This is a genomic window from Polynucleobacter sp. UB-Siik-W21 (assembly GCF_018687415.1).
In the GTDB taxonomy this organism is placed as follows: Bacteria; Pseudomonadota; Gammaproteobacteria; order Burkholderiales; family Burkholderiaceae; genus Polynucleobacter.
In genome coordinates, this window is sequence record NZ_CP061289.1 from 1,722,600 (window position 1) to 1,837,942 (window position 115,343).

A 115,343-nucleotide genomic window follows, 5' to 3' on the forward strand; every position below is an offset into this window, starting at 1 on the left:
TGCCAGTATCAGCGCCACCATACAGGCCTAGTACTGGGGCTTTTAAATCTGCAGCTAAATCGACTGGATGACGTGGGCTATTTTCAGTTTTTTCACCAATCACTCTTCCATACCAAGCCACACCTGCCTTGACTTGCGGCAGAGTTGCAGATAGCCAAGTGATGCGCCCACCCCAGCAAAAACCAGTTACACCGACTCGCTTCAGATCACCACCATTTTTGCCAGCCCATACCAAGGCAGCCTGCAAATCATTTAAGACTTGAGCATCGGGTGTCTTGGCCACAATGTTTGCCTGAATTTCAGCAATGGTGCCGTAAGTATTAGGATCTCCTGCGCGCGTAAAAAACTCAGGGGCAATCGCGAGATATCCAAGCTTTGCAAAACGACGTGTGACGTCAGCGATGTATTCATGAACACCAAAAATTTCACTCGCCACGATGATGATCGGCAAATTGCCTTTTGCATTCTCTGGACGAGAAACATAAGCAGGTAGCTGGAAGTTACCAATAGGAATCATTTGCTCGCCTGCTTTGAGGCCCTTAAAGTCGGTCTCAATGGCGGCCGCCATCACAGGATCAGAGGCAGCTACAAAGCCAACACCCAGTGTAGTGACGGCACCACGTAATGCGGTAGCGCCGGCGACCGAGGTTTTCATAAAATTTCTTCTACTATTCAGTGTCTTATTGCTCATCGTGTTTATCTCCTGGCTATTTACTAATGCTACTAATGCGCCTCTTCCCAATTATCGCCAATCCCAATACTAACGACCAATGGCACCTTCAATTGAGCCACATTGCACATCAAATCCGGTAACTTTTCCTGCAACAGATCGATTTCATTCAAGGGAACGTCAAATACCAACTCATCATGTACCTGTAATAGCAGCTTCGTCTTAAGCTGCTCCTTTTCAAGCCAGTCTTCCACGGCAATCATGGCAAGCTTAATCAGATCGGCGGCCGTTCCTTGCATCGGTGCATTAATCGCAGCACGCTCAGCACCCTGACGACGCGGACCATTGGAGCCTTTGATTTCAGGCAACCAGAGACGTCTACCAAAAACAGTTTCTACATAACCATTTTCTCGAGCCTCTAGGCGAGTACGCTCCATATATTGCGCCACCCCAGGATAACGATCAAAGTACTTTGCAATATAGTTTTGCGCTGCTGAACGCTCAATCCCCAGATTGCCTGCTAAACCAAAAGCGCTCATGCCATAGATCAGGCCAAAGTTAATGACCTTGGCATAACGACGTTGCTCTGAATTGACATCATCTAGCGGGATACCAAAAATTTCTGCGGCAGTGGTTTGGTGTACATCTTTGCCATCACGAAAGGCTGCCAAGAGATTTTCGTCTTCCGCAATATGCGCCATGATGCGCAGCTCAATTTGAGAATAGTCCGCTGATAACAATTTGCAGCCCTCAGCCGCTATAAAGGCTTCACGTATGCGACGACCCTCTTCTGTGCGCACTGGAATGTTTTGCAAGTTTGGATCACTCGATGCCAAACGCCCGGTGACTGCCGTTGCTTGCGAAAAGTTGGTATGGACGCGCCCTGTTTTAGGGTCAGCCATGCGCGGTAGCTTTTCAATATAGGTCGACATTAGCTTGGCTAAGCTGCGATAGTCCAAGATACGCGCTGGCAATGGATAGTCCTCTGCCAATTTCTGCAAAACTTCCTCGTCGGTTGACGGTGCGCCTGATGGCGTCTTCTTAATCACTGGCAGTTCCAGTTGTACAAAGAGGATTTCAGCAATTTGCTTGGGCGATTGAATATTGAATGGCTGCCCCGCCAGTTGATGAATCTCACTCTCCAGTTCCAAAAGACGCTTGCCAACTTGCTGGCCTTGCTTGCCCAATAAAGCAGAATCGATTCGTATGCCATTACGCTCCATGATTCCCAGAACCCGCATGGCAGGCATCTCGATCTTTTCATACACATAGAGCAGGCCTGGGCTTTCCTGAATCTGTGGCCAAAGCTCGTGGTGCAGGCGCAAGGTAATGTCCGCATCCTCTGCCGCATAGTCAGTAGCAATCTTCAGATCGACCTGGTCAAAGCCAATTTGATGAACTCCTTTGCCACACACCTCTTCATAGCAGATCGTTTTCATACCTAAGTGGCGTTCAGCCAAACTATCCATATTGTGCGGAAGGTGTGACTCCAGCACATACGACTCGAGCAGAGTATCAAATGCAATGCCGCCTAAAGTAATTCCATAGTTTGCAAAAATATGCGCGTCATACTTTAAGTTTTGCCCTACCTTGAAATGACTCGCACTCTCTAGCCAAGGTTTTAATTTAGCAAGCACTGCATCTCGATTAAGTTGTACTTCACCATTACGATGCGCAACTGGAATGTAACAAGCTTCACCTGGCTTTACTGATAAAGAAATCCCAACCAACTCTGCAGCCAATGCATCTAGGCTGGTTGTTTCTGTATCGACCGCAGTCAGTTGCGCGCTTGCAATTTTTTTTAACCACTTTTCTAAAGCAAGGTCATCAGTGACACACTCGTAGTGACGCTCAATTGCATCCTGAAGATCTGTCGTGTCTTGCGAGAGCGCTTTAGTGGGGGCAGTGGCAATTACTCGTGATTTTTTAGAGTCATTTTCTTCGCTAGTATTGGTGATGGGCGTACCCACCAAATCAAAGGCAGCGGGCTCAGAGCCATCATTTCCTGGGCTGGTGAGCTGCTTTTCAACATCACGCAACCAAGTCTTAAAGGCATAGCGTTCGAATAGCTCTCGAAGCAAAGCAGCATCTTCTGACTTCGCATGCAAATCATCTAAGCCTGGCAAATGAGGAGATAAATCACAATCCGTTTTGACGGTGATGAGTTGTCGCGCTTGTGGCAACCACTCTAAAGAAGCGCGAAGATTTTCACCCACTACACCTTTGACTTGATCAGCGTTGGCCATCAAATTATCGAGATTGCCAAACTCTGCTAACCATTTGTTCGCAGTTTTGGGGCCTGCTTTAGGAACGCCTGGCACGTTATCCACTGCATCGCCAATGATGGATAAATAGTCGACGATGAGTTCAGGAGGTACACCAAACTTTTCCTTTACCCCTTGGATGTCCAGCTTTTCATTGGTCATCGTGTTAATAAGTGTGACAGAGGGATTGACTAACTGGGCTAGATCTTTATCACCAGTAGAGATAATCGTTTCCCAACCTGCTTGGGTTGCTTGGCAAGCTAAAGTACCGATCACATCATCCGCCTCAACGCCTGACACCATCAATACCGGCCAACCTAAAGCTTTGACCATTGCATGAATCGGTTCAATTTGCTTCACCAAATCCTCGGGCATGGGAGAGCGATGGGCTTTGTACTCGGCATACATTTCATCTCGGAACGTCTTGCCCTTGGCGTCAAAGACGCAGGCGATATGGTCAGCCTTGAGCTCAGATCTAGCTCGGCGCATCATATTGACCATGCCATAGATGGCGCCAGTAGGCTCCCCAGCCCCGTTTCTGAGGTCTGGCATGGCATGAAAGGCGCGATACAGGTAGCTAGAACCGTCTACTAACAAGAGTCTATGTTTAGTCATACCGCAATCGTACAATCTAGTTATGAATTGCCTACAGGTCTGGTTAAAGAACCACCCGAGAGTAGGCCAAAAAAGGTGAAAAATGATGCATGCTCTAACAAACTTAATTAGCCATAACCTCAGCCAAAGCCCTGCTTTAATCAGCTTTTTGCTAGCTTTTAGCCTATTTGGAGCAGGATCGGCATTAGCTCAGAATACCAGCCAAGCCCTCAGCCAATCTGAGCTCAACCGAATCAACAACCAGCCGCTTGCTCCTGCGGTGAGTCCAGGGGGAGTCTTGGGTAGCCCAGAAAGTCGCAAACCCAGTTTTCAGCACAAAGAGTCTACTGGTACTGAAATCATTGAGTACAAAGACGCTAACAGCCCAACTCAAGTGCAAGTGAAAACCAAATACACCACTTATGAGATGTCACCACCTGACTCTGTTATGCCTGGACCCCCATCTGGTGAAGGCGGTCTCTTAAGCGTACCTAGTATTAGCATTCCCATTAAGTAAAGAATTGAAAGCATAGTTACTGCTTTATGGCTGTATTCACACCTATTGAATTGAGTGAGATCTCTCCTTGGATTTCTCAACATTTCAATATTGGTGAAGCCACCGATATTCGCGGTATTCATGGTGGGATTGAAAATTCCAATTTCTTTTTAGATACGATCCAAAAGGGTAAGACGCAAGAATACGTTCTCACTATTTTTGAAAGATTGTCCGCCGAGCAACTCCCCTACTACTTGGAGTTAATGCGCCACTTGGCAAACAAGGGCATCCCAGTACCCAAGCCAATTGAAAATCATCAAGGAGAAATTCTTTTCTCTCTAAAGGGTAAGCCTGCAGCCATCGTCAGTAAATTACCAGGCATATCTAGACTGCAACCCGCAGCAAAACACTGCGCACTGGTTGGCGAGATGCTAGCCAAGATGCATTTAGCTGGCAAAGATTTTCCTCAGTCACAAGAAAATCTGCGGAGCCTTGGCTGGTGGCAACAAACCATTCCTTTGGTGTTACCGCATGTCAATTCATCCCAAAAATATTTGCTGACAAATGAACTTGCTACGCAAGAAGCATTTTTTGCTTCCAGCAACTACGATGCACTTCCACAAGGTGCTAGCCATTGCGATCTCTTTAGAGATAACGTGCTCTTCGATCCCAATAGCAGCAACGATCCTCGCGAGGATCAACTCGGTGGTTTCTTTGATTTTTATTTCGCAGGTACCGATAAGTGGTTATTTGATCTTGCTGTGACCGTAAATGATTGGTGTCTAGCTGACAATAAGCAAGATCTCGACCTGGCGCGCTGTGATGCCCTGCTGCAAGCTTATCAAGCTATACGCCCCCTCACCAAAGAAGAGCATGCTAGCTGGCCCCTCATGATGCGCGCTGCGGCACTTCGTTTCTGGGTCTCTCGCCTCTGGGATTTTTATTTACCGCGCAATGCGCAGATGCTCACCCCTCACGACCCAAGTCACTTTGAACGCATTCTTCTCAGCCGTCGCTCCTTATGAAACTAAACACTGTCGCCCCTAAAGAAGGTTATACCTGGATCAGACAAGGGATTTGGCTTTTTAAGCAAAATCCCTTGGGCTTTTTAATGCTGGTCTTTATGTATATCTTCGCCGCACAACTCGCCGTCATCATCCCGGTGATTGGGGTGTTTGCAGTATTGCTTTTAACGCCCACTTTGTCAGTTGGTTTCATGACAGCTTGTCGCCAAGCAATTCAAAAAGAGCGTATTCGTCCTACTGTGTATTTGGTAGCACTTCAATCAGGCGAATTGATTCGTAAACGGATACTGCAGTTGGGATTAATTTATGCGGCTCTAATCTTATTACTCAGCTTTATCTTAAGTCTCTTAGTCGATTTTGAAATGCTCATACCTCTCTTGACGAGCGACACCGTCATTACGCCCGAAGCACTGCGTCAAATCTATTTAGTACTTTTTTTTGGCGCTATCTTGTATATCCCTGTAGCCATGTTGATGTGGTTTTCCCCTGTCTTAGTAGCTTGGGCAGATATGTCGGTTTCTCAAGCGCTTTTTTCTAGTTGGCTTGCCTGTTGGACAAATAAAGCAGCTTTCTTTTTCTACCTCTCCATTTGGAGTGTCGTGTTGATTGCCATTCCTTTGACGATTGGCATGCTGTTTGATGCCTTAGATTTTGGTCAAGCAGCATCCTTCCTTGTCGCCCCCATTTCTATGGCGGGCCTAACACTCATGCACTGCTCTTTCTATGCCACCTGGAAAGCGTGCTTCACTGAAGATGAAGTCATTCTGTAGGTTTTATGAACTTCGTTTTACAGACTGAGATTCATCAATCAATCGCAGCAAGCTTGGCAATACTGAGTTGTAACCACTTCACACCGTGACGCTTGAAGCTCACTTGCGCACGAGCATCTGCATCAACGCCCTCTAAACCAGTCACGCGACCTTCACCAAATTTAGTGTGAAATACATTCTGTCCAATCTTAAATGGATAATCTCCACGCGGCGGTGATGCTAAGCGCTTCACTTCCATTGAAGCTGAGCCTACTCGCTTCACAGGACGCCGTTGATCGCTGCCGGAATCAAAGAAATCGTTAGACTCATATTCACGTTGACGGGTATAGCCGTCTTGCCAAGTCGAGCCTGATCTAGAGCTACCGCCCCAGCGCGCATCTTTCGCTTTAGGCGTTAACCATTTCAGTGAGTCAGAGGGTAGCTCCTCTAAAAAACGGGAGGGCATGTTGTAACGTACCTGACCATGCAACATTCGCGATTGGGTGTGCGACAAATATAAGCGCTCTTTAGCACGAGTAATTGCCACATACATCAAACGACGCTCTTCTTCGAGACCATTGTGCTCGTTAATGCTGTTCTCATGAGGGAACAAGCCTTCCTCAAGACCGGTAATAAAGACCGAGGTGAACTCTAAGCCTTTGGCAGAGTGCACTGTCATCAATTGCACGGCATCTTGACCTGCTTGGGCTTGGTTATCACCCGCCTCTAATGAAGCATGAGATAAAAACGCAGCCAAAGGAGAAATATCTACAACACCAGGCGCATTTTCACCAGGCAGCATCGCAGCGGCAGCATCTTGACCATAGCCTTCTTCCGCAATGAAGGCAGTAGCAGCGTTGATTAATTCTTGTAAGTTTTCAACACGATCTTGTCCTTCGCGTTCAGATAAATAATGTTGAATCAAGCCACTGTGCTGGATCACAAACTCCACCGTTTCAGGCAGGGTGTTATGACGGGTTGCTTCGCGCATATGATCGACTAAGCGAATGAAACCACCCAAGGAAGCGCCGGCCTTACCCTCAAGAGAAGAAGCGGCCAAATACAAAGAACATTGCTGCGCTCTTGCGGCATCTTGTAAGGCTTCAATCGATCTTGCACCAATTCCCCTGGTTGGGAAATTCACCACCCGAGAAAATGAGGTGTCATCGTTCGGATTCTCAAGCAAGCGGAGATAAGCAAGTGCATGTTTAATTTCAGCGCGCTCGAAGAAGCGCAGACCACCATAAACTCGATAAGGAATCGCTGCCGAGAACAAAGCGTGCTCAATAATGCGTGACTGTGCATTACTTCGATACAATAATGCTACCTCTGTACGCTTGATCCCACTATTGATCAGCGCTTTGATTTCATCTACCAACCATGCGGCTTCGGCATGATCACTGGGGGCTTCATAAATACGGACTGGCTCGCCATGCCCTGCATCAGTCCGCAGATTTTTACCAAGACGCTCAGAGTTATTTGCAATCAGGTGATTCGCAGTATCGAGAATGTGGCCGTGTGAGCGATAGTTTTGCTCGAGCTTGACCAATAAGGGATGAAACTGCTTTTCATAGAGGCGCATGTTCTCGACATCGGCACCACGGAAGGCATAAATACTTTGATCATCGTCACCCACCGCAAAGACAGAACTACTACCCATGCCACTCACATTGACTCGACTAGCATCATGTCCGGAAAGCAATTTAAGCCAAGCGTATTGCAAGGCGTTGGTATCTTGAAACTCATCAATCAAGATGTGACGAAAACGTTCTTGATAATGCGTACGAATAGGTTCGCTATGCTTTAGTAATTCATAGCTACGTAAGAGTAGTTCCGCAAAATCAACCACACCCTCACGCTGACACTGCTCATCATAAGCGGCATAGAGTTGCGCCATCTTCGCCTGGAAGTCATCTCCTACCGATAAATCCTTGGCGCGTTGACCGCGCTCTTTGGCATGCGCAATAAAATACTGCAATTGCTTGGGTGGATACTTTTCATCATCTACCTTTAAGCCCTTCAAAAGACGCTTAATCGCTGAAAGTTGATCTTGGGTATCCAATATCTGGAAGGTGGACGGCAAGCCCGCTTCTTTATGGTGAGCTCGTAATAAACGGTTACAAAGACCATGAAAGGTGCCAATCCACATTCCCCGAGTATTGATGGGCAACATGGCGCTCAAACGCACCATCATCTCTTTAGCTGCTTTATTCGTAAAGGTAACTGCCAGCACACCAATAGGAGAAACCTGACCGGTCTGGATCAACCAAGCTATACGGGTGGTCAGTACACGCGTCTTACCGCTACCAGCGCCAGCCAAAATTAAGGCTGATTGGGCTTGGCCATCTGGGCTAACAGGCGGGAGGGTCACTGCCTCGCGCTGTTCTGGATTGAGGTTCGCGAGCAAGTCTGAGTACATCAGCCCAATTATAATTTGCCTCTTATGCCAAACGCCTCAAATACCCCTAATTCACCAGTAGCCGGTTCAGTTGACGAACTGGCCAAATCCTATGAACCCGCTCCAATCGAAGCTTACTGGGGACCAGAGTGGGAACGCCGAGGCATTGCTGATGCCAGCATGGATGAGGGCAAAGACAATTTTTCGATTCAGCTGCCACCACCCAATGTGACCGGCACCCTGCATATGGGTCACGCCTTTAACCAAACCATCATGGATGGCTTGGTGCGTCATGCCCGCATGTCTGGCAACAATACCTTGTGGGTTCCAGGAACCGACCATGCTGGTATTGCCACTCAAATTGTTGTTGAACGGCAACTCGATGCGCAAAAAGTGTCACGTCACGACTTAGGTCGCGAGAAGTTTTTAGAAAAGGTATGGGAGTGGAAAGAAACTTCTGGTAACACCATCACTCGTCAAATTCGTCGCCTCGGCGCTTCGATTGATTGGGGAAAAGAATATTTCACGATGGACAGCAAAATGTCCAAAGCAGTCGTTGAAGTGTTTGTGCGCCTCCATGAACAAGGTTTAATTTATCGCGGCAAGCGTTTGGTGAACTGGGATCCTGTATTGGGAACGGCAGTCTCTGATTTAGAGGTGGTGAGTGAAGAAGAAGATGGCTCCATGTGGCACATCCACTATCCCTTAGCTGATGGCTCAGGCCGCTTGACCGTTGCTACCACTCGCCCAGAGACCTTACTGGGTGACGTAGCAGTCATGATCAATCCAGAAGATGAACGCTACAAACACCTCATTGGCAAATCAGTGAATTTGCCTTTATGTGATCGTCAAATTCCGATCATTGCCGATGACTATGTAGATTTGAACTTTGGTACTGGTGTAGTGAAGGTTACTCCAGCGCATGACTTTAATGACTACGCAGTTGGACAACGTCACCAATTACCGCTCATCAACATCCTCACCTTGGATGCCAAGATTAATGAGAATGCTCCTGCCGCCTATCAAGGCATGGAGCGCTTTGCTGCTCGTAAACAAATCGTGGCCGATTTAGATGCTGCTGGTTTATTAGAAAAAGTTCAGCCACATAAACTGATGGTGCCCCGTGGTGATCGCACCCAAACCATTATTGAGCCCATGCTCACTGACCAGTGGTTTGTGGCGATGTCTAAACCCAGTCCAGATAACCAATATCAACCGGGCTCATCGATTGCCGGTGCTGCATTGGATGCGGTAACCAAAGGTGATATCAAACTGGTTCCAGAAAACTGGATTAATACTTACACCCAGTGGTTAGCCAATATTCAAGATTGGTGTATCTCTCGCCAACTCTGGTGGGGCCATCAAATCCCGGCTTGGTATGGTGATGATGGACAGATTTTTGTGGCACGCTCAGAAGATGAGGCCAAAGCGAAGGCTGCTGCTGCAGGCTACACAGGCAAGCTCAATCGCGATCCAGATGTGTTAGATACTTGGTTTAGCTCTGCGCTTGTGCCCTTTAGTTCATTAGGCTGGCCAGAAGAAACACCTGCTCTCAATCACTTCTTGCCATCATCCGTATTAGTAACTGGCTTTGACATCATCTTCTTTTGGGTGGCGCGCATGGTCATGATGACTTGCCACTTCACCGGTAAGGTGCCTTTCCATACCGTCTATGTTCATGGCTTAGTGCGTGATGCAGAAGGTCAAAAGATGAGTAAGTCCAAAGGCAACACTTTGGATCCAATTGATTTGATCGATGGCATCCAGATTGAAGACCTAATCGGTAAGCGCACTACAGGCCTCATGAATCCCAAGCAAGCAGAGAGCATTAGCAAGAAAACCAAGAAAGAGTTTCCGGAAGGTATTCCAGCATTTGGTACTGATGCTTTACGTTTTACTTTTGCATCCCTTGCCTCGCTCGGTCGCAACATTAACTTTGACCAGAAGCGCTGCGAAGGCTATCGCAACTTCTGTAACAAGCTTTGGAATGCGACGCGTTTTGTACTGATGAACTGCCCTGGTGGTGATGAAGACAATGGCTTAGCGCCTTGTGATAACCAATGTGGCCCAGAAGGCTATTTAGATTTTTCACCAGCAGACCGCTGGATTGTGTCCCAACTACAGAGAACGGAAGCCGAGGTAGCAAAAGGCTTCCAGAACTATCGCTTTGACAATATTGCTAGCAGCATCTATCAATTTGTCTGGGATGAGTATTGCGATTGGTACCTAGAGCTTGCCAAGGTACAACTCCAAACCGGCACACCAGCGCAGCAACGCGCAACTCGTCGGACCTTGCTACGCGTGCTAGAAACCATCTTGCGTATGGCGCATCCACTCATTCCGTTTATCACTGAAACACTCTGGCAAACCGTTGGGCCAAAGTCTGGCAAGGAATTAGCAAAACAAACTCAGCAAACCATCGCCTTGCAACCCTACCCTGTTGCTCAGCCTGAAAAGATTGATGAGCAAAGTGAAGCCTGGGTTGCCCAAGTGAAAGCGATTGTGGATGCCTGCAGAAATCTGCGCGGCGAAATGCAGGTACCCCCAGGGCAAAAAGTGCCGCTGTGGATTTATGGTCCAGAAGTCTTCTTACAAAAAGCGACTCCTTACTTACTCGCATTAGCCAAGCTCGCTGAAGTCAAAATCTATAGCGATGAATCCGCCCTCGAAAAAGATGCGCCTGGCGCACCAATTGCATTAGTTGGCGATATCAAGCTCTTACTCAAAATCGAAGTGGACGTGGCGGCTGAGCGTATTCGACTTGGTAAGGAAATTGAACGCCTTGCTAATGAAATCACTAAAGCCCGCAGCAAATTGGGAAATGAAAGCTTTGTGGCTCGCGCCCCTACCGAAGTTGTATCCCAAGAAAAACAGCGCCTTGCTGGATTTGAACAAAATCATGAGAAGCTTGTTGCACAATTAGAGCGTCTTCAATAAAGATCGGATATCCCATGCCATTGACTACTAAAGCCGTTACAAAAGCCGTCTTCCCTGTTGCCGGTCTTGGTACCCGTTTCTTGCCAGCCACCAAGGCAAGCCCAAAAGAGATGCTCAATGTGGTCGACAAGCCACTGATTCAATACGCAGTAGAAGAGGCAATTGCCGCTGGCATTACTGAAATGATTTTTGTCACTGGTCGCAGCAAGCGTGCCATTGAAGATCACTTTGATAAAGCGTATGAGCTCGAAGCAGAGCTCGAGGCTAAAAATAAACAAGCGCTACTAGACATCGTGCGTAACGTGAAACCCAGTCATGTTGACTGCGTATATGTCCGTCAGCCTGAAGCACTAGGTTTAGGTCATGCCGTATTGTGCGCAGAAAAACTCGTTCGGGATGAACCCTTCGCTATCATTTTGGCTGATGACTTATTAGATGGTCAGCCTCCAGTCCTCAAGCAAATGCTCAATGTCTTTAATGAGCAAAACGGCTCTGTCATTGCAGTTGAAAAAATTGATCCAGCAAAAAGTAGTTCTTACGGCATCGTCGCCGGCTCAGAAGTGGCCAAGGGCATCTACCGCCTCAACGGTATTGTTGAAAAACCTCAACCTCAAGATGCGCCTTCCAACCTCGCTGTGGTTGGTCGTTATGTGCTCTCCTCAGAAATCTTCAAACACATCCGCAATCTCAAGCCTGGCGCTGGTGGCGAGATCCAACTCACCGATGCGATTGCAACCTTGCTTAAGGAAGAGCCAGTATTTGCTTATGAATATGATGGCGTGCGTTATGACTGCGGTAGCAAGTTGGGTTATCTCAAAGCGTCGGTGGAATTTGCATTGCGCCATCCCGAGGTTTCTGCTGATTTTGCAGCCTACTTAAAGAGTCGCTCTTTAACTTAAGGCTGCTTGGCTTGTTTATCTTCTCTTTAAGAAGAACACCAAGACATCACCTTCAGTACTGCTAGCAATCAGCTCATTGCCCGTTTGCTTCGCAAAGGCTGGAAAATCTCTCGCCGCTCCTGAATCAGTTGCCTTGATCTTTAAGACTTCACCAGACTGCATTGTTGCCAATGCTTTCTTGGTACGTAAAATCGGCAGTGGGCAGTTCATGCCAATCGCATCCACTTCTGCATTAAATGCAATACTTGCTACATCATTCATTTACTAGCCACCCAATCTTTAACACCTTCTAAAGCAGTACCAAGCTTAGTGGGATCGTTACCGCCAGCCATGGCCATCTCTGGCTTACCGCCACCTTTGCCGCCAACCTGCTGCGCAACAAAGTTCACGAGATCACCAGCTTTCACTTTGCCAATCGAATCTGCAGTCACACCGGCAATCAAGCTGACCTTATCGCCTTGCACAGAAGCCAAGACAATCGCAGCCGTTTTGAGTTTGGCTTTTAGTGCGTCCATAGTTTCGCGAAGAACCCCTGCATCGGCGCCGTCCAATCTAGCAGCTAATACTTTTAAGCCGTTGACGTCAATAGCCTGACCAGCAAGCTCATCGCCTTGGCTAGCGGCTAATTTGGAATTGACTTTTTCTAATTCGCGCTCAGCCTGACGCAAGCTATCTTGCAGTTGCGCAACCCGATTCACTAAATCGCCAGGATGGGTTTTGAGGATGGCTGCAGCCTCGTTGATTTTGTCTTCAAGGCCTTGCAAAAAGTGGAGTGCATTACTACCAGTCACTGCCTCAACTCGACGAATACCAGCAGCAACCCCGCCTTCAGAAACAATCTTCAAACTACCGATATCGCCAGTACGTGACACGTGAGTACCGCCACACAATTCTTTAGAGCTGCCTATTTCTAAAACACGGACTTCATCGCCATACTTCTCACCAAAGAGCATCATGGCACCAGTCTTTTGGGCATCGTCTAAAGACATGACTTTTCCAGAGGTGGCTGTATTCTCCAAGATCTCTGCATTCACAATATCTTCAATACGACGAATCTGTTCAGCCGTTATAGGAGCATTGTGCGTAAAGTCAAAACGGGTTTTAGTTGCATCGACTAAGGAACCTTTTTGTTGCACATGATCGCCCAAGACTTCACGCAGAGCTTTGTGCAAAATATGGGTTGCACTGTGATTACGCATCGTATCGGTTCTTTGCTGCACATCGACCAAGGCATTGAGTGCATCACCTACTTTAAGCTCGCCCTCGAGCACCTCACCTTGATGACCGAATACGTCAGCTTGAATCTTGAAGGTGTCATCTACTGAAAAACGGACAGACTCATTGCGAAGCTCGCCCTGATCACCGACCTGACCACCAGATTCAGCGTAGAAAGGGGTATTGTCTAAAACGATTACCGCAGCATCACCTGCTTTTACTGAGGCAACTTCAGAGCCATCGATGTATAGCGCAGTCACTTTGGCGCCCTCATGTTTCAAGGAATCGTAGCCGTGAAACTGCGTCGGCTTTCCTTTGTAATCTAAACCTTGAGCCACTTTGAACTTACCGGCTGCTCTGGCTTGATCACGCTGCTTTTGCATAGCGACTTCAAAACCTTCGGCGTCTACTGTCACACCACGTTCGCGACAAACGTCTGCTGTTAAATCTAATGGGAAACCAAATGTGTCGTGCAAGCGGAAAGCAGTTTCACCGTCAACCATTTTGGCGCCTCCCGCTAATGCACCATCCAAAATTTCCATGCCATTGGCAATCGTTTGGAAGAAGCGTTCTTCTTCTTGCTTGAGTACTTCACTCACTTTATCTTGCGCAGCACGCAACTCTGGATAGGCCTCGCCCATCTCTTTTACGAGTGCAGGGACTAGTTGATAGAAGAATGGTTTACGTGCCCCTAACTTATAGCCATGCCGAATCGCACGACGTGCAATACGACGCAAGACATAACCACGTCCTGCATTACCGGGAATCACACCATCCACGACAATAAAACTACAAGCCCGAATATGGTCAGCAATCACTTTTAATGAAGGGCTTTCCGCATCACAGTTCTCGCCGCCAGCAGCGTCTACCGCTTCCTTAGAAGCCCTGAGTAGGTTGACGAAGAGGTCAATTTCATAATTAGAATGCACGTGTTGCAAGACGGCAGCAATGCGCTCAAGGCCCATACCCGTATCGACGCTAGGCTTAGGCAATGGATGCATGACGCCTGCCTCATCGCGATTGAACTGCATGAACACGTTGTTCCAAATTTCGATAAAACGATCGCCATCTTCCTCTGGACTGCCAGGAGGACCGCCTGGAATGTGAGCACCGTGATCATAAAAAATTTCAGTACAAGGTCCGCAAGGGCCGGTGTCACCCATCATCCAGAAATTATCGGAAGCGTAACGCGCCCCTTTGTTATCCCCAATCCGAATAATGCGATCTGCAGGAACGCCAATTTGGTCTTTCCAGATGGCATAGGCTTCGTCATCTTCTGCATAGACAGTAACTAACAGTCTATCTTTTGGCAGCTTAAACACTTGGGTCAATAAATCCCAAGCAAATTGAATCGCATCTTTTTTGAAATAGTCTCCGAATGAGAAATTACCCAACATTTCAAAAAAGGTATGGTGGCGGGCGGTATAGCCCACGTTATCCAAGTCATTGTGTTTTCCACCCGCCCGAATGCACTTTTGCGCTGTCGTGGCACGATGATAGGAGCGCTTATCAAAGCCCAAAAACACGTCCTTAAACTGGTTCATGCCTGCATTCGTAAATAGCAGGGTAGGATCATCCCCAGGCACTACCGGGCTGGAAGTGACGATTTGGTGGCCTTTTTCGGCAAAGAAATCCAGGTAAGCCTGGCGAATTTGGGAGACTTTCATGTCAATAATTATCGCATTGGCACTAGCCTAGGGCAAAAGCTAGGCAATATGCCCTCGTCCTGCCTTACAATCCCACAACATTAATATAAATCGGCACCTTAGCAATTAAGTCGACATACAAGGAGAGCAACTTGAAAATTCGCAATCAACGGGATTTTGGGGCGGGGGTCATGTATATGGTCATCGGCCTCTTCTTTACCATTGTGGCCACCCAATATCCAATGGGAACTGCCGCCAAAATGGGTCCCGGTTATTTCCCATTTTTCCTCGGCATCTTGATGACTCTCTTGGGCCTGTTGGTTCTTATCAAATCTCTGAGTGCAAAAGCTGCTATCGAATCTATTCCCAAGTTCAACTGGAGGGTGATTGCGCAGATTACTGGATCGGTTGTTCTTTATGGTTTGTTATTGCCAAGAATGGGATTCTTAATTGCCGTTGTTGTGCTAGTTTTAGTCTCCGCCAGCGCCAGCAAAGAATTTACTTGGAAGGGCTCACTGATTAATGCCGGTTTTCTCGTAGCCTTTACGTATTCAGTCTTTGTGATGGGCCTGAAACTTCAGTTCCCACTCCTGCCTGTCTTCCTACAACAATAACGAACCGGGACTCTGAAAAATGGATTTATTTACTAATTTAGCTCTTGGTTTTGATACCGCATTTACCTTACAGAATCTTCTGTACTGCCTGATTGGCTGTATCTTAGGAACCCTCATTGGTGTTTTGCCTGGACTTGGCCCGATCGCTACGATTGCGATGCTCTTGCCAGCTACGTATGCATTGCCTCCCATTGCTGCATTGATCATGTTAGCCGGTATTTACTACGGCTCACAATATGGTGGCTCAACCACTGCGATTTTGCTCAATATCCCTGGGGAGACGTCCTCGGTGGTGACGGCGATTGACGGCTACCAAATGGCCCGCAATGGCCGAGCAGGCGTTGCCTTGTTTACCGCTGGTATGGGTTCATTCTTTGCAGGTTGCGTCGCAACTTTGGTGTTGGCTGCTTTTGCTGCCCCTCTTTCCCAACTTGCCTTTAAGTTTGGACCTGCTGAATACTTCTCCCTCATGGTCTTGGGTTTAATTGGTGCCGTGGTATTGGCATCCGGATCTTTGATCAAGGCAATCGGCATGATCGTGCTAGGCCTACTAATGGGCTTGATTGGTACTGACGTCAACTCTGGTGTATCGCGCTATGCGTTTGATATTCCCGAATTGAGTGACGGTATTGGCTTTGTGGCAGTTGCTATGGGCGTATTCGGCTTCGCAGAAATCATGGGCAACCTTGAAAAAACGGGCGATGACGAAGGTTTCTTGAACAAGATGACCACCATGATCCCAACCAAGCAAGATGTAAAACGTATGATCCCATCGATCTTACGCGGTACAACGATTGGTTCAATCTTGGGCATTCTGCCTGGTGGTGGCGCAGCACTAGCCGCATTCGGTGCTTACTCTGTCGAGAAGAAATCTTCTAAGTACAGCCATGAGTTTGGTAAAGGCGCAATTGAGGGCGTTGCTGGTCCAGAATCGGCGAATAACGCAGCTGCTCAAACCTCCTTCATTCCATTGCTCACATTAGGTATTCCACCAAATGCGGTGATGGCCTTGATGGTTGGTGCGATGACAATTCATAACATTCAACCAGGTCCACAAGTAATGACCAGCAACCCAGCTTTGTTCTGGGGTCTGATTGCATCCATGTGGATTGGTAACGTGATGCTGATTCTCTTGAACTTGCCTTTGATTGGTATCTGGGTAAAGCTCTTGAAGATTCCTTATCGCTTCCTCTACCCAGCGATCTTGGTGTTCTGCTGTATCGGTGTATATACAGTGAACAATACGGTGTTTGACGTGTATGTCACGGCAGGCTTTGGCTTGATTGGTTACCTCTTCTTCAAACTCGGTTGCGAACCTCCTCCATTACTCTTGGGCTTTGTGCTTGGACCGATGATGGAAGAGAATTTCCGTCGTGCGCTACTCTTGTCGCGCGGTGATTTCACAACCTTTGTCACTCGCCCACTCTCCTTAGGATTGCTCATTGCAGCAGCCCTCTTAGTCGTGATCGTGGCTTTGCCAGCAGTAAAGAAGACCCGCGAAGAAGCATTCGTCGAAGACTGATTGTCTTAGACCTTACAGAAACGAGCCCGCAGCAGTTTGCGGGCTTTTTCTTTATGGTGCGGGGGTTTTCTCTACAATGTGGCTATGTCCCAAGATAGCAAACCCTCTAAAGTCGTTGCCGGCGCAGTCGCCGAGCCTTCCAACTTTTTACGTCAGATCATCGATCATGACTTAGCCAGCGGTGCTTTTTCACAGCGTACGAATTTAGCGGGCGAGCATATCCCATCGATCATCACTCGTTTTCCACCGGAACCAAACGGGTATTTGCATATTGGCCACGCTAAAAGTATTTGCCTCAACTTTGGCTTAGCTGCCGATTACAACCATCAAGCTGGTGGTGCGCGTTGCAATATGCGCCTAGATGACACCAACCCCGTTAAAGAAGATGTTGAATACGCTGACAGCATTCTAGATGCTGTGAAGTGGCTTGGATTTGATTGGGGTACACATCTTTATCATGCCAGCGATTACTTTGATCGACTGTATGAGTTTGCAGAAATTCTGATTCAGAATGGCAAAGCGTATGTCGATAGCCAAAGTGCGGATGATATTCATACTAATCGTGGCAACTTTGGACAAGCTGGAAAAAATAGTCCCTATCGTGAGCGTAGCCCTGAAGAAAATCTGACCCTCTTTCGCGAAATGCGCGATGGCAAGTTCAAGGATGGTGAACATGTTCTGCGTCTCAAAATTGATATGGCGCATCCCAATATCGTGATGCGTGACCCTGTGGTCTACCGTATTCGCCATACTGATCACCATCGCACCGGAAGCAAATGGTGCATCTATCCACTATATGACTTCACGCATTGCATCTCCGATGCGCTGGAGAGTGTCTCTCACTCGATTTGCACACTCGAATTTGAGAACAATCGTCCACTGTATGACTGGATCGTGAATTCACTTAAAGAATTGGGTGTCTTTAAAGACCCCGTACCTCACCAATATGAATTTGCCCGGCTCAATTTAACTTACACCATTACTAGCAAGCGTAAGTTATTGCAGCTCGTTGAAGAAAAACAGGTTGATGGCTGGGATGATCCACGGATGCCAACCATTGTTGGTATCCGTCGTCGTGGTTACACCCCAGAAAGTATTCGCCTGTTCTGTGAACGGATTGGTGTCTCAAAAGCCGATAGCTGGATTGATATGAGCACGCTCGATCAAGCCTTGCGTGATGACCTCGAGGTAAGAGCACCACGCGCAACAGCTGTCTTAAAACCACTTAAGCTGGTAGTTGAAAACTTTGATGCTGCTGCAAAAGAATCTTGTTCAGCACCGCGCCATCCTCAACACCCTGAATGGGGTAATCGTGAATTCAACTTCACCCGCGAACTCTGGATTGAGGCGGATGACTTTATGCAAGAACCGATTAAAGGTTTCTTCAGGCTCTACCCACCAATTGGCGATCAAGCTGGTAGCCGTGTGCGCCTACGTCATGGCTTTGTTGTTGAGTGCACTGGTTTTGAGACGGATGCACAGGGCAATGTCACGCAAGTCAATGTGAGCTACTTCCCAGACAGTAAGAGCGGCACCGCTGGTTCCAATAACTATAAGGTGAAGGGCAATATTCACTGGATTAGCGCTGCAGAAGCAATCCCAACCGAAGTGCGCTTATATAATCATCTCTTCACTGATCCACATCCGGATAGTGGCGATAAAAATTTCTTAGATGCCATCAATCCAAACTCTAAAGAAACAATAACAGCTTACTTAGAGCCTTGTATGAAAGATGTGAAAGCTGAAGATCGTTTTCAATTTGAACGTCACGGCTACTTTGTTGCAGATAAAACAGACTCCAAACCTGGAAAGCCTGTATTTAATCGCACAGTTGGTCTTAAGGATTCTTGGAAGTAGTCTGCAAAAAATCGGCTACGCTGGGATAACGCAGCGGAGTTTTCAACTCATGTAGTCGAGCATTTGTCACTCGTCTCGATTCCCGCATAAATGACCACAGCATCGGGCTCACCATCTGTTGCAGTTCACTAGCAGGCATGCGTGGTGGCCTATCCAAACCAAAGGCATCAGCCACTTCATCAAAGTAATCGCCCATTTTGGTTTCACTCCCATCGCAGGTATTGATAATGCGCTGTGGCTTACCGTGATATACCGCCGCGCACACTAAGCGCGCTAGATCATCACTATGAATATGATTTGAGTAAGCATCTTCCTCTGGGAGTAGCGCCGGAGTTTTAGACTGTAAGCGCTCTAGTGGCAAACGATCAGCCGCATAGATTCCGGGCACACGCAAAATGGTGACAGCCACACCATGTGCTGGCCCCCATAAACGGAGTGCCTGCTCTGCGTCTACTCTTCTCTGGGCTCGCTCACTCTGAGGGCTAACGGGGGTTGCCTCGCTCACCTTGGCGCCACGATGATCGCCATATACGCCTGTGGTGCTAACATAGATCAAGCGCCTGACGACATTGGAGCCTTGGGCTAAAATTCTCAATAGGTTGCGGGTTCGGCAATCACGATTTCCTTGGTTTTGGGGTGGCGCTAAATGAATGACGGTTTGAGCTAAACCGGATAGACGCCATAAAGTCTCTGGATGATCCAGATTCCCCAACATCGGAGTCGCGCCAACCTCCCTCAACTCCTGAAAACGATTTTGCGAAGATGTGAGTGCAAAAACTCGATGACTACGGGAAAGCTGTTTTGCTACCCGAAGACCAATGTCACCGCAGCCAATAATCAGGATTGAAGGTTTACCAAAAGATTGCATAAGTGACATCGTAACGATTTATTGAAAGGAATGAGAGTGTCTCATCAGGTCACGCTCAAAACGAGCGGCAAACAATTTACTGTAACCCAGGATGAAACCGTCCTGGAGGCCGCTCTTCGCCAAGGCATTAAGCTACCCTATGGCTGCAAAAATGGTGCCTGCGGCTCTTGTAAAGGTAAGGTCTTGGAGGGCCAAGTCAGCCATGATCAACACAGCGAGAGCGCTTTAAGCAAAGCCGATGAAACAGCAGGCGGCATCTTGTTTTGCTGCTCTCATCCACAATCCGATCTACTCATTGAAGCTCGTGAAGTCCAAGGCGCAGGCGATATCGCGATTCGGAAGATTCCTTGCCGCGTTAACACCATCATTAAGCCTAGTGACGATGTGGCGATTCTGAAGTTGCAACTTCCAGCTGCTGAACGCTTCCAGTTCTTAGCGGGGCAATACCTCGAGTTTCTTTTAAAAGACGGGCAACGTCGTGCTTATTCGATCGCCACTGCGCCCGAGCATGAAGGTCCATTAGAACTGCATATCCGCCACTTACCTGGCGGCGTATTTACAGACTTTGTATTTGGGGCTGCAACGCCAGCACTAAAAGAAAAAGATATCCTGCGTTTCGAGGGGCCCTTGGGTAGCTTCTTCCTCAGAGAGGACTCTAAAAAGCCCATCATTTTTGTCGCTGCTGGTACGGGCTTTGCGCCAATTAAATCCATCATTGAACAAATGCAAACCAAGAAAATGGATCGCCCGATTAAGCTGTATTGGGGCGGTAAGCGCCCAAGTGATCTGTATCTCCATGATCTATGCAAAACCTGGGAACAAGACATCCCCGATTTCCAATACATCCCAGTGATCTCAGACGGTTTACCAGAAGATGCTTGGCAGGGCCGGACAGGCTTTGTGCACCTTGCGGTCATAGATGACCACCCTAGCCTCAAGGACTTTCAGATCTACGCCTGTGGGGCGCCTGTCATGGTCAACACAGCCCGTGAGGACTTTTCATCCAAATGTCATCTGCCTGAGGAAGAATTCTTTGCTGATTCTTTCACTAGCGCGGCAGATTTAGCCACAAACTAATCCCCATAAAGTTAGATAATAGAAACTTCACTAGCCTTATTTAATTACCCCAGCCCAGCATGAACACTCCAGCCCCTATTGACACCCATTCAGTCATGTTTATTACTCAACGCCCAGATGTGGTGATGGTTGAGGGTGCTGGCTCATGGCTAACGGATAACAACGGCAAACGCTATTTAGATTTCTTACAAGGGTGGGCGGTAAATTGCTTGGGTCACAGCAATCCAGGAATGATTGCAGCACTAAATGCTCAAGCCAAGAAACTGATTAACCCCAGTCCAGCGTTTTATAACGAGCCGATGATTGGCTTATCCAACCTCTTGACTGCTCATAGCTGCTTTAACAAAGTCTTTTTTGCCAATAGTGGCGCCGAAGCCAATGAGGGCGCCATTAAGCTAGCCCGCAAATGGGGTCAGCTGAATAAAAATGGTGCCTTTGAAATCATCACTTTTGATCACAGTTTTCATGGTCGCACCATAGCTACCATGAGCGCCTCTGGTAAGCCAAACTGGGACACCATGTTTGCACCACAAGTTGCCGGTTTTCCGAAAGCAGATTTGAATGATTTGGAATCTGTTAAGAAGTTAGTGACGGATAAAACAGTGGCCGTGATGCTAGAGCCCGTTCAAGGTGAAGGCGGCGTCATTCCCACCACGAAAGAATTTATGCGTGAACTACGCCAGTTCACTAAAGAAAATAATATTCTGCTCATCGCCGATGAAGTACAAGCGGGCTGCGGTCGCACAGGCACCCTGTTTGCTTATCAGCATTACGGTATCGAGCCAGATATCATGACCTTAGGTAAAGGCATTGGTGGTGGCGTTCCCTTAGCAGCCTTAATGGCGACTGATGCGGTAGCTTGCTTTGTGCCTGGCGATCAAGGTGGCACCTATAACGGTAATCCTTTGATGACTGCGGTAGGCATCAGCGTCATCGAGCAATTACTGGCTCCCGGATTTTTAGAGAGCGTGAAAGCCAAGGGTGAACTACTCAAATCAGAATTACTCAAGCTTTGCGCTGAATTTAATCTGGAAGGTGAGCGTGGTGAAGGTTTATTGCGCGCCCTCATGCTCGGTAAAGATATTGGTGGCAAGCTAGTTGATTTAGCTCGTGAGCGTAGCCCTGAAGGCTTATTGATTAACTCCCCCAGACCTAACTTGTTACGCTTTATGCCAGCACTCAATGTGAGCGATGATGAGATTCATCAGATGTGCAGCATGCTACGTGAGTTGCTGAAGGAAACTGCTTAAGCAGTTTTCCTGACTACTTATTTGCCTACCTTAGTCGTCTACCTTACTGCCCCAAGTAAGCAGCACGCACTCTCGGGTCTTGGAGCAGTTCTTTGCCGGCTCCTGTAAGTGTGATCAAACCACTCTCCATCACATAAGCACGATCGGCCATCTGCAGGGCTAGACGGGCATTTTGCTCAACTAGCAGAATGGTCATCCCGTTTGCGGAAAGATTGTGAATCACATCAAAAATTGTTTCCACCATAATGGGGGATAAACCCATAGATGGCTCATCTAGCAATAAGAGCTTAGGTTCAGCCATCATCGCTCTACCCATCGCTACCATTTGTTGCTCGCCACCAGACAGCGTGCCAGCGAGTTGCGAGAGCCGCTCTTTCAGCCTCGGGAAATAAGAAAATACTTCCTCTAATTTTTGATGGATGGCTTTGGTGTCTGTTTTCAGAAATGCGCCCATCTGCAGATTTTCTAGAATGCTCATGCGCTTAAATACGCCACGCCCCTCAGGAACAAGACCTAAGCCAAGACGAACCAATTCATAAGCGGGTAGCTGATTAGTTTTGTGCGCAAGAAATTCAATCTCACCTGATGTAGGAGTCAGTAAGCCTGCAATCGCTTTCAGAGAGGAGCTCTTACCTGCTCCGTTAGCACCAATCAAGGCTACTAATTCACCTTGATTAACATGTAGGTCAATGCCTTTAACGGCATTAATGCCGCCATAGGCTACCTTGAGATCTTGCACTTGCAGCAAGGCGCTCATGACACTGCTCCCTGACCAAGATAGGCTTTAATCACTTCAGGGTGTATGCGAACATCGGCTGGCTTGCCTACAGCAATCACCTTGCCGTAATCGAGCACCGTCAAGCTATCGCAAATCCCCATCACCAAACTCACATCGTGTTCTATCAAGAGAATAGTTTTGCCATCCGCCCGAATACGCAGCAACAACTCACGCAGTTCTAATTTCTCGGTCGCATTCATGCCTGCAGCAGGCTCATCTAAAGCGAGGAGCTGAGGCTCAGTTGCTAAGGCTCTGGCAATCTCTAAGCGACGTTGATGCCCATAAGATAAATGACGCGCCTGCATCTCTGCATAATCACTCAAGCCCACGTAAGCGAGCAATGCAAGAGATTTCGCCCGAATCGCTTGCTCCTCGCGCTGCGTGGATCGAAAGCGGAAGATAGCGCCCAAGAAACCCGCCTTAGATCGGCAGTGACATCCCACCATCACATTTTCTAAAACAGACATTTCTCCAAAGAGACGGATGTTCTGAAAGGTTCTCGCTAATCCCGATTTAGTGACTTCTGAGACTGACTCTGGGAAATAGGATTGACCATCAAATAAAAAGATGCCGGAATCTGCAGGGTAGAGGCCAGTGATGACATTAAAGAAAGTAGTCTTGCCTGCGCCATTGGGGCCAATCAAACCGACAATCGATCCCTTTGGCACCTGCAAACCGACAGAATCTAAGGCTTGCACTCCACCAAAGCGTTTAGAAACATCAGTTACATCAAGTAGCAAATGAGCAGACATTATTTGCCTCCTCCTTTTTGCCAAATACCGCCTGGGCGATACAGCATGATTAGAATCAGCGCTAAGCCATAGATCAATTGACGAATCACTTCAACATCAACAATTACATGACCAAAGAGCGCCTTTTGCACTGGCTCAGCTACGCCCCGTAATACTTCTGGAAAGACTGCCAATACGATCGCGCCTAAGATCACTCCAGGAATATGTCCAATGCCGCCCAACACCACCATCGCTAAAACAACGATTGATTCCCAAAGAGTGAATGACTCAGGGGAAACAAATCCCTGAAATGCAGAAAAGAGCACCCCCGCAACGCCAGCAAATGAAGCGCCAATCGCAAAAGCGAGCAACTTCATATTGCGTGTATTGATACCCATCGCTTTAGCAGCGATCTCGTCTTCTCGAATCGCAACCCAAGCCCGACCAATACGAGAGTTCTGTAAATGCAAACACACAATGGTTACAGCAATAGCTAAAGCCAGAAAAAGGTAAAACACCAAATACAAACCCGGGATCTGTATAAAGCCCAGGTCAAGCGGTTTGGTGAATGAAACCCCAAACATCTGAATTGGATCAATCGCTGTAATACCTTTAGGGCCATTGGTGAGATTCAATGGGCGGTCTAGATTATTCATAAAGATCCGAATAATTTCACCAAAACCTAAAGTGACGATTGCTAAATAATCCCCGCGCAATTGCAAGGTGGGCAGCCCCAAAATAATCCCGAAGAGAGCGGCCAAGATGATGGAAAACACTGCCACCATCCAGGGAGAAAAATGCATGCCTTGCGGAAATGCAGAGGCAATTGTTTCAAAATGCTGAGGCAAATGTGGCGAAGCTAATAAGGCATAGCTATAAGCACCTAATGCATAAAATGCGATGTAACCTAAGTCGAGCAGACCAGCAAAACCGACAACTACATTGAGGCCAAGGGCGAGAACGATATAGAGCAAAGCAAAATCAAGCACGCGGACCCAATAGTTACCGCCACTAGCACCCACAATCCATGGCAACAGTATTAATGCAAACGCGCCTAAGTAAAGATAGGTAGATTGACTCAAATGATTTGAGACAAGCCTCCTAAGCACGGTCAGAAACCTTCTCACCCAGCAAACCAGTGGGTCGTAATACCAGCACTAAGATCAATACCAAGAAAGCAAAAATATCTTGATAGTTCGAACCAAATACGCCACCAGTGAGTTCGCCAATGTAGCCAGCGCCCAAAGACTCAATTAAACCAAGCAGCAAACCCCCAAGCATCGCACCCTGCAAGTTACCAATGCCGCCCAACACCGCCGCTGTAAAGGCTTTTAGGCCAGGAATAAAGCCCATATAAAAGTGCACATTACCGTAATTGCTAGCGATCATGACACCAGCCAAACCTGCTAGAGCACCACCCAACATAAACGTAATCGAGATCACCCGGTTTGGGTTTACCCCCATCAAGGATGCAATTTGGGTTTGCTCTGCAGTAGCGCGCATAGCCCTACCGAGTTTGGTTTTCTCAACCAAGAACAATAGGCCGCACATCACTGCCAAGGCAACCAAAATAATTACAATCTCTTTACCGGTAATCGTTGCACCAGTAGCGCCTATTTCGATAGGACTGGATGGTAATAATTGTGGGTAGGTCATCGGATTTCGAGACCAAATCAACATGGCGATTGTTTGTAACAGTATGGACATACCGATCGCAGAAATCAGTGGCGCCAAGCGTGGCGCATGACGCAGAGGGCGATAAGCAATACGCTCAATCCAATAACTCAGACCCGCACAGACAGCCATCGTGATGGGCAAGACAATCAGGAGTGTGAGCCAGCCCGGTAAATCACTAGTCAAACTCAAAATCAAGCGCAGCAATGAGAGCGAGACCATTGCGCCGATCATCAACACCTCGCCATGGGCGAAATTGATAATCCCCAGCACGCCGTAGACCATGGTGTAACCCAAGGCGATCAAGGCATAGATACTACCCAGCACCAAACCATTGATGATCTGCTGTAGAAAAATATCCATTAAAAAATATTTATCAGAAATGTAGAGCACAAAAAAAGAGCACCGCATTTGCGGCGCCCTTTTCATGTTTCTTACATATTGATGACGTCAAGAACGGTTTTCTTTTTGTCTTTAAAGTCATAGAGGGTAATGACGCCCTCTTTCATATCACCCTTACTATCAAAAGCAATATCGCCAACCAAGCCATTCATTTTAGTTTCAGGCATGACTACCAAGATCTTTGCTGGATCAGTTGAGTTGGCACGCTTCATCGCATCCACTAATACATAGACAGCGTCGTAAGTAAATGGTGCGTATATTTGTACATCAGCATTAAAGCGCTCTTTATAACGCTTTTGGAAATCAGCGCCTTGCGCCATCTTTGTGAGTGCCTTGCCTGCCTCAGAGCAAGTAACATTGACAACTGCATCGCCAGCCAATTCAGCCAGCTTCTCAGTGCACATACCATCACCACCAACAATCTTGGACTTGATGCCCAACTCAGCTGCTTGCTTCGTTAATGGGCCACCAGTTGCATCCATGCCACCGTACATGATGACATCAGGTTTGCTGCCTTTGATCTTAGTCAAAATAGCCTTGAAGTCAGTTGCTTTGTTATTGCTTGCTTCGCGCGTGACAACTTTCACACCAGCCGCTTTCACCGTCTTCTCAAACTCATCAGCTAGACCTTTGCCGTACTGAGTCGAGTCATCAATGATGGCAACTGTTTTGGCATTCAAAGTCTTGGCAACATAATTAGCTAAAGCAGGGCCTTGCTGTGCATCGGTTGCTACTAGGCGATAAGTAGTTTTAAAGCCTTGCTTGGTGTAATCTGGGTTAGTAGCGGACGGAGAAATCTGCGTAATACCAGCATCACTGTAGATTTTTGAAGCAGGAATACTAGTGCCAGAGTTCAGATGACCTACAACACCAACGACTTTTGCATCTACTAATTTTTGCGCTACTTGCGTTGCAGTTTTTGGATCTTCAGCATCATCTTCAGGCACTAAAGTGAGAACTACTTTTTTGCCATCAATCGTCAAGCCTGCTTTATTAATTTCTTCTAGCGCCAAGCGTGCGCCATTTTCATTATCTTTACCCAAGTGGGCGATAGGGCCAGTCAATGGAGCCACATGGCCAATTTTGACTTCAATACCATCTGCCGGTACAGCCGCAGATTTATCTCCGCCCTTACCGCAACCTGCCAGAATCAAGGCTGCTGCCGATACAGCAATAGCACTTTTCATAAAAATCATTTTTGATGCACTTGAATGAATCATCTACAGCTCCTTGGTTATAAATCAATACTTCAATCGACTAAATTTTTTGGCAGGGAGAATGTGACATCCTCAACTACCCCAGAGAGAGCCCTTACGCTGCGCGGCCCAAATTCTTGAATGCGCGCAACAATCGCTTGCGCCAAACTCTCTGGAGCAGATGCTCCAGCAGTCAATCCCACGCGCTTCTTGCCAGCAAACCATTCTGGTTTCAATTGATCAGGTGCATCGACCATGTAAGACGGTACACCCAATTTTTCTGACAATTCTCGCAAGCGATTGGAGTTCGAGCTAGACGCACTCCCCACCACAATGACTACCTCCACTTGAGGTGCCATAAATTTCACCGCATCTTGACGATTCTGAGTGGCATAACAAATATCTTGCTTACGCGGTTGAACAATATCAGGGAATTTTTGAGTGAGTGCCGCAACAATTTCTTTAGTCTCATCTACTGACAAAGTCGTTTGCGTGACAAAAGCTAGTTTTATATCGCCTGTAAAAGACAAATTGGCAACATCGGTCGAATTTTCAATCAAGAACACGCCTTCTTTCACTTGTCCCATCGTGCCCTCCACTTCAGGGTGGCCAGCGTGACCGATCATCAAGACCGTGTAGCCTTCTTTACACAACTTAATCACTTCGAGATGCACTTTGGTTACCAGTGGGCAAGTAGCGTCATACACCTGCAAGCCACGTTCCTCAGCATCTTTTCGCACCTCCTGAGAAACACCATGGGCACTAAACACCACAATGCCGCCCTTGGGCACCTCGTGCAACTCTTCGACAAATACGGCGCCCTTACTACGCAATTCATTCACGACATGGGCGTTATGCACAATTTCGTGACGCACGTAAATGGGTGTACCAAAGCGTGTAAGTGCTTCATTCACAATATTAATTGCACGATCAACGCCCGCACAAAAACCGCGGGGTTGCGCCATCAAGATCTCTGCGTTATCAGTTGTATTCATATATTAGAGAATAGCCACAATTTGTGCTTCAAAGGTAACCTCTCTTCCGGCCAGAGGGTGATTGAAATCAAACCAGGCGCCCTGCTCATCAATAGACTGCAAAACACCCGCATATTGAGCTCCACCCGGCGCATTAAATTCAATTACATCACCGGGATTAAATTCAGCATCGTCATCACGACCTTCTTTGAGCGCCTGCAAAGTAACCCATTGCACCAAATCTTTTTTACGCTCACCAAAACTTTCATCGGGCGATAACAAAGCACTTTTTTTATCGCCAACACTTAACCCAAGTAACACTTTTTCAAAGCAAGGTGCAAATTGTCCAGAGCCCATCAGAACCGTCGCAGGACGATCAACAAAAGTATTGATGTAATCCTCCCCGTTGGGCAGAGTAAGCCGGTAGTTGAGAGTCAAATAGGAGTTGGGCAAAACGTTAAGCTTGGTCATAAGGTAATTGTATCTAGCCCTGCGTCAGCTATGGATTCTCCCATCCCAAATTGGCCCAAAAATGAGCAACCTCGAGAAAAGCTTCGTCTGTATGGCGCCCGCTGCCTCACAGATGCTGAATTACTCGCCATCTTTTTACGGGTCGGCGTTAAGGGGAAAAGCGCTGTCACCTTAGCCAATGATGTATTGCGCTACTTTGGCAGCCTTCCTCGTCTCTTAGCCAGCACCCCTGAAGAATTGACCCGGATCCACGGCATGGGGATCTCAAAATGGTCTCAAATACAGGCTGCCTATGAACTCGTAAAGCGCAGTCTTGAGGATAGTTTGGCTCAAGGCTCGATTTTTTCATCACCAGGTCACGTTAAGGAGTTTTTACAGGCCAAAATTGGCGGTCTACCCCATGAGGTCTTTTTATGCCTTTATCTAGACTCAAACCTACATCTCATCGAGTGCCAAGAGCTTTTTAGAGGCTCCATTACTCAGACCGCCGTCTATCCCAGAGAAATCCTCAAAGAAGCGCTAGCCAGAAATGCAAGTGCCATGATCGTGGCCCATAACCATCCCAGCGGCAACCCGCTCCCCAGTTCAGCAGACCAAGAACTCACCAAGACCCTGACTAAGGCCCTCCAGTTGGTAGATATTCCGCTTTTAGACCACTGCATTGTCAGTAATAGCGGTTTTTTCTCTTTTTCAGAATCAGGCCTTATGAATATTGAGAAAAATTGATAGTAATTGCTAACTTACAATAATGAGCCGGAGATTTTTGCAGGCCTTTTGCACCCTATGAGGCTCAAACCCCAAAGCAAAAGCCAATAAGAACTAGCCCAAAATAGGCTTAGGCTGATACAATCTTCTTTTTTCGCAATTAATGGAGTTATGTCATGGCAAAAGTTTGCCAAGTCACTGGGAAGAAGCCGATGGTTGGCAACAATGTATCCCATGCAAACAATAAAACGAAGCGTCGCTTTTTGCCGAATTTGCAAAACCGTCGTTTCTGGGTTGAATCTGAAAACCGTTGGATTAGCTTGCGCTTAACCAATGCTGGCTTGCGCGTTATCGACAAAAACGGCATCGATGCTGTTTTGACTGATCTTCGTGCACGTGGCGAAATTTAAGGAGCACGCAAATGGCTAAAGGCGGCAGAGAAAAAATCAAGTTAGAGTCATCAGCAGGTACTGGTCACTTCTATACAACTTCAAAAAACAAGCGTACTAAGCCTGAAAAAATGGAGATCATGAAGTTTGATCCAACCATTCGCAAGCATGTTGCTTACAAAGAAACTAAGCTGAAGTAATTCAAATTTCATGCAAATAAAAAACCCGCTTAGTTGCGGGTTTTTTTATTGCCTCAATCTTTGCGCTCTTTTAGATCGCTACTACCTGCCTAAGCATAACGACGCAATCGCAAAGAGAACTCACGCAAGCTTGTGAGGCCGCTATCTTCAGCGCGTTGACACCAAGTATGCAACTGTGAAAGTAATTGCTCTCTGGTGGCGCTAGAACGACCCCAGATTGCCTGTAGATCACGACGCATCTCAATCATCTTACGCAGCTGTGCATTGCTCGCCATCAGCTCCTCTAACTTAGCCTTCTCATCCTCGCTCAAGCGAGACTCATCCTTAGATAACCAAGTACGGGCGTCGCTTAAATGTGAGGCCAGAACTTGCATGTGTTGCACTTCATTACTAAAGAAGTTGCGTAATGTTTTGCTATAGCGCGCCATGATTTCATAGCGATTAGCAATGATGGCCTCTAAGGTGTTTTGATCGGCAGGACGCAAATCACTCAAGACGGGTTTAGGTGGCGTTTTCTTTACTGTCGCCAAACCAACTGCACTCATCATCTGAATATAGAGCCAACCAATATCAAACTCGTACCATTTATTGGAAAGCTTAGCACTCGTTGCAAAGGTATGGTGATTGTTATGCAGTTCTTCACCACCAATCAAAATGCCCCACGGGAAAATATTGGTTGAAGCATCTTCGCAATCGAAGTTGCGATAGCCCCAGTAGTGGCCAATACCATTAATCACGCCAGCAGCTGTAATTGGGATCCACAGCATTTGCACCGCCCAGACGGTTAATCCAATACCGCCAAACAAGAACACATCAATGATCAACATGATGGCAACGCCCTGCCAAGAAAACTTGGAATAGATATTGCGCTCGAGCCAATCATCGGGAGTCCCGTGGCCAAACTTCTCCATTGTCTCTTGATTCTTAGCTTCATTTTTATAAAGCTCAGCACCACGCGAGAGGACAGTGTTAATGCCTAAAATTTGTGGGCTATGGGGATCATCCACGGTTTCACATTTCGCATGGTGCTTACGGTGAATCGAGGCCCACTCCTTAGTCACCATGCCGGTTGTCAACCAAAGCCAAAAGCGGAAGAAATGGGAAACTATCGGATGCAGATCCAAAGCCCGGTGCGCTTGGCAGCGATGCAAGAAAATGGTGACTGCAGCAATCGTGACATGGGTAACAGCCAAGGTAACCAAGGCAATCTGCCACCAAGACCAATCTAAATATCCATTGGCAAGCCAATTGAGGAATAAATCAAAACCTGAACTTGAAACTGTATTCAAAAGAGAGTCCTATTTAAGTATTAGCTCTTATTTTAGATCTTTTTAGGTCTTTTTGGGCTTATCTTTCGCTATCTCTGGGGTTTTTGGCTTTTCTGCTTTTTCCAGCTTACTACCTTTTTTCTGGAAAACAGCGCCAAAAAAGCCGTCTGTGCCATGAATATGGGGCCACAATTGCCACCACGGATTATCTGACGAGCACCCTAAAGGTAATTTATCCTTTGGAAACAAGGGCTTAAGTGCTTCAGCCGCTGGAACCACCTCAAATTCTGGGTGTTTCGCCAAGAAATCTTCTGCAATGGCTTGATTTTCTTGGGGCAAAAGACTGCAAGTGGCATAAACCAGACGGCCACCCGGCTTTAATAAGCGAGCTGCTGAACCCAAAATATTCATTTGCTTCTGATTAAGCTCTAGAACGCCTTCCGGAGTTTGACGCCACTTCAAGTCAGGATTTCGGCGCAATGTACCCATTCCACTACAAGGGGCATCTACCAAGACTCGATCAATCTTTCCAGCCAAGCGTTTGATCTTGGCATCGTTCTCACTATCGATCCATACAGGATGCACGTTTGAAAGGCCACTACGGGCTTGTCTTGGTTTTAAATTTGCCAAACGACGCTCAGATGTATCAAAAGCATAAAGGCGTCCTGTAGAACGCATCAAGGCACCAATCGCTAAAGTCTTACCGCCAGCACCAGCGCAAAAATCAACCACCATCTCACCACGCTTGGGTGCAAGTAAATATGCCAAAAGCTGACTACCTTCATCTTGTACCTCAAACATACCCGCCTTAAAGCCAGCAGTATTTTGTAATGCCGGCTTGCCCATGATGCGCACACCATCGGGTGCATATGGTGTTGGAATCGCTTGGTAGCGACCGCCCAAAGCATTCATCTGCACGAGCAATTCTTCCCGATTAATCTTCATGGTGTTCGCACGCAAATCTAGGAGTGCAGGATGCATCAATGATTTTGCAAGTTCTTCACGGGTTGCTTCACCAGGATATTTTCCAAAAGCATCCCATAACCACTCGGGTAAATTGTTGCGTACCAAAGGATTTAATGCAGCAGGATCAACCATTGGAAATCGTTGCAACCATTCATATTCACCAGGCTTGAGAACATGCGCCAAATCGGCGATAGCACTCTCGGCACGGTTCGCGGAACCCAAACCACCCTCAGACAAAGCGGACAGCAAACCCAATAGGGCTAAGCGTCTAGCCTGTGAGCCTTCACCACTGACAGCAAATTGAGAGAACTCATTTTTACGACGCAAAATAGCAAAGGCACTCTCTGCAATTAAGGCGCGATCACGATTACCGAGCTGTGGTTCTGCGCGAAAATAGCGACTCACTACACGATCTGCTGGCTGCTCAAAACTGAGTAACTCAGGAAGTAGACGCTCCAAGTGAATGGCATGCTGAGGTAATGCTTTTGCATTCGAAAAATTCTTCTGACCTTCGGGCGCAATGAGATTGCCACTCGCATTACGTCGTTCAGGACGGCGCAAGGGATCTTTAGATTTAGCAGCGTAACTTTTTTGTGAGCTTAGGCGGGTGCCGGATTTACGGGGTGGACGTTCTGCGCTCATAATTTAAAAAATTGCGATTCTGGGGGTTGTAACTTCACTTGATTACCTTCTATTCGCAATCGTCCATCAAGGAACCATTTTACGGCCCGCGGGTAAATTTGATGCTCAGCAGTTAAAACACGAGCCGCCAAAGTCTCTGCATCATCCCCATCCAGGACCGGAACAGAGGCCTGGCAAATAATAGGTCCCTCATCCACGCCCTCATTTACAAAGTGAACTGTGGCGCCATGCTCTTTAACGCCCGCCTCTAAAGCCCGCTCATGGGTGTGCAATCCTGGGAATGCTGGCAGGAGCGCTGGGTGGATATTGATTAATCGACCACCGAAATGACGAATAAAGCCTGGCGTCAGAATCCTCATAAAACCGGCTAGAACCACCAAATCGGCCCCTAAGTCATCAATTTTCTGGATGAGGGCAGTATCAAAGGATTCGCGACTTGCATGCTCTTTGTGCTCCAGGACATGGGCTGGAATACCCTGCGCGCGAGCAAAATCAAGACCTTTAGCCCCAGAGTGATTGGCGATGACCCCTGCAAACTTGACTGGCCACTGCTCTTTTTGAGCTGTTTTGACGATCGCCTCGAAATTGGATCCGCGGCCTGAGATTAAGGTAACGATAGAAAGCATGCCCACAATATAATTGATGGCTACCCTGAAAGCGATTTTGTGAACGTATTCCGCGGCCCGACCCAGTTTTCTGCAGGACCTGCTTGTGCCTTAAGCATCGGTAATTTCGATGGCGTGCACAGGGGTCATCGCGCCCTGCTCAAGCAGTTAGTTGATGGCGCCCATGAAAGAGGTTTGGTGAGTTGCGTCATGACCTTTGAGCCGCACCCCAAAGAATTCTTCTCTCCAGAGCAAGCACCGCCCCGCATTCTGAATCTGCGGGGCAAACTGGCCGCCTTAGCCGAGCTTGGTATTGACCGTGTCGTGGTCGAACATTTCAATGCTGCTTTTGCTCGCCTCACACCCGATGAGTTTGTTTCAGAAATTATTGTGAAACGTCTCAACGCCAAATGGATTTTGATTGGCGATGATTTTTGCTATGGCGCAAAACGTGCTGGGAATTTTGCAAGCCTCCAAACAGCAGGTGAAAAATATGGCTTCAAGGTATCGAGTATTCAAACTATCTTAGAGGATGGCGAGCGCATCTCCAGCTCAGCCTTGCGTACTGCCCTTGCTCATGGCGATATGACTCTAGCTGAAAAATTATTAGGTCGTCCTTATGGAATTTCCGGACATGTGATTCATGGACAGCAACTCGGACGCAAACTCGGATTTCCTACCTTGAACTTAGCAGTTGCTAATCACTTACACCATCGCAAGCCAGCAACTACCGGGATCTTCACTGCACAGGTATTGGGACTTAGTGATAAACCCCTGCCAGCAGTGGCTAGTTTAGGAGTAAGACCTACCGTTGAAGATAAAGGTCGTGTTCTGCTTGAAACACACGTCTTTGACTACCAAGAAGATGTCTACGGAAAAATTATTACCGTTGAGCTCTTAGAAAAAATTCGTGATGAGGCCAAGTATGATGACCTTGACGCCCTAACAAATGCGATTGCAGCGGATACACAGCACGCCAGAAATTATTTCCAGAAAAAAGCTTATGTCTGAAAAAGAAAATTCCTATCCAGTCAATTTACTAGATACCTCCTTCCCAATGCGAGGGGATCTGGCTAAGCGTGAACCGCAATGGGTTGCTCAATGGCAGAAAAATAAGCTCTACGAAAAGATTCGTGCAGCCCATGCTAATCAACCTCAGTTCATCTTGCATGATGGTCCTCCGTATGCAAACGGCGATATTCACATTGGTCACGCAGTAAACAAGATTCTGAAAGACATGATTGTCAAATCCCGCTGGCTGATGGGCTATGACTCCGCCTATGTGCCAGGTTGGGATTGTCATGGCATGCCAATTGAAATTCAGATTGAAAAACAATTTGGCAAGAACTTGCCAACTGCAGAGGTACAAGCTAAAGCACGTGCCTACGCCCAAGTGCAAGTAGATAAGCAGAAGATAGACTTTGAGCGCCTTGGCGTTTTGGGTGACTGGAACAACCCCTATCTCACGATGAACTACCGTAATGAGGCTGATGAAATTCGTGCACTAGGTAAGATCTGGGAAAAAGGATACGTCTTTCGTGGTCTCAAACCAGTGAACTGGTGTTTTGATTGTGGCTCTGCACTCGCTGAGGCCGAAGTGGAATACCAAGACAAAACTGATCCAACGGTTGATGTTGGCTTTGCGTTTGATGATGCACAGCGACCACAGCTCGCAAAAGCATTTGGTCTTCCTGAGTTACCTAATAAGCCTGGCCAGATTGTCATCTGGACAACAACGCCTTGGACCATTCCTGCAAACCAAGCAATGAATGTTCATCCAGAGGTGACTTATGCATTAGTAGATGTTGGCGATAAGTTATTGATCCTGGCAAAAGATCGTGTTGACACATGCTTGCAGGACTATGGTCTTGAAGGTAATGTGATTGCTACCTGCCTAGGCGCGCAACTAGCGAATATTTCTTTCTGGCATCCGCTAGCCCCATTACATGAGGGATATAAGCGCCTCTCTCCAATCTATCCCGCTGAATACGTCACGCTCGATACTGGCACAGGCATTGTTCACTCTGCGCCTGCTTACGGCGAAGAAGACTTTAAGTCTTGCAAAGCAAATAAGCTAGCCGATAAAGATATTCTCAATCCTGTGATGGGCAATGGTGTCTATGCCTCTTGGTTGCCACTCTTTGCAAACGAATATATTTGGAAAGCCAATCCCAAAATTGTGGAAGCAATGCGTGAAGCGGGCAGTTTGTTGCGCGACAAAACGTATACCCACTCTTACATGCATTGCTGGCGTCATAAGTCGCCGATTATTTATCGCGCTACTTCACAATGGTTTGCAAGCATGGACAAGAAGCCATCTGATGGCAAAGCTAGCTTGCGTGAGACTGCCTTAGCTGGCATTGATAGTACCGAGTTTTTTCCGGCTTGGGGTAAACAGCGCCTCCATAGCATGATTGCCAATCGCCCTGATTGGACCTTGTCACGCCAACGCCAGTGGGGTGTACCCATGGCCTTCTTTGTTCATAAGGAAACGGGTGATCCACATCCTTGCACTGTTGAGCTACTGGAAGAAGTTGCTAAGCGTGTTGAAAAAGGTGGCATCGAAGCTTGGCAGCAACTCGAAGTTTCTGAGTTGCTTGGTGAAGAAGCATCACAATACGAAAAGAATCGTGACACCTTAGATGTTTGGTTTGATTCAGGGACAACACACTGGCATGTGATTCGCGGATCACATCGCAATGAATTACTAACTACCGATGCTGAGACACCGAACGGTCGATTGGCTGACTTATACCTCGAGGGCTCAGACCAACACCGCGGCTGGTTCCATTCCTCCTTACTCACCGGCGCCATGCTCGATGGCAAGCCACCCTATAAAGCACTACTCACTCATGGCTTTACTGTTGATGGTCAAGGCCGCAAGATGAGTAAGTCCGTAGGCAATGTCATCGCACCACAACAAGTGGCTGACAAACTCGGCGCTGAAATCATTCGCCTCTGGGTTGCCTCAACCGACTACTCCGGTGAAATGACTATCTCTGATGAGATTCTGAAGCGCGTGACTGAAAGTTATCGCCGCATTCGCAATACCTTGCGTTTCTTGCTCGCCAATCTTTCTGATTTTGATCCTAGCAAGCACACAATGCCTGCTGAACAATGGCTTGAGATCGATCGTTACGCAGTGGCACTTGCTAATCAATTACAAGGCGATATCGAAGCCCATTACAAGGCTTATGAGTTTCATCCAGCTGTGACTCGCATGCTCACTTTTTGCTCAGAAGATTTAGGCGGCTTCTACTTAGACATCCTCAAAGATCGTCTCTATACCAGTGCGCCAAACTCACCTGATCGCAGAGCCGCCCAGAATGCGCTCTTTCACATCACTCGCAATCTCTTGAAGTGGTTATCGCCATTCCTCTCCTTCACCGCTGAAGAAGCATGGCAATCATTCCCGCATGGCTCAGGTAGTAAACCGTCTGAATCCATCTTTATGGAAGAGTTCGGCGCATTACCAGAAGTCGCTCATGCCGATGAATTGCTGGCCAAATGGAATCGCATTCGTGAAATCCGCTCTGAAGTGACCAAAGCCATTGAGTTAGAACGTGAGGCCGGTAATGTTGGCTCATCCCTACAAGCTGAGCTGACCATTAAATTAGGTGATGTTGACTTTGCTATCTTGCATTCACTTGAGGATGACTTGCGTTTCGTAACCATCACCTCAAGCGCTAAGATTGAACTCAGCAATGATGGTCTCGAGGTCCTAGTACGCGGTAGTCAATATAAAAAATGTGGTCGTTGCTGGCATCACACTAAAGACGTAGGTGCCAATGCTGATCATCCAGAGCTCTGTGGTCGCTGTATCAGCAATCTCTTTGGCGCCGGTGACCACCGCTTGTTTGCCTAAGTACCAGCAATTGATGAGCCTGCCAATGCTTCGCTATCTTGCTATTGCAACGATGATTCTGCTCTTAGACCAGTTGAGTAAGTGGGCTGCGTTAAGCAATTTGCAAATGGGTGTGCCTGAACCCGTCCTTCCTTTTCTGAATTGGCTACTGCTTTTTAATCCAGGCGCGGCGTTTTCATTCTTGGCGCAGGGATCAGGTTGGCAGCGTTGGTTCTTTACTATTCTTGGTCTCATAGCCAGTATCTACATCATTTACTTATTACGTAAAAGCCTTGGCGAGAAACTACTGTGCCTGGCACTCAGTCTGATTCTGGGTGGTGCGCTAGGCAATGTTTTAGACCGAATCATGTATGGCGCCGTAGTTGACTTCATCGATCTACACTACGCCAACTGGCATTGGCCAGCCTTTAATATTGCCGATAGCGCAATCTGTATTGGTGCAGGCCTCATCATCTGGAGCGAATTGTGCAAGTCATTTGGCAAATCCCCTCAATCCTATTAAGCTGGCGCCATGCAATCACTTTTAAATAAGAAAATCGTTCTCGGCATCTCCGGCGGCATTGCCGCCTACAAGACGCCAGAGCTTGCTCGCCTGTTAATACAAGAGGGCGCTTCTGTACAAGTAGTAATGACCGAGGCTGCACAACAATTTGTGACATCTGTCACCATGCAAGCGCTCACGGGCAATCCAGTCTTCACCAGCCAATGGGATAACAGCATTAGTAACAATATGGCTCATATCGAGTTATCACGCTCAGCTGACATCATCCTGATTGCGCCAACGAGTGCAGACCTTATGGCCAAACTTTCCCTTGGGTTGGCAGATGATTTGCTCAGCACGCTTTGCTTAGCAAGAGATTGCCCGTTGCTAATTGCCCCTGCGATGAACAAACAGATGTGGGAGCACGCAGCCACTCAGAGGAGTGCTGACCGCCTCCACCATGATGGGGTAACTCTTCTTGGCCCCGCGAGTGGCTTTCAGGCTTGCGGAGAAGTGGGCATGGGAAGAATGCTTGAGCCTGCAGAAATTTCTGAGCAAGTCATTGCCTTCTTTCAAAAGAAATCACTTGTAGGTAAAAAAGTATTGATTACTGCTGGCCCCACCTTTGAGGCGATTGATCCAGTCCGTGGCATTACCAATCACAGCTCTGGAAAGATGGGCTTTGCCATTGCTAGAGCCGCTTTGGAGGCTGGCGCCCAAGTACGTCTGATTGCAGGCCCCTGCGATCTTCCTACGCCATTAGAGGCGACTGGAAAGATTATCCGGACCAATGTCGTGAGCGCTAAAGAAATGCACGCTGCAACATTGGCAGCCACTAATTGCGATGTGTTCTTTGCGGTAGCGGCAGTAGCAGACTGGGGCATTGCAAAGCCTGCCAAAGAAAAAATAAAGCGCCAAGGTGATGGTTCTCCAAACATGGAATTTGTAGCCAATCCAGATATTCTTTTAGATGTTGCCAAGACAGTCAAAACCAAAAACGGCAAACCTTCCCCTTATTGTGTGGGCTTTGCTGCCGAATCCACTAATCTCGAAACGCATGCGGACGAGAAACTGAAGCGTAAAGGCATTCCAATGATTGTTGGCAATATTGGTCCAGATACCTTTGGAAGCGACTTCAATCAGTTACTCGTTATGGATGCTAGTGGTAGTAAAAAAATAGCGAAGGCTGAAAAACTTCACCTTGCTCGCCAACTCATTCAACTAGTAGCCAAGAAAATTTAACGGCATTCTCTTTACTTACATTCCCTGCTTTAGGAAATTTCATGCAATCTTTACAAGTCAAAATTCTCGATGAACGGATGCGGTCTCAACTACCTACTTACGGCACCCCTGGTAGCGCTGGACTAGATCTACGTGCCTGTATCGATGAAACGATGGAGATTGCTCCGGGCCAAACTATTTTAGTTCCTACCGGTTTAGCCATTTATGTAGAAGATCCACGCTATGCGGCTTTTATTCTTCCTCGCTCAGGCCTTGGTCATAAGCATGGCATCGTCTTGGGTAACTTAGTTGGTCTCATTGATTCTGACTACCAAGGTCAATTGATGGTGAGCACCTGGAATCGTGGATCTACTCCATTTAAGCTTGAGCCAATGGAGCGCCTTGCACAACTCGTAGTGATGCCAGTGCAACAAGTTGAACTCAAAGTCGTCGAGGAGTTCGCTGAAAGTAGCCGTGGTGCAGGCGGCTTTGGCAGCACCGGTCGCAGCTAATTCATTACCATTACGAATGAACAAAAAAGCCACCCGAGGGTGGCTTTTTTCCTTCTATAAATCCTACTACTTATTACTTGCGAATATGCGCTTTACGTGCAGCATCTTGTGACATACCAGCACCCGTACCTTCACGAAATTCTTTTTCTGCAGTAATTTCCTTGCGCCGTTCTTTGCAAGAACCAGCAATCTCTTGCAAAGCCTTGCGAGCACGAGCAGCAGACGCTTTAATGCCTTTACCTTGGAACTTCTCATTCTCCGCTTTGTAAGTTTCAAAGGCCTCTAGCAATTTATCGTGATGGGACATATTTTCCTTTTTGAGTAGTGCGTCTGTGATTGATTACATTTCTTCTGCAGGTGCTACGTCCACCTTGGTGGCTTTGCCAGGTAACTTAGGAGCCTCAAAGTTCAACTGCACTTTGCCATCAGCATCAATATCCACATCGACATGACCGCCTTGCGCCAGCTTACCAAAGAGTAGTTCGTCAGCCAAAGCCTTGCGAACCGTGTCTTGAATGATGCGCTGCATTGGGCGAGCGCCCATTAAGGGATCAAAACCATGTTTTGCAAGATGCGCGCGTAGTGCCGCACTGAAAGTGGCGTCAACCTTCTTCTCATGCAATTGCTCTTCTAACTGCATTAAGAACTTATCAACTACGCGCATGATGATGGTCTCATCCAGTGCCTTAAAGGAAACAATGGCATCCAAGCGATTGCGGAACTCAGGCGTAAAGAACTTCTTAATGTCAGCCATCTCATCGCCAGACTCACGTGCGTTAGTAAAGCCAATGGTCGACTTCTGCATGGCTTCAGCACCGGCATTGGTAGTCATGATGATGATCACATTGCGGAAATCAGTCTTGCGACCGTTGTTATCCGTCAAAGTACCGTGATCCATCACTTGCAAGAGAATATTGAAAATATCAGGATGGGCTTTTTCAATTTCATCGAGTAAGAGGACGCAATGAGGCTTTTTATTCACCGCTTCTGTAAGTAAGCCACCTTGATCAAAGCCCACATAACCTGGAGGCGCACCAATTAAGCGGCTCACTGCATGACGCTCCATGTACTCAGACATATCAAAGCGCAAGAGCTCAATACCCAAAATGTAAGCAAGTTGTTTTGCAACCTCGGTCTTGCCGACGCCAGTGGGACCCGAGAATAAGAAAGATCCAATGGGGCGATCGATCTTGCCAAGCCCAGCGCGAGTCATCTTGATCGCACTCGCTAACGCTTCGATAGCAGGATCTTGACCAAAGACTACGCTCTTGATATCACGATCCAAGGTCTGCAACTTACTACGATCGTCAACGGTGACAGATTGAGGTGGTATGCGCGCAATCTTAGCCACAATCTCTTCAATTTCAGGGCGGCCAATGGTTTTCTTCTGCTTAGACTTTGGCAAGATGCGTTGTGCAGCCCCCGCTTCATCAATCACGTCAATTGCTTTATCTGGTAAATGCCGGTCGTTAATATAACGAGCAGAAAGTTCTGCTGCTGCCACCAAGGCACCCGCAGCATATTTGACACTGTGGTGCTCTTCGAAGCGAGATTTCAGGCCACGGAGAATTTGTACCGTTTGATCAACTGTTGGCTCGACCACATCGACCTTCTGGAAACGACGCGATAAAGCAGCATCCTTTTCAAAGATGCCGCGGTATTCAGTAAAGGTAGTTGCACCAATACATTTGAGTTGACCATTAGACAAAGCCGGCTTCAAGAGATTGCTTGCATCCAATGTTCCGCCTGATGCAGCACCAGCACCAATCAAGGTGTGAATCTCATCAATAAATAAGACACCATGTGCATGATCTTTTAATGACTTGAGCACACTCTTCAGGCGTTGCTCAAAATCACCACGATATTTAGTGCCTGCTAACAAAGCGCCCATATCCAAGGAATACACCGTTGCGTTAGCCAAGATTTCAGGCACGTCGCCTTTCACGATTCTCCAAGCCAAACCTTCAGCAATCGCAGTCTTACCAACACCGGCCTCGCCAACCAATAGCGGGTTGTTCTTGCGACGACGGCAAAGGACTTGAATCACTCGCTCTACTTCACTCTCACGGCCGATCAATGGATCGATCTTGCCTTGGCGAGCGAGGGCATTGAGGTTTTGGGTGTATTGATCTAATGGACTCTCTTTACCTGAAGAAGCAGCTTCTTCAGTTTCTTGAGTAGTGTCAGCAGGTTTGACGTGCTCAGCCTGATCTTTGCGCACACCATGACTAATGAAGTTCACCACATCTAAACGGGTGACCCCTTGCTGTTGCAAGAAATACACCGCATGAGAATCTTTTTCACCAAAAATTGCCACTAATACATTGGCACCAGTAACTTCTTTTTTGCCATTGGATGTTGATTGAACATGCATGATGGCGCGCTGGATCACCCTCTGAAATCCTAAGGTTGGTTGTGTATCCACTTCATCATTGCCTGGCACCACAGGGGTGTTGTCATTGATAAAGTTTTTGAGTTGAGCACGTAGCTCTGCAATATTAACGGCGCAAGCCTTTAACACCTCAACGGCAGTAGCGTTATCGAGCAAGGCGGCGAGCAAATGTTCTACGGTAATGAACTCATGTCTTGATGCCCGCGCGTCAACAAACGCCATATGCAAGCTTACTTCTAGTTCTTGGGCAATCATACTTCCTCCATAGTGCACTGTAGTGGGTGACCCGCTTCACGGGATAATTCAATAACTTGATGCACCTTCGTGGCAGCAACGTCACGGGTAAATATTCCGCAAACACCTTTGCCAACCAAATGAACCTGCAACATGATGCGCGTTGCTGTTTCGTGGTCCTTATTAAAATACTCCTGAATAACCATCACCACAAATTCCATTGGCGTGTAATCATCATTCAGTAATAAAACTTTATACATCGAAGGCGCCTTAACTTGCTCGACCTGTTTTTCGAGAAGAAGGGTGTCCTCAACATAAGGATTGGCAGGGACGCCAGTAGTGGGATTTTTAGGTGTGCGGCTCATGAGAAACATTCTAAACAGATATCTAAACTTGATTTAACCAGGGTCTTGTTGCGAAAACCCCTCAAAAACCCTTGTTTAACCCATATTGGGGCAATTTTCGATAAAAAAAGGGGTAATTACTGAGAGTGAAGTACATATAACTCCTTGACACCCCTACAAAAAGGGCAAACAATCGGGGGGTAGGCTTCAAAAGAGGTTCTATTTAGGCGTGTTGTGGATTGAGACTGATTAAAAAGTATTTACCCTCATCACGGTTGTTTTAAGTTTATGTAATGGAGTTCGCATGGCGACCGGAATTGTTAAGTGGTTCAATGATGCAAAAGGTTTTGGCTTTATCAAACCTGATGATGGTGAAGAAGAGTTGTTCGCGCATTTCAGCGCAATTACTATGCCTGGGTTTAAGACCCTTAAGGAAAACCAAAAGGTAACGTTTGACATTACCCAAGGCCCTAAAGGCAAGCAAGCTACCAATATCCAAGCGGCTTAATAGTCCTTAGATCATTATGGAAAACCCAGGATTCGTTCCTGGGTTTTTTTTCGCCTACAAATTGACTCGCCTAAAATTCTCAACATGGATACAAATAACAAACTAGTTCACACGCTTTTCTCTATTGCGTTTCTCATTTGCCCCGCCCTCGCATTAGCGCAGGTCAATGTTGGGCTACCGAGTATTGAACTCAAAACGGGAATCTATCGCATCCAAGCAGAGCTAGCTGATACGCCAAAGGCGAGAGAAGTGGGCCTCATGAATCGCACTAGCATGCCCACGAATTCAGGAATGCTGTTTATCTTTGAACAAAAAGCAGGTCATTGCTTTTGGATGAATAACACTAAGATTCCACTCTCGATTGCATTCATTGCTGACGATGGCAAGATTGTGAATATTGAAGAGATGCAAGCAGAGACTACCAACAATCATTGCCCTAAAGTAGCAATTCGTTACGCCCTGGAGATGAATAAGCAATGGTTCTCAGAAAGAGTGATTGCGCCTGGCAGTGTGATTAGTGGCTTACCTAAGAAATAACTAATCAACACAGAGCAGCAAGGAAATAAAAAACGCAGACCTAGGTCTGCGTTTCCTTTAGGTGTGAATGCGTTTACTCAAAATGGCAAACGTAGTGCACTGGCTGTTCAGCACGAATGATGAAATAACCACCCTTTTCTACTTCCCAGCTTTGGCCAGCCTTAAATTCTTGCTCTGGAGCGCCGTTGATGCTGACAAAAACATTGCCATCAACTATTTCCATGATCTCTTTGGTGCTCAGGTCAAAACGCAAAGTACTGGGTAGCACCACCCCAACTGACTTACGCACACCGTTTGGCAAAGTCACTGTGTGGGAAATACATTTACCGTCAAAATATACATTGGCTTTTTTGCCGACTGAAACTTGATCAAATTGCATCTGGGTTCTTTCTATTTTGTTTAGTTCTCAATATTTTTCTAATTACTTCTTGGCACGCTTACGCTTTGCTATTTCGGCAATACGCATACGCAATGCATTGAGCTTGATGAAGCCACCAGCATCCGCTTGGTTGTATGCACCACCATCATCATCAAAGGTTGCAATATTTTGATCAAACAAGGTATTGGCTGAATCACGAGAAATCACCAATACAGAACCTTTGTAGAGCTTTAAGCGCACAACGCCATTGACCATCTGTTGCGTATGATCAATTAAGGTTTGCAAAGCAAGACGCTCCGGAGACCACCATAAGCCGTTATAGATCAAGCTTGCGTAGCGTGGCATCAAATCATCTTTCAAATGGGCTACTTCGCGATCAAGGGTAATGCTCTCAATGCCGCGGTGCGCCTTCAGAAGAATGGTGCCACCAGGAGTTTCATAGCAACCACGGCTCTTCATGCCAACAAAACGGTTTTCAACTAAATCGAGACGACCAATGCCATGCATGCCACCAATACGATTGAGCTCAGCTAATAATTCATGTGGCTTGTAGGACTTACCATCAATCGCAACTGGGTCGCCCGCTTTAAATTCGATTTCAATAATTTGTGGCGCATCTGAAGCTTTTTCTGGAGAAACTGTCCAACGCCACATAGACTCTTCAGCCTCGGCATTTGGATTTTCTAAATGACGGCCTTCATAGCTAATGTGCAATAAATTGGCATCCATAGAGTAAGGAGAGCCACCTTGCTTATGTTTCATTTCAACTGGAATGCCATGCTTTTCTGCGTAAGCCATCAACTTCTCGCGTGACAGCAGATCCCATTCGCGCCAAGGGGCAATTACTTTGATTCCCGGCTCAAGTGCGTAGTAGCCCAATTCGAAGCGAACTTGGTCGTTACCTTTACCAGTGGCGCCATGAGATACAGAATCGGCGCCAGTTAAACGGGCGATTTCAATTTGACGCTTCGCAATTAATGGGCGTGCAATGGATGTACCCAAAAGATATTCACCTTCGTAAATCGTATTGGCGCGGAACATGGGGAACACAAAATCACGCACAAACTCTTCACGCAAGTCATCAATGAAAATATTTTCAGGCTTGATACCAAACTGTAACGCCTTGGCACGCGCCGGCTCTAATTCTTCGCCCTGACCCAAGTCAGCGGTGAAGGTAACGATCTCACAACCATAGGTATCTTGAAGCCACTTCAAGATCACACTAGTATCGAGTCCACCAGAATAGGCTAGTACAGCTTTTTTAATATCAGACATGATTTCTTATTCAATCAAAATTAATTAAAAACAAGTTGCTTAATATTTTATTGCTTACGTTTTCTTACTTAATCCAAACGACCGCAGAGCAAATACTCCATTAACGCTTTTTGAACATGCAAACGATTTTCTGCCTCTTCCCACACAATGCTTTGCGGACCGTCGATCACGCCCGCAGAAACTTCTTCACCACGGTGCGCTGGCAAGCAATGCATGAATAAGACATCTGGCTTTGCGACTGCCATTAACTCCTCATCCACCATCCAATCTTGGAAAGCATTCATACGTAAATTGTTTTCAGCCTCATAGCCCATGCTAGTCCAAACATCGGTCGTTACCAAGTCAGCACCTTTACAAGCATCTTTTGGATCAGCATAAATACTTAAATGTTTTGCGGCGTTCTTTGTTAAACGCGTTGGGTCTAGTTGATACCCCTCAGGCGCAGAGAAGTGCAACTGAAAATCTAAGCACTCGGCTGCCTGAATCCAGGTGTAGGCCATATTATTAGCATCACCAACCCAAGCTACAATTTTTCCTTGAATCGGTCCACGGGCTTCAACAAAGGTGAAGATGTCTGCCAAAACTTGGCATGGATGATATTCATTGGTTAAACCATTAATTACTGGTACACGAGAGTTCGTAGCAAAACGCTCAATGATCTCCTGACCAAAGGTGCGGATCATGATGATGTCGGTCATCCGTGAAATCACCTGTGCAGCGTCCTCTACAGGCTCGCCACGACCTAACTGAGTATCTCGGGTGTTCAGGTATACAGCGTGGCCACCAAGCTGATGGATGCCCGCTTCAAAGGAGAGGCGTGTACGCGTGGAATGCTTTTCAAAAATCATGGCTAAAGTGCGATCATGCAAAGGGTGCCAAGTCTCATAACTTTTGAACTTGGACTTTAACCATGCTGATCTTTTGAGCAGGTAGTCATACTCCTCACGAGTGAGGTCAGAAAACTGCAGATAGTGCCTTACCTGACCAGGCACTTGAGGCTTTGCCAGAGATGTCATAGTTGAGCTTTCTACTAAAGTTTTGGCTTGCATTTTTTTCTTAAAACATTCAACTGCACGAAAATAGAACATAAAGCCATCTTACGGTCACCTCCGGCTGTTAAGCTAGAGGGCTTAGCAATACGATTCTTACGAACTTCTTTACGCCAACTTGAACCACAAAAAGCTTTTCATTCAAGGCATCAACACTTCTGGCAAACCATTTCGGCCCAGTGATTGGGCGGAGCGTCTTTGCGGGGTAATGGCTACGTTTCGCCCTCCAGGAGATTCTGGAGACCCTCGCTTCACTTATTCGCCCTATGTCAGACCAGTGCTGATTGCAAAAGTGAAATGCGTTGTTATCGATACTAGACTAGGTGACCTCGATCCAAGAGCGCTCGACTTTGTCATGAACTTTGCCAAAGACAACAGTCTACCGATTGAAGAGGCCTGTGAGTTTGAACCCAAACCCCAAACCCAGTCCTAAAAACAAAAACCCGCTCTGATAAGGAGCGGGCTTAGGTCGAAATGATGATTCGACCAGCCTAAAAACTTTTACTGAATTACGCTGCCATCGCCTTGATAGCTGCAGATAAACGTGACTTTTGACGTGCTGCAGTATTTTTGTGAGCAATCTTTTTGTCAGCAATCTTGTCGATAGTTGCTTGAGTTGCTGCGAACACTTTCGCTGCAGCAGCTTTATCACCAGTATCGATCGCCTTACGCACTGCCTTGATGGAAGTACGAAGCTTTGAACGCAAGCTGGAATTGTGCTCGTTCTGTTTTACTGCCTGGCGTGCGCGCTTACGCGCTTGTGCTGTGTTGGCCATCTTTAAACCTTGCCTCTATAAATTGCTAAATGCGATTAGTAAAAAATCTCGCGGACTTGCCAGATTCATAAGCAAGCTCGCCAAAACCCAAGATTTTACCTGAAAGGGGCAAAAAAGCCCAGTCCACCCATAAATAGGTGAAAATCGGCTCATGAACCTGCTTTCTGCCGCCGCCAAGGTTAGTTCCCTGACCATGCTTTCCCGTATCACGGGGCTGCTGCGCGAGACCCTGATTGCACGTAGTTTTGGGGCCTCAGAGTGGACAGACGCGTTTAATGTGGCTTTTAGGCTACCGAATTTGCTGCGCCGGCTTTTTGCCGAAGGGGCCTTTTCCCAGGCTTTTGTACCCATTTTGGGGGAAATCTCCACAAATGAGGACCAAAATAAGGCCAAAATCCTCATTAATGCGGTCGCTACGCTCTTATTTTGGGCCTTGTTGCTGACGGTACTCCTGGGAGTCATCGGCGCCCCATTGCTCATTTTGGTGATTGCTACAGGCTTTTCCGGTGGACCAGCCTATGACGCCAGCGTTGTCATGACCCAAATCATGTTTCCCTACATTGGGCTCATTTCCATGGTCTCTCTGTCCGCAGGGATTTTGAATACCTATCATCGCTTTGCGATTCCCGCTTTTACCCCTGTTTTACTCAACCTGGCTTTAATCGGTAGCGCCCTCTTTTTGGCGCCCCACTTGGAGCAACCCATTTATGCATTAAGCATTGGCGTTCTGTTGGGCGGCGTTTTGCAATTAGCCATTCAAATTCCGGCGCTTGCTCGTCTTGGTCTTTTACCGCGCATTGGTTTATTGCCTGGCGCCATCAAAGCAGCAATCAGCAATCCTGATGCTCGGCGCGTTCTCAAGCTAATGGGGCCAGCAGTCTTTGCTGTATCGGTTGCGCAAATCTCTTTAATCATCAACACCAATATCGCATCGCGCTTACAAGCGGGTAGCGTCTCTTGGCTCTCTTATGCCGATCGTTTAATGGAGTTCCCAACTGCCCTACTTGGAGTTGCATTGGGTACAGTGTTGCTACCCAGCTTGAGTAAAGCCAATGCCAAAAATGACTTAACGCATGCAGGCGAATTACTCATTTGGGGATTACAACTTACCTTCTTGCTTGCAGCACCTGCCGCCATTGCACTCTTTATTTTTGGCGAGCCCTTAGCTGCTGTTTTGTACCACTACGGAAAATTTAATGCGCTGGATGTCTTAATGACGCAACGTGCCTTAGCAGCCTATGGCGTTGGTCTGATAGGCCTAATCCTCGTCAAGATTTTGGCGCCCGGGTTTTATTCCCGCCAAGACATTAGGACTCCAGTGAAGATTGGCTTGTTCGTGCTGGTAGCTACGCAGCTGGCTAACCTGGTATTCGTGCCCTGGCTTGGTCATGCCGGCCTGGCTCTATCAGTTGGCGCTGGCGCCTGTCTGAATGCTACCCTGCTCTGGGTTGGGCTGCATAAACGGGGCGCACTCCCAAGCGCCTCCTGGGCAAAGTATTTGGGACAACTCTTGCTGGCTTTAATTCCCTTTGCGGCAGTGCTTTTTTATGCAGCTAATGCGCATAACTGGATCACCCTCCAGGCCGAACCCTGGATCCGCATTGGTCTATTGGCGATGTGGCTGGCTGCCGCAGCCTTGGTTTACTTTGGCGCCCTCGCTTTAGTCGGAATTCGCTGGCAAAAATTCTTGCGTCATGCAAAATAGAATGTATGCCAACACAACAACTCGACTATTTCACTTCATTAGTTGCTGAAGACGAACACTTTCCATTAACGGAAGCTGCCATCGCAGTAGCACAACATGCCTATCCAGATTTAGATGTACAAGGTGTACTCGATCACCTCGATGAGTTAGGTAATAAATTAAAAACACGCATTACGCCAGATACTGCGCCGATGCAACGCTTACAAATTCTGAAGCACTTCTTTTATACCGAGTTAGGCTTTGGTCCAAACCCGAATGATTTCTACGCACCCGAAAATTCGTATTTGCACTATGTGCTCGAAAATCGCAGAGGTATTCCTATCTCACTAGCGATTTTGATGATCGAGCTAGGTCAGCAAATTGGCTTGAAGATTCGTGGCGTGTCATTCCCCAATCACTTTATGATGCGTATTTCATTACAACAGGGTGAAATCATCATGGATCCGTTGACTGGTGATTCACTCTCGAAGAATCAATTGCAAGAGATGTTGGACCCCTACCTTGACGCCAAAGGCTATCGCGGTGAGCTCAGTCTTCCTCTTAACGTCTTCCTGCGGGCCTCCAGCCCAAGAGAGATCTTGTCGCGCTTCCTCAGAAACCTCAAAATGATCTACTCCGAGCATGAGCGCTGGGAGCGCTTACTGGGCATTCAAGAGCGCTTGGTCATTTTATTGCCCGATTCGGTTGAGGAAATTAGAGATCGCGGTTTGATCTTTGCGCAACTAGAGTATTTACGCCCTGCTATAGCAGATATGCATCGCTATCTCAGTGAAGCGCCTGAAGCGGAAGATGCTAGCGACATTCGTGAACACATTGCCACTTTAGAAAGTCAAACCAAGCTGCACTAAGTTAATGATTCAGTTTTGTTTGACTTGATTTAATTTTTCTTACGTTGAAAAATTTTATAGAGTGCAGCCAAAACGACTGGTATCGCTGCTGCACCAATACCCACTAGTACGATCACATTTAAGTTTTGACGTATCACTGGAATATTTCCAAAGAAATATCCTGCAATCACCAAGCCAAAGACCCAGAGCACAGCGCCAGTGATATTGAATAACTGAAAGCGTGAGAAATTCATTTCCGAGACACCAGCAACAAAGGGTGCGAAGGTTCTGATGATGGGTAAAAAGCGTGCAACGATGATGGTTTTGCCGCCATGCTTTTCATAAAAAGCATGGGTCTTGAGTAAAGCGCCTTGGTCAATCCAGCGTGATTGACTACTAAATACTTTCTTACCAATCCAACGGCCAATGAAGTAGTTCACTGTATTGCCAGCTATTGCTGCAATCAACAAACCAATACACAAAGTCCAAATGTTGAAGTGCTCGGTTGCACAGTAAGCACCCGCAATAAACAAAAGAGAATCCCCTGGGAGGAAGGGGGCGATAACCAGGCCAGTTTCTGCAAACACAATCGCAAATAGCAAGCCATATGCCCAAGGACCATATTGCGAGATCACAACATCCAAATGACGATCAATATGTAGCAATAAATCGCTTAATTGCAAAAGGGTATCAATCAACTTGCACTCCAAAGATAGGTTTGATGCGGATATTAACAGGCTCTTATAATGGAGCATGCAATCTGAACCCTACATTCAGCCTATGCAGTCATCAGAAGTCAATCCCATACTCTGTATTGTGGGGCCTACTGGTGCAGGCAAAACCTATCTCGCCATGTCTTTAGCTGAACATGCTAAATCGATTGGCCTGACCATCGAACTCATCAGTATGGACTCTGCGTTAGTCTATCGCGGCCTTGATATTGGCAGCGCCAAACCTAGCAAAGCAGAACAAGCTGCAGTGATTCATCACCTGATCGACATCCTGGAGCCAACAGAGGTTTATTCCGCAGCTCGATTTGCCAAAGATGCAAAACGACTTTGCGAAGAAATTCGTAATAGAGGCAATATTCCAGTAGTGGTTGGTGGAACCATGCTGTATTGGAGAGCTTGGGCGTATGGCCTTTCTACTTTACCAACAGCAAATCCTGAGATTCGCTCCCGCCTGGACGTGGAAGGCAAGACTCTAGGTTGGCCCACGATGCATACCAAGTTGGCCAAGGTAGACCCAGAAACTGCCGCTCGCCTAAAGCCCAATGATTCACAACGAGTGCAGCGTGCGCTAGAGGTATTTGAAATTACTGGCAAACCGATGTCGGCATTGCTCGCAGATTCACCTAGCGAAGATGGCAGAGAAGGATCGGCGATTCCTGCCTGGATTCATCTAGTATCCCTAGAACCAAGTGATCGCAAACGCTTGCATCAAAATTTAGAAAAACGGTTTGACGAAATGTTGCTCGCAGGATTTTTAGATGAAGTCAAAGCTCTACGAAATAATTCTGCGTTACATGCGGATCTACCAGCCATTCGGTCGGTCGGTTATCGACAGGCTTGGGAATATCTCAACGGAGAAATCGACGCTGAGCAAATGCGCTACAAAGCATTAGCAGCAACCAGGCAACTTGGAAAGCGCCAACTGACATGGCTCAGAGCCATCGCCGGCAGAAACACCTTCGACCCCTTTAAACCAGCAGAGCTTAAGGCCGCATTGGATTACTGCAAAAGTCATTTGAAGAAGTAGGTTTGCAGTAATCGTTTAGATCACAATCGTTTGTGGTGCACCCTGAGGGCGCTCAAGCACTTCACCAACTGTCCAAGCTTTTAAGCCATGTGCAGTTAATGATTTGATTGCAGCATCCGCTTGGGCTGGAGCAACAATCACCACCATACCAATACCGCAGTTAAATACTCGCACCATCTCCGCATCAGCCACCCCGCCCTTCATCTGTAACCAGCGAAAGAGTTCTGGCATTTGCCAACTGTCACGATGTAAAACTGCTTGCGTATTTTCTGGCAAGACACGTGGCACGTTATCCACTAAGCCGCCACCCGTGATGTGCGCCATCCCTTTGACATCAATCTCAGAAATTAATTTCAGAAGCGGCTTCACATAAATTTCAGTCGGCGCCATCACCACATCGCCTAATGAGCGACCACCTAAATCATCAGTAGGTTTTGCACCAGCACGTTCAATAATTTTGCGTACCAAAGAATAACCATTGGAATGAGCGCCGCTGGAACCAATTGCCAACACCACATCTCCTGGAACAATGGTATTTCCTGTAATAATTTTAGATTTCTCAACTGCACCTACTGCAAAACCAGCCAAGTCATATTCACCTGGAGGGTACATGCCTGGCATTTCTGCAGTCTCACCACCGATCAATGCGCAGCCAGATAATTCACAGCCTGTGGCAATGCCACCAACGACAGTAGCTGCTGTATCTACCGTCAGCTTGCCGCAAGCAAAATAATCCAAGAAGAAGAGTGGCTCGGCGCCTTGCACCAAAATATCATTGACGCTCATCGCCACCAAGTCCTGACCGATCGTATCGTGACGATTCCACTCAAATGCCAAGCGTAGCTTTGTGCCCACACCATCGGTACCGGATACCAAAACAGGTTCTTTATAGCGCTTAGGGACCTCAAATAAAGCACCAAAACCACCAATTCCGGCCAAAACACCTTCCCGCATGGTCTTTTTAGCCAAAGGCTTGATCCGGTCCACTAAGGCGTCGCCAGCATCAATATCAACGCCCGCGTCACGGTAAGAAAGGCCTTTTGAGGAAGAGTGAGTAGGTGAAGTCATGTCTGAGCTGGAATATTAGTAAAAAATGCTACTGGGTCAGTAGAATCATTGAATTCTAGAGGATTACTAGTAATGGCTGAAATTTTTACCCCTTTTCTGACTGCATTCATTCTGGCATATGCCTTAAGACCCCTTTGCCTGTGGATGGAAAGGCGTCACCTTCCTAGGGCCTTAGCTGCAGCAATGGCCATGCTCATTGGTTTGAGCCTGGTTTTCTTTATTTTTGGTCTATTGATTAGCCTTCTGAAATTCGAAATTCCCTTGATTAAGGCGCAGCTCCCAGAATGGATTGCCAATACCCAAGCCTGGCTTGGGCCTAAGTTGACAGAGCTTCATATCAATATTGATTGGGGGAACCTCAAAACCACTGTGACCCAAAAAATCACTGAGCACATTAACGATAACGCTGACACTCTCATTAGCAACACACTGGATACCGTATTGGTATCTGGCAGCTCGGTTATCGCAGGCTTTGTAAATGGCGTATTAATTATTTTTGTGATGTTTTATTTGCTGATCGATTGGGATCATTTTTTCAGCCTTCTCAAAAATACCGTTCCACTCCGCGCGCAAGAAACCGTCCATCACTTAGCGATGCATACCGATGGCTTACTTTCACAATATCTGCGTGGCATGTTGATTGTGATTTCCATCATGACTATTTTCTATGGAGTGGGCTTGAGCATAGTCGGAATAAAGGGTGCCGTTGCGCTAGGTGTCTTTACTGCCCTCATGATTGTGATTCCTTACATTGGGATCGCCCTTGGTTTAACTCTGGCAATTCTTTCTGCGCTCTTGCAATTCGGCCTTGGCGCCCAACTTATTGGGGTGCTCCTTGTGTTTGGGCTTGGGCAATTTTTAGAAGGGTTCTTCTTAACGCCACGCCTAGTTGGTGAGCGCATTGGGCTACACCCTGTTGGAGTGGTATTTGCCTTGCTGCTCTTTGGAAAACTCTTTGGCTTCTTTGGGGTCCTATTGGCTTTACCAATCAGCGCAGTGAGCTTGGTGCTAGTGCAATACCTTTGGTCTGTTTATACGCAAAGCTCTTGGTATCAAAAATAATTTCGCTTGAATGAATACGCCCTCGCTTCCAAGACAATTCGCTTTAGACATCAGTCACACACCCAAAGCAAGTCTCGACAATTATCTGCCTAGCCAAGACCTCGCTCTTCTGTCGACACTACAAACACTTTGTAGCTCTTGGAAAGAATCATCCAAATCAATACCAAACAATCCTCTGAATCACCGCTGGATGTATTGGTGGGGACCTGAGGGCTCTGGTCGCACGCATTTGCTCACAGCAATGACGAGTGCAGCTGATGATACCGGCCTTGAATCTTTCTCTCTCAATCCGAATGAGCCAATCTCTTGGGTGCGCCTTGAGGAAAAATTGCCAAGCCTCACCCAAAGTAATGCCCCTTCAGTTATCACCATAGACGATGTGGATCGTTTAGATGAGCGCTTAGTTGGAGCACTCTTTCGCATACTGAACGAGGTGCAGGCCAGTAAGAATATTCACATCTTCATGGCCGGCAACGAGGCCCCTGCCAACCTGACGCTCCGGGAAGACCTCAGGACACGCCTAGGATGGGGTTTGGTCTACCAAACCCAACTTTTAGATGATGATGAGAAAATACAAGCCTTAGAGCAAGCAGCCAAAGCTCGAGGGCTCGTTTTATCCCCAGACGTATTGCCATGGTTGTTAAACCGTTTTTATCGCGATATGCCCAATTTAATGGCCCTCATAGATGCTTTGGACGCCTATTCATTAGAAACAAAACGTGCTGTAACCTTGCCACTAGTACGCGAGCTCTTGCAGCCTAAATAATTTATTCAATATTCCATTTGTGACCCAGCTAGCCCTTTTCGATTTAGATCACACCTTACTACCCTGCGATAGCGATTATGAGTGGGGTCAATTTTTAGCGCGTATTGGCGTTGTCGACAGTGCAGACTATGCGCGCCAAAATGATCGCTTCTATCAAAACTACAAAGATGGCACGCTTGATATTCATGAATTTCTACGCTTTGCCTTAAAGCCTCTGTCTCAGCACTCCCGCGCACAATTAAAAGAATGGCACGACCAATTCATGGAAGAAGTGATTCATGGGCAGCTTCGTCAAAAAGCAATTGATTTGGTAAAGCAGCATCAAGATGCTGGAGACTTGTGTTGCGTTGTCACTGCAACCAATAGCTTTGTTACCCGTCCGATTGTTGAAAGCTTTGGGATTGAACACCTCATTGCTACCGAGCCAGCAACCAGCAGCGAGAGCCCTTTAGCGAATTTCACAGGCGAAGTGAAAGGTATTCCAAATTTTCGTGAAGGCAAAATTCAGAATGTGCAAGATTGGCTAGCAAAACAGAAGCTTGCCTTGGGCGCATTGCCGCGGAGTTATTTCTACTCTGACTCCATGAACGACTTACCCTTAATGGAGCAAGTCAGCCATCCAGTTGCCACCAATCCAGATGATCGCCTTCGTAGTGAAGCTCAAAAGCGCAACTGGCCTATTCTTGAGCTGTTTGCATGATTACTAAATTCATTAACCGTATTTTGCGTCGTGACCCCATGGTCAAGCATACGCATGCGAACAATACGGGAGCACCAAAGCGTATCCCCAAAAAATCACATCGCATCGATCCACACTTGCTTTCTAAAAATGCTGTCAAAGTAACCCAAACTTTGCAGCAAGCTGGTTATGAGGCTTTCATTGTGGGCGGCGCCGTGCGCGATCTCGTCTTGGGGATTGGCCCTAAAGATTTTGATGTCGCTACTAATGCCACGCCCGATCAAGTACAAAGATTGTTTCGCAAAGCCCGCCTTATCGGGCGTCGTTTTCAGATTGTGCATGTGACTTTCTTTGGCAAAGGCCATCCCGAAATTATTGAGGTTTCTACCTTTAGAGCCTTACTAGATAACGCTGGTGACCATGTGGCAGAAAGTGGTCGCATTTTGCGCGACAACGTTTGGGGTTCGCAAGGCGAAGATGCTGCACGCCGTGATTTCACTATCAATGCAATGTATTACGACCCGTCCTCCGAGACTGTCTTGGACTATCACGGCGGCATGGTAGACATGCAAAAGAAAACCTTGCGCATGATCGGTGACCCCGCAAAGCGTTATCGCGAAGACCCAGTACGTATGCTCAGAGCAATCCGCTTTGCTGCTAAAACGGGATTTGCTTTGGATGCCGATACGCGCGCACCAATTGCTAAGTTAGGCAAGCTATTACAAGACGTACCATCAGCAAGACTCTTTGATGAAATTCTCAAGCTCTTAATGTCAGGTTATTCTTGGGCGGCCATTCAGGGCCTAAGAGATGCTGGCCTGCATCATGGCCTGTTGCCGCTCCTAGATCACATTCTCGATAGCAGCGAATCCTCTAAAGGAGCCAATGATTTTGTCAAGCTTGCCCTAGCTAATACCGATCAACGCATTCAATCGGGCAAGAGTGTTTCGGCAGGATTCTTATTTGCCACCTTACTCTGGCCAGATCTCTTACAGAACTGGAAAGCGAATATCGCCAAAGGGATGGCCAACATCCCCGCACTGCATGATGCGATGGACGACACTATTGCCACCCAAAGCAGTGGCATGACGATTCAACGTCGCTTTGAAAGTGATATGCGGGAAATCTGGTCCATGCAGCCTCGCTTTGAAAAGCGGGTTGGACGCTACCCATACCGACTCATCGAATCGCCCCGTTTTAGGGCAGGCTATGACTTCATGCTGCTACGTTGTGCAACTGGGGAGCAAAACCCAGCCATAGGAGAATGGTGGACTAACTTCATTGCGACCGACCCTGCAGGGCAAGAAGAGTTGATGGCTAGTGCCAAAAATGAATCCGGCTTAAGCGCAAGCTCCCCAGCCAAAAGACGGCGGCGCAGAAAACCCAAAGCAGCCATCGCACCAGAACCTTTAGCAGACTAAGCAGACTTAGAGAAATTTCAGTAAAGTAGTTTCATCTCTAGTTTGGAATCCTATGGCACGAGCTTTTATCGGATTTGGTGGCAATATCGGCGATACCCGTCAACTGATCACTGACGCAATCGTCTGCCTTGCACAACGCACAGAATTACATGTTCTGGCAAAGAGTTGCTTTTATCAAAGCGCGCCGGTTGAAGCCACTGGCGGTGACTACATCAATGCCGTGGTTGAAATCGAGACGCAGTTAAGTCCCTATGGTCTTTTGCATGTTTGCCAAGCCATTGAATTAGAATTTGGCAGAGAGCGTCCTTATGCCAATGCGCCGCGTACTCTTGATTTAGATATTTTGTCTTTTGAGGGCGTTATTCAAAATGAGACTGAGCTCATACTCCCTCATCCAAAAATTATTGAGCGCTCATTTGTTCTTCTCCCCTTGCTAGAAATTGCACCCGACTTCTTTTTACCGAGTGTTGGTGAACTCAAGGCTTACCTTCCCAAGGTGGCGCATCAAAAAATCGAAAAACTCACCTGCCGCAATTGCAATTGCGGGGGAAAAGACGTTTATAGCCAAACGGCCCATTAATTCATTAAACTCTCGCCATGGGTTACTTACAGGGCGACAAGCCAATCTCCATTACTAAGCTCTTGGCAATGCATGCCGAGCAAGAAAAAATCACGATGCTGACTGCATATGATTCGACGATGTCTGCATTGTTGAATCGCTGCGGGGTTGAAGTCATCTTGATTGGCGACTCTTTGGGTAATGTGATTCAAGGTCACTCTAGCACTACACCCGTCACTGTTGAGCAAATGGCTTATCACACTGAGTGTGTGGCGCGTGCCAATACCCATGCATTTTTAATTGCTGATTTACCATTTGCTAGCTATGGCGATCCAGTGCAGGCTTTAGATGCTGCAGCAGATCTCATGCGCGCCGGTGCTGATATGGTCAAGCTGGAAGGCGGAGATTGGCAAGTAGAGATCATTCAATACCTAGTTGAGCGTAGCGTTCCTGTTTGCGCCCACCTCGGATTACTGCCTCAATCGGTTCATGTCTTGGGCGGCTATAAGGTGCAAGGCAAATCAAAAGATGCCGCAACCCTCATGTTGGAACAAGCCATTGCGTGCCAAGAAGCCGGTGCTCAAATGGTAGTACTAGAAGCCATTCCTTCATCACTGGGCGAAAAGATTACAGCCGAACTACATATCCCGACGATTGGCATTGGTGCCGGTCTTGATTGCTCAGGTCAAGTATTGGTATTGCAAGATATGCTGGGCATCAGCCCAGGCAAGCCTCCTAAGTTCGTGAAGAACTTTATGGAAGGCCAGCATTCGATTGAAGCCGCTATTAAAGCCTATGTACGGGAAGTGAAGTCCGGAAAATTTCCCGGACCCGAGCATAGCTTTGCTGGCTAATTAACTAAAGAAACTCTTTACACCGTCAAACCAGCCTTTTTGCTGCGGGCTATGCTTATCCCCGGCAGATTTTAGACTGTCGTCAAACTGTTGCAGTAATTTCTTTTGCTCATCAGTCAACTTCACTGGCGTCTCTACCAAGACATGCACGAACAGATCGCCAACCAGTGCTGAACGCAGCCCTTTTATACCTTTGTTCCGTAAACGGAATGTTTTACCGGTCTGCGTACCTTCAGGAATCGGAAATTCGACGCGACCTGATAAGGTTGGCACTTCAATCTCGCCACCAATAGTTGCTATCGCAAAAGAGATTGGCATCTGCACATGCAAGTCGCTACCGTCACGTTCAAATACTGGATGTGGCTTCACTCGCACTTCTACATAGAGATCTCCAGAAGGGCCACCATTAATACCGGGCTCCCCATTACCAACCGAACGAACACGCATGCCATCATCAATACCCGCAGGGATTTTGATTTCAAGTGTTTTTTGTTCTTTGTGTTTGCCTGTGCCATGACAAGTCTTGCAAGGCTTCGGAATATATTCGCCAGTGCCGCGACACTTTGGACAGGTTTGCTGCATCGAGAAGAAACCTTGCTGCACACGGACTTGACCATGACCATCACAGGTAGAACACTTCTCCGCTTTGGTGCCAGGCTCAGCACCAGTGCCGTGACATGGTTTGCAGTTACTCCAACTAGGCACCCGAATCTGGGTGGTATGCCCCTCAGCAGCTTGCTCAAGACTAATGTCCATGTTGTAGCGTAAGTCAGCACCTTTGTAGACCTGTGGACCAGACTGACGACCGCCACCTTGACCAAAGATATCTCCAAAAATATCTCCAAAAGCATCTGCGAAGCCACCCCCAGCAAAACCGCCACCCCCAAAACCTCCACCACCCATGGATGGATCTACACCAGCATGGCCGTACTGATCGTATGCAGCGCGCTTGTTGGGATCGGTCAGCGTTTCGTACGCTTCCTTTACTTCTTTAAATTGGGCTTCAGCCGTTTTACTATCGGGGTTGCGATCAGGGTGATACTTCATTGCCATTTTGCGATAGGCTTTTTTGAGCTCTTCATCGCTAGCACCTTTTGCTACACCAAGCACTTCATAAAAATCGCGTTTACTTTTAGGCACGGCCTATTCCTCTCTACAACCTGAATGACACAAGTCGGCACGAGGCCGACTTGTTATTTAAGCACTGCAAAACTACGTTAATGAGTATGTAATTGAATGTCTAGCATTCGCTTACTTCTTATCATGAACTTCTTTAAAGTCAGCATCAACAACATCTGCGTCTGGAGCAGCTTTAGCTTCGCCGCCAGGGGCTGCACCAGCTGCAGCGCCAGCCTTCGCTTGCTCAGCAGCCATGACTTTTTCGCCCAGTTTCTGACTTGCTTTACCCAACGCTTCGGTCTTGGCTTCAATCGCTTCTTTATCGCTGCCTTTGATCGCTTCATCCAACTCTTTCAGAGCTACTTCAATCGCTTCTTTTTCAGCAGCCTCTAAGCTAGCACCATGCTCTTCTAAAGCCTTCTTAGTAGAGTGAGCCAAGGCATCTGCAGTGTTACGAGCAGTGACTAGCTCTAATGCTTTTTTATCTTCAGCAGCATTGGCTTCTGCATCTTTCACCATGCGTTGAATTTCTTCTTCAGTCAAACCAGAGTTTGCCTTGATGGTGATCTTGTTCTCTTTACCAGTGGTTTTGTCTTTTGCAGTGACGTGCAAAATACCGTTAGCATCAATATCAAAAGTCACTTCAATTTGTGGCATACCGCGTTGCGCAGGCGCGATGCCTTCCAGGTTAAATTCACCAAGCAACTTATTAGCCGCAGCCATCTCACGCTCACCCTGGAAGCACTTAATCGTTACTGCAGGCTGATTATCTTCGGCAGTCGAGTAGACCTGTGAATGCTTGGTAGGAATCGTCGTGTTCTTTGGAATCATCTTAGTCATGACGCCGCCAAGAGTTTCGATGCCCAAGGACAATGGGGTAACGTCCAAGAGCAATACGTCTTTACGATCGCCAGACAATACGGAACCTTGAATTGCAGCACCTACTGCCACCGCTTCATCTGGATTAACGTCTTTGCGTGGCTCTTTGCCAAAGATTTCTTTTACTTTGTCTTGAACAGCAGGCATACGAGTTTGACCGCCGACTAAAATCACGTCGTCGATATCTGCTACGTTTACGCCAGCATCTTTAATGGCAGTTAAGCATGGGCCAGCTGTGCGCTTAATAAGCTCTTCAACCAAAGACTCTAACTTGGCACGAGTCAACTTTAAGTTCAAATGCTTAGGACCACTAGCATCAGCCGTCACATATGGCAAATTGATTTCCGTTTGCTGCGCAGATGACAATTCGATCTTGGCTTTTTCTGCAGCATCTTTCAAACGTTGCAATGCCAAAACATCTTTACTCAAATCCACGCCTTGTTCTTTCTTGAACTCAGCAATGATCCAATCAATGATGCGCTGGTCAAAGTCTTCACCACCCAAGAAGGTGTCACCGTTAGTAGAGAGCACTTCAAACTGCTTCTCACCATCCACGTTAGCAATCTCAATGATGGATACGTCGAATGTACCGCCACCCAAGTCATACACAGCGATCTTACGATCGACTTTGTCTTGTTTGTCTAAACCAAATGCCAATGCAGCAGCAGTTGGTTCATTGATGATGCGCTTTACATCCAAGCCAGCAATACGACCAGCGTCTTTAGTTGCCTGACGTTGGCTGTCGTTAAAGTAAGCAGGGACAGTAATGACCGCCTCGGTCACTTCTTCGCCGAGATAGTCTTCGGCAGTCTTTTTCATCTTGCGCAAGATTTCAGCAGAGACTTGCTGTGGTGCCATTTTCTTATCACGTGCTTCAACCCAAGCATCACCGTTATCAGCAGCAATAATTGAATAAGGCATCAAGCCGATGTCTTTTTGCACTTCAGGATCTGTAAATTTACGACCCATTAAACGCTTCACTGCGTAGATGGTGTTCTTAGGATTCGTTACTGATTGACGTTTAGCTGGCGCACCAACCAATACTTCGCCATCTTCAACATAGGCAATGATGGATGGAGTTGTGCGAGCGCCTTCTGCGTTCTCGACCACTTTAGGTGCATTGTTTTCAACGACTGAAACGCACGAATTCGTGGTTCCCAAGTCAATACCGATAATCTTTCCCATAATTGCTCCAAAAAATTAAGTTACTTTGTTGTACTTCTAGTCTGTTTTAGGCAACTCATCTGAACCGCCGCGAATATTCCAATACTCAATAAATGGGGTCTAAAAAAGCGAATTCAAGGGGTGAAATAGCAAAAAAGGCAGAAATCTGCCTTTTTTATCCCTTTTTTGAGGTTTTAGCCCTTATTGATGCGGCTTATTTCGGGGCGCTGACCGTCACTAAAGCAGGTCTGAGGACTCGATCGGCCACGGTATAGCCACGCTGGAGCACCGAAACTACGGTATTAGCTTCCTGCTCAGAAGGCACTGAAGCAATCGCTTGATGGTGGTGTGGATCAAATTTATCGCCCACCGCAGGATTGATTTCAGTCATGCGCCCCTTTTCAAAAGCGGATAAAAGCTGCTTTAAGGTAATTTCTAGGCCTTCTTTAAAAGCCTTCGCATCACCCGCATCCGTACTCAAGGCCGCATAGAGACTATCGGTCACCGGAACTAAGTGCTCAGCAAAACTCTCAATCGCAAATTTGTGAGCCTTGGCAACGTCCTCAACAGCACGGCGACGAATATTTTCACCTTCAGCCTTGGCACGCAAAAAGTTATCTTGCAAATCAGACACCTGCTGATGGAGTTCAGCAATTTCTTGCTCAGGCGTTTTGATAGCCGGAGTTTCTGCTGTAGCATCCGCCGCTGGCTCAGTTGCAGGATTGTCTTGCTCTGGTGAAGGATTTTGATTTTCTTGTGTCATAGACGCTATTTTACTTTTCTATCAAAGTGGCTAGTGCTTCTTCATATTGGGACAATTCGCTTTTTTTCAAGACTTAGATTTTTCGGCTAGCGTTGCTCTTTCGTTCCGCTTAGCTAATTCAGCTTCAGACTCAGCCCCCAAAGACCACCCTAGTAAGTGTTGATAGGCAATATCACGCAGCGCCTCGATCCACTTAGGGTTATTGTTTAAGCAGGGAATATAGCGATAGTCTTTGCCGCCATGCTCTAAGAAAGATTCTCTTGCTTCCATCGCAATCTCTTCTAAGGTCTCAAGACAATCTGCTGGAAAGCCGGGACAAAAAATATCTACTCGCTGGCAACCATCTTTAGCCAAGTTTTCGATCGTTAGTGCCGTATAAGGCTTTAACCATTCGGCTTTTCCGAAACGGGACTGAAAGGTAACGATGTATTGACCTGGCTCTAAACCCAAAGACTCCCCAAGCAATCGTCCGGTCTTCAAACATTCGCAGTGATAGGGATCGCCCTGCATTAAATTGCGCTTGGGCAGGCCATGAAATGACATCACAAAACGATCACCCTTTGCAAAATCAGGCCGTCCATCTTGATCCCAATGACTGAGAACTTGATCACGCAGTGCTGCAATGTACGCAGGGTTGTCGTGATAGTGCTTTACCAAACGCAGCTCCGGCTGATCACGCCAAGTACTCAGAACACGGAATACTTCATCAAAACTTGAGGCGGTAGTGGTAGCTGAATATTGTGGGTACAGGGGCAATAACAGTAAACGCTCCATCCCTTGAGCCTTCAGGCTCTCTAGGACCTCTTGGGCAGAAGGCTTGCCATAACGCATCGCCAAATCAACCAAAACAGTATGGCCCTCATTCGCAAACTTCTCCCCCAACTCTTTCGCTTGCAAGCGCGAGTAATGCATGAGTGGCGAACCTAATTGTGGCAACCAAATAGATGCATATTTTTTTGCAGAGGCACTACTGCGAATTGGCAAAATAATGCCATTCAAAATAAACCACCAAATAAAGCGTGGAATTTCTACGACGCGTGGATCCGAAAGAAATTCTTTCAAATACGATCTCACCGCTTTTGCTGTTGGCGCAGCTGGCGTACCCAAATTCAATAAGAGCACGGCTGTTTTAGAAGCGCGTAAGTGGGGATTTTGATTCAAAGTAATTTCTCTAGTAAATAATTTTCAGCATCAATGCATACTCAAGAGCTCAAGGCGCCTGATAATAACTTAGAGGTGATATCCACAATCGGAATCACTCGGTCATAAGCCATACGGGTTGGTCCAATGACGCCTAAGGTGCCCACGATCTGACCATCAACGCTATACGGAGCGCTGATGACCGCTAGGTCTTCATATGGCAAGAGATCGCTCTCGCCACCTATGAAAATCTGAATACCGTCGGCATGGCTCGATACATCTAGCAATTGCATCAAGACCGATTTTTGCTCCAACATATCAAACATCTTGCGTAATTTATCAAGGTTAGAACTTAAGTCTCCTACATTGAGTAAGCGACGCTCACCAGAGAGCACCATCTCACCGCGACTCATATCGTAATCCGCAACACCACTTTGCAAGGCCAAGGCCATCAAACCAGAAATATCGGCACGCAAAGTATCGAGGTCAGATTTCAAATGTTGGCGCACTTGCTCAAAACTTTTGCCAGCAAATTGTGCATTAATGTAATTTCCCGCCTCAATCAATTGACTTGGTTTGTAGTCTTGATTTGTTGGCAAGATACAATTTTGTACATCGCCCTCGGGAGTCACCATGATGAGCAAAATCTTGCCTTCACCCAAACGAAGAAATTCAATATGTTTAAAAACTTGGGCACGCTTAGGTGTCATCACCACACCAGCAAAATGGGTGAGATTAGACAGAATCTGGGCGGCTGAATTCAAAACCCTTTGTGGGGAGTCTGGCAAAAGCCCTTTTTCAACCTCACGGGCGGCGATCTCTTCGAGAGGACGAACCGTCACCATGGTGTCCACAAACAAGCGGTAACCCCGTGGTGTGGGTATTCGGCCGGCAGAGGTGTGAGGGCTAGTCACCAAGCCCATATCCTCTAGATCAGCCATGACATTGCGGATGGTGGCAGCAGAGAGGTCTAAACCCGAAAACCTTGAAAGCGTGCGCGAGCCAATAGGCTGACCCTCCTCGATATAGCGCTCGATGAGGGTTTTAAGTAAGGCGCGGGAACGTTCGTCCATGGTGGAAGGGATTTTATGCCTATGGTTTAATCGTTATATGTTAAGCCCATCCCCCAATTCCTCCAAGAAGGCATTTAGCCGGGTGGCACTCGTCGGCAAATTTCAAGCGGACGGCATTGAAGATCACCTGCGAGACCTGGCTAAATTGGTCTCAGGCTTGGGCTGTGAGGTCTTTATTGAGGCCGATACAGCCACTCACCTCGGTTTGAGTGACTATCCAACTAAAACCGCACAAGACTTTGCTGGGGCAATTGACCTAGTTGTGGTTTTGGGTGGTGATGGCACCATGCTGGGCATTGCTCGCCAATTAGCAGGCAGTCATGTTCCCCTCGTGGGAATCAATATGGGTCGCCTTGGCTACATGACTGATATCCCGATTCAGTCTGTACAAACTACTTTGCCCAAAATTATTGCGGGCGACTATGAAGCGGATACCAGAACTCTCCTGCATGCTGTTGTTCTGCGTGACGGCAAGAAAATCAACCAGGGCTTAGCGCTTAACGATGTTGTTGTGAATCGCTCCGGCATCTCTGGGATGGTAGAGCTTGCTGTTCATGTCAATGGCTCCTTCATGTACAACCAACGCTCTGATGGTTTGATTGTCTCTACCCCGACTGGTTCAACTGCCTACGCACTATCTGCTGGTGGCCCGATTTTGCATCCACATGTAGCAGGCATATTGCTCGTCCCAATTGCGCCACACTCACTTTCCAATCGACCCATTGTTTTGCCACAAGATAGTGTGACGGTGATTGAGGTAGTCAACGGACTTGAGGTGATCGTCAATTTTGATATGCAATCACAAACAAATTTGCAAAGTGGCGATAAGGTTGAGGTGCGCCAATCCGACAAAACAATCGATCTATTACACCCCAGCAATCACAGCGACTACAAAACTTTGCGTGAGAAATTGCACTGGAATGAATACCCATCGACTTTCTGATGTCGAGTTTATTGCTACGCTAATACATGCTTCAAACTATCTCCCTTCGTGACTTTGTCATTGTTGATCAGCTTGAACTCGACTTTGCTAGTGGCTTCACGGTGCTCACTGGTGAAACTGGGGCTGGTAAATCTATTTTGCTAGATGCCTTAAGTCTTGTCCTGGGTGAACGCGCAGATAGTAGTCAAATTCGTGAAGGTAGCAATCGTGCAGAGATTTCTGCCCTCTTTCGCATTGACGCAGAACTTATTCAATCCTTTGGTCAATGGTTAGATGCTCAAGGCTTCCCGCTTGAAGATAATGGTCAGAGTCTATTGCTCAAAAGAACTATTGAGAGCAACGGACGCAGTCGCGCTTTTATTAATGGAAGTGTTGCCACGCTAACTCAGTTGCGTGAAGCAGGCGATCAGTTGGTCGACATCCATGGGCAGCACGCGCATCAACTTCTTTTAAAGGGCGGCGCGCAACGTGAGCTCTTGGACCGTCATACTGGATTACTGCCACTAGCCACAGAAGTGGCACAAGCCTTTAAAACACTGAACGATTCTCGTCGTCGTTTAGAACAAGCAGAAAATGCTGGTCAGGATGTTGAGCGGGAACGTGAAAGACTGCAGTGGCAATTAGAAGAACTCAGCGAGCTTGCTCCACAAGAAGGTGAGTGGATCAACATTCAAAGCGAGCATGCTAGATTGGCTAATGGCGCCAAGCTAATTGGCGGCTGCCAAGAAGCTATAGATATATTGAGTGACGCGGACAACTCTCTAGCGTCTTCTCTATCTAAGGTCTGCGGCAATATCAGCGCCTTAGCCGAACATGACCAAGCCTTAAGTGGCATTAGCGAATCCTTAGAGAGTGCGCAAATTCAGCTAGATGAAGCGATTCATGGATTAAATCGCTATCTCCAAAAAATTGATTTAGATCCCGCTCGCCTTGAACAAGTCGAAGAACGTATGCAGGCCCTGCACAGTGCTTCAAAAAAATATCGCACTGAAGTAGAGGTATTACCAACACTGCTTTTGGAAACTACCGAACGCTTGGAGGCACTGACTGCCTCACAAAATATGGATGCCCTCCGAGAAAAAGTAAAGCAAGAAGAGGCTGCCTATCTCAAGCTGGCAAAGCAACTCTCCCAAAAACGCAGTAAGGCAGCTACAGACCTAGGTCAGTTAGTGACAGATGCTATGCAAAATTTATCGATGGCTGGCGGACGTTTGGAGATTGCCCTATCGCCACTTCAAGAAGGTGGCTCGCATGGTCTCGAGCAAATCGAGTTTTTGGTGGCAGGCCATGTAGGTAGTACTCCTCGCTCATTAGCCAAAGTGGCATCGGGTGGAGAACTGGCTCGTATTAGTCTGGCAATTAGCGTGATCACCAGCAAAGCTTCATTCACCCCTACCTTGATATTTGATGAGGTCGACGCTGGTATTGGGGGAGCTGTCGCAGAAACTGTTGGCAAACTTCTTCATCAGTTGGGTCAGTCCCACCAAATTCTGTGCGTTACCCATCTACCGCAGGTAGCCGCCCAAGGCAACCATCACCTTAAAGTCAGTAAATCTCAAAGTGGCGATAAGACTGTGTCACAAGTTCAACCGCTCGGAAGAACAGAACGAGTAGAGGAAGTTGCCAGAATGCTAGGTGGCGCAACCATTACCGATACCACCCGTCGCCACGCACGCGAACTGCTTGAGCAAGATTAAATTAATTTAAACGCTGGAAGGCGCTTTAAAAATTTCTTGCCACAGTTGTAAGACACAAACCCTGGCATTCAAGAGTTCAGGCTCGCTATCCAACAGAATACGAGTTTTTTCTGCACCGTCTAAACGTAAACGGTGTTGACGCGCTCTTAATAAACGATAAGCGTCACCAACCTGTTCAGCACTAACGCCCTCGATTAGGCCCACTTCACCAGCAATTCGCAGTAAAGCAATATTGCCAAGATTGCCTATCAGCTGGGGATATTGATTTGCATAGGCTAAGACTAAGAACTGCACCATAAACTCAATATCTACCATGCCGCCAGCATCGTGCTTTAAATCAAAATTCCCAGTTCCATTGGGATGCCCCTCATGCACCTTGCGACGCATAGCCAAAATCTCAGCACGCAAATGATCTACATTGCGCTTCTGACTCAAGACTTCTGAACGAACTGCATCAAACTCAATACCAACTGAAGCATTACCAGCAGCAAAGCGAGCACGAGTTAAAGCCTGATGCTCCCATACCCAGGCAGCGTTGTCACCTTCACGCATCTGATATTTTTTAAATGCTTCCGTATTGGTCACCAAAAAACCAGCTGACCCATTGGGACGAAGGCGAGTATCAATTTCAAATAAGCTTCCGGTCGCAGTAAAGGTCGTCAACCAATTAATCATACGTTTAGCTAAAAGCGCGTAAATTTCTTGGGCGGCATAATCGTTTTCACTCGACTGATATAAGAAGACCAAATCTAGATCAGAGGCATAGCCCAATTCTTTACCGCCCAACTTACCATATGCAATCACAGCAAAAGCGGGGGCTTTATCAGCGGGTAAGCCATACTTTTTCGCTACGGTAGGCCAAATGCGTTCAAGGGTAGCTTGCAAAATCAAATCCGCTAAAGCAGATAAATGATCGCTAACCTTTTCTACAGGAAGAGCGTGGTCCACCCCTACTCCCAAATCTGCTAGTAGGGTAATGAAGGTTTCAGTGTGATGGGTCACGCGCAAAATATCCATTGCCTGCTCTGAACCATCGCCATCAGCCATGACATCGTCTAAACGAATATTTAAATTCATCTTTACTTCATGCCAATAGTCTTCTGGATGCTCAATCAGCGACCTTTCAGTACGAGAGTTCAGCAAATAATCTAATAAGTGTGGATGCTGGGTGAGGTACTGCGCGCCCCACTGAGATGCTTGGAGCAAAGCCAAGATATTCAACAGCGCCTTTGGATATTCGGCCAGGATAGATAAATAAGCGCTACGTCTCACAATGGCTTCGAGTAAATCGAAGAAGCGCAATAAAGTTTGATCCGCAGTCGCTAACTTACTATCTTCAGCCATCAAAATTTCTGCAGCACTACGAATTAAGTTATCAAAAATCAAGCGACTTTTATCTGGTAGCTGCTTTACCTTGGGGCTTGCAATCCATGATTGCCAATGGAGCAAGGACTTAGGAAAACAGGCTGCATCCAACTCCCAGTCATGACTTAAGGGTGCGAGATCCAGACGATTTTCGTCATCCAATACAAATGCTTTTTCAAATAGACGTGCTACATTATTTTGATGACGCTCTAACTCCGTCAAAAAACTTGACTCGTCTGAGAAGCCCATAGCGTCAGCCAAACGAGCACGTACAAGCGCATCATCTGATAAATAATGGGTTTGCTGATCATCCCAAACCTGAATGCGATGCTCAAGGCGTCTCAGAAAAATATAGGCATCTTGTAACTCATCAATCTCTTGTGCTGGCAATATGCCGCGCTGCTTGATAAGCGTCAGCACTTGTAATGTGGGACGCGCTCTAAAACGAGGATCAGTACCACCCCGCATCAGTTGAAACATTTGCGCCAAAAACTCAATTTCCCGAATACCGCCGCGACCTAATTTAATGTCGTGTGATCGACCTTGATGTCCAGTAGATCGCTTCTCTGCCTCTTGCTGTATTTGTGCATGTAGATCTCGAATGGAGGCAATCACGCCATAGTCCAAATGCCGGCGATACACGAAGGGTCGAATCAGTTGCTCGAGGGCTTTTTCACAATGGGCAAAATCATGTGAGTCAGGCAAGGGCGCAATAAGCCTACCTTTAATCCAGGCGTAACGCTCCCACTCCCTGCCCTGTACTAGTAAATATTCTTCCAACATATCGAGACTACATACCAAAGAACCAGAGTCCCCATTAGGTCGTAAGCGCATATCGACACGAAATACAAAACCATTCGCGTCCACCTCTGATATGACCCTTATGAGGCTTCTCCCCAAACGGGTGAACCACTCGTGATGGGATAAGCTTTTGGGACCACCTTGCGTCTCGCCCTCATGCTCATACAAAAAGATCAGATCAATATCCGATGACAGGTTGAGCTCATACCCACCCAACTTACCCATACCCACCACCATCAAGGGCATTTCACTATTGGTTGAAAGACTCCAGGGCAGTCCAAAGCGATCTTGTAAATCTCTGCGCAGAAATGCAATGGAATCAGCAATCGCTAGTTGGGCAAAATGGCTGAGGCTATGCGTGACCTCATCTAAATCAGCCATGCTATTCAGATCACGAAAGGCCACCCATAGCATGAGGCGTTGACGAGCCAAGCGCAAATTGGCCATCCATCGCGCCTCATCATGCTCGCTACTCAGACTATCGACCTTACAGGTCTCAAGTAGACCTTGAATCCCGGGCAAATCAATTTTTTGGTGTCCATGGGCTTTTAGCCACTCAAGCCACTCGGGTTTGGCATGGATCCAACGCCGCGCGTAATTGGAGTGCTGCTCTAAAAACGCAGTTTGCCTAGAAATATCATCCATACCCCCATCTTAATACCGACCAAAATTCAAGCTCCCGGTGCTTGGCGGTCTGGCAGAGCCTGACGGATAATAGAGGCCATGCTGCAAAACATCATTCCGCCTCGACTCAAGAGCGTATTAACAAAACGTCCTCCAGGTTTAGGTGGCGAGTGGCGTAAGCGCGCCCTGATTCTGCTAGGTTTTGTGATGGCGCTTTTTCTACTCGGCCATCTTGGTGTGCGCTATGTGCTTTGGCCTCAAATTGAAAAATCCAAGGCATCAGTTGAAAAGCTCATTAGTAGTCGCGTCGGCGTTAATGTCTCGATTGATGATCTCCGAGTTTCTTGGACAGGCATCAGACCTTCCTTTGAGATGGATGGCCTGCGCTTCAGCAGCCCCGATCATTCAAAATCATTATTGATGATCGAAAAGATTTATGGTGAACTGAGCTGGAAATCTTTTTATCACTTAGCGCCCTATTTTCATGAAATTCATTTTGAAAGCGCCGAAATTTATGCACAAAGAAACTCCAAGGGTGCAATCACGATTGCTGGAATTTCGATTGATGGTGGCACCAGCGATTACTCTGCAGAGAATTGGTTATTTTCACAAGACGCTATTGAAGTTAGCAAAGTCAAACTCTTTTGGGATGATCAGCTCAACAAAAAATCACAAACCTCTATTGAAGTCTTAAACCTATCGCTTCAGAACGGTATTCGTAGACACGAGGGCTCTATCACCACAACTACCCCGTGGACCAAGGGGCCAACAGAAGTCAAAGTCGACTTCGTTCACCATCTAGGTGGGCAAGCAGGAAATTGGCGTAACTGGATCGGCACAATCACTTGGAATCTTGCTGACCTAAATCTGAAGCAGATATCTCAAGAGTTCAAACTCGGCCTCCACACCTTAGAAGGAGTGCTGAGCTCAAAAGGAAGTCTCAAGATTGATAACGCCCAACCTGATGGTGGGGAATTTTTTGTCGCGGTTGATGACCTAGTGGTGCAATCTTCAAAAAGCGAAGATGCTATTGCACTAGGAAGACTCGAAGCCAATCTTCTACAAGAAACCAATGATGGCTTAATCGCCATCTCGACCAAAACATTCACTTGGCGCGATATGGATAGCCCAAAATCTGCGCCCTTGGAAAACCTGAGTCCGATGACGTTTCGCTGGCGGCCTCCTGGTGCGGATGGGGAAATTAAAGAATTTGAATTTTCATCGCCAAAGATTTCAGTCGAAGATGTCGCATTATTTGCACTCAATTTACCGCTCTCTAAAAAAGTTCATCAATGGATTAAGACTTCTCAGGCTGAAGGAGATTTGGAAGACCTAAATATTCGTTGGTCAGAAAGCAAATCCCCTTTATCCGCTCTCAATATTCCTGGTGGCTGGTTTAAATCTAATAAATTAGACTTCACCGTGAGCGCCAAACTCATCAACCTCAGTTTTACTGGTATCAATAAATCGATACCTTCTGTTTCCAATTTATCCGGCTTTGTTACTGGCAACCAAAAAGAAGGGAGTTTTTCCTTAGATTCAAGTGATCTTGGTCTAGAGATTTATGACTTTCTGGAAGACCCCAAAATTCATTTGGAGCGCGCCAGCGGACAAATCAATTGGTCAAAGCAAAAAGGGCATTGGGTTGTTAATACCAAAAAGCTTACTTTGAGCAATTCAGAACTCACAACTAATCTGAGCCTGAACTATATCCTCGGCAATCCCAAAGAGGCTGACTTCATGACCATGAACATGGAGCTTGTCAAAGCCAATGCAAAAACTGCCTATCGCTATTTACCGCTTGGCATGGGTAAGGACGCTAGGGTATATCTCAGCAAAGCATTTGATGCAGGTGTCATTCAAAATGGGCAAGTGCATATCAAGGGGGATCCTAATCAAGTGCCCTTTCCTGATAAGCAAAAGGGTGAGTTCAGCTTGACGCTTCCGATTGCAGGCGCAGCGTTTAGCCCAGTTCCGCTATTACCAAACAATCAAGGAACTTGGTCTACCTTCACGAATGTGAATGGTAGTGTCGCGATGACAAACTCAAACCTAACTGTGGACATTGCAAAAGCCAATTACAAACAAATTGCCTTGAATGCATTTCATGCAGAAATTCCCAATGTCAGTGCAAAACAACTAACACTCTCAGTCACTGGTAAAGCAACCGGTGAAGCGCAACAGATGCTAGAGTATTTTTATGCTTCTCCTGTAGGCAAAAGACAAGCCAAAATGGAACAAAATCTCCGCGTCAGTAGTCCAGTAGATATAGATCTTGGCCTCAAGGTTCCACTCTCTAATTCTGCCGATACTAATGTTGATCTCAAATTAACACTACCAGGCAATAAAGCGGAATGGGCTGGTATTCCACCTTTTGAAAACCTCAAGGGCAGTATTCGTATCACCGAAATCAATCCTGAATTTGAAGATGTGTCAGCTAATTTCTTGGGTGGATCCATCAAAATTAGCAGCGCCGATCAAAATAGCAATAAGCAAAACTTCAAAATTGCTGGCGACATTCAAGCAAATTTTATAAAAGAATATTTTGCAAAATCTGCTCGTTCAGAGCTTAGCTCAATACTGAATGCCATGAATGGCTCAATTAAATATGACGGCGCTCTCAGCTTTAATAAACAAGGTAGTGACTCTAATATCCACTTTGATCTTCGGAACTGGTCCATGAATTTACCAGCGCCAACTAGGAAATTAGCGGGCACTTCCATGGCTGGTGATATCAACGTTAAAACTTTCTCCAATGACAAAACAAATCCTAATCGACTAAGCTGGTCTGGAAAGATTGGCGATCTCTATTCCATTCAAGGAGCACTGGGTCGTGATGACGAATTGCGTTACAGCCTGGGAATTGGCGCAGCGCCGAATCTACCTCAACAAGGGTTTAACTTAAATCTCGTTAGCAATGAACTCAATCTTGATGCCTGGCAAGATTTCTTGGGGAATAAGAAGGGGGCACGTAGTCAAGAAGCAGAAATGAGTTCAAGCTTTCAAGTCACAGCGCAAGTTAAAAAACTGACCTTATTTGAACGTCTCTGGCAGGATATGAATGTCCTTGCAAACAATAAGAAGAATGTTTGGGATATACGTCTTGGATCACAACAGGCTATTGGACAAATTCAGTACTATGAATCCGACAAGACTCATACTAGCGGCCTTGTTAGTGGGCGTTTTGCAAAGCTCAAAATCGCCGAGTCAATTCCACAGCCCCCTGCAAAAGCAAATGCTCCTGTCAAAAAGGCACTGAGTCCTGAATCCATTCCCAGCTTAGATATCAGTATCGATGACTTATCTTGGATGAAAGCCCAGCTTGGTCAAGTCAAAATCAAAACCAAAACAAGTGACAACACTCTAAAAGTTGATTCCATCCAGTCCAACAATCCCCAGGGCTCAAGCACTATCAACGGTCAATGGAATGGCGGCACGAAAAATACCATGAATCACAGCGTTCTCAGTATCGATATGAACGTAAAAGATGCTGGCCAAATTATTGCGCATTGGACCCCTCAAAAATCGATTGAAGGTGGACAAGGAAAAGTTACTGCCAATATGGAATGGGATGGTTCACCCTTCAGCCCGAAATTCGAAACACTTTCTGGCAAGGTAGACATTAATCTTGAAAAGGGTCGATTGTTAGAGGTAAATACTAGCGGCGCCAAAATATTGGACGTACTTAGTCTGCAAAGTTTATTCCGCTTTGCTACGCTCGACCTGCAAGGTAGTCTTGGCAACATTGTGACCAAGGGCACACCCTTTAACTCGATTAACAGTAACTTCGACATCAGCAATGGTGTTGCACAAACTCAGCAATTCAATATGAATTTAGACCAAGCTCGTGTGGCGATGAGCGGTCAAATTAATATTCCAAAACAAACACAAGATCTGCGGATCACAATCTTCCCAACGATTGATGCCACAGCTGGCTCACTGGCTGCTTTTGCAATCAACCCCATTGTTGGCTTAGGCGCTCTCGTTGGGCAATATCTCCTCACGAGCCAGATCAACCGTAGCCTGCAATCAGATTACTTAGTCCAAGGATCTTGGGATGACCCTGAAGTCATCCCCTTAGATCAAAAGGGTCAACCCATTGACACCAAAACACTCAATTCCATTCGCAGCAAAGAATTGTTGAAAGAGCAGAGTAAACCGAACTCTAATGCAAACCCAAACTCCCCACCCCAAAATAATTTGGGCAATCCTTCTAAGTCCTCCAATTAGATTCTTATGAGCACCTCAACGACACTGAAGATCGCATCTATTCAGATGGTCTCCTCTCCAGATCTTCAAGAAAATCTCAATACTGCGGGCAGGCTCATTAGCGCAGCTACCCAAGATGGCGCACAACTCATCGTACTTCCGGAATACTTTTGCATGATGGGCCTGAAAGACACTGACAAAGTACGTGTTCGAGAGCCTTTTGGCAGCGGCCCTATTCAAGAGCAGCTTGCTAGCTTTGCCAAAGACAATCAAATTTATCTTGTTGCAGGCACAATCCCACTGGAGTCTAAAGATCCCAGTAAGGTGCTCAATACGATGCTCGCGTTTGATACAGCAGGCCAACATATCGGACGCTACGACAAAATTCATTTATTTGGTTTTCAAACTAAAACCGAGCGCTATCAAGAATCCGAAACGATTGAAGCTGGTATTGCGCCAGGGATTCTCAACATCACTCACAATCAGCAAGATTGGTCTTTTGGGCTGAGTATTTGTTATGACTTGCGATTTCCCGAACTATATCGAGCAATGAGTGCTGTCGATTGCCATATCATTCCTGCAGCCTTTACTTACACTACCGGCAAAGATCACTGGGAGATTCTCTTGCGCGCTCGCGCCATTGAAAATCAATGCTATGTTTTAGCTTCGGCACAAGGCGGTATTCACCTCAATCAACGACGCACATGGGGTCACAGCATGCTGATTGACCCTTGGGGCACCGTATTAGCCGATCTGCCCGAAGGAGAAGGCTTTATCTCAGGGGTTTTAAGCAAAGAAAAATTAAACGAGGTACGCTCTCAGTTACCAGCTCTTGCGCACCGCAAGCTTTAAAGAAAGACCTGCCGAATCACATGAATGCACCAGAAGCACTATTTCCAGCCAATTGGACAAAAACCAAAAAGCAGGCAGATCTCATCAAAGTAGCGAAATCCATCTTGCTTGAGCCAACCGGTTTATCAGAGCAAGACCTTCATCGCACCTTTGGCAATATGTTTTCTCATCGGCTAGACGATGCTGACCTCTATTTTCAACATACTCGCAGTGAAAGCTGGAGCCTTGAAGAAGGAATTGTGAAATCTGGCAGCTTCAACATTGACCAAGGTGTTGGGGTACGCGCTATCTATGGTGATAAAACTGCTTTTGCCTATTCTGATGAAATCAATTTAGAGGCTTTAAGCAAAGCTGCAAAAGCGACCCGTGTGATTGGCCCAGAGGGTGGCAAACAAGCGGTGGCAAGTAAGTTATTCAACCCCCTATCAAATAAGCTGTATTCGGATCTAAATCCCCTTGATTCATTACAACCTAAAGAAAAAATTGCTTTGCTCGAAAGCATTGAGCGTCGCGCCAAAGCTCGCGACCCTCGCATCATTCAAGTCATGGCTAGCCTTGCTGGTGAATTTGATGTCGTCTTAGTTGCAAGAGCGGATGGATTACTTGCAGCCGATATTCGCCCGCTAGTGCGTGTCTCTGTTCATGTCATTGCGGAACAAAATGGCCGACGTGAATCTGGCTCTTCGGGTGGTGGCGCTCGCCATGACTACCTCTACTTTAATACTGAGTTGATCAATCGTTATGTTGATGAGGCGGTCGATGGGGCGCTAGTCAATTTAGAATCGCGCCCTGCACCAGCTGGTCCAATGACAGTCGTTATGGGTCCAGGCTGGCCAGGCGTACTCTTACATGAAGCAGTAGGTCACGGTCTTGAGGGTGACTTTAATCGCAAGGGCTCCTCTGCATTTGCAGGACGCATTGGTCAACGCGTTGCAGCCAAGGGTGTCACTGTAGTGGATGATGGAACATTATCTGGGCGTAGAGGTTCTCTCAATATTGATGATGAAGGTACTCCGACGCAGTGCACTACATTGATTGAAGACGGTATTTTGAAGGCTTACATTCAGGATAGCCTTAATGCACGACTCATGAATATGCCTTTAACAGGTAATGGGCGCCGCGAAAGTTTTGCTTCCTTACCCATGCCGCGCATGACGAATACCTATATGTTGGCCGGCAAAGATGATCCCCAAGAAATTGTGGCCAGCATTAAGCGAGGCCTATATGCAGTCAATTTTGGCGGTGGCCAAGTAGATATCACCAGCGGTAAATTTGTATTTTCAGCTTCAGAAGCCTACTGGGTAGAGAATGGAAAAATTCAATATCCCGTGAAAGGCGCCACTATCATCGGTAGCGGACCAGAGTCCTTAAAACAGGTCTCCATGATCGGTAATGACCTCAAATTAGATGGCGGCGTTGGGGTTTGTGGCAAAGAAGGTCAAAGTGTGCCAGTTGGGGTTGGACAGCCCACTTTAAGAATCGACAGCCTGACTGTTGGTGGCACTGCCTGATATTGGCAAATTACGGCTTAAAATAGCCAGATGAGCCAACAAAATACTAATCCCGCTAATTGGTACTCCGCCGTTGATAAAACGTCGGATACTGACGATCAACGCATTGATAACATCTCCGTTCTGCCACCTCCAGAACATCTGATTCGTTTTTTTCCGATCTCCGGAACGCCGACTGAAGCATTAATCAGTAAAACTCGGAAAAAGATTCGCGACATTATTCATGGTAAAGATGATCGCTTACTCGTCATCATTGGGCCTTGCTCGATTCATGATCCAAGAGCAGCATTGGAATATTGCCAACGACTCTTAGCCGAGCGTGAACGCTTTGCTGGTGAATTAGAAATCGTGATGCGAGTCTATTTTGAAAAACCTCGCACTACTGTTGGCTGGAAGGGTTTAATTAATGATCCTTACCTCGATGAGTCCTATCGTATTGAAGAAGGTCTGCGCCTTGCTCGCCAAGTACTCATGGAAATCAATCGTCTTGGCATGCCTGCTGGCAGCGAATTCTTGGATGTGATTTCTCCGCAATACATTGCTGACCTCATTTCTTGGGGCGCTATTGGTGCGCGCACAACCGAGAGCCAAGTACATCGTGAGCTCGCTTCCGGTTTGTCTGCACCCATTGGATTTAAAAATGGCACCGATGGCAACATCAAAATTGCAACGGATGCGATTCAAGCGGCAGGTCGTCCACACCACTTCTTGTCAGTCCACAAGAACGGTCAAGTCTCTGTTGTGGAAACCAAGGGCAATAAAGATTGCCACGTTATTTTGCGCGGCGGTAAAGAGCCTAATTATGAAGAAAAATATGTTCAGGCAGCCTGCTCTGAGCTAGCAGCTGGCAAGCTTCGCGGTAGTTTGATGGTTGATCTGTCTCATGCCAATTCCAGTAAACAGCATGAGCGTCAAATCCTAGTGGCAGATGACGTTGCCAAGCAAATTGAAGCTGGTTCTCATCAAGTTTTTGGTGTGATGATTGAAAGTCATCTCAACGATGGTGCTCAGAAATTTACCCCAGGAAAAGATGATCCTAGCAAGCTGGAATACGGCAAGAGTATTACGGATGCCTGTATTAATTGGGATGATTCAGTTCAAGTACTAGAGCGTCTTGCTGCGGCCGTAAAAAAACGCAGAAGTAAGAAAAAGTAATGCTTTAAAAATAATTAGAGCAAGTGAAAGAGACTAATTTACTTAGTCTCTTTTTTTTCGTGCTTCCACAATACATCGGTACCGCCCGCAGCTCTATTGAGAATGCGTGCGATGACAAACAAAAGATCTGATAAACGATTGACGTACTGTCGTGGCGCGTCATACAAAGGCTCTTCCCAACCTAAACGTACAATCGAGCGCTCTGCTCTTCTGCATACCGTGCGGCATACATGAGCTTGTGCAGCAGCTCGAGTACCACCCGGCAGAATAAATTCTGTTAGCGGAGGTAATTGCTGGTTGTATTTCTCTAGCCAGATATCCAATTGAGCTACGTGCTCCGGATTGAGTAACTTGTAGTTCGGAATGCAGAGTTCGCCGCCTAAATCAAACAAATCATGCTGTATTTGTAAAAAGAGGTGTTTTAACTCATTAGCAATGCTTTCTGGGATCTCTTCGGTCATCAAAACACCGATTTCGGAGTTGAGCTCATCGACATCACCCATAGCGCAAATGCGTAAATGATCCTTTTCAACGCGACTGCCGTCTCCAAGGCCAGTCATGCCAGCATCGCCCGTTCTAGTGGCGATTTTTGATAGTCGATTTCCCATGAGCTTAATTATAGGTAAATGGCTAAAATGGTTGTCATGAATATGGTGACCCCGCCCCCCGATCTTGCTGCGATTAGCGCCCTTCAGTCCAAACTGGTTTCGGCTCTACGCCCAATCCTCCCAGAACATGCCCTCCTTTGGGAGCCTGAAGACACCATTCCCTATGAATGTGATGGTTTAGCAGCCTATCGGCGTATGCCCTTAGCTGTTGCCCTTCCAGAAACGGAAGTGCAAGTAGCCCAAATTCTGAAGATTTGCTCTGAGATGCAAATCCCAGTAGTACCTCGAGGATCTGGTACCGGTCTGTCTGGCGGAGCCATGCCGCTTTCTCAAGGTCTTGTACTTTCGCTAGCGAAGCTCAAAAAGATCATCAGCATCGATCCATTTACTCGAACTGCAGTGGTTCAGCCGGGCGTTCGTAATTTGGCAATCTCAGAAGCGGTAAGTCATTTAGGTTTGTATTACGCTCCAGATCCATCATCTCAAATTGCTTGTTCAATTGGAGGCAATGTCAATGAGAACTCTGGGGGAGTGCACTGCCTTAAATATGGCTTGACTCTTCATAACGTCTTGCGTGTTCGTGGCGTACTCATGAATGGCGAGATCGTAGAGTTCGGTAGCTTGGCTCCAGATTCTCCTGGCTTAGATTTACTCGCGATTGTTCTGGGCAGTGAAGGCATGCTAGCGGTTGTCACGGAAGTCACTGTGAAGTTAGTTGCTAAACCAAAACTAGCCCGCGTGATCATGGCTAGCTTTGACGATATTGAAAAAGGTGGCAATGCTGTTGCGGCAATCATCGCTGCCGGCATTATTCCTGCCGGGCTTGAGATGATGGACAAAGCCACCACTCGTGCAGTAGAAGAATTTGTGCATGCAGGCTATGACCTAGAGGCTGCAGCCATTTTGCTTTGCGAATCTGATGGCACGCCTGAAGAAGTCGCCGAAGAAATTGAACGCATGACTAAAGTGCTTGAGCAATCTGGTGCTAGTGGTATTAGGATCTCCAAAGATGAGACTGAACGCTTGAAGTTTTGGAGTGGTCGCAAGAACGCCTTTCCCGCTGCTGGTCGCATTGCTGCTGACTACTACTGTATGGATGGCACGATTCCACGTCGTCATATCGCAACCTTGCTCAAGCGTATCCAAGGCATGGAAGCCAAATACGGTCTTGGCTGCTTAAACGTATTTCATGCGGGTGACGGCAATATGCACCCTCTCATTTTGTTTAATGGTGCAGATGAAGAAGAGTGGCATCGCGCAGAAGAATTCGGCACCGAAATATTAGAAGCTTGTGTTGAGCTCGGTGGCACAATTACAGGCGAACATGGTGTGGGCATTGAAAAAATTAATTCAATGTGCGTGCAGTTTGGCGAAGGTGAGCGCGAATCTTTCTGGGGTGTCAAAGCAGCATTTGATCCTGAAAAACTTCTGAATCCTGATAAGGGCATCCCAACACTGAGTCGCTGCGCTGAATATGGCCGCATGCGCATTAGTGGAGGCAAACTACCGCATCCGGAACTGGAGCGCTTTTAATGATCAGCTCCAACAGCCAGATTGAAGCATTCCGCGAACAAGTCCTGAACGCAGCAAAAAATAAAGCGCAACTCTCCATTGAGGGCGGCGGTTCGAAAGCTTGGTACGGAAACCCAAATCAATTTACAAAATTAAATACGCGCAGCTATTCCGGTATTTTGGAATATCAGCCTGAAGAGTTGGTGATTACCGCTTGCGCTGGTACCCCTCTGCAAGAAATTGAAGCAGCTCTCGAGGAAAAAAATCAGGTACTCGCCTTTGAGCCACCTCACTTTGGTGAGCATGCTACTTTTGGCGGTGCGATTGCTGCAGGGCTCGCTGGTCCTGGTCGCATCAGCGCCGGTAATTTCCGCGACTTTGTTTTAGGCGCCCGTATTCTAGATGGCAAGGGGCAAGATCTTTCCTTCGGCGGCAAAGTGATGAAGAATGTTGCCGGGTATGACATTTCTCGTTTGCTACCTGGATCTATGGGTACATTTTCTTTATTACTAGAAGCGTCAGTTAAGGTATTGCCAAAACCTGCTGCAACAGCAACACTACGTTGCCAAATCCCTCAAGAGAAAGCGTTGAAAGTTTTAAATGAGTGGGCAGGACAACCTTTTCCTCTCTCAGCTAGCTGCTGGATTGGTAATAGTAAAGATGGTGATGGCGAACTGACGATTCGCCTAGCAGGCGCTGCAGCAGCAGTGAAAGCTGCCATTCCTTTAATGAGTTCTCTAGTGCTTGCCAAGGAAATAGATCCTGAAACAGCTGAGCTTTTTTGGAAAGATTTGCGTGAGCAAAAACTTGCAGCATTTACCAATCTTGGCGCAGACCAAACTCTCTATCGCTTAGCGCTTCCAGCAGCCTGTGGCCCACTTGCACTACCCAACTCCAGCGATGATTTCGTGCTGGAGTGGCATGGGCAGCAACGCTGGATGAAAGCTGCTGGTGATGAAGCTACATTTACCGCTATTAAGCAATTGGCTAATAGTCATGGTGGTCATGCAACGCGCTTCAGGCAGGGTAGCAAGGTTAATCCCTCTTTTGAGCGCTTCACCTTGCTGAGCGAGCAAGCGTACTCTAAAGCTCTTGAAGCAGTACAAGCACGCCTGAGATCTGCATTTGATCCAGCTGGTGTATTTGCCACTAACCGTCTTCCATAAGTATTGCTATGTACACTCAACTTGCCCCTCAATTTGCCAATACACCAGAAGGTATAGAGGCAGCGCGCATTCTTGGTAATTGTGTTCACTGTGGTTTTTGTACTGCCACTTGCCCAACCTATCAAATACTGGGTGACGAACTCGATGGTCCTCGCGGTCGCATCTACCTCATCAAGCAAATGGCTGAAGGGCAAGCGCCAACTGAAAAGACTCGCTTACATTTAGATCGCTGCTTAACATGCCGTAACTGCGAAAGCACTTGTCCTAGTGGCGTGCAATATGGCAACTTGGTAGATATTGGTCGTAAATGGGCAGAAGAAAATACTCCCGAGCGCCCCCTAGGCGAGCGCCTTACTCGTTGGGCTCTCAAGGAAGGCTTAACCAAGCCAGCCTTGTTTAATTCCGCGATGGCATTAGGTCGTTTAGTGCGCCCCCTCATGCCAAGTAGCGTCAAACGCAAGATTCCACTCGCTAAAAATAAAGCCTTAGATCAAACAACTGATCCTTATGCAAGACCCAGCACACAACATACGCGCAAGATGCTGATTCTGGAGGGATGCGTTCAACCTGGCATGCTGCCCAACATCAATTCAGCAACAGCAAGAGTATTAGATGCACTCAAGATTCAACTCATCAGCGTTCCCAATGCAACTTGTTGTGGTGCGCTGCGCTATCACCTAAATGATCAATCAGGTGGACTAGAGAATGCCAAGCAAAATATTGATGCTTGGTGGCCCCTCGTTGAGCAAGGCGTTGAAGCTATTGTGATGACTGCATCTGGATGTGGTGTGATGGTCAAAGATTATGGCCATCTCTTGGTGAACGATTCTTTATACGCTACCAAGGCAAAAAAGATTTCTGAGTTAACTAAAGATATTGCGGAGATTTTGCCCTCGTTACAAAATGAGCTAGTTCAACTCATTGGCTCGGATCAAAAACCAGGCGTGGTCTATCACCCGCCTTGCACCTTGCAGCATGGCCAACAAATACGCGGCAAAGTTGAAGGCTTGCTTTCTGGCTTGGGAATTGGTGTGCGCTTGTGTAGTGACAGTCACCTTTGCTGTGGCTCGGCTGGAACCTACTCAGTCACTCAGCCAGAGCTCTCAGAACAATTACGCAAGAATAAATTGACCCACCTAAATGCAGCCTGTGAGGAGTCAGGAGCTAATGTGATTGTCTCCGGAAATATTGGGTGCATTGCCCACCTCCAACAAGACGACACACCAGTGCTTCACTGGATTGAGATCGTCGATCAACTGATTAGCAAATCATCTAAGGCCCGATGAATTCAATTGTTGTTAATCTCATGCAGGTTCGGCAGCGCATTGAACTTGCAGCCCTAGCTGCAAAACGTGAGCCTGAAGAGATTGAACTCTTGGCGGTTAGCAAAACCTTTCCAGCATCTGCCATTGAAGAAGCGATGCATGCAGGTCAATCGGCTTTTGGTGAAAACTATGTCCAAGAAGGCGCTGAAAAAATTATCCAGCTTGAAAAGCTACGTCCTTGGCTGGTGTGGCATTTTATTGGACCACTCCAAAGCAATAAAACCAGGGAGGTCGCTGAGCATTTTGACTGGGTGCATAGTGTGGATAGACTCAAAATTGCAGAGCGCCTATCAGCGCAGCGAGCAGAGTTTCCTCACCTGGCAGAATTACAAGTTTGCGTACAGGTCAATGTCAGCGAAGAAGATAGTAAAAGTGGTATTCCGCTCGCAGATGCACAGGCTCTTTGCGACGCCATCAGCAAATTACCAAACGTGATCCTGAGAGGCTTAATGGCCATCCCAGCACCCAACCCAGATCCCAAGATTCAGCGGGAGGCATTTGCTGCCGTCCGCGCTTGTTTTCAAAGTATTCAAGCGAGTCATTTGGTTGATCCAGGCTATCAATTCTTCGACACTTTATCCATGGGGATGTCCGATGATTTAGAGGCAGCCATAGCCGAAGGCAGCACCATGGTTCGTATTGGAACTGCTATTTTTGGGAAGCGCGATAAGATTAGCAAATGAGCCAACAAAAGAAAACGCAAAAGAATAGCAATGCACACATCACCTTTATTGGTGGTGGCAATATGGGTCGTGCCTTAATTAGCGGTCTACTGGCAAATGGGTTTGAATCTAAGCAAATTTCAGTGGTTGAAGCAAATGCAAGCACTGCCTTAAAGCTATATGAAGATTTTGGTGTTCAAGGTATCGGCACCCTGGAACAAATTGCATTCGATTTTTCAAAAAATAATGTAGTGGTTATGGCCATCAAGCCACAAGACTTTAATGTCGTTGCCAAAAACTTAGCCTCCAAACTCAAACATGCCAGCGCACCTGGCCCACTGATTCTGAGTATTGCTGCAGGCATTCGACTCAAAGATATGAGTCGCTGGCTCGACCATACGCGTTGCGTGCGCGCTATGCCCAACACGCCTGCTCTGATTGGTAAAGGCATCACAGGTTTATTTGCAGATGCTGCAGTCAATGAATCTGATCGCGACCTAGCAGAAACGATTTGTAATGCTGTTGGTCAAGCGGTTTGGGTTTCTGAAGAAAAATTGATGGATGCCGTAACAGCAGTCTCTGGTAGCGGCCCTGCTTATGTGTTTGCATTTTTAGAAGCCATGCAATCCGCTGGTGAAAAGCTGGGGCTTGACGCACAAACTGCTCGTCAATTAGCTTATGCGACCCTCGAAGGCGCTACCCAGCTAGCGCACAACTCTGATGAGCATGCTGGCATCTTACGTGAACGCGTCACCTCCAAAGGCGGTACAACCGCAGCTGCACTTGAGGTCATGCAGCAGCATGGCTGGCATGAGATCTTGGAAAAAGCGATTGATGCAGCAAGTCAGCGTGGCAAAACGATGGGCGATGAATTAGGTAAAAACTAGCTTAGTGAATACTGAGTCCCAACACAATTCCCAAAAATAAAAATCCGCCCAACCAATTGTTGTGACGGAAAGCCAAAAAACATTCTTCTCGTCCTCTAGTAGAGATGAGTTTAAGGTGATATATCGAGCAACCTAAAGCTATGAACCAGCCGACTAAAAAATAATTGCTTAAGTCCGCTAGTTGCGCCACCCAAAGTTGACTTACAAACAAGATGCCATAACTTACAGCGATTGCTAGCACGTCATACTTTCCGAAAGTAATCGCCGAAGTTCTCAGACCTAAACGCAGGTCATCATCTCGATCGACCATTGCGTATGCCGTGTCATAGGCAATGGCCCAAAAAATATTCCCCACAAACAAGACCCACGCTTCCAAAGGAATGAAATCCAAAATCGCTGCATAAGCCATGGGAATCCCAAAACCAAATGCAATCCCTAGCACAGCCTGCGGCATGGCAAAGAAGCGTTTGGTGAATGGATAAACAAAGGCTACCAATAAGGCGAGTACTGAAAGTTGCTTAGTAAAAGTATTGAGGGGTTGAATCAGCAAAAAAGCAATTAGGGCCAAGCTAGCCGCTACAGCAACTGCTTCTTTCCCAGAAATTTTTCCACTAGTGACAGGGCGCCCTTTCGTTCTCTCTACATAACGGTCAAAGCCACGATCTGCATAATCGTTGATGGCGCACCCCGCACTACGCATCAGAAACGTACCGACTATAAAAATAAACAAAATAGTCAAATCCGGAATGCCCGAGCTTGCCAACCACAGCGCCCATAAAGTGGGCCATAAGAGCAAGAGCGTACCAATCGGCTTATCTAGGCGGATTAAGTAGGCGTAAGCTTTCAGACGTTCAGTGAGTGGCATAGCTAGAATTATGCCTTCAGAAACTCTGCTCGAGAGCCTAGCCAACGCTCTAAATGACGCTCAACGATATCAGCATGGTCCGCCAGCAAACGTTCTGCTGCCTGCTGAGCCAACTCAATCAGCCAAGCATCCCGTTGCAAGTCTACAAAGCGCAACATGGCATCACCAGATTGCTTTGCACCCAATAGCTCACCAGGACCCCGAAGGGATAAGTCGCGCTCGGCAATCACAAAACCATCAGAGGTCTCGCGTAGAGTTTGTAGGCGCTCTTTAGCTGCTAAAGACAAAGGTTCTGCATACATCAAAATACATACTGAATCCGCAGAACCTCGGCCTACGCGCCCGCGCAACTGATGAATCTGGGCATAACCAAATCGTTCAGCGTGCTCAATCACCATTAAGGCCGCATTAGGAACATCAACACCCACTTCAATCACGGTGGTTGCTACTAGCAATTGGATTGCATTGGCTTTAAATGCTGCCATCACTGCTGCTTTTTCTTCTGACTTTAAACGTCCATGCACTAGACCGACTTTAAATTCTGGCAAGGCCTGAGTGAGCTGCTCAAAACTTTCCACAGCTGTTTGTAATTGCAAAGCTTCTGATTCTTCAATTAAGGGGCAAACCCAATAAGCTTGCAAACCTTTAGAGAGCCAGCTTTGTAGACCACCAATCACTTCATCACGACGAGTAGCCTTCACAACTTTGGTAGTAATTGGCTTACGCCCTGGCGGCAACTCATCAATTACGGATACATCTAAATCAGCGTAATAGGTCATTGCTAAAGTACGAGGAATGGGTGTGGCAGACATCATCAACTGATGGCAGTAAAATAATTCAGAGCCTACCCGTTGCTGAATTTCTAAACGCTGACGTACTCCAAAACGATGTTGCTCATCTATCACCGCTAAACCTAATTTAGCAAAACTCACATTCTCCTGAATCAGTGCATGCGTACCAATAATGAGTTGAGCGCCACCACTCTCAATCATTTCTTGCGCTAATCTTTTTTCTTTTGCTTTTAAGCTACCTGATAACCAGGCAACTTGAACTCCCAAAGGCTCAAACCACTCTTTCATCTTCAGATAATGTTGCTCAGCTAATATCTCAGTAGGCGCCATCACTACTGCTTGATAGCCATGATCTATGACACGCGCTGCTGCTAAGGCGGCCACGACTGTCTTACCACTACCAACGTCGCCCTGAAGAAGGCGATTCATCGGAAATGATTTGGATAAGTCATGACCAATTTCATCCCACACACGGGTTTGGGCAGTAGTTAATTCAAATGGCAAAGCCTTCAGCAATCCTACTTCAAGACTCTGAGCCTTTTCAGCTTGTTTAAAGCTCGGTGCATGACGCTCTTGACGAATGGCATGTGCACGCTTTAAAGAAATTTGTTGGGCAAGGAGTTCTTCAAACTGTACGCGGCGCCATGCAGAATGAGTCCGCTCTAGTAAAGCCTGTGTATCAGCATCTGCTGGTGGTTGATGCAAATAGGTGATTGCAGACTGTAAGTTAGGCCAATCGTTACTGGGCAGTAATTCAGCCATCAGTTTTTGAGGTAAAAACTCGGCCAAACTCTCATGCAAACTTGGATCACGTAATGCCTGAGTGACCGCCTTACGAATTGCAGCTTGTGATACTCCAGCGCTTGCTGGATAGACTGGCGTCAAACTGGTCGGCAGTGGTGTATCTGGAGTGACCGCTCGCACAGTTGGATGAACTATCTCGGGACCTTGAAAGCCCTCGCGCACCTCTCCTCGCACACGAATATGAGTGCCTACTGCCATTTGCTTTTGCTGACTTGGATAAAAATTCAAAAACCGTAGCTGCAAAGTTGCAGAGTCATCTTCAATAGTGACAAGCATCTGCCGTCTAGGTCGAAAAAGGACCTGATTTCTAATCACTACGCCCTGAGTTTGTACCGAGTGAAAGCGCCCTTGAATCAAGCCTTCTTCGATAGTACATAACTCTGTCTCATCCTCATAACGGGATGGAAGATGCAAAGCAAGGGCCATTGGGCTGTCTAAACCCATTTTTTGGAGTGTGTTTGGCGCTGGCTTAGTGGTCATCGTTAAAATCTAATACCTGATGGTAATGCTATGCAACTCTCCGACTTCAATTACGAACTTCCAGCCGAACTAATCGCCCAACATCCCTTGGCGAATAGAACCGACAGCCGCCTGCTTGAGCTCAAGCTTGATGGGGGAAATCATGTCCATTTAATAGATCGTCAGTTTAAGGACATTCTTAGCCTATTTAAGCCAGGGGACTTATTAGTATTTAACGATACCAAGGTCATTCCAGCTCGACTACACGGCAAAAAAGAGACGGGAGGCAATGTCGAGCTCCTGATCGAGCGTATTAGCGGCTATAAACAAGCCTGGGTCCAGATCAGGGCATCCAAAGTTCCTAAGACTGGATCTATTGTTCATATCCATAACCAGGCTGGAGAGAGCTTTCCTGTTGAAATGATTGGCTACGACGGACGCTTTTATGAAGTTCGCTTTCCAGAGAATGTATTTGGATTGCTTGAGCGTTTTGGTGAACTCCCCTTACCGCCTTATATTGAGCATGAGCCCGACGGGGAGGATGTTCAGCGCTATCAAACTGTCCTTGCTAAAAATCCGGGTGCAGTTGCAGCGCCCACAGCAGGCCTGCACTTTGACGAAGATATTCTGCAGCAATTAAATGATCTGGGAGTTGAGCAGGCTACAGTTACCTTGCATGTTGGTGCCGGTACCTTTACCCCAGTTCGTGAAGAAGACCTCTCTAAACATAAGATGCACTATGAGTGGTTCTCCATTCCAGAGACGACATTACAAGCCATTGCAAAAACCAAGCGTCGTGGTGGACGAGTCATTGCAGTTGGCACTACCAGCCTGCGCGCCCTAGAGAGCCAAGCTTTGAATGGTCAAAGCAGTGGTGAAACCAATTTATTTATTACCCCGGGTTTTCAATTTAGGGTCGTAGATTGTTTGCTAACTAACTTTCATCTGCCAAAATCTACCTTATTAATGTTGGTTAGCGCCTTTGCAGGCATAAATCATATTCGTGCTGCATACCAACACGCCATTCATCAGAAATATCGTTTCTTCAGTTATGGAGATGCCATGTTTCTGTGTCGACTTGAGAATACAAAGCCATGACCAAACCTGTTCACTTTAATATTTTGGCGCGCGACTCCCAAAGTCCTGCGCGTCTTGGTCAGCTTGACCTGCCCCATGGCAGTGTGCAAACCCCCATCTTTATGCCGGTCGGAACCTATGGCACTGTAAAGGCGATGACTCCGCGTGACCTCAATGAAGCCAAAGCACAAATCATTTTAGGAAATACTTTTCATCTTTGGTTGAGACCAGGTTTAGATGTCATCAAAAAACATGGCGGCTTACATCGCTTCATGGCCTGGGATAAGCCCATCCTGACTGACTCAGGTGGCTTTCAAGTATTTAGCTTAGGCGCATTGCGCAAGATCTCTGAAGAAGGCGTGACCTTTGCCTCCCCAATTAATGGTGACAAGCTGTTTATGTCTCCAGAAGTTTCAATGGAGATTCAGGCGGTTTTAAATAGTGATATTGCGATGCAATTTGATGAATGTACACCTTATGAGATCAAGGGTCAGCCTACCTCTGAGAAAACAGCGCGTGCCTCACTCGAAATGTCACTGCGTTGGGGAGATCGCTCACTCAAACGTTTTAGAGAACTTAATACAGGTAATGGGCTCTTTGGGATCGTGCAAGGTGGCATGTTTGAAAATTTGCGGGAATTTTCTTTAGACGCTGTGAGTCAGCAAGGTTTTGATGGCATTGCCATTGGTGGTTTATCCGTTGGAGAGCCAAAGCCTGAGTTTGAAAGAATTCTCAATTTCACAGCACCCAAATTGCCGGAACACATGCCTCACTACCTCATGGGGGTAGGAACTCCTGAAGATCTCATCTTGGGCGTAAGCCTAGGAATTGATATGTTCGATTGCGTCATGCCTACTCGCAATGCTCGCAATGGCTGGCTATTCACGCGTTTTGGCGACCTTAAATTACGCAATTCTGGCTATAAGGACGATGATCGCCCGCTTGACCCCACATGCGCTTGCTATACCTGCCAAAACTTCACTCGCTCCTACTTAAATCATCTGCAAAAAGCGAATGAAATTTTAGGCTCACAGCTCAATACCATCCATAACCTCACTTATTACCTTCAACTGATGACCGAGGTCAGGGAAGCCCTCAGCAAGGATCGATTTAGCGCCTATCGCGAGGAATTCCACGCCAATCGCCAGCGGGGCGTCGAGCCTGGGCAGGATTAATCACCCTAAGAGGGGTATTGACCCCTTCAAATCACCTCTAAAGCCCCATACCGTTTAGAATTGCGGGTTTACGGCTTCTTTTTAAGGCCTAAAAATAAAGCAGTTTCCAATTGGTAATTAACGGAGGTTTTGTATGTGGATTAGTAATGCTTTTGCTCAGGCTCCAGCCGCGGGCGCAGATGCGGGTGGCTTAATGAGCTTCCTTCCTTTGGTGTTGATGTTTGCAGTGTTGTACTTCATCATGATTCGCCCACAAATGAAGCGTCAAAAAGAAACCAAGGCAATGCTTGAGGCTCTAGCAGTTGGCGATGAAGTGCTCACTGTTGGCGGCATTTTTGGCAAAGTAACGGCGCTAAAGGATGATGCAGTCACTGTTGAGATTGCTACTGGCACACAAGTGCAAATGCAAAAAGGCGCTATCACCACAGTCTTGCCTAAAGGCACTCTGAAGTCTGCTTAATATGTTTGTTTAAAAGTATCTCGATATGAATCGCTACCCTCTTTGGAAATATATAGTTATCGCTGTTGCATTACTGATTGGCGGACTGTACTCATTACCTAATTTCTATGGTGAGGCGCCAGCGGTTCAAGTCTCGTCCGCCAAACCAACCATCAAGGTTGATTTGGCGACACAGTCTCGAGTTGAAAAGATCCTGACTGATGCTGATATCAAGAGCACTGGGATATTTTTTGAGAGCACTGGTAATGTAGGCTCCATCAAAATTCGCTTTAACAATACCGATATTCAATTACGTGCACGAGATCTCTTGCAGCAAAAATTGAATATTGATCAAAATGATCCTAATTACACAGTTGCATTAAATCTCCTATCCAATACACCTGGCTGGTTAAATGCAATTAACGCCCTTCCAATGCCGCTAGGCCTAGACTTGCGCGGTGGCGTCTATTTCCTTCTTCAAGTGGATATGAAGGGTGCAGTACAGAAGAAAGTGACTTCTTTAGCGACCGATATTCGCAGTCAATTGCGAGATAAAAATATCCGTCACCAAGGCATTGATCGCGGCCCAGATTCTATCTCCATTAATTTTGGCAGCACTGCAGATGCCGATGCTGCGCGTTCGATCTTGATGACTTCTCAACCAGAGCTCATTTGGCAAGTGAAACCAACTGGGCTTTCACCAAAATTGGTTGGTGAATTTAAACCAACAGCCTTAAAAGAAATTCAAGATAGCGCGGTAAAGCAAAATATTATTACCTTGAACAAGCGTGTCAATGAGTTGGCAGTAAAAGAGCCGGTCATTCAACAGCAAGGTGCTGAGCGTATCGTGGTACAGCTGCCGGGGGTTCAAGATACCGCACGGGCCAAAGATATTATTGGTCGTACAGCAACCTTGGAATCTCGCCTTGCCGATCCAATCGTTTCTTCGATTGGTCTTGGCGAAACGCCTCCTCCAGGCATGGATACCTTCCGCTTTGGTGAGAACCGCTTAGGTGTATTTAAAAAATCCGTGATTTTTAGCGGTGATCGCATTACTGACGCTAGCGCTGGCTTTGATCAAAACCAACGCCCTGCGGTCAATATCTCCTTGGATGCTGCTGGTGGTCGCGTGATGCAAGAAGTCACTCGTGAAAATATCGGCAAACCCATGGGCATGATTTTGTTTGAGAAGGGTAAGGGTGAAGTTCTCACGATTGCAACTATTCAAGGTGAATTCGGCTCTAAATTCCAAATTACCGGTCAACCGACTACCGAGAGCGCTAATGATTTGGCCCTGCTTCTGCGCGCTGGCTCTTTAGCAGCTCCAATGGAAATTATTGAAGAGCGCACTATTGGACCAAGCTTAGGCGCTGAGAATATTGAGAAAGGCTTCAAGTCTCTCTTAATTGGATTTGCTGCAATCGCGATTTTCATGATGGCTTACTACTTATTGTTTGGCACCTTCTCAGTCCTTGCTTTGGCTGTGAACTTGCTATTGTTGATTTCTGTGCTGTCGATGCTGCAAGCCACTCTCACCTTACCGGGTATTGCAGCGATGGCATTGGCACTCGGTATGGCTATTGACTCCAACGTGTTAATTAACGAACGTATTCGCGAGGAGTTGCGTAACGGCGCACCTCCACAAACTGCGATTGCCGTTGGCTTTGATAAGGCTTGGGCAACCATCTTGGACTCTAACGTGACCACCTTGATCGCTGGCTTAGCGCTCCTTGCCTTTGGTTCTGGCCCCATCAAAGGCTTTGCAGTAGTTCACTGCTTGGGCATTCTGACTTCAATGTTCTCGGCTGTCTTCTTCTCACGCGGGCTTGTCAATCTTTGGTACGGCAGAAACAAGAAGACTCAAAAACTCGCGATCGGCCAAGTTTGGCGTCCACAGGGGAAATAAGCCATGGAATTTTTTCGAATCAAAAAAGATATTCCATTCATGCGCCATGCATTGGTGCTCAATGCAATATCTTTGATTACCTTCTTAGCAGCAGTTTTTTTCCTTTGGCAAAACGGCCTTCATCTTTCGATTGAATTTACCGGCGGTACGGTAATGGAAGTTGCCTATCCTCAAACTGCTCCTCTAGAGTCCATTCGCTCTAAAGTCGAAAAACTGGGATATGCAGATAGCCAAATTCAGAACTTTGGTAGTTCGCGTGATGTGATGATTCGCTTGCCTTTGCAAAAAGATGCTGAGGGCAAACTGATTTCCTCTGCAGATCAAAGCAATGCTGTGATGCAAGCGCTTGACCCAGCGACTTCTGGAGTGAAGTTGCAGCGTGTTGAATTCGTTGGTCCGCAAGTCGGTCAAGAATTAGCGATTGATGGCTTAAAAGCCTTGATATTTGTGATTATTGGCATCGTGCTGTATCTCTCCTTCCGCTTTGAGTGGAAGTTTGCTCTTGCCGGCATCATTGCAAACTTACATGATGTGGTGATCATTTTGGGCTTCTTTGCTTTCTTCCACTGGGAGTTCTCGCTTTCCGTATTGGCGGCCGTCCTCGCAGTTCTAGGCTACTCCGTAAATGAGTCTGTGGTGATCTTTGACCGAATTCGTGAGAACTTCCGCAAATATCGCAAGATGAATACCCGCGAAATTATTGATAACGCTATTACCAGCACCATCAGTCGGACCGTCATTACTCACGGCAGCACCGAGATGATGGTACTTGCTATGCTCATCTTTGGCGGACCAACACTGTTCTACTTTGCCTTGGCGCTGACTATCGGTATTTTGTTTGGCATTTACTCTTCAGTCTTCGTTGCTGCTGCATTAGCAATGTGGCTTGGTGTCACTCGGGAAGATTTGGTGAAGGGCGATAAAAAGCCAGATGACAATGCTCGCAATGATGACCCGAACTTCGGAGCACGGGTTTAAGCGAAACTAGCTTTAAGTAATTTTTTGTTGGCCAAGGGCAGCCAAGATTCTTTTGCTTGCCCCTTGATGCTCAATTGAGTACGTCTTCGCAGCCTCACTCATCTTGGTAAGTTCTGAGGGGTTTAAGAGTAAGCTCTTTAAAGACTCCACTAAAGCAGTCGTATCACCCAAGAGCAAATCACCCTTGATTCGCTTTGCGGCGCCAACCGCAATTGCATCTAAAGCAGCTTGCTGAAAGTTATAGGTATGCTCACCAAGCAATACTGGGCAACCAGCTGCACAAGCTTCAATGAGGTTCTGGCCGCCGAAGGGCAATAGGCTTCCACCCATCACCACTAAATCAGATGCGCTGTAGTACAGGGGCATCTCACCCATAGAATCACCCAGGATTACATCTAATCCTGCACTATCTTTTGGTAAGCCAGACCACTCAGAACGGCGGCGAAACTTGAGGTCAGCAGCATGAATTTGATTAGCCACTTCGGCAAAGCGTTCTGGGTGACGGGGCACTAACAGAAGTAGAGGCTGTGCTTCAAAAGCATTGCTCAGGAGCAAATCTTTCCAGGCCTTGAGAATAAGCCCTTCCTCACCATCACGCGTACTAGCAGCACATACCATGAGGCGCTTAGTAGCATGCAAATCATGTTGCCACTCTTTTCCTTGAGCAACTAGCTGAGGATCAAGGGGCACATCAAATTTCAAATTACCGGTGATGAGAACATTTTTTACACCAAGGCTGCGATAACGCTGTGCATCAAATTCGGTTTGTGCCAGAACGCCTGCAAATGCCTGGAATAAAGCACGTCCGGCCTTACCAAAGCGCTTGATTCGACGAGCACTTCTTTCTGATAAACGGGCATTAACTAAAAATAAAGGCAAGTCAATTTCGGCACAACGAAATACTACAGTTGGCCAAGCCTCGGTTTCCATAAAGAGACCAAACTTGGGCTTGAATGTTTTTAAGAAATGTTCTACGCACCAAAAGAGGTCATAAGGCAAATACACCTGACGAATTTGTCCTGCGGCAATCGCTTTAGCAAAGAGTTGCTTACCAGTACGACGACCATTTAAAGTCATGTGCGTGAGCAAAATAGATTCGCCCCTCGCAAGATAGGCATCAATCAATGGTTGAGCTGCGCGAGTCTCACCAACAGAAACTGCATGAATCCAAATCGAGTCTTTGGTAATTGGTTTGTCATAACCAAATCCAAGACGCTCTGGGATGTGATGCAGATAGGCAAATGAATGGCGTGCGCGCCAAGCTAAACGGACAAAAGCCAATGGCAGCAAGAGATGCCAGAGCAGTTGATAAACAGCAAACCAGAATAGAGGACGCGCCCCATATTCTGAATGGGAAGTCACACTCACTTTTTGAGACGTTCGGTCAATTCAACCGCCTTACCAAGATAAGAAGATGGTGTCATCTCTAGTAAACGTACTTTTGCATCATCTGGAATCTTCAAACCACGAATGAAGTTTTGCAAATCCGCTTGATTGATCCCTTTACCACGAGTCAATTCTTTTAATTGTTCATAGGGATTCTCAATGCCATAGCGACGCATCACGGTTTGTACTGGCTCAGCCAATACTTCCCAACATCCGTCTAAATCAGCTGCAATCGCAGCATGATTAACCTCCAATTTGCCAAGACCGCGCAGTGCGCTGTCATAAGCCAATACGCTATGACCAAATGCAGGGCCTAGATTACGCAAAACCGTTGAGTCAGTGAGGTCGCGCTGCCAACGAGAAATCGGTAACTTCTCCGCCAAGTGACGCAACAACGCATTAGCAACACCCAAGTTACCTTCAGAATTTTCAAAGTCGATAGGGTTAACTTTATGTGGCATGGTGGATGAACCAATCTCACCCGCTTTAGTGCGCTGCTTAAAGTAACCGACAGAAATATATGCCCAGAAATCACGATCCATGTCCAAGAGAATCGTATTCGCACGCGCAATCGCATCAAACAATTGCGCCATACCATCATGCGGCTCAATTTGAATCGTGTAGGGATTGAAAGTTAAACCGAGGCGCTTCTCAACAACGCTCTTGGAGAAATTCTCCCAATCAAAATCAGGGTAAGCAGACAAATGTGCGTTGTAGTTACCAACGGCGCCATTCATTTTGCCAAGTAATGGGGCTGCGACAATGGATTCAATTGCGCGCTCTAGACGCTTGGCGATATTGGCAATCTCTTTACCCAGAGTACTCGGTGAAGCGGGTTGCCCATGTGTGCGCGAGAGTAATGGCACCTTGGCATGCTCAATAGCCAAATCAGTCAATACTGAAAGTACTTTGCGAAGCTGTGGCAAAAGTACCTCGTCACGCGCACCACGCAACATCAAACCATGTGAGGTATTGTTGATGTCTTCAGATGTACAGGCGAAATGAATGAACTCGCTCGCTTTTAATAAATCAGGGCGACCAGCTACTTTTTCTTTTAAGAAATATTCAACTGCCTTAACGTCATGATTGGTTACTGCTTCAATATCTTTAATACGTTGTGCATCGGCATCAGAAAAGTTTTCCGGCAAGGAAAGCAAAAAGGCTTCATCAGCGGCATTGATTTTAGGTACATCTGGGAGGCCCGCCCCCGCCAAAGCCAATAACCAATGAATCTCCACAAAAACGCGCTGGCGCATGAAAGCAGCTTCAGATAGCCAGGGACGTAAGGCGTCTAGTTTTCCAGCATAGCGGCCATCTAGAGGGGAAAGGGCATTGAGGGTAGAAAGCGGCTGACTCACGAATATTGCCTTTGCATTGGATATTTCAATAAAACCTAATTTTAATGCGTTCTGCGCCTGGGTAAACCTGAGTTTGGTTGGCTATACTGTGCCCTATGAAACTGATCGGATCCCTTACCAGCCCCTACGTACGTAAAGTACGCATCGTTTTCTTGGAAAAAAAGCTTGATGTAGACCTTGAATTAGAGAATGTTTGGGCTGCAGACACCAAAATTACCAATTCCAACCCTTTGGGGAAGGTTCCGTGCCTGATTCCAGATGATGGTGAGCCAATCTATGACTCCCGCGTGATTGCAGAATATGCCGACGCCTTAAGCCCCGTCAGCAAGCTCATTCCTGCGAATAATCGTGAATGTGCAGCGGTTAAAACTTGGGAAGCCCTTGCTGACGGCGTGATGGATGCTGGTATTTTGGCTCGCCTAGAGCGCACTTGGCGCCCAGCGGACCAACAAAGCTCTGCTTGGGTTGATCGTCAAATGGGCAAAATTCAACACTCGCTACGCCAAATGTCCGAGAAACTCGGTGGGAATGCATGGTGCCATGGCAATCAAATGACCTTGGCTGATGTTGCTGTTGGATGCGCAGTGGGCTATTTGTTGCTGCGTTTTCCAGATATCAAATGGCAAGCAAAATACCCAAACTTAGACCGCTTATATCAAAAATTATTACAACGCCCTTCGTTTATTGAAACTGAACCACCCGTTGCGTAAATTCTATTTTTACAATTAGGCGGAAATAATACCGCCGCCTAAACAGATATCGCCGTCGTATAAGACAGCAGATTGTCCAGGCGTTACTGCCCATTGAGCCTCTGAAAAATTCAAGCTGAAATTCAAGGACTCAGCGCCTGGATTCAAAGTGCAAGCTGAATCCGCTTGACGATAGCGTGTCTTTGCAGAGTAATTTCCAGGAGAGGGTGCAGTGCCCGCAATCCAACTAGCATCGATGGCCTCAAGCCGATTGGCCAATAGCCACGGGTGCTCATGACCCTGAACGACATACAAGGTGTTATTGACTATATCTTTGCGCGCGACATACCAAGCATCTCCGTTGCCATCTTGGCTCCCGCCTAGTCCAATACCCTTACGCTGGCCGAGCGTAAAAAACGCTAAACCCATATGTTCACCCACTATTTTTTCTTCGGGGGTTTTAATGGGACCCGGCACGCGCGGTAAGTAGCGATTTAAGAATTCTCTGAATGGTCTCTCGCCAATAAAACATATTCCAGTCGAATCTTTTTTGCGGGCGTTGTGTAAACCAATTTTTTCTGCAATCGTGCGCACTTCAGTTTTTGGAATTTCCCCCAAAGGGAATAAAACGTTGGCTAACTGCTGCTGAGTTAAGCGATGCAAAAAATAGCTCTGATCTTTGGTGGCATCCAAGGCCTTCAATAATTGCACCCTGCCGCCCTCATGGCGTACTCTTGCATAGTGACCTGTAGCAATCGCATCTGCGCCCAAACTCATGGCGTGATCTAAGAAGGCCTTGAACTTAATTTCAGCATTACAAAGTACATCGGGATTAGGGGTTCGCCCTGCAGCATATTCGCGCAAAAACTCGGCAAATACCCGCTCACGATACTCGGCAGCAAAATTGACTGCCTCAACATCAATGCCGATCAAATCCGCTACAGAAACGACATCCAACCAATCCTGGCGGGCGGAACAATATTCATCATTATCGTCATCCTCCCAATTCTTCATAAAAAGGCCAATAACCTCATAGCCCTGCTCCTTCAGCATCCAAGCAGCAACTGACGAATCTACCCCTCCAGACATGCCTATGACGACTTTCTTGGGCTTTTTAAGGGGGGTTTCAGAAGAATTAGGCTGGCTCATCAAAAAAATGCGAAAATGCTTTATAGACAGATAAACCCCATTGTAGAAGTCTCAACCAGACTTCGCATGATTTTAGGCAAAACCATAGCCGGCAGACCTGGGGTCCCAATAGATAGGTAAAACCTTCCCTGTTTATCTATAAAATAGATTCTTTATAAATTTTGCTTTTGGAGACATGCCATGCGCATAGGAGTGCCGCTGGAAACTAAATCTGGGGAAACGCGGGTTGCTGCCACACCAGAAACTGTTAAAAAATTAATTGCTCAAGGCCATACTGTTGTCATCCAAAAAGATGCTGGTGTCCAAGCAAGCCAACCTGACTCTGCTTATGAAGCCGTTGGTGCATCTATCGGTAGCGCAGCAGATGCCTTTGGCGCGGAAATTGTTCTCAAAGTGCGCGCTCCCGAAGCTGCAGAGCTGAAGCAAATGAAGTCTGGCAGCGTGCTCATTGGAATGCTCGATCCATTTGATAACGACAACATTGCTGCAATGGCTGCGCAAGGCATTACTAGCTTCTCATTAGAAGCTGCGCCACGTACAACTCGCGCACAAAGCATGGACGTCTTGTCATCTCAAGCAAATATCGCTGGCTACAAAGCCGTGATGGTTGCTGCCAATGAATATCAACGTTTCATGCCAATGCTAATGACAGCTGCTGGCACTGTTAAGGCAGCGCGTGTATTGATCTTGGGTGCTGGCGTTGCTGGTTTACAAGCAATTGCAACAGCAAAACGTCTGGGTGCTGTGATTGAAGCATCTGATGTTCGTCCTGCAGCTAAAGAACAAATTGAATCTTTAGGCGCCAAGTTTGTTGATGTTCCGTATGAGACCGATGAAGAACGTGAAATTGCTAAAGGTGTTGGTGGCTATGCTCGCCCAATGCCAGAAGCTTGGATGAAGCGTCAAGCAGCATTGGTTGCAGAGCGTGCACAACAAGCTGATATTGTTATTGCCACTGCCTTGATCCCAGGTCGTAAACCGCCTGTTCTCTTGCATAGCGATACGGTTGCCAATATGAAACCAGGCTCAATTGTGATCGACTTGGCTGCTGGTAAAGGAGATAACGGTTCAGGTAACTGCCCTCTCACTCAAGCAGACAAAGTAGTTGACGTTAATGGCGTGAAGATTGTCGGCTTTACCAATCTAGCAAGCATGGTAGCTGCCGATGCCTCTGCGCTCTATGCACGCAACTTGCTTGACTTCATGAAACTCATCGTCGACAAAGAAGCGAAGTTAGTGATCCCAAGTGATGATGACATCGTGACTGCCTGCTTAATGTGTCGTGATGGCCAAGCCATCCGCAAAAACTAATAGAACATTCTTACTAAGGAAACATCATGGATCTCGCTGCTTTTCAAAGCATCCTCACTGTTCAAAACATCACTGTGTTTGTATTGGCCATTTTTGTTGGCTACCACGTGGTTTGGAACGTCACTCCTGCGCTACACACACCTTTGATGGCTGTTACCAATGCTATTTCTGGAATCATTATTGTTGGCGCACTCTTGCAGACGGAAGTCATCGGCGGCGATGAAATTACTCTCACTAGCGTGATTGGTGCCGTTGCGGTTTTCTTAGCCTCTATTAATATTTTCGGTGGCTTTATGGTTACCCGTCGCATGCTAGAGATGTTTAAGAAAAAAGCACCTAAAGCAAATGCGGCTGATGCAGCCAAATAAATAGAACAAGATCTATAGAGACCAAAATAATGTCAAACATAACCGCTATTTCTTATCTCATTTCGTCGGTGTTATTCATCCTCGCATTGCGTGGCTTGTCATCACCAACTACCTCACGCCAAGGCAATACCTTCGGTATGGTTGGTATGTTGCTCGCCGTCATTACTACTTTCTTCATTCCGGACTTTAAGCCAGTCTTTTCGCTCATCATTGGTGCCGTTGTCGGTGGTGCCATTATTGGTACGATCGCAGCTAAACGTGTGCAAATGACCAAGATGCCTGAGCTCGTAGCATTGATGCACTCCTTTGTTGGTTTATCAGCAGTATTGATCGCGATTGCAGCAGTCTTTAATCCAGCACAAGACCATACTGGCGCGCAAAAGATTGAACTCTTTATTGGCGCATTTATTGGTGCCATCACCTTTACTGCATCAGTGATTGCTTTCGGTAAATTATCAGGCAAGGTCAGCGGTAAGCCGGTGACCTTCTCTGGTCAGCACTTACTCAACTTAGTCTTAGCTATTGCGATGGTTGGCGCTGGCATCGCTTATTACATGGGCGATAGCCATGCCGCTTTCTTGGCAATGTGCGCGATTGCCTTGGTATTAGGGGTGACCTTAATTATTCCTATCGGTGGCGCTGATATGCCAGTAGTGGTCTCTATGCTCAACAGCTACTCTGGTTGGGCAGCGGCAGGCATCGGCTTTACCTTGAACAACCCAGTATTGATCATTGCAGGCGCTTGCGTAGGTTCTTCAGGCGCAATTCTGTCTTACATTATGTGTAAAGCAATGAACCGCTCTATTGTTGCGGTATTGCTTGGTGGCTTTGGCGCTGAAGCAGCCGCTGGTGGCGGCGATGATGGTGGTCCTAAGAACTACAAAACTGGCTCCCCAGAAGATGCGGCTTTCCTAATGGAGAATGCTGATACTGTCATCATCGTTCCTGGTTATGGTCTCGCAGTTGCGCGCGCTCAACACGCCTTAAAAGAATTAACTGAGAAATTAACTCACCATGGTGTGACAGTGAAATACGCGATTCACCCAGTTGCAGGTCGTATGCCTGGTCATATGAACGTTCTTTTAGCAGAAGCTGAAGTACCATACGATCAAGTATTTGAAATGGAAGATATCAACAGCGACTTTGGACAGGCTGACGTTGTCTTAGTACTAGGTGCAAACGACGTGGTGAACCCTGCCGCCCGCACACCCGGTAGCCCCATTTTTGGCATGCCAATCCTGGAGGCCTTTAAAGCTAAAACAATTATTGTGAACAAACGCTCTATGGCTGCTGGCTACGCCGGTTTGGATAATGAACTCTTCTACATGGATAAAACCATGATGGTCTTCGGTGATGCGAAGAAGGTGGTTGAGGACATGGTCAAGGCTGTTGAGTAAGAGTAAACAATGAGTTACTTCAGAAAACCGCCTACGGGCGGTTTTTTAATGCGCTAAGATACACCAAAGAAGTGTCAACAGAATGCTTCATCACTTTATAAGTCGAGACAATATGCAAATCAAGTCAGCATTACGAGCTTTACTCTTTTCCATATGTAATCTATTGTGGATTGGGTTCGCACACGCACAAACCAACTATCCCACTCGTACTATCCAAACCATCATGCCACTTCAAGCTGGTAGCGGTGTTGATATCTTGATGCGCCCGATTGCGCAGAAAATGAGTGAGGGCTTGGGTCAAGCAATCACGATCGAGAATATTCCTGGAGGTGCAGGGTTAATTGGAACAGTCAAGGTCGCACAAAGTCCAGCTGATGGTTATGTTTTAGGTGCATTTAATGACAGCATCCTAACCATGTTGCCGAATCTTTACAAAAAGATTGATTACGATCCCGTACAAAGTTTTGCACCAATATCTGAAGTTGCTGCAATTACCTTTGTGATGGTTGCCAATCCGTCCTTTCCTGGCAACACTGCAGCAGACTTAGTGCGCATTGCCAAAGAGAAACCCGGCAAGATTGACTATGCCTCTGGAGGCAATGGCTCGCCACAACATATCGGCATGGAAATCTTCCGTCAATATACGGGCGCTCCCATTGTGCATATTCCTTATCGTGGTGCGGCTGCTGCAGTCACTGACGTCATGGCTGGCCAAGTGCCCGTAATGATTAGCGCCCTGTCTGTAGTGCTTCCCCATATTCGCGCCGGGAAGCTAAAGGTATTAGGAGTTGCCAGTAAAGCACGGTCTCCATTGCTAACCAACACACCAACAATCAACGAAAGTGTGAAAGGGTATGAGTTCTCAACCTGGGGCGCTCTGCTAGCACCCAAAGGTACTTCACCAGTCATGATTGAAAAACTAAATGAGTCTTTAGCTACCGCTCTAAAGGACCCGAAAATACGGGAACAACTCATTCAGCAAGGCTTTGAATTTGTCCCGCTTGGCCCTGATCATCTAAAAGAAATGATTGCACAGGGATTGGTGAGGATGAAAAAGGTCATCAAGGATGGCGGCATTCAGCCTGATTGATAAAGAAGAGTAAGCAATAAAAAACGCCTGGTCTTTTGAACCAGGCGTTTTTACTTCAACGATCAGATGACCGCAGAAATGAACAGCTATTACATCATGCCGCCCATTCCACCCATACCACCCATGCCACCCATATCAGGCATACCGCCACCAGCAGACTCATCTTTTGGTGCTTCGGAGATTGCGCAGTCAGTAGTCAACAACAAACCAGCAACAGAAGCTGCATTTACCAATGCTGTCTTCGTCACCTTAGTTGGGTCGATCACACCTTGTGCAACGAGGTCACCGTATTCACCGGTAGCTGCGTTGTAGCCATTATTACCTTTACTTTCTTGTACGGCATTCACAACTACACCAGCATCTTCACCGGCATTGCTGACAATAGTACGAAGTGGCTCTTGCATAGCGCGCAATACGATGCTGATACCAGCGTCTTGATCAGCGTTATCGCCTTTCAAGCCTTTGATACCTTGCATCGCACGAATCAACGCAACGCCACCGCCAGGAACAATACCTTCTTCAACTGCGGCACGAGTAGCATGTAATGCGTCATCAACGCGAGCTTTCTTCTCTTTCATCTCTACTTCAGTAGCTGCACCAACACGAATCACTGCGACACCGCCTGCCAACTTCGCAACACGCTCTTGCAATTTTTCTTTGTCGTAGTCACTAGTCGCTTCGTCGATCTGAACACGAATGTTCTTCACGCGAGCTTCAATCGCTTTAGCATCGCCAGCACCGTCAATAATGATGGTGTTTTCCTTGCCTATTTCAATACGCTTTGCTTGACCTAAGTGCTCAAGAGTCGTTTTCTCAAGTGTCAGGCCAATTTCTTCAGCAATAACAGTACCGCCAGTCAATATGGCGATGTCTTCTAACATTGCCTTACGACGATCACCGAAACCTGGAGCTTTAACAGCACAAGTTTTGATGATGCCGCGAATATTGTTTACAACCAAAGTTGCCAAGGCTTCACCTTCAACATCTTCAGCGATGATCAACAATGGGCGACCAGACTTAGCAACTTGCTCGAGCACAGGGAGCAAATCACGGATGTTGGCAATTTTCTTGTCAAACAAGAGAACGTATGGAGATTCCAATACCGCTACTTGTTTTTCTGGTTGATTAATGAAGTATGGAGAGAGGTAGCCACGGTCAAACTGCATACCTTCAACTACTTCAAGCTCATCTTCTAAAGACTTGCCATCTTCAACGGTGATAACACCCTCTTTGCCTACCTTTTCCATTGCTTCTGCAATACGCTGACCAATGCTATGGTCGCTGTTTGCAGAAATAGAACCTACTTGAGCAATTTCTTTAGTAGTAGTGCATGGCTTGCTAATTTTTGCGAGCTCACCGATTGCGGCTGTCACGGCCTTGTCGATACCACGCTTCAAGTCCATCGGGTTATGACCTGAAACTACATACTTCATACCTTCGCGAACGATAGATTGCGCTAAAACAGTCGCAGTAGTTGTTCCGTCACCAGCGATATCTGCAGTTTTAGAGGCAACTTCCTTCACCATCTGCGCGCCCATGTTTTGAAGCTTGTCTTTGAGTTCGATTTCTTTTGCGACAGTTACACCATCTTTAGTGATAGTTGGACCACCGAATGAACGTTCAATAACCACGTTACGACCTTTTGGCCCCAAAGTAGTTTTTACTGCGTTCGCCAGAATATTGACGCCTTCGACCATCTTGGTGCGAGCGTTATCTCCAAATACAACGTCTTTTGCTGCCATGATTAAATTCCTCTCTTAAATACCGAAATTACTTCTGTACAACAGCCATGATGTCGTCTTCACGCATCACGATGAGTTCGTCGCCATCGACCTTAACGGTTTGACCTGCATATTTGCCAAACAACACGCGCTCGCCAACTTTGACGTCGAGTGCATTTAACTTGCCAGTTTCATCGCGCTTTCCTGGGCCAACTGCCAATACTTCACCTTGATCAGGCTTTTCTGCAGCCGCGTCAGGAATGATGATTCCAGATGCAGTTTTTGATTCTTGATCTAAACGCTTGATGATTACGCGATCATGTAAGGGACGCAAATTCATCTCTTCTCCTATGTTAGTAAGTGTTAACTCATTAAAAATCTATATAAATCAATGCTTTATAATCTCCCACAAACAAACTAAAGCTAATTTACTGGAAAACCAGCTTTTTAGCACTCGCGTGTAGGGAGTGCTGATTATATAGGTCTGATTGCCAAGATTTCAAGGGCAGATCTCCATAAATTCTTTAAGGATTTAACTCTTCCCTATACTTTGGACAGGCTGGTAGGACTATTCCTACAGATAAATCAGCCCAAAGCCCTTACCGCTCCAATCCGTCCTGCCTAGACTGGACAGTCACCGATTGGAGAATGCTGATGAGCCCGAAATCCCGGCTGTACACGCTTGTAAAGGCATGGAAGAACAAACCCTTCCAAGAAGTACGCGACGCCTGTGGCGCACCCTGGCTTGGCCTAAGTGGCCAAGCTCTTGAAGAACACCAATCCTGGTCCAAGCGACAAGCGATTAGTCATGAACCCATTTTTAACTGCAAGGGAACAAAACTGACCAGCTCTTTATTTAGACCATTGCTCGCAGCCTCCGATATGCAATTACTGCGTTTATTTATGGAGGGCTTAGATACGATTTCTTACTGGTATCGAAGTGGCCGTTTTATTCCTGGTATTTTGCCGATCCCAACGCATGTCATTGCTTCAAGTGCTTATGTGGATGCTCTGAGCGACCTCATTCTCAATTCACGACTGCCAGTAGGTTTAGTGACTCTGGGTATGCAATCAATCCCAACTCCAGAACTTGCGGATGACTGCAAAGAAGGCTTACTGCGCATGCGTCGACTTGGAGTCTTGCTGCACTACCTTCAATTCACAGGAAGTGGAGATCAACTGCATTGGGTTGAAGAGATGCAGATGGAGGGAGTCCATTTGGATATGAGCGTTCTTCGCGAGCAAACACTCTCACATGATGCGCTCGCAAAAATCAGACGCTCACCATATTCACCAACACAAATTTATGCAAGCAATATAGGACTCGTTAAAGATTTAGAGAATGCCTCAGATTGGCAAATGGATCACTGCTATGGCGGCCTTATGATGGCGCCAATAAGCCGACATCAAATGCTCCAGATCAATGATAGCCGCATAGCAAAAGCCATTTTTTCGCTGCACCCTCATCAACACCTAAACCTAAACGGAGACAAGTAATGAGAAAACGCGTGATGTTGGTAGATGACCATCCAGCAATGCTGATGGCTCTTAAAAGTATGTTGCAAGACCAGTTGCTATTCGAGGTAGTGGGCCAAGCCCAGAATGGCGAGGAATGCCTTCGATCCATTAAAGAGGTCAATCCAAATATGGTCATTCTAGATCTGGATATGCCTAAAACAGATGGATTTGATGTTATTCGACGCATTGGTCTTATGTACCCGGATGTGCGCATGTTGATTTTATCCAGCATGGATGAAGCAGTTTATGGCGGTAGAGTGCGATCTTTAGGCGGTCATGGCTTTGTCAATAAAACGGCTGGTGCTGATGTCATCTTGGCAGCTTGTGTTGCAATCTCTCAGGGTTATAACTTTTTCACCCACGGGAAAAATGGTAATAGCTCTTTAACTGATAACGACAAACTTGCCCTGATTTCCGACCGAGAATTACAAGTCATGAAATACCTTGGCAAGGGTAATACTAACCAACAAATTTCTGACATGCTTCACATCAGCAATAAAACAGTGGCTACTTACAAGACACGAGTCTTTGACAAGCTTGGTATCAACAATATTGCAGATTTGATTTTGTTCTGCCGAATGAACAATATTATCGAAAGCTAAACAGTATGCATCGATTCATCATTCGCTCTATTGTTATGTCTGGCTTAATTTCTAGTGGTGCATTACACGCCATGAACTTGAGCCCTGTAGAGCAACGGTGGATCGATGCCCATCCAGTAGTGCACTTTAGTATTCATGAAAAATATGCCCCATATCTTGAAAATCAACCAGGCCGGGGAACAGCTGGAGTTTTCAATGGATTACTCCAAAAGCTTGGGAACTTTACCCAGCAAGAATTTCGTCCAAAGTGGAGACGATCAGAGCAGGAAGGATTAAAGCAACTCTCTAGCGGTGAAGTTGACTTCATGATTGATCCACCCACCATGAATGATGACTACCTTCGCTTTGGCTCCTTATCAGAAGCTATCTTTTGGGGGCAGGATGCAGTTGTTACTAGAACAGATAGAGCAAGTAGCATGATTTCTCCAGCAAACATTGCTTACTTTGATCGCGGCTATGAAAACTCACCAATAGGATCTGACCCACAAGCCCGCGTTTCAAATCATGCAGAAAAACTCATGGTTGATCTCTTAAAAAATGATATCGAGGCATTAGTACTTCCCATTCGTTTGGCACAACAACTCATTGAGAGGCTGGATAAACCACAAGTACAGATTGATGGCTTATATCAGCGCGAGCCTTTTGCCTATCGATGGTTGGTTTCGCATGAAGATGCTGCGCTTCATGCAGTGCTCGATCGATTTCTAGATAACCTTGACCCCATAGAGTCACGTCAACTCTTTGCGCTAGAGATCAACAAGCCAGAAGTCAGAAGCAATTACTGGAAGACGCTACCCTGGCTATCGACCTTAGCAATATTTTTAGGTGGAAGCTTGCTGCTATGGCAGATGCGTAAAAGACAGTTACTTCAAGAGCAAGAGGCTGCGACGCTACTCTCCTCAAAAGAACTGGCTGAAAAAGCAAACGCCGCCAAGTCCTCCTTCTTAGCAACCATGAGCCATGAAATTCGTACGCCGATGAACGCCATTCTTGGGGTACAAGAACTGCTCTTAAATAGCCAACAATTTCCTCCGCATGAAAAATCTTTACTAAAGAGCGCCCATACTTCTGCCGAATCCCTTTTAGGGATTCTCAATCAAGTATTAGATCTTTCTAAAATTGAAGCAGGTAAGCTGATCTTGAACCCAGAACCCTGCTGCCTCAATAGTTTGATCGACAATATTGATCATGCGTTCTCGGCGGTCGCTCAAAAACAAAATCTCAGACTCCATACCTCCAAGGATCCTCGGATTGCTGAAGTGCTCATGATTGATTCATTGCGCCTGCGTCAAACCTTACAAAACCTCATCAGCAATGCCATTAAATTTACCGATCATGGTGAAATTTACTTCTCCATAAGTGTTTTAGCAGATGATCATGCGGGTCAACTCATTGAATTTCGTGTAATTGATACTGGCGTAGGCATGGGTGCAGAAGAAATTCATCTTGCTCTACAAGCCTTTGAACAGATTCCAGGCAAAGGTGATCAAGAGAATGGCACTGGTCTTGGTCTAACGATTACCAATCATCTTGTCACCTCCATGAACAGCCAACTTTACTTTGAGAGCGCTCCTGGTTTTGGAAGTAATATCCATTTTTGCGTAGCCTTCCCACGTACGAGCATTGCACCATCAAAAAATCAATGTCCTACAGGTTTAACCTCTAGAAAACTCGTCTCAAAAAATCCTCGGGAGAAAGATCGGGAACTATTTGCCTTGGTGGTCGAGGATCATCCTGCAAGCAGGCAGATTATCTCCCTGCAGCTTCAAGCGCTTGGCATCCAAGTATCCGTCTGTGATAACGCCAACACAGCACTTAAGATGATTACTGAAGATGACTTTGATCTTTTAATCACAGATCAATCGATCCCGGGTATGCAGGGCTCTGAATTAGCACAAAAAATTCGAGCACTGGGTCTTAAGAATCTTGTCATCATTGGGGTAACGGCAGATATCTACGCCCTTGAATCTCGCTACCAGTTTCTAGCAGCGGGTATGAATGGTGTACTCATTAAACCCCTCAGCCTCATGAGTCTTGAAAATGAGCTCGCACGTTATTTTGACTCCAAAGAGGTAGTTCAATATGGATCGCCTTCTGAGGGAGATTACCGGTTTGATGCCTTCTCCAATCTTCTGAAAAATAATCCTGCACATATACTCGTCATACTGGATGAGATTAAAAAAGTGCATGACGAAACTCTACTAGCGATTGACTCTGAGGCCCTCGATGAAGCGACCGTATCAAGCCTCATTCATAAGGTGAAGGGTGGCGCACAATTGCTTAATGCAAAGAAATTTATTCAATCCTGTGAATCTTTAGAAAAAGATCAGGATCTTCAAAATAAGATCTCTTCTTTCCAAAAGCTTCTTGAGGAACAAAACCAAGTAATCAAGCGTTACCAAACAAAGTATGCTGCCCCCTAAACCTGGGGAGATTTATATTCTGGCTCTCTAGGTTTATTCTATGGTGAATGAAACAAGCCATTCACCGATTAGCTTACCTATTTTTAGCAATCCTTTGGATTGGTAACCCCCTCATCGCTCATGCTGCGAAATCGGGAAATCTTGTAATCCCTCCTGCTATTGCAGGCAGCTTAGAGCGCAATCAGATCCCACTAGATGCTATTAGCATTTCGGTAACCGAAATTGAGCAAAGTAAGTCTGGCAAGTACGAAGCCAAAACTATCCTAGACTGGCGCGCTACTGAGGCCATGAATCCCGCCTCAACCATGAAGGTACTTACAACGCTGGCTGGCCTGGATATTCTTGGGCCACAGTATCGCTGGCGTACCAAAGTATTTACTGATGGGTTTATTCGTAAGGGCACACTTAAAGGCAATCTCTATTTGCAAGGTAGTGGCGATCCTAAAATGATCCCCGAAGAGCTTGCCAAGCTCATGAAGAACTTGCAAGCACTGGGTATCCAAAAAATTGATGGTAATTTATTGTTTGATCGAAGCGCCTTTGCTCCCAACGTCATGGAACACAACACGATTGATGGCGAATCACTGCGTGCGTATAACGTGCCGCCAGACCCCTTGCTATACGCGTTTAGAACGCTGTCCTTTCAAATAGGCAAATCACGCACGGCTGACTTCATCGATCTTAGCTATACACCTGCATTATCCCAACTCAAGGTTGTAAACCAAATGCAATTGGTTGACCGTTCCTGTGATAGCTGGAAAAGTAATATTCGCTTTAGCCTAGAACCAGAAACAGGGAGCAATACAGACCGATTACTGACTGCTCAGTTCTCAGGCGTCTTTCCTAGTAGCTGCAAGGGGGTTGATTACAACGTGGTCGCTCTTGATGCCAATACCTTTCTAACACAAGGATTTACTGCAGCCTGGGAATTAGCTGGCGGCACTTGGGCAAAGCCCCCTACCGGCAAAGATGCCGTAGTCCCAATAGCCGCGAGACTTTTGCTGCAGTTCGAAGGCATCAATTTGGCCGAAGATGTGCAGGATATTAATAAATACTCCAACAATGTGATGGCGCGCCAACTCTTACTCACACTAGCACTAGAAAAAATGGGTAAACCAGCAACCACTAGTAATGGGGAGCTTGTCATACAAGGTTGGCTCAAACAAAATAGTTTGGAGTTCCCTGGCCTAGTGATCGAGAATGGCTCTGGTCTATCTCGCAATGAAGCTATTTCTGCAGGGCAAATGAATCAACTATTGCTAACCGCCCACAACCTACCAATTAAAGAGGTGTTTTATAACAGTCTGCCAATTGCTGGGGCAGATGGCACTATGCGCAATCGCTTAATGACGCAACTCCGAAAATTTTTACATCTTAAGAAAAAGCCTGAGGCCAGAATTAAAACGGGATCACTTGCTGATGTACGCGCAATTGCTGGCTACGTAGTGAGTAAATCTGGAAAGATGTATGCAGTAAGCTCTTTTATTAACCATCCTAATGCATGGCGTGGCTTAGATGCCCACGATCAATTGCTGTCGTGGTTATTAGAAGGTGGCCCTGAACCAAAACAAGCACGCTGAAGTCGATCTCTAACGCCATCCCATTCCTCACCAGCAGGAGGCTCCGGGAATAAAATGAGATCCCAACCCTGCTGATCCAGATCCCTGAGCGTACGATAAAGACGGCTAGCAAAAGTAGCGGCATCACTAGATACAATTATTTCTTCAACATCAATTGAGGGATGGTCTTCCAAAACCAAGGAAGACTCTGAGTCCCACACCGCTACCGCCACTCGTGACTTAGTATCGGGGAACTCACTGAGCGCATCTAGCACTCGCCCTGGAGCATATAAGCGTAATGGGGTAGTTGGTGCGTAGTGCGCTTTGAGACTACCTGATACTCTGGGAAGACCATCAAGGTCTTTCAATGCTTCACCGACTTGATAGACCTTGATTCCCGTCTTGGCAAAAATTGCTTTCGGAGTAATCAATCCTGGGCGAAGTAAGACCGCATGATCGCCACTTGATAAATCAATAATGGTCGACTCGATCCCCACTTCACAATCGCCACCATCAAGCACCATCAATCCTAATTCACCATCAAACTCACTGCGAACATCAGCCGCGCTAGTGGGAGATACCTTACCAAAACGATTTGCTGACGGCGCTACAACACCGCCCTTAAATTTTCGCAATAACTCTTGAGCCACCGGATGGGCTGGTGCACGAATCGCAACGGTATCTTGACCTCCAGTAAGATCACTCAGAACACTCTTATCTTTTTTGAATACCAGCGTTAATGGTCCAGGCCAAAATGCATTCATGAGTTTGAGTGCATTCTCAGATAAATCTCTTACCCATGGCGCTAAGACTGAGACCCAGTCCACTTGAGTTTGGTCAAATTTATCTGGTGCTGCTAAATGCACAATTAAAGGATGGTTTGAAGGTCTACCTTTCATTGTGAAGATCTTCTTAATGGCCTCAGGATTTCTGGCATCTGCCCCTAAGCCATATACCGTCTCAGTAGGGAATGCAACTAATCCGCCATTACGTAAGGTTTGAACCGCTTCATCAATCACTGCAGAAGATTGCAGTGGCGCACTGTCCGATGTGTCCCTAGACATTTCTAGGGCTCGATACCTAATTCAGTAGCAACAGCTGCACAATTTTGGCGTGCTTCATTTAAAACTTCACCTAAGCAATTAATGTGTCCCATTTTTCTGCCAATACGGGGGGCTGATTTTCCATAGAGGTGTAACTTCACATCGGGATGCGCAAGCACTTTATCCCAAGCAGGTTCTTTTGCCTGATCTTCGCTACCCTCGAACCAAAGGTCGCCTAGAAGATTTAACATCGAAACAGGCGCCAATTGACGAGTGTCACCTAATGGCAAGCGAGCCATAGCTCTGACTTGCTGCTCAAATTGACTACTCACACAAGCATCCATGGTGTAGTGACCGGAGTTATGGGGGCGTGGTGCGATCTCATTAGCAACGATGTCGCCATTCTTCAGAATGAAAAATTCAATACACAGTACGCCTACATAATCAATCTTCCGAATCAGCGCTTTGGCCGCTTCAATAATTTTCTTTTCTTGAGCAGGCTTTAAGGATGGTGCTGGGACCGTAGAGGTATGCAAAATACCATCGCGATGAATATTTTGAGAGACAGGATAAGCAACTACCGTATCGTCATAGCCCCGGACCACTAAGGCAGAGACCTCAAAGTCCAATTCCATACGTTTTTCTAATACGCAAGGCACTTTACCTAGCTCAGCCCAGGCAGCGGGCAAGTCAGCAGCAGCAAGGACGGTGATTTGACCCTTACCGTCATAACCCATGCGAGCTGTTTTCAAAATCCCAGGGAACAGTTCTCCTGGCGTATGCGCAATATCAGCATCGTGCTCAATGACAAAGTTTGGAGCTGGCCCAATATTGGTTTCAGACTTCCAGGTAGCCAAGAAATTTTTTTCAGCAATCCGGTTCTGCGCCAAAGAAACACAGCTACTACGAGGAGCAACAAAAACACCTAAAGATTCCAACTCATCTAATGCTTGTGCAGGAACATTTTCAAATTCAGTACTCACAGTTGAGCAGAGAGATGCCATTTCCTTTAAAGCTGCAGAATCGGTGTAATCAGCTTGGATAAATTTTTCAGCAATGGAGCCTGCGGGACTATCAGAACCCGGGTCTAGAACGCAAACTTTGTAGCCCATCGCTTGAGCAGCCTGAGTGAACATCCGCCCTAATTGACCGCCACCTAATATTCCTAAATACGAACCCGGCAAAATGGGTTCCATGCGCTCTGCCATGTAATTAATATCCCGGCAAGTTCATAGAACGCGCGGTATCGGATTGCTTCACGCGGAACTCTTCAAGACGCTTAGCCAAATCAGCATCATGCAAGGCTAAGCCGGCAATGACGTGCAAGGCGGCGTTTGCTGCACCAGCTTCGCCAATCGCAAAGGTTGCTACAGGAACACCCTTTGGCATTTGTACGATCGAATATAAAGAGTCTTCACCACGCAAATATTTGCTGGCGACTGGAACACCATAAATCGGAATAATTGTTTTAGAGGCCAGCATACCTGGTAAGTGAGCTGCTCCACCTGCACCAGCAATGATGGCTTGCAAGCCATTAGCTTGGGCGTTTTCAGCATACTGGAACATATCATCGGGCATGCGGTGTGCGGAGAGTACTTTTGCTTCGTGAGCAATACCAAATTGCTCAAGCATCTGAGCGGCGTGCTGCATGGTATCCCAATCTGAATTGGAACCCATCACTATTCCGACTATTGGCTTCTTGCTCATTTACCTCTCCAAATGCCCTAACTATCGAATCAATATCTATTGAGGACTCTATTATCCCTGAGTTAGGCCTACTCAGTTAAGCGACTCAGGGCTTCACGATACTTTTGAGCGGTCTTTTCAATCACTTCAGCGGGTAATTGCGGGGCAGGCGCTGTCTTAGGCCATAGCTGGCCATTTACCTGCGCAGTTTCCAGCCAATCACGCACAAACTGCTTGTCATAGGACGGTGGGTTTGAGCCCACGTAATAGGTCTCAGCTGGCCAAAAACGTGAAGAATCTGCCGTGAGAATCTCATCCATTAAAACCAATTGACCGGCATCATCCAGACCAAACTCAAACTTCGTATCGGCAATGATGATTCCGCGAGTAGCAGCATATTCAGAAGCTTCTTGATAAAGACGAATGCTGACTTCACGAATTTGATTGGCTAATTTTTCGCCAATCAACTCAATAACCTTTTCAAAGGAAATATTTTCATCATGCTCACCAACTTCAGCTTTAGCGGCAGGAGTGAAAATAGGTTTGGGCAATTTTTGGGCGTTCTCTAATCCAGCGGGCAATGCAATGCCACAAACTTTATCGGTGTCTTTGTAATCCTTCCAACCGCTACCAGCAAGATAGCCTCGCACCACTGCCTCAACTAATATAGGCTTTAAACGCTTCGCAACTACTGCGCGCCCCTTAACTTGCTCCACTTCATCAGCTGCGACGACAGTTACAGGATCGATACCAGTCAAATGGTTTGGGATTACCTTGCTTAACTTATTAAACCAAAAGTTAGCCATTTGATTGAGGACAATACCTTTTTCTGGAATAGGCTCGCCCATCACTACATCAAACGCAGATAAGCGATCCGTTGTAATCATGAGAAGCTTATCATCGCCCAGTGCATAGACATCACGTACCTTGCCTTTGGACAGCAAAGGCAATGACTTAATCGAAGTTGCGTATAGAGCGGGCATATTTAAATCACTTGACGATCTGAGCTAACTTGCCGCTCTTATACAGCTCAGCCATTTTTTCCAAAGGAATCGGTTTAATTTTAGAAGCTTGGCCAGCAGAACCAAATGCTTGGAAACGCGCAATACAAACTTTCTTAGCTGCTTCACGGGCTGGCTTCAGATAATCACGTGGATCAAATTTGCTTGGGTTCTCAAACAGATAACGACGGATAGCACCCGTCATCGCCAAACGAATATCGGTATCAATGTTGATCTTACGAACACCATTCTTGATGCCCTCTTGAATCTCTTCAACTGGCACACCGTAGGTTTCTTTCATATCACCACCAAACTCACGAATCTCAGCGAGCAACTCTTGTGGCACGCTAGAGGAGCCATGCATTACCAGGTGGGTATTCGGAATACGCGCATGGATTTCTTTAATACGATCAATTGCCAAAATATCGCCCGTAGGTTTTTTGGTGAATTTATAGGCCCCATGACTGGTACCAATCGCAATAGCCAAGGCATCACACTGAGTTGCCTTCACAAAGTCCGCAGCCTGCTCCACATCCGTTAACAATTGCTCGCGAGTCATCTTGCCATCAGCACCATGGCCATCTTCTTTGTCGCCCTGCATGGTTTCTAAAGAACCTAATACGCCAAGCTCAGCTTCAACGGTAACGCCAATAGAGTGAGAGAACTTCACGACTTCTCTAGAAACATCTACGTTGTATTCATAACTTGCAACAGATTTGCCATCAGCCTCTAGGGAGCCATCCATCATGACACTCGTAAAACCGCTCTTGATAGCAGCCATACAGACTGCTGGGCTTTGACCGTGATCCTGATGCATCACTACTGGGATGTGAGGATAAGCTTCAACTGCTGCAGATATCAGATGACGCAAGAAGGCTTCACCAGCATATTTACGAGCGCCAGCGGATGCTTGCATGATCACTGGAGAATCAGCCTCATTTGCAGCTTCCATAATCGCAGTCACTTGCTCTAAGTTATTGACGTTGAAAGCTGGTAAGCCATAGCCATTTTCGGCAGCATGATCCAAGAGTTGTCGTAAAGATACTAAAGCCATGATGTTCTCTTAATGTGTATTGAGTAAATAGTTAAATTTGATGAGTGGTGAATTACTTCACATGAATGATCTTGAGGGTATTGGTGCCGCCGGGCTCACCCATTGGCTCACCAGAAGTTAATACCACCGTATCACCTTTTTTGACTGCGCCTAATTTCTTTAAGCATGCCTCCACTTCCTGCAAGGCAGTGTCACGATCCTTGGTGTAATCCAAGCCAATTGGCGTGACATTACGGTAAGTACTTAAGGCACGTTGAGTGGCAATCTTAGAGGTCAATGCAAAGATGGGCACATGAATATTGTGACGACTCATCCAAATTGCCGTTGAACCTGAATCAGTCAAAGCAGCAATCGCGTTTGCATTGAGGTGATGAGCGGTAAATAAAGCGCCTAAGGCAATCGTTTGATCAATGCGCGTAAAGGTTTGATCCAAGAAATCGGTATCTATTTTGACGCGATCTGACTTCTCCGCCTCCACACAGATCTCTGCCATCGCTTTGATGGTTTGAACTGGATACATGCCAGCGGCAGATTCAGCAGAAAGCATAACGGCATCAGTACCATCTAGCACTGCGTTTGCCACGTCGCTGACTTCTGCACGCGTTGGCACTGGAGCATTAATCATGGACTCCATCATTTGGGTGGCAGTGATTGTGAATTTATCGGCTTCAAGAGCCCATGCAATCATGCGTTTTTGCAAAGCTGGTACTGCGGCATTGCCAACTTCAATCGCTAGGTCACCACGGGCAACCATGATGCCATCGCTTTCAGCAATAATGCTTTTTAATGCTTCAGGCTCAATCGCTTCTGCACGCTCTACTTTAGCAATTGTTCTTACCTTACCAACGCCATACTTAACGCTAGCAGCATCTGCTAACTTGCGCGCGTAAGCCATATCAGCACCATCTTTAGGGAAGCTGATCGCTAAAAAATCAACGCCCATTGCAATGGCTGCATCCAAGTCAGCAATATCTTTTTCAGTCAAAGCGGGTGCAGTTAAGCCACCGCCAGCACGATTAATGCCTTTATTATTTGAGAGCGGGCCACCTTGCTCCACGAGCGTGAAAATTTCTCCGCCCTTAACACTTTCAACACGGAGTACAACTAGACCGTCATTTAATAAAAGACGATCGCCCGACTTCACATCGCTAGGCAGTTCTTTATAGTCGAGGCCAACACGTTCTTGATTGCCAAGCTCACAAGCCACATCGAGAATAAATTTCTCGCCCTCTTTCAGCAAAATTTTGCTGTCCACAAATTTGCCAACACGAATCTTTGGTCCTTGCAGATCGGCCATGATGCCAACTTCTCTGCCGACCTCAGCAGAAATGCTGCGGACTAAATCGTGACGTGCCTTATGATCTGCCACGGTGCCGTGTGAAAAATTCATGCGGACCACATCAACACCCGCACGAATCATGTCGCGTAAAACTTCAGGCTTTTCTGATGCTGGCCCTAAGGTTGCAATAATTTTGGTCGCTCTAAGCATAATTAGTCTTTCGCCCTTTCGGCAAGAACTGCAAAGGCTGGGAGGGTTTTGCCTTCGAGAAATTCCAAGAAAGCGCCCCCGCCAGTTGAGATGTAATCCACTTGATTTTCAATACCATACTTGGCAATCGCTGCCAAAGTATCGCCACCACCTGCAATCGAGAATGCAGGTGAATGAGCAATTGCTGCAGCCAACATTTTCGTACCGCCACCAAACTGGTCAATCTCAAATACACCGAGAGGACCATTCCAAACGATCGTGCCAGCATGCGCAAGCATGATCGATAAACGTGCCGCCGTCTTGGGGCCAATATCCAAGATCATGTCATCTTCTGCAACTTGATCTGCAGGTACACGGTTTGCGCGAGCTAGTGGCGAGAGTTCATTCGCGACCACGACATCTTCGGGAATGGGCACATGTGCGCCACGCTTTTCCATGAGATCCATGATTTCTCGGGCCTCATTAACCAAGTCTGGCTCAGCAAGAGACTTCCCAATTGACAAGCCCTTCGCCAACATAAATGTATTCGCAATACCACCACCAACAATCAACTCATCTACTTTTTCAGAGAGTGCTTTGAGAATGGTCAACTTAGAAGACACTTTAGAGCCTGCCACAATCGCTACGAGCGGGCGCTTCGGACTTGCTAACGCACGACTCAAAGCATCTAACTCAGCCGCCATTAGTGGCCCAGCACAAGCAATCGGTGCAAACTTCGCCACCCCATTCGTGGTTGCCTCAGCACGATGTGCTGTGCCAAAGGCATCATTTACATATACATCACACAGAGCAGCAATTTTTTTTGCTAACCCATCATTATTCTTTTTTTCACCAACATTTAAACGGCAGTTTTCTAAAAGAACTATTTCGCCTGGATTGACTTCAAAGCCGCCATCTACCCAATTACTAATCAAAGGTACTTTACGATTGAGTAAAGTGGCAATGCGATCTGCTACCGGAGCCAAACTATCTTCAGGCTTAAATTCACCTTCAGTGGGTCGACCTAAATGTGAAGTGACCATCACCGCTGCGCCAGCATCCAAACACATTTGTACCGCTGGCATGGATGCCCGAATACGAGTGTCTTCGGTAATATTTCCAGCCTCGTCTTGCGGCACATTGAGGTCAGCGCGAATGAAGACCCGTTTTCCCTTTAATTGGCCTGATTGGGCTAATTCGCTTAAACGCTTAACTTT

At 46.7% G+C, this 115,343-nt stretch carries 101 protein-coding genes (2 of these 101 cut by a window edge); 55 read left to right on the forward strand and 46 right to left on the reverse strand.

All coding sequences use genetic code 11. The features are described from left to right. A protein-coding gene (locus tag C2756_RS09015; RefSeq protein ID WP_251372039.1) for a dienelactone hydrolase family protein crosses the window boundary here: on the reverse strand, positions 1–655 show its 5' portion. It extends 206 nt beyond the left edge of the window; the window shows 655 of its 861 coding nt (coding positions 1–655); it begins with the start codon at positions 653–655; the stop codon falls past the left edge of the window. 68 nt (positions 656–723) lie between these two features. Further along, positions 724–3,549, reverse strand: coding sequence for a DNA polymerase I (polA, locus tag C2756_RS09020; protein ID WP_215318773.1), 2,826 nt, complete (start codon positions 3,547–3,549; stop codon positions 724–726). An 82-nt stretch (positions 3,550–3,631) separates the two neighbouring features. Between polA and C2756_RS09025 the strand changes: the two genes are divergently transcribed. Genes C2756_RS09025 through C2756_RS09035 form a run of 3 tightly spaced genes read left to right on the forward strand, consistent with a single transcriptional unit; the run spans position 3,632 to position 5,819 of the window. Next, positions 3,632–4,045, forward strand: coding sequence for a hypothetical protein (locus C2756_RS09025; RefSeq protein ID WP_215318774.1), 414 nt, complete (start codon positions 3,632–3,634; stop codon positions 4,043–4,045). A gap of 26 nt (positions 4,046–4,071) precedes the next feature. Continuing rightward, entirely contained in the window at positions 4,072–5,049 is a 978-nt protein-coding gene (locus C2756_RS09030) for a homoserine kinase (protein ID WP_215318776.1), read from the forward strand. Further along, a complete protein-coding gene (locus tag C2756_RS09035; protein WP_215318778.1) occupies positions 5,046–5,819 on the forward strand; it encodes a BPSS1780 family membrane protein in 774 nt (257 codons plus the stop codon). The genes C2756_RS09030 and C2756_RS09035 overlap by 4 nt, the downstream gene beginning before the upstream one ends. 34 nt (positions 5,820–5,853) lie before the next feature. Here the strand turns inward: C2756_RS09035 and C2756_RS09040 are convergent, their stop codons facing one another. After that, entirely contained in the window at positions 5,854–8,217 is a 2,364-nt protein-coding gene (locus C2756_RS09040; RefSeq protein WP_215318780.1) for a UvrD-helicase domain-containing protein, read from the reverse strand. A gap of 24 nt (positions 8,218–8,241) precedes the next feature. On the opposite strand from C2756_RS09040, the gene C2756_RS09045 reads away from it, so the two are divergent. Further along, positions 8,242–11,133 (forward strand): valine--tRNA ligase, encoded by a 2,892-nt coding sequence (locus C2756_RS09045; protein WP_215318788.1) that lies wholly within the window; start codon positions 8,242–8,244, stop codon positions 11,131–11,133. A 14-nt stretch (positions 11,134–11,147) separates the two neighbouring features. Beyond that, entirely contained in the window at positions 11,148–12,032 is an 885-nt protein-coding gene (gene galU, locus C2756_RS09050) for a UTP--glucose-1-phosphate uridylyltransferase GalU (RefSeq protein ID WP_215318790.1), read from the forward strand. A 15-nt stretch (positions 12,033–12,047) separates the two neighbouring features. On the opposite strand, the gene C2756_RS09055 is transcribed toward galU, so the two are convergent. After that, positions 12,048–12,275: a sulfurtransferase TusA family protein gene (locus C2756_RS09055; protein ID WP_215320936.1), complete on the reverse strand. Its 228-nt coding sequence runs from the start codon at positions 12,273–12,275 to the stop codon at positions 12,048–12,050. A gap of 14 nt (positions 12,276–12,289) precedes the next feature. Next, positions 12,290–14,914 carry an alanine--tRNA ligase gene (gene alaS, locus C2756_RS09060; RefSeq protein WP_215318792.1) on the reverse strand — a complete coding sequence of 875 codons (2,625 nt, stop codon included), beginning with the start codon at positions 14,912–14,914 and terminating at the stop codon, positions 12,290–12,292. Between the two features lie 131 nt (positions 14,915–15,045). Here alaS and C2756_RS09065 point away from each other — a divergent pair, with 131 nt between their 5' ends. The 3 genes from C2756_RS09065 to C2756_RS09075 all read left to right on the forward strand — a co-directional run bounded on the left by C2756_RS09065 (position 15,046) and on the right by C2756_RS09075 (position 18,886). Next, a complete protein-coding gene (locus C2756_RS09065) occupies positions 15,046–15,507 on the forward strand; it encodes a tripartite tricarboxylate transporter TctB family protein (protein ID WP_215318794.1) in 462 nt (153 codons plus the stop codon). 19 nt (positions 15,508–15,526) lie between these two features. Further along, a complete protein-coding gene (locus tag C2756_RS09070) occupies positions 15,527–17,029 on the forward strand; it encodes a tripartite tricarboxylate transporter permease (RefSeq protein WP_215318796.1) in 1,503 nt (500 codons plus the stop codon). An 84-nt stretch (positions 17,030–17,113) separates the two neighbouring features. After that, entirely contained in the window at positions 17,114–18,886 is a 1,773-nt protein-coding gene (locus C2756_RS09075; protein WP_215318798.1) for a glutamine--tRNA ligase/YqeY domain fusion protein, read from the forward strand. Here the strand turns inward: C2756_RS09075 and C2756_RS09080 are convergent. Further along, positions 18,867–19,763 carry an SDR family oxidoreductase gene (locus C2756_RS09080; protein WP_251372040.1) on the reverse strand — a complete coding sequence of 299 codons (897 nt, stop codon included), beginning with the start codon at positions 19,761–19,763 and terminating at the stop codon, positions 18,867–18,869. The two genes, C2756_RS09075 and C2756_RS09080, sit on opposite strands and share 20 nt — an antisense overlap. Positions 19,764–19,790: 27 nt before the next feature. Here C2756_RS09080 and C2756_RS09085 point away from each other — a divergent pair, with 27 nt between their 5' ends. Further along, entirely contained in the window at positions 19,791–20,831 is a 1,041-nt protein-coding gene (locus C2756_RS09085) for a CDP-6-deoxy-delta-3,4-glucoseen reductase (RefSeq protein ID WP_215318800.1), read from the forward strand. Between the two features lie 59 nt (positions 20,832–20,890). Next, positions 20,891–22,081, forward strand: a complete 1,191-nt coding sequence (locus C2756_RS09090) for an acetylornithine transaminase (protein ID WP_215318801.1) — start codon at positions 20,891–20,893, stop codon at positions 22,079–22,081. 43 nt (positions 22,082–22,124) lie between these two features. On the opposite strand, the gene C2756_RS09095 is transcribed toward C2756_RS09090, so the two are convergent. The 7 genes from C2756_RS09095 to C2756_RS09125 form a co-directional block, all read right to left on the reverse strand. Continuing rightward, positions 22,125–22,838, reverse strand: a complete 714-nt coding sequence (locus C2756_RS09095; protein ID WP_215318803.1) for an ABC transporter ATP-binding protein — start codon at positions 22,836–22,838, stop codon at positions 22,125–22,127. Next, entirely contained in the window at positions 22,835–23,611 is a 777-nt protein-coding gene (locus C2756_RS09100) for an ABC transporter ATP-binding protein (protein WP_215318805.1), read from the reverse strand. The genes C2756_RS09095 and C2756_RS09100 overlap by 4 nt, the downstream gene beginning before the upstream one ends. After that, the gene (locus C2756_RS09105; RefSeq protein WP_251372041.1) at positions 23,611–24,672 is read right to left on the reverse strand and encodes a branched-chain amino acid ABC transporter permease; all 1,062 of its coding nucleotides are present in this window, start codon (positions 24,670–24,672) and stop codon (positions 23,611–23,613) included. The genes C2756_RS09100 and C2756_RS09105 overlap by 1 nt, the downstream gene beginning before the upstream one ends. Before the next feature lie 19 nt (positions 24,673–24,691). Beyond that, a complete protein-coding gene (locus C2756_RS09110) occupies positions 24,692–25,627 on the reverse strand; it encodes a branched-chain amino acid ABC transporter permease (protein ID WP_215318808.1) in 936 nt (311 codons plus the stop codon). Positions 25,628–25,698: 71 nt separating this feature from the next. After that, positions 25,699–26,862 carry a branched-chain amino acid ABC transporter substrate-binding protein gene (locus tag C2756_RS09115; RefSeq protein ID WP_215320940.1) on the reverse strand — a complete coding sequence of 388 codons (1,164 nt, stop codon included), beginning with the start codon at positions 26,860–26,862 and terminating at the stop codon, positions 25,699–25,701. Positions 26,863–26,915: 53 nt separating this feature from the next. Beyond that, positions 26,916–27,857: a 4-hydroxy-3-methylbut-2-enyl diphosphate reductase gene (gene ispH, locus C2756_RS09120; RefSeq protein ID WP_215318810.1), complete on the reverse strand. Its 942-nt coding sequence runs from the start codon at positions 27,855–27,857 to the stop codon at positions 26,916–26,918. A 3-nt stretch (positions 27,858–27,860) separates the two neighbouring features. Continuing rightward, positions 27,861–28,307, reverse strand: a complete 447-nt coding sequence (locus C2756_RS09125) for a peptidylprolyl isomerase (RefSeq protein WP_215295723.1) — start codon at positions 28,305–28,307, stop codon at positions 27,861–27,863. Positions 28,308–28,337: 30 nt separating this feature from the next. Here C2756_RS09125 and radC point away from each other — a divergent pair, with 30 nt between their 5' ends. The 3 genes from radC (at position 28,338) to rpmG (ending at position 29,601) form a co-directional block, all read left to right on the forward strand. Continuing rightward, positions 28,338–29,033, forward strand: a complete 696-nt coding sequence (gene radC, locus C2756_RS09130) for a DNA repair protein RadC (protein ID WP_215318811.1) — start codon at positions 28,338–28,340, stop codon at positions 29,031–29,033. Positions 29,034–29,188: 155 nt separating this feature from the next. Then, entirely contained in the window at positions 29,189–29,422 is a 234-nt protein-coding gene (rpmB, locus tag C2756_RS09135; protein ID WP_088526345.1) for a 50S ribosomal protein L28, read from the forward strand. 11 nt (positions 29,423–29,433) lie between these two features. After that, a complete protein-coding gene (gene rpmG / locus C2756_RS09140) occupies positions 29,434–29,601 on the forward strand; it encodes a 50S ribosomal protein L33 (RefSeq protein ID WP_015421876.1) in 168 nt (55 codons plus the stop codon). Between the two features lie 89 nt (positions 29,602–29,690). On the opposite strand, the gene C2756_RS09145 is transcribed toward rpmG, so the two are convergent. From C2756_RS09145 to purN, 3 genes are read right to left on the reverse strand one after another with little or no spacing between them, the layout of a single operon-like run. Then, positions 29,691–30,890 (reverse strand): acyl-CoA desaturase, encoded by a 1,200-nt coding sequence (locus C2756_RS09145; RefSeq protein ID WP_215318812.1) that lies wholly within the window; start codon positions 30,888–30,890, stop codon positions 29,691–29,693. A 42-nt stretch (positions 30,891–30,932) separates the two neighbouring features. After that, a complete protein-coding gene (locus C2756_RS09150; RefSeq protein WP_215318813.1) occupies positions 30,933–32,477 on the reverse strand; it encodes an RsmB/NOP family class I SAM-dependent RNA methyltransferase in 1,545 nt (514 codons plus the stop codon). Then, the gene (gene purN, locus C2756_RS09155; RefSeq protein ID WP_215318815.1) at positions 32,474–33,103 is read right to left on the reverse strand and encodes a phosphoribosylglycinamide formyltransferase; all 630 of its coding nucleotides are present in this window, start codon (positions 33,101–33,103) and stop codon (positions 32,474–32,476) included. Before purN ends, C2756_RS09150 begins: the two co-directional genes overlap by 4 nt. Positions 33,104–33,142: 39 nt before the next feature. Here purN and C2756_RS09160 point away from each other — a divergent pair, with 39 nt between their 5' ends. Genes C2756_RS09160 through dut form a run of 5 tightly spaced genes read left to right on the forward strand, consistent with a single transcriptional unit; the run spans position 33,143 to position 39,161 of the window. Then, a complete protein-coding gene (locus C2756_RS09160) occupies positions 33,143–34,093 on the forward strand; it encodes a bifunctional riboflavin kinase/FAD synthetase (RefSeq protein WP_215318817.1) in 951 nt (316 codons plus the stop codon). Beyond that, positions 34,068–36,947, forward strand: a complete 2,880-nt coding sequence (gene ileS / locus C2756_RS09165; protein ID WP_371817102.1) for an isoleucine--tRNA ligase — start codon at positions 34,068–34,070, stop codon at positions 36,945–36,947. The genes C2756_RS09160 and ileS overlap by 26 nt, the downstream gene beginning before the upstream one ends. A 13-nt stretch (positions 36,948–36,960) precedes the next feature. Continuing rightward, a complete protein-coding gene (gene lspA, locus C2756_RS09170) occupies positions 36,961–37,449 on the forward strand; it encodes a signal peptidase II (protein ID WP_215318821.1) in 489 nt (162 codons plus the stop codon). Positions 37,450–37,458: 9 nt separating this feature from the next. Further along, complete coding sequence (gene coaBC / locus C2756_RS09175; RefSeq protein WP_215318823.1) at positions 37,459–38,670, forward strand: bifunctional phosphopantothenoylcysteine decarboxylase/phosphopantothenate--cysteine ligase CoaBC; 1,212 nt, start codon at positions 37,459–37,461, stop codon at positions 38,668–38,670. A 41-nt stretch (positions 38,671–38,711) separates the two neighbouring features. Then, positions 38,712–39,161 carry a dUTP diphosphatase gene (dut, locus tag C2756_RS09180; RefSeq protein WP_215318824.1) on the forward strand — a complete coding sequence of 150 codons (450 nt, stop codon included), beginning with the start codon at positions 38,712–38,714 and terminating at the stop codon, positions 39,159–39,161. A gap of 73 nt (positions 39,162–39,234) precedes the next feature. Here the strand turns inward: dut and C2756_RS09185 are convergent, their stop codons facing one another. The 3 genes from C2756_RS09185 to clpS are packed head-to-tail and all read right to left on the reverse strand — an operon-like array spanning position 39,235 to position 42,161. Then, complete coding sequence (locus C2756_RS09185; RefSeq protein WP_215318826.1) at positions 39,235–39,468, reverse strand: hypothetical protein; 234 nt, start codon at positions 39,466–39,468, stop codon at positions 39,235–39,237. 33 nt (positions 39,469–39,501) lie between these two features. After that, positions 39,502–41,808 carry an ATP-dependent Clp protease ATP-binding subunit ClpA gene (gene clpA, locus C2756_RS09190; RefSeq protein ID WP_215318828.1) on the reverse strand — a complete coding sequence of 769 codons (2,307 nt, stop codon included), beginning with the start codon at positions 41,806–41,808 and terminating at the stop codon, positions 39,502–39,504. Continuing rightward, positions 41,805–42,161, reverse strand: a complete 357-nt coding sequence (gene clpS, locus C2756_RS09195; protein ID WP_215295735.1) for an ATP-dependent Clp protease adapter ClpS — start codon at positions 42,159–42,161, stop codon at positions 41,805–41,807. Before clpS ends, clpA begins: the two co-directional genes overlap by 4 nt. A gap of 274 nt (positions 42,162–42,435) precedes the next feature. On the opposite strand from clpS, the gene C2756_RS09200 reads away from it, so the two are divergent. Then, positions 42,436–42,639: a cold-shock protein gene (locus C2756_RS09200; RefSeq protein WP_011903586.1), complete on the forward strand. Its 204-nt coding sequence runs from the start codon at positions 42,436–42,438 to the stop codon at positions 42,637–42,639. Between the two features lie 84 nt (positions 42,640–42,723). Then, positions 42,724–43,176 (forward strand): DUF192 domain-containing protein, encoded by a 453-nt coding sequence (locus C2756_RS09205; protein ID WP_215295736.1) that lies wholly within the window; start codon positions 42,724–42,726, stop codon positions 43,174–43,176. Between the two features lie 73 nt (positions 43,177–43,249). Here the strand turns inward: C2756_RS09205 and C2756_RS09210 are convergent, their stop codons facing one another. The 3 genes from C2756_RS09210 to argF form a co-directional block, all read right to left on the reverse strand. Next, positions 43,250–43,555 carry a pyrimidine/purine nucleoside phosphorylase gene (locus C2756_RS09210; RefSeq protein WP_215318830.1) on the reverse strand — a complete coding sequence of 102 codons (306 nt, stop codon included), beginning with the start codon at positions 43,553–43,555 and terminating at the stop codon, positions 43,250–43,252. Positions 43,556–43,597: 42 nt separating this feature from the next. After that, the gene (locus C2756_RS09215) at positions 43,598–44,830 is read right to left on the reverse strand and encodes an argininosuccinate synthase (protein WP_215318832.1); all 1,233 of its coding nucleotides are present in this window, start codon (positions 44,828–44,830) and stop codon (positions 43,598–43,600) included. A gap of 68 nt (positions 44,831–44,898) precedes the next feature. Further along, a complete protein-coding gene (argF, locus tag C2756_RS09220) occupies positions 44,899–45,846 on the reverse strand; it encodes an ornithine carbamoyltransferase (RefSeq protein WP_215320942.1) in 948 nt (315 codons plus the stop codon). A gap of 151 nt (positions 45,847–45,997) precedes the next feature. Between argF and C2756_RS09225 the strand changes: the two genes are divergently transcribed. Next, positions 45,998–46,312, forward strand: a complete 315-nt coding sequence (locus C2756_RS09225) for a DUF3579 domain-containing protein (protein ID WP_215295739.1) — start codon at positions 45,998–46,000, stop codon at positions 46,310–46,312. Positions 46,313–46,388: 76 nt separating this feature from the next. On the opposite strand, the gene rpsT is transcribed toward C2756_RS09225, so the two are convergent. Further along, positions 46,389–46,655 (reverse strand): 30S ribosomal protein S20, encoded by a 267-nt coding sequence (gene rpsT / locus C2756_RS09230; RefSeq protein WP_068949332.1) that lies wholly within the window; start codon positions 46,653–46,655, stop codon positions 46,389–46,391. A gap of 151 nt (positions 46,656–46,806) precedes the next feature. On the opposite strand from rpsT, the gene murJ reads away from it, so the two are divergent. Together murJ and C2756_RS09240 are read left to right on the forward strand one after the other, a co-directional pair. Further along, the gene (gene murJ, locus C2756_RS09235; protein WP_215318834.1) at positions 46,807–48,360 is read left to right on the forward strand and encodes a murein biosynthesis integral membrane protein MurJ; all 1,554 of its coding nucleotides are present in this window, start codon (positions 46,807–46,809) and stop codon (positions 48,358–48,360) included. A gap of 5 nt (positions 48,361–48,365) precedes the next feature. Further along, positions 48,366–49,208 (forward strand): SirB1 family protein, encoded by an 843-nt coding sequence (locus C2756_RS09240; RefSeq protein WP_215318836.1) that lies wholly within the window; start codon positions 48,366–48,368, stop codon positions 49,206–49,208. 29 nt (positions 49,209–49,237) lie between these two features. On the opposite strand, the gene C2756_RS09245 is transcribed toward C2756_RS09240, so the two are convergent. Then, complete coding sequence (locus C2756_RS09245; RefSeq protein WP_215320944.1) at positions 49,238–49,882, reverse strand: VTT domain-containing protein; 645 nt, start codon at positions 49,880–49,882, stop codon at positions 49,238–49,240. Positions 49,883–49,940: 58 nt separating this feature from the next. On the opposite strand from C2756_RS09245, the gene miaA reads away from it, so the two are divergent. After that, positions 49,941–50,945: a tRNA (adenosine(37)-N6)-dimethylallyltransferase MiaA gene (gene miaA / locus C2756_RS09250; protein WP_215318838.1), complete on the forward strand. Its 1,005-nt coding sequence runs from the start codon at positions 49,941–49,943 to the stop codon at positions 50,943–50,945. Positions 50,946–50,960: 15 nt separating this feature from the next. Here the strand turns inward: miaA and purM are convergent, their stop codons facing one another. After that, positions 50,961–52,013, reverse strand: a complete 1,053-nt coding sequence (gene purM, locus C2756_RS09255; RefSeq protein WP_215295743.1) for a phosphoribosylformylglycinamidine cyclo-ligase — start codon at positions 52,011–52,013, stop codon at positions 50,961–50,963. Between the two features lie 72 nt (positions 52,014–52,085). Here purM and C2756_RS09260 point away from each other — a divergent pair, with 72 nt between their 5' ends. The 6 genes from C2756_RS09260 to panB are packed head-to-tail and all read left to right on the forward strand — an operon-like array spanning position 52,086 to position 57,354. Continuing rightward, positions 52,086–53,075, forward strand: a complete 990-nt coding sequence (locus tag C2756_RS09260) for an AI-2E family transporter (protein ID WP_215318840.1) — start codon at positions 52,086–52,088, stop codon at positions 53,073–53,075. A 10-nt stretch (positions 53,076–53,085) separates the two neighbouring features. Then, positions 53,086–53,841 (forward strand): DnaA regulatory inactivator Hda, encoded by a 756-nt coding sequence (gene hda, locus C2756_RS09265; RefSeq protein WP_215318841.1) that lies wholly within the window; start codon positions 53,086–53,088, stop codon positions 53,839–53,841. 19 nt (positions 53,842–53,860) lie between these two features. Next, positions 53,861–54,541, forward strand: coding sequence for an HAD family phosphatase (locus C2756_RS09270; protein WP_215318843.1), 681 nt, complete (start codon positions 53,861–53,863; stop codon positions 54,539–54,541). Further along, positions 54,538–55,941: a polynucleotide adenylyltransferase PcnB gene (gene pcnB, locus C2756_RS09275; protein WP_215318845.1), complete on the forward strand. Its 1,404-nt coding sequence runs from the start codon at positions 54,538–54,540 to the stop codon at positions 55,939–55,941. The genes C2756_RS09270 and pcnB overlap by 4 nt, the downstream gene beginning before the upstream one ends. A gap of 52 nt (positions 55,942–55,993) precedes the next feature. Beyond that, positions 55,994–56,521: a 2-amino-4-hydroxy-6-hydroxymethyldihydropteridine diphosphokinase gene (folK, locus tag C2756_RS09280; RefSeq protein ID WP_215318847.1), complete on the forward strand. Its 528-nt coding sequence runs from the start codon at positions 55,994–55,996 to the stop codon at positions 56,519–56,521. A gap of 17 nt (positions 56,522–56,538) precedes the next feature. Then, positions 56,539–57,354 carry a 3-methyl-2-oxobutanoate hydroxymethyltransferase gene (panB, locus tag C2756_RS09285; RefSeq protein WP_215295749.1) on the forward strand — a complete coding sequence of 272 codons (816 nt, stop codon included), beginning with the start codon at positions 56,539–56,541 and terminating at the stop codon, positions 57,352–57,354. On the opposite strand, the gene dnaJ is transcribed toward panB, so the two are convergent. The 5 genes from dnaJ to hrcA form a co-directional block, all read right to left on the reverse strand. Continuing rightward, on the reverse strand, positions 57,355–58,494 hold the full coding sequence (dnaJ, locus tag C2756_RS09290) for a molecular chaperone DnaJ (protein WP_215318849.1): 1,140 nt from the start codon (positions 58,492–58,494) through the stop codon (positions 57,355–57,357). Positions 58,495–58,605: 111 nt separating this feature from the next. Next, positions 58,606–60,537, reverse strand: a complete 1,932-nt coding sequence (gene dnaK, locus C2756_RS09295; protein WP_215318851.1) for a molecular chaperone DnaK — start codon at positions 60,535–60,537, stop codon at positions 58,606–58,608. A gap of 193 nt (positions 60,538–60,730) precedes the next feature. Continuing rightward, complete coding sequence (gene grpE / locus C2756_RS09300) at positions 60,731–61,279, reverse strand: nucleotide exchange factor GrpE (protein ID WP_215318853.1); 549 nt, start codon at positions 61,277–61,279, stop codon at positions 60,731–60,733. Positions 61,280–61,345: 66 nt separating this feature from the next. Next, on the reverse strand, positions 61,346–62,446 hold the full coding sequence (gene hemH, locus C2756_RS09305; protein WP_371817103.1) for a ferrochelatase: 1,101 nt from the start codon (positions 62,444–62,446) through the stop codon (positions 61,346–61,348). A 35-nt stretch (positions 62,447–62,481) separates the two neighbouring features. Beyond that, positions 62,482–63,492: a heat-inducible transcriptional repressor HrcA gene (gene hrcA, locus C2756_RS09310; RefSeq protein ID WP_215318857.1), complete on the reverse strand. Its 1,011-nt coding sequence runs from the start codon at positions 63,490–63,492 to the stop codon at positions 62,482–62,484. Positions 63,493–63,529: 37 nt separating this feature from the next. On the opposite strand from hrcA, the gene C2756_RS09315 reads away from it, so the two are divergent. Together C2756_RS09315 and recN are read left to right on the forward strand one after the other, a co-directional pair. Further along, positions 63,530–64,435, forward strand: coding sequence for an NAD kinase (locus tag C2756_RS09315; protein WP_215295755.1), 906 nt, complete (start codon positions 63,530–63,532; stop codon positions 64,433–64,435). Positions 64,436–64,461: 26 nt separating this feature from the next. Next, entirely contained in the window at positions 64,462–66,132 is a 1,671-nt protein-coding gene (gene recN / locus C2756_RS09320) for a DNA repair protein RecN (protein WP_215318858.1), read from the forward strand. 6 nt (positions 66,133–66,138) lie between these two features. On the opposite strand, the gene glnE is transcribed toward recN, so the two are convergent. Then, positions 66,139–68,943 (reverse strand): bifunctional [glutamate--ammonia ligase]-adenylyl-L-tyrosine phosphorylase/[glutamate--ammonia-ligase] adenylyltransferase, encoded by a 2,805-nt coding sequence (glnE, locus tag C2756_RS09325; protein ID WP_215318860.1) that lies wholly within the window; start codon positions 68,941–68,943, stop codon positions 66,139–66,141. A gap of 78 nt (positions 68,944–69,021) precedes the next feature. Here glnE and C2756_RS09330 point away from each other — a divergent pair, with 78 nt between their 5' ends. Genes C2756_RS09330 through C2756_RS09345 form a run of 4 tightly spaced genes read left to right on the forward strand, consistent with a single transcriptional unit; the run spans position 69,022 to position 76,649 of the window. Continuing rightward, positions 69,022–73,152, forward strand: a complete 4,131-nt coding sequence (locus tag C2756_RS09330) for a YhdP family protein (protein ID WP_215318869.1) — start codon at positions 69,022–69,024, stop codon at positions 73,150–73,152. 6 nt (positions 73,153–73,158) lie between these two features. Next, a complete protein-coding gene (locus C2756_RS09335; RefSeq protein WP_215318871.1) occupies positions 73,159–73,983 on the forward strand; it encodes a carbon-nitrogen hydrolase family protein in 825 nt (274 codons plus the stop codon). 20 nt (positions 73,984–74,003) lie between these two features. Next, the gene (gene tldD, locus C2756_RS09340; RefSeq protein WP_251372043.1) at positions 74,004–75,494 is read left to right on the forward strand and encodes a metalloprotease TldD; all 1,491 of its coding nucleotides are present in this window, start codon (positions 74,004–74,006) and stop codon (positions 75,492–75,494) included. A gap of 30 nt (positions 75,495–75,524) precedes the next feature. Further along, positions 75,525–76,649, forward strand: a complete 1,125-nt coding sequence (locus C2756_RS09345; RefSeq protein ID WP_215318873.1) for a 3-deoxy-7-phosphoheptulonate synthase — start codon at positions 75,525–75,527, stop codon at positions 76,647–76,649. 38 nt (positions 76,650–76,687) lie between these two features. Here the strand turns inward: C2756_RS09345 and C2756_RS09350 are convergent, their stop codons facing one another. Beyond that, positions 76,688–77,257, reverse strand: coding sequence for a cob(I)yrinic acid a,c-diamide adenosyltransferase (locus C2756_RS09350; RefSeq protein ID WP_215318875.1), 570 nt, complete (start codon positions 77,255–77,257; stop codon positions 76,688–76,690). Between the two features lie 27 nt (positions 77,258–77,284). On the opposite strand from C2756_RS09350, the gene C2756_RS09355 reads away from it, so the two are divergent. The 5 genes from C2756_RS09355 to proC are packed head-to-tail and all read left to right on the forward strand — an operon-like array spanning position 77,285 to position 82,809. Beyond that, positions 77,285–78,790, forward strand: coding sequence for an FAD-linked oxidase C-terminal domain-containing protein (locus C2756_RS09355; RefSeq protein WP_251372171.1), 1,506 nt, complete (start codon positions 77,285–77,287; stop codon positions 78,788–78,790). After that, positions 78,790–79,935 (forward strand): glycolate oxidase subunit GlcE, encoded by a 1,146-nt coding sequence (gene glcE, locus C2756_RS09360; RefSeq protein WP_215318877.1) that lies wholly within the window; start codon positions 78,790–78,792, stop codon positions 79,933–79,935. Before C2756_RS09355 ends, glcE begins: the two co-directional genes overlap by 1 nt. Positions 79,936–79,943: 8 nt before the next feature. Continuing rightward, a complete protein-coding gene (glcF, locus tag C2756_RS09365; protein WP_215318879.1) occupies positions 79,944–81,221 on the forward strand; it encodes a glycolate oxidase subunit GlcF in 1,278 nt (425 codons plus the stop codon). Continuing rightward, positions 81,218–81,943, forward strand: a complete 726-nt coding sequence (locus C2756_RS09370) for a YggS family pyridoxal phosphate-dependent enzyme (protein WP_215318881.1) — start codon at positions 81,218–81,220, stop codon at positions 81,941–81,943. Before glcF ends, C2756_RS09370 begins: the two co-directional genes overlap by 4 nt. Continuing rightward, positions 81,940–82,809: a pyrroline-5-carboxylate reductase gene (proC, locus tag C2756_RS09375; protein ID WP_215318882.1), complete on the forward strand. Its 870-nt coding sequence runs from the start codon at positions 81,940–81,942 to the stop codon at positions 82,807–82,809. The genes C2756_RS09370 and proC overlap by 4 nt, the downstream gene beginning before the upstream one ends. A 1-nt stretch (position 82,810) precedes the next feature. Here the strand turns inward: proC and ubiA are convergent, their stop codons facing one another. Both ubiA and recG read right to left on the reverse strand, forming a co-directional pair. After that, positions 82,811–83,674 carry a 4-hydroxybenzoate octaprenyltransferase gene (gene ubiA / locus C2756_RS09380; protein ID WP_215318884.1) on the reverse strand — a complete coding sequence of 288 codons (864 nt, stop codon included), beginning with the start codon at positions 83,672–83,674 and terminating at the stop codon, positions 82,811–82,813. A gap of 8 nt (positions 83,675–83,682) precedes the next feature. Further along, positions 83,683–85,749: an ATP-dependent DNA helicase RecG gene (recG, locus tag C2756_RS09385; protein WP_215318886.1), complete on the reverse strand. Its 2,067-nt coding sequence runs from the start codon at positions 85,747–85,749 to the stop codon at positions 83,683–83,685. Positions 85,750–85,779: 30 nt separating this feature from the next. Between recG and queA the strand changes: the two genes are divergently transcribed. The 5 genes from queA to secF all read left to right on the forward strand — a co-directional run bounded on the left by queA (position 85,780) and on the right by secF (position 91,303). Next, positions 85,780–86,826, forward strand: coding sequence for a tRNA preQ1(34) S-adenosylmethionine ribosyltransferase-isomerase QueA (gene queA / locus C2756_RS09390; RefSeq protein ID WP_215318888.1), 1,047 nt, complete (start codon positions 85,780–85,782; stop codon positions 86,824–86,826). Then, a complete protein-coding gene (gene tgt / locus C2756_RS09395; protein WP_215295769.1) occupies positions 86,823–87,980 on the forward strand; it encodes a tRNA guanosine(34) transglycosylase Tgt in 1,158 nt (385 codons plus the stop codon). The genes queA and tgt overlap by 4 nt, the downstream gene beginning before the upstream one ends. 133 nt (positions 87,981–88,113) lie before the next feature. After that, positions 88,114–88,440: a preprotein translocase subunit YajC gene (gene yajC, locus C2756_RS09400; protein WP_215318895.1), complete on the forward strand. Its 327-nt coding sequence runs from the start codon at positions 88,114–88,116 to the stop codon at positions 88,438–88,440. 25 nt (positions 88,441–88,465) lie between these two features. Beyond that, positions 88,466–90,325 (forward strand): protein translocase subunit SecD, encoded by a 1,860-nt coding sequence (secD, locus tag C2756_RS09405; RefSeq protein WP_215318896.1) that lies wholly within the window; start codon positions 88,466–88,468, stop codon positions 90,323–90,325. A 3-nt stretch (positions 90,326–90,328) separates the two neighbouring features. Continuing rightward, complete coding sequence (gene secF, locus C2756_RS09410; protein ID WP_215295772.1) at positions 90,329–91,303, forward strand: protein translocase subunit SecF; 975 nt, start codon at positions 90,329–90,331, stop codon at positions 91,301–91,303. A 12-nt stretch (positions 91,304–91,315) separates the two neighbouring features. Here secF and C2756_RS09415 read toward each other — a convergent pair whose 3' ends face one another. Both C2756_RS09415 and purB read right to left on the reverse strand, forming a co-directional pair. Then, positions 91,316–92,671: a 3-deoxy-D-manno-octulosonic acid transferase gene (locus tag C2756_RS09415; protein WP_215318898.1), complete on the reverse strand. Its 1,356-nt coding sequence runs from the start codon at positions 92,669–92,671 to the stop codon at positions 91,316–91,318. Then, on the reverse strand, positions 92,668–94,047 hold the full coding sequence (gene purB / locus C2756_RS09420) for an adenylosuccinate lyase (protein WP_215318900.1): 1,380 nt from the start codon (positions 94,045–94,047) through the stop codon (positions 92,668–92,670). The genes C2756_RS09415 and purB overlap by 4 nt, the downstream gene beginning before the upstream one ends. Before the next feature lie 95 nt (positions 94,048–94,142). Between purB and C2756_RS09425 the strand changes: the two genes are divergently transcribed. After that, complete coding sequence (locus C2756_RS09425; RefSeq protein ID WP_215318902.1) at positions 94,143–94,757, forward strand: glutathione S-transferase; 615 nt, start codon at positions 94,143–94,145, stop codon at positions 94,755–94,757. A gap of 15 nt (positions 94,758–94,772) precedes the next feature. Here the strand turns inward: C2756_RS09425 and mnmA are convergent, their stop codons facing one another. Next, on the reverse strand, positions 94,773–95,885 hold the full coding sequence (gene mnmA / locus C2756_RS09430; protein ID WP_215318904.1) for a tRNA 2-thiouridine(34) synthase MnmA: 1,113 nt from the start codon (positions 95,883–95,885) through the stop codon (positions 94,773–94,775). A 180-nt stretch (positions 95,886–96,065) separates the two neighbouring features. Here mnmA and C2756_RS09435 point away from each other — a divergent pair, with 180 nt between their 5' ends. From C2756_RS09435 to C2756_RS09450, 4 genes are all read left to right on the forward strand, one after another. Then, on the forward strand, positions 96,066–97,196 hold the full coding sequence (locus C2756_RS09435) for a Re/Si-specific NAD(P)(+) transhydrogenase subunit alpha (protein WP_215318906.1): 1,131 nt from the start codon (positions 96,066–96,068) through the stop codon (positions 97,194–97,196). A 26-nt stretch (positions 97,197–97,222) separates the two neighbouring features. After that, positions 97,223–97,564: a proton-translocating transhydrogenase family protein gene (locus C2756_RS09440; RefSeq protein ID WP_173956392.1), complete on the forward strand. Its 342-nt coding sequence runs from the start codon at positions 97,223–97,225 to the stop codon at positions 97,562–97,564. A gap of 29 nt (positions 97,565–97,593) precedes the next feature. After that, positions 97,594–98,961: an NAD(P)(+) transhydrogenase (Re/Si-specific) subunit beta gene (locus tag C2756_RS09445; protein WP_215295778.1), complete on the forward strand. Its 1,368-nt coding sequence runs from the start codon at positions 97,594–97,596 to the stop codon at positions 98,959–98,961. Between the two features lie 112 nt (positions 98,962–99,073). Then, complete coding sequence (locus C2756_RS09450; protein ID WP_215318909.1) at positions 99,074–100,051, forward strand: tripartite tricarboxylate transporter substrate binding protein; 978 nt, start codon at positions 99,074–99,076, stop codon at positions 100,049–100,051. An 89-nt stretch (positions 100,052–100,140) separates the two neighbouring features. Here the strand turns inward: C2756_RS09450 and groL are convergent, their stop codons facing one another. After that, positions 100,141–101,793: a chaperonin GroEL gene (groL, locus tag C2756_RS09455; RefSeq protein ID WP_215318911.1), complete on the reverse strand. Its 1,653-nt coding sequence runs from the start codon at positions 101,791–101,793 to the stop codon at positions 100,141–100,143. A 28-nt stretch (positions 101,794–101,821) separates the two neighbouring features. Beyond that, positions 101,822–102,112 (reverse strand): co-chaperone GroES, encoded by a 291-nt coding sequence (locus C2756_RS09460; protein ID WP_215295781.1) that lies wholly within the window; start codon positions 102,110–102,112, stop codon positions 101,822–101,824. Positions 102,113–102,426: 314 nt separating this feature from the next. On the opposite strand from C2756_RS09460, the gene C2756_RS09465 reads away from it, so the two are divergent. Genes C2756_RS09465 through dacB form a run of 4 tightly spaced genes read left to right on the forward strand, consistent with a single transcriptional unit; the run spans position 102,427 to position 107,895 of the window. Continuing rightward, positions 102,427–103,269 carry a diguanylate phosphodiesterase gene (locus C2756_RS09465; protein ID WP_215318913.1) on the forward strand — a complete coding sequence of 281 codons (843 nt, stop codon included), beginning with the start codon at positions 102,427–102,429 and terminating at the stop codon, positions 103,267–103,269. After that, positions 103,269–103,892 carry a response regulator transcription factor gene (locus C2756_RS09470; protein ID WP_215318914.1) on the forward strand — a complete coding sequence of 208 codons (624 nt, stop codon included), beginning with the start codon at positions 103,269–103,271 and terminating at the stop codon, positions 103,890–103,892. Before C2756_RS09465 ends, C2756_RS09470 begins: the two co-directional genes overlap by 1 nt. 5 nt (positions 103,893–103,897) lie before the next feature. Further along, the gene (locus C2756_RS09475; RefSeq protein ID WP_215318916.1) at positions 103,898–106,315 is read left to right on the forward strand and encodes a response regulator; all 2,418 of its coding nucleotides are present in this window, start codon (positions 103,898–103,900) and stop codon (positions 106,313–106,315) included. A gap of 47 nt (positions 106,316–106,362) precedes the next feature. Then, the gene (gene dacB, locus C2756_RS09480; RefSeq protein WP_215318918.1) at positions 106,363–107,895 is read left to right on the forward strand and encodes a D-alanyl-D-alanine carboxypeptidase/D-alanyl-D-alanine-endopeptidase; all 1,533 of its coding nucleotides are present in this window, start codon (positions 106,363–106,365) and stop codon (positions 107,893–107,895) included. Here dacB and C2756_RS09485 read toward each other — a convergent pair. The 7 genes from C2756_RS09485 to C2756_RS09515 form a co-directional block, all read right to left on the reverse strand. After that, a complete protein-coding gene (locus C2756_RS09485) occupies positions 107,841–108,938 on the reverse strand; it encodes an L-threonylcarbamoyladenylate synthase (protein ID WP_215318920.1) in 1,098 nt (365 codons plus the stop codon). The two genes, dacB and C2756_RS09485, sit on opposite strands and share 55 nt — an antisense overlap. 2 nt (positions 108,939–108,940) lie before the next feature. Continuing rightward, positions 108,941–110,125: a 5-(carboxyamino)imidazole ribonucleotide synthase gene (locus tag C2756_RS09490; RefSeq protein WP_215318922.1), complete on the reverse strand. Its 1,185-nt coding sequence runs from the start codon at positions 110,123–110,125 to the stop codon at positions 108,941–108,943. 4 nt (positions 110,126–110,129) lie between these two features. Continuing rightward, positions 110,130–110,624: a 5-(carboxyamino)imidazole ribonucleotide mutase gene (purE, locus tag C2756_RS09495; RefSeq protein ID WP_215318924.1), complete on the reverse strand. Its 495-nt coding sequence runs from the start codon at positions 110,622–110,624 to the stop codon at positions 110,130–110,132. 68 nt (positions 110,625–110,692) lie between these two features. Continuing rightward, the gene (locus C2756_RS09500) at positions 110,693–111,586 is read right to left on the reverse strand and encodes a phosphoribosylaminoimidazolesuccinocarboxamide synthase (RefSeq protein WP_215318926.1); all 894 of its coding nucleotides are present in this window, start codon (positions 111,584–111,586) and stop codon (positions 110,693–110,695) included. Between the two features lie 7 nt (positions 111,587–111,593). Then, complete coding sequence (fba, locus tag C2756_RS09505) at positions 111,594–112,658, reverse strand: class II fructose-bisphosphate aldolase (RefSeq protein ID WP_215295790.1); 1,065 nt, start codon at positions 112,656–112,658, stop codon at positions 111,594–111,596. A gap of 52 nt (positions 112,659–112,710) precedes the next feature. Further along, positions 112,711–114,147 (reverse strand): pyruvate kinase, encoded by a 1,437-nt coding sequence (pyk, locus tag C2756_RS09510; protein ID WP_215318927.1) that lies wholly within the window; start codon positions 114,145–114,147, stop codon positions 112,711–112,713. A gap of 2 nt (positions 114,148–114,149) precedes the next feature. Then, positions 114,150–115,343, reverse strand: partial view of a phosphoglycerate kinase gene (locus C2756_RS09515; protein WP_215297500.1) — the 3' portion only. Its footprint extends 18 nt past the window's final position; the window shows 1,194 of its 1,212 coding nt (coding positions 19–1,212); its start codon lies beyond the right edge, outside the window; its stop codon occupies positions 114,150–114,152.

Excerpts from the sequence above, each read along its gene's own strand:
- C2756_RS09240 (WP_215318836.1), top strand. The coding sequence starts at position 48,366 with ATGCCAACACAACAACTCGACTATTTCACTTCATTAGTTGCTGAAGAC.
- clpS (WP_215295735.1), bottom strand. The coding sequence starts at position 42,161 with ATGTTTCTCATGAGCCGCACACCTAAAAATCCCACTACTGGCGTCCCT.
- C2756_RS09315 (WP_215295755.1), top strand. The coding sequence starts at position 63,530 with ATGTTAAGCCCATCCCCCAATTCCTCCAAGAAGGCATTTAGCCGGGTG.
- C2756_RS09075 (WP_215318798.1), top strand. The coding sequence starts at position 17,114 with ATGTCCCAAGATAGCAAACCCTCTAAAGTCGTTGCCGGCGCAGTCGCC.
- C2756_RS09025 (WP_215318774.1), top strand. The coding sequence starts at position 3,632 with ATGATGCATGCTCTAACAAACTTAATTAGCCATAACCTCAGCCAAAGC.
- polA (WP_215318773.1), bottom strand. The coding sequence starts at position 3,549 with ATGACTAAACATAGACTCTTGTTAGTAGACGGTTCTAGCTACCTGTAT.
- radC (WP_215318811.1), top strand. The coding sequence starts at position 28,338 with ATGGATTCTCCCATCCCAAATTGGCCCAAAAATGAGCAACCTCGAGAA.
- proC (WP_215318882.1), top strand. The coding sequence starts at position 81,940 with ATGAGCCAACAAAAGAAAACGCAAAAGAATAGCAATGCACACATCACC.
- C2756_RS09035 (WP_215318778.1), top strand. The coding sequence starts at position 5,046 with ATGAAACTAAACACTGTCGCCCCTAAAGAAGGTTATACCTGGATCAGA.
- C2756_RS09425 (WP_215318902.1), top strand. The coding sequence starts at position 94,143 with ATGAAACTGATCGGATCCCTTACCAGCCCCTACGTACGTAAAGTACGC.
- hda (WP_215318841.1), top strand. The coding sequence starts at position 53,086 with ATGAATACGCCCTCGCTTCCAAGACAATTCGCTTTAGACATCAGTCAC.
- murJ (WP_215318834.1), top strand. The coding sequence starts at position 46,807 with ATGAACCTGCTTTCTGCCGCCGCCAAGGTTAGTTCCCTGACCATGCTT.
- rpmG (WP_015421876.1), top strand. The coding sequence starts at position 29,434 with ATGGCTAAAGGCGGCAGAGAAAAAATCAAGTTAGAGTCATCAGCAGGT.
- lspA (WP_215318821.1), top strand. The coding sequence starts at position 36,961 with ATGAGCCTGCCAATGCTTCGCTATCTTGCTATTGCAACGATGATTCTG.
- C2756_RS09045 (WP_215318788.1), top strand. The coding sequence starts at position 8,242 with ATGCCAAACGCCTCAAATACCCCTAATTCACCAGTAGCCGGTTCAGTT.
- C2756_RS09450 (WP_215318909.1), top strand. The coding sequence starts at position 99,074 with ATGCAAATCAAGTCAGCATTACGAGCTTTACTCTTTTCCATATGTAAT.
- galU (WP_215318790.1), top strand. The coding sequence starts at position 11,148 with ATGCCATTGACTACTAAAGCCGTTACAAAAGCCGTCTTCCCTGTTGCC.
- C2756_RS09100 (WP_215318805.1), bottom strand. The coding sequence starts at position 23,611 with ATGTCTGCTCATTTGCTACTTGATGTAACTGATGTTTCTAAACGCTTT.
- C2756_RS09460 (WP_215295781.1), bottom strand. The coding sequence starts at position 102,112 with ATGAATTTGCGTCCCTTACATGATCGCGTAATCATCAAGCGTTTAGAT.
- C2756_RS09345 (WP_215318873.1), top strand. The coding sequence starts at position 75,525 with ATGAGCCAACAAAATACTAATCCCGCTAATTGGTACTCCGCCGTTGAT.
- grpE (WP_215318853.1), bottom strand. The coding sequence starts at position 61,279 with ATGACACAAGAAAATCAAAATCCTTCACCAGAGCAAGACAATCCTGCA.
- secD (WP_215318896.1), top strand. The coding sequence starts at position 88,466 with ATGAATCGCTACCCTCTTTGGAAATATATAGTTATCGCTGTTGCATTA.
- groL (WP_215318911.1), bottom strand. The coding sequence starts at position 101,793 with ATGGCAGCAAAAGACGTTGTATTTGGAGATAACGCTCGCACCAAGATG.
- C2756_RS09030 (WP_215318776.1), top strand. The coding sequence starts at position 4,072 with ATGGCTGTATTCACACCTATTGAATTGAGTGAGATCTCTCCTTGGATT.
- C2756_RS09485 (WP_215318920.1), bottom strand. The coding sequence starts at position 108,938 with ATGTCTAGGGACACATCGGACAGTGCGCCACTGCAATCTTCTGCAGTG.
- clpA (WP_215318828.1), bottom strand. The coding sequence starts at position 41,808 with ATGATTGCCCAAGAACTAGAAGTAAGCTTGCATATGGCGTTTGTTGAC.
- purE (WP_215318924.1), bottom strand. The coding sequence starts at position 110,624 with ATGAGCAAGAAGCCAATAGTCGGAATAGTGATGGGTTCCAATTCAGAT.
- C2756_RS09200 (WP_011903586.1), top strand. The coding sequence starts at position 42,436 with ATGGCGACCGGAATTGTTAAGTGGTTCAATGATGCAAAAGGTTTTGGC.
- miaA (WP_215318838.1), top strand. The coding sequence starts at position 49,941 with ATGCAATCTGAACCCTACATTCAGCCTATGCAGTCATCAGAAGTCAAT.
- C2756_RS09125 (WP_215295723.1), bottom strand. The coding sequence starts at position 28,307 with ATGACCAAGCTTAACGTTTTGCCCAACTCCTATTTGACTCTCAACTAC.
- C2756_RS09490 (WP_215318922.1), bottom strand. The coding sequence starts at position 110,125 with ATGGCAGAGCGCATGGAACCCATTTTGCCGGGTTCGTATTTAGGAATA.
- C2756_RS09435 (WP_215318906.1), top strand. The coding sequence starts at position 96,066 with ATGCGCATAGGAGTGCCGCTGGAAACTAAATCTGGGGAAACGCGGGTT.
- secF (WP_215295772.1), top strand. The coding sequence starts at position 90,329 with ATGGAATTTTTTCGAATCAAAAAAGATATTCCATTCATGCGCCATGCA.
- C2756_RS09070 (WP_215318796.1), top strand. The coding sequence starts at position 15,527 with ATGGATTTATTTACTAATTTAGCTCTTGGTTTTGATACCGCATTTACC.
- C2756_RS09335 (WP_215318871.1), top strand. The coding sequence starts at position 73,159 with ATGAGCACCTCAACGACACTGAAGATCGCATCTATTCAGATGGTCTCC.
- glnE (WP_215318860.1), bottom strand. The coding sequence starts at position 68,943 with ATGGATGATATTTCTAGGCAAACTGCGTTTTTAGAGCAGCACTCCAAT.
- recG (WP_215318886.1), bottom strand. The coding sequence starts at position 85,749 with ATGACCACTAAGCCAGCGCCAAACACACTCCAAAAAATGGGTTTAGAC.
- fba (WP_215295790.1), bottom strand. The coding sequence starts at position 112,658 with ATGGCTTTAGTATCTTTACGACAACTCTTGGATCATGCTGCCGAAAAT.
- pcnB (WP_215318845.1), top strand. The coding sequence starts at position 54,538 with ATGATTACTAAATTCATTAACCGTATTTTGCGTCGTGACCCCATGGTC.
- queA (WP_215318888.1), top strand. The coding sequence starts at position 85,780 with ATGCAACTCTCCGACTTCAATTACGAACTTCCAGCCGAACTAATCGCC.
- purM (WP_215295743.1), bottom strand. The coding sequence starts at position 52,013 with ATGACTTCACCTACTCACTCTTCCTCAAAAGGCCTTTCTTACCGTGAC.
- hrcA (WP_215318857.1), bottom strand. The coding sequence starts at position 63,492 with ATGGACGAACGTTCCCGCGCCTTACTTAAAACCCTCATCGAGCGCTAT.
- C2756_RS09260 (WP_215318840.1), top strand. The coding sequence starts at position 52,086 with ATGGCTGAAATTTTTACCCCTTTTCTGACTGCATTCATTCTGGCATAT.
- folK (WP_215318847.1), top strand. The coding sequence starts at position 55,994 with ATGGCACGAGCTTTTATCGGATTTGGTGGCAATATCGGCGATACCCGT.
- C2756_RS09330 (WP_215318869.1), top strand. The coding sequence starts at position 69,022 with ATGCTGCAAAACATCATTCCGCCTCGACTCAAGAGCGTATTAACAAAA.
- C2756_RS09465 (WP_215318913.1), top strand. The coding sequence starts at position 102,427 with ATGAGCCCGAAATCCCGGCTGTACACGCTTGTAAAGGCATGGAAGAAC.
- C2756_RS09500 (WP_215318926.1), bottom strand. The coding sequence starts at position 111,586 with ATGCCCGCTCTATACGCAACTTCGATTAAGTCATTGCCTTTGCTGTCC.
- C2756_RS09110 (WP_215318808.1), bottom strand. The coding sequence starts at position 25,627 with ATGGATATTTTTCTACAGCAGATCATCAATGGTTTGGTGCTGGGTAGT.
- C2756_RS09090 (WP_215318801.1), top strand. The coding sequence starts at position 20,891 with ATGAACACTCCAGCCCCTATTGACACCCATTCAGTCATGTTTATTACT.
- ispH (WP_215318810.1), bottom strand. The coding sequence starts at position 27,857 with ATGAATACAACTGATAACGCAGAGATCTTGATGGCGCAACCCCGCGGT.
- tgt (WP_215295769.1), top strand. The coding sequence starts at position 86,823 with ATGACCAAACCTGTTCACTTTAATATTTTGGCGCGCGACTCCCAAAGT.
- C2756_RS09185 (WP_215318826.1), bottom strand. The coding sequence starts at position 39,468 with ATGTCCCATCACGATAAATTGCTAGAGGCCTTTGAAACTTACAAAGCG.
- C2756_RS09210 (WP_215318830.1), bottom strand. The coding sequence starts at position 43,555 with ATGCAATTTGATCAAGTTTCAGTCGGCAAAAAAGCCAATGTATATTTT.
- tldD (WP_251372043.1), top strand. The coding sequence starts at position 74,004 with ATGAATGCACCAGAAGCACTATTTCCAGCCAATTGGACAAAAACCAAA.
- rpsT (WP_068949332.1), bottom strand. The coding sequence starts at position 46,655 with ATGGCCAACACAGCACAAGCGCGTAAGCGCGCACGCCAGGCAGTAAAA.
- glcF (WP_215318879.1), top strand. The coding sequence starts at position 79,944 with ATGTACACTCAACTTGCCCCTCAATTTGCCAATACACCAGAAGGTATA.
- C2756_RS09040 (WP_215318780.1), bottom strand. The coding sequence starts at position 8,217 with ATGTACTCAGACTTGCTCGCGAACCTCAATCCAGAACAGCGCGAGGCA.
- C2756_RS09095 (WP_215318803.1), bottom strand. The coding sequence starts at position 22,838 with ATGAGCGCCTTGCTGCAAGTGCAAGATCTCAAGGTAGCCTATGGCGGC.
- ubiA (WP_215318884.1), bottom strand. The coding sequence starts at position 83,674 with ATGCCACTCACTGAACGTCTGAAAGCTTACGCCTACTTAATCCGCCTA.
- C2756_RS09080 (WP_251372040.1), bottom strand. The coding sequence starts at position 19,763 with ATGTCACTTATGCAATCTTTTGGTAAACCTTCAATCCTGATTATTGGC.
- coaBC (WP_215318823.1), top strand. The coding sequence starts at position 37,459 with ATGCAATCACTTTTAAATAAGAAAATCGTTCTCGGCATCTCCGGCGGC.
- glcE (WP_215318877.1), top strand. The coding sequence starts at position 78,790 with ATGATCAGCTCCAACAGCCAGATTGAAGCATTCCGCGAACAAGTCCTG.
- C2756_RS09475 (WP_215318916.1), top strand. The coding sequence starts at position 103,898 with ATGCATCGATTCATCATTCGCTCTATTGTTATGTCTGGCTTAATTTCT.
- mnmA (WP_215318904.1), bottom strand. The coding sequence starts at position 95,885 with ATGAGCCAGCCTAATTCTTCTGAAACCCCCCTTAAAAAGCCCAAGAAA.
- C2756_RS09445 (WP_215295778.1), top strand. The coding sequence starts at position 97,594 with ATGTCAAACATAACCGCTATTTCTTATCTCATTTCGTCGGTGTTATTC.
- yajC (WP_215318895.1), top strand. The coding sequence starts at position 88,114 with ATGTGGATTAGTAATGCTTTTGCTCAGGCTCCAGCCGCGGGCGCAGAT.
- panB (WP_215295749.1), top strand. The coding sequence starts at position 56,539 with ATGGGTTACTTACAGGGCGACAAGCCAATCTCCATTACTAAGCTCTTG.
- recN (WP_215318858.1), top strand. The coding sequence starts at position 64,462 with ATGCTTCAAACTATCTCCCTTCGTGACTTTGTCATTGTTGATCAGCTT.
- alaS (WP_215318792.1), bottom strand. The coding sequence starts at position 14,914 with ATGAAAGTCTCCCAAATTCGCCAGGCTTACCTGGATTTCTTTGCCGAA.
- pyk (WP_215318927.1), bottom strand. The coding sequence starts at position 114,147 with ATGCTTAGAGCGACCAAAATTATTGCAACCTTAGGGCCAGCATCAGAA.
- C2756_RS09150 (WP_215318813.1), bottom strand. The coding sequence starts at position 32,477 with ATGAGCGCAGAACGTCCACCCCGTAAATCCGGCACCCGCCTAAGCTCA.
- C2756_RS09370 (WP_215318881.1), top strand. The coding sequence starts at position 81,218 with ATGAATTCAATTGTTGTTAATCTCATGCAGGTTCGGCAGCGCATTGAA.
- rpmB (WP_088526345.1), top strand. The coding sequence starts at position 29,189 with ATGGCAAAAGTTTGCCAAGTCACTGGGAAGAAGCCGATGGTTGGCAAC.
- dacB (WP_215318918.1), top strand. The coding sequence starts at position 106,363 with ATGAAACAAGCCATTCACCGATTAGCTTACCTATTTTTAGCAATCCTT.
- C2756_RS09470 (WP_215318914.1), top strand. The coding sequence starts at position 103,269 with ATGAGAAAACGCGTGATGTTGGTAGATGACCATCCAGCAATGCTGATG.
- C2756_RS09355 (WP_251372171.1), top strand. The coding sequence starts at position 77,285 with ATGGTTGTCATGAATATGGTGACCCCGCCCCCCGATCTTGCTGCGATT.
- C2756_RS09350 (WP_215318875.1), bottom strand. The coding sequence starts at position 77,257 with ATGGGAAATCGACTATCAAAAATCGCCACTAGAACGGGCGATGCTGGC.
- argF (WP_215320942.1), bottom strand. The coding sequence starts at position 45,846 with ATGACATCTCTGGCAAAGCCTCAAGTGCCTGGTCAGGTAAGGCACTAT.
- C2756_RS09215 (WP_215318832.1), bottom strand. The coding sequence starts at position 44,830 with ATGTCTGATATTAAAAAAGCTGTACTAGCCTATTCTGGTGGACTCGAT.
- C2756_RS09440 (WP_173956392.1), top strand. The coding sequence starts at position 97,223 with ATGGATCTCGCTGCTTTTCAAAGCATCCTCACTGTTCAAAACATCACT.
- purN (WP_215318815.1), bottom strand. The coding sequence starts at position 33,103 with ATGCTTTCTATCGTTACCTTAATCTCAGGCCGCGGATCCAATTTCGAG.
- C2756_RS09205 (WP_215295736.1), top strand. The coding sequence starts at position 42,724 with ATGGATACAAATAACAAACTAGTTCACACGCTTTTCTCTATTGCGTTT.
- dut (WP_215318824.1), top strand. The coding sequence starts at position 38,712 with ATGCAATCTTTACAAGTCAAAATTCTCGATGAACGGATGCGGTCTCAA.
- C2756_RS09115 (WP_215320940.1), bottom strand. The coding sequence starts at position 26,862 with ATGATTTTTATGAAAAGTGCTATTGCTGTATCGGCAGCAGCCTTGATT.
- dnaK (WP_215318851.1), bottom strand. The coding sequence starts at position 60,537 with ATGGGAAAGATTATCGGTATTGACTTGGGAACCACGAATTCGTGCGTT.